This is a genomic window from Streptomyces sp. NPDC006923, from assembly GCF_040635655.1.
Lineage (GTDB): Bacteria > Actinomycetota > Actinomycetes > Streptomycetales > Streptomycetaceae > Streptomyces.
In genome coordinates, this window is the sequence record NZ_JBEYIF010000008.1 from 215,498 (window position 1) to 327,157 (window position 111,660).

General features: G+C 70.9%; 108 protein-coding genes and 2 pseudogenes (2 of these 110 only partly in view). 44 read left to right on the forward strand and 66 right to left on the reverse strand.

Annotated features, from left to right (window positions below; translation table 11 throughout):
- On the forward strand, positions 1–946 hold the 3' portion of the coding sequence (locus ABZ707_RS18460) for an MDR family MFS transporter (RefSeq protein WP_360175441.1). The gene continues 668 nt to the left of window position 1, outside the view; the window shows 946 of its 1,614 coding nt (coding positions 669–1,614); its start codon lies beyond the left edge, outside the window; it ends in the stop codon at positions 944–946.
- Between the two features lie 112 nt (positions 947–1,058).
- On the opposite strand, the gene ABZ707_RS18465 is transcribed toward ABZ707_RS18460, so the two are convergent.
- The 15 genes from ABZ707_RS18465 to ABZ707_RS18535 form a co-directional block, all read right to left on the reverse strand.
- Entirely contained in the window at positions 1,059–1,355 is a 297-nt protein-coding gene (locus ABZ707_RS18465; protein WP_360175444.1) for a hypothetical protein, read from the reverse strand.
- Between the two features lie 220 nt (positions 1,356–1,575).
- Positions 1,576–2,184, reverse strand: a complete 609-nt coding sequence (locus ABZ707_RS18470; RefSeq protein WP_360175447.1) for a DUF1772 domain-containing protein — start codon at positions 2,182–2,184, stop codon at positions 1,576–1,578.
- Between the two features lie 462 nt (positions 2,185–2,646).
- Complete coding sequence (gene metF / locus ABZ707_RS18475) at positions 2,647–3,591, reverse strand: methylenetetrahydrofolate reductase [NAD(P)H] (RefSeq protein ID WP_360175450.1); 945 nt, start codon at positions 3,589–3,591, stop codon at positions 2,647–2,649.
- 146 nt (positions 3,592–3,737) lie between these two features.
- Positions 3,738–4,613, reverse strand: coding sequence for an alpha/beta hydrolase (locus ABZ707_RS18480; RefSeq protein ID WP_360175453.1), 876 nt, complete (start codon positions 4,611–4,613; stop codon positions 3,738–3,740).
- The gene (locus ABZ707_RS18485) at positions 4,610–5,341 is read right to left on the reverse strand and encodes an indole-3-glycerol-phosphate synthase (RefSeq protein ID WP_360175456.1); all 732 of its coding nucleotides are present in this window, start codon (positions 5,339–5,341) and stop codon (positions 4,610–4,612) included. The genes ABZ707_RS18480 and ABZ707_RS18485 overlap by 4 nt, the downstream gene beginning before the upstream one ends.
- A complete protein-coding gene (locus ABZ707_RS18490; RefSeq protein WP_360175458.1) occupies positions 5,338–6,081 on the reverse strand; it encodes an N-(5'-phosphoribosyl)anthranilate isomerase in 744 nt (247 codons plus the stop codon). Before ABZ707_RS18490 ends, ABZ707_RS18485 begins: the two co-directional genes overlap by 4 nt.
- Positions 6,078–7,223 (reverse strand): acyl-CoA dehydrogenase family protein, encoded by a 1,146-nt coding sequence (locus tag ABZ707_RS18495; RefSeq protein ID WP_360175461.1) that lies wholly within the window; start codon positions 7,221–7,223, stop codon positions 6,078–6,080. Before ABZ707_RS18495 ends, ABZ707_RS18490 begins: the two co-directional genes overlap by 4 nt.
- Before the next feature lie 68 nt (positions 7,224–7,291).
- Positions 7,292–7,666, reverse strand: a complete 375-nt coding sequence (locus ABZ707_RS18500; protein WP_360175464.1) for an ectoine synthase — start codon at positions 7,664–7,666, stop codon at positions 7,292–7,294.
- A 2-nt stretch (positions 7,667–7,668) separates the two neighbouring features.
- Positions 7,669–8,493, reverse strand: coding sequence for a tryptophan synthase subunit alpha (trpA, locus tag ABZ707_RS18505; RefSeq protein WP_360175467.1), 825 nt, complete (start codon positions 8,491–8,493; stop codon positions 7,669–7,671).
- Between the two features lie 65 nt (positions 8,494–8,558).
- Complete coding sequence (locus tag ABZ707_RS18510) at positions 8,559–9,608, reverse strand: hypothetical protein (RefSeq protein ID WP_360175470.1); 1,050 nt, start codon at positions 9,606–9,608, stop codon at positions 8,559–8,561.
- A gap of 56 nt (positions 9,609–9,664) precedes the next feature.
- Positions 9,665–9,928 carry a phosphopantetheine-binding protein gene (locus ABZ707_RS18515; protein WP_360175473.1) on the reverse strand — a complete coding sequence of 88 codons (264 nt, stop codon included), beginning with the start codon at positions 9,926–9,928 and terminating at the stop codon, positions 9,665–9,667.
- On the reverse strand, positions 9,925–11,430 hold the full coding sequence (locus tag ABZ707_RS18520; protein ID WP_360175476.1) for an AMP-binding protein: 1,506 nt from the start codon (positions 11,428–11,430) through the stop codon (positions 9,925–9,927). Before ABZ707_RS18520 ends, ABZ707_RS18515 begins: the two co-directional genes overlap by 4 nt.
- The gene (locus ABZ707_RS18525) at positions 11,420–12,298 is read right to left on the reverse strand and encodes a MaoC family dehydratase (RefSeq protein WP_360175479.1); all 879 of its coding nucleotides are present in this window, start codon (positions 12,296–12,298) and stop codon (positions 11,420–11,422) included. Before ABZ707_RS18525 ends, ABZ707_RS18520 begins: the two co-directional genes overlap by 11 nt.
- Positions 12,295–13,545 (reverse strand): beta-ketoacyl-[acyl-carrier-protein] synthase family protein, encoded by a 1,251-nt coding sequence (locus ABZ707_RS18530; RefSeq protein WP_360175482.1) that lies wholly within the window; start codon positions 13,543–13,545, stop codon positions 12,295–12,297. Before ABZ707_RS18530 ends, ABZ707_RS18525 begins: the two co-directional genes overlap by 4 nt.
- 67 nt (positions 13,546–13,612) lie before the next feature.
- Positions 13,613–14,830 (reverse strand): aminotransferase class I/II-fold pyridoxal phosphate-dependent enzyme, encoded by a 1,218-nt coding sequence (locus ABZ707_RS18535; RefSeq protein ID WP_360175485.1) that lies wholly within the window; start codon positions 14,828–14,830, stop codon positions 13,613–13,615.
- 387 nt (positions 14,831–15,217) lie between these two features.
- Here ABZ707_RS18535 and ABZ707_RS18540 point away from each other — a divergent pair, with 387 nt between their 5' ends.
- Positions 15,218–16,129 (forward strand): bacterial transcriptional activator domain-containing protein, encoded by a 912-nt coding sequence (locus ABZ707_RS18540; protein ID WP_360175488.1) that lies wholly within the window; start codon positions 15,218–15,220, stop codon positions 16,127–16,129.
- A gap of 159 nt (positions 16,130–16,288) precedes the next feature.
- Here ABZ707_RS18540 and ABZ707_RS18545 read toward each other — a convergent pair whose 3' ends face one another.
- From ABZ707_RS18545 to ABZ707_RS18555, 3 genes are read right to left on the reverse strand one after another with little or no spacing between them, the layout of a single operon-like run.
- Positions 16,289–17,044, reverse strand: coding sequence for an SDR family NAD(P)-dependent oxidoreductase (locus ABZ707_RS18545; RefSeq protein WP_360175491.1), 756 nt, complete (start codon positions 17,042–17,044; stop codon positions 16,289–16,291).
- Entirely contained in the window at positions 17,041–18,027 is a 987-nt protein-coding gene (locus tag ABZ707_RS18550; RefSeq protein ID WP_360175494.1) for a ketoacyl-ACP synthase III, read from the reverse strand. The genes ABZ707_RS18545 and ABZ707_RS18550 overlap by 4 nt, the downstream gene beginning before the upstream one ends.
- 9 nt (positions 18,028–18,036) lie before the next feature.
- Positions 18,037–18,297 carry a hypothetical protein gene (locus tag ABZ707_RS18555; protein ID WP_046502425.1) on the reverse strand — a complete coding sequence of 87 codons (261 nt, stop codon included), beginning with the start codon at positions 18,295–18,297 and terminating at the stop codon, positions 18,037–18,039.
- A 189-nt stretch (positions 18,298–18,486) separates the two neighbouring features.
- Here ABZ707_RS18555 and ABZ707_RS18560 point away from each other — a divergent pair, with 189 nt between their 5' ends.
- From ABZ707_RS18560 to ABZ707_RS18585, 6 genes are all read left to right on the forward strand, one after another.
- On the forward strand, positions 18,487–19,371 hold the full coding sequence (locus tag ABZ707_RS18560) for a class I SAM-dependent methyltransferase (RefSeq protein WP_360175498.1): 885 nt from the start codon (positions 18,487–18,489) through the stop codon (positions 19,369–19,371).
- A gap of 10 nt (positions 19,372–19,381) precedes the next feature.
- The gene (locus ABZ707_RS18565; RefSeq protein ID WP_360175501.1) at positions 19,382–20,944 is read left to right on the forward strand and encodes an NAD(P)/FAD-dependent oxidoreductase; all 1,563 of its coding nucleotides are present in this window, start codon (positions 19,382–19,384) and stop codon (positions 20,942–20,944) included.
- Between the two features lie 20 nt (positions 20,945–20,964).
- Positions 20,965–22,470 carry an FAD-binding protein gene (locus ABZ707_RS18570; protein WP_360175504.1) on the forward strand — a complete coding sequence of 502 codons (1,506 nt, stop codon included), beginning with the start codon at positions 20,965–20,967 and terminating at the stop codon, positions 22,468–22,470.
- A gap of 124 nt (positions 22,471–22,594) precedes the next feature.
- The gene (locus ABZ707_RS18575) at positions 22,595–23,077 is read left to right on the forward strand and encodes an SRPBCC family protein (RefSeq protein WP_360175507.1); all 483 of its coding nucleotides are present in this window, start codon (positions 22,595–22,597) and stop codon (positions 23,075–23,077) included.
- The gene (locus tag ABZ707_RS18580; RefSeq protein WP_360175510.1) at positions 23,074–23,949 is read left to right on the forward strand and encodes an alpha/beta hydrolase; all 876 of its coding nucleotides are present in this window, start codon (positions 23,074–23,076) and stop codon (positions 23,947–23,949) included. Before ABZ707_RS18575 ends, ABZ707_RS18580 begins: the two co-directional genes overlap by 4 nt.
- Positions 23,946–24,641, forward strand: a complete 696-nt coding sequence (locus ABZ707_RS18585) for a 4'-phosphopantetheinyl transferase superfamily protein (RefSeq protein ID WP_360175513.1) — start codon at positions 23,946–23,948, stop codon at positions 24,639–24,641. Before ABZ707_RS18580 ends, ABZ707_RS18585 begins: the two co-directional genes overlap by 4 nt.
- Before the next feature lie 77 nt (positions 24,642–24,718).
- On the opposite strand, the gene ABZ707_RS18590 is transcribed toward ABZ707_RS18585, so the two are convergent.
- The 8 genes from ABZ707_RS18590 to ABZ707_RS18625 all read right to left on the reverse strand — a co-directional run bounded on the left by ABZ707_RS18590 (position 24,719) and on the right by ABZ707_RS18625 (position 32,135).
- A complete protein-coding gene (locus ABZ707_RS18590) occupies positions 24,719–25,711 on the reverse strand; it encodes an AraC family transcriptional regulator (protein ID WP_360175516.1) in 993 nt (330 codons plus the stop codon).
- A 216-nt stretch (positions 25,712–25,927) separates the two neighbouring features.
- Complete coding sequence (locus tag ABZ707_RS18595; RefSeq protein ID WP_360175519.1) at positions 25,928–26,491, reverse strand: anthrone oxygenase family protein; 564 nt, start codon at positions 26,489–26,491, stop codon at positions 25,928–25,930.
- Between the two features lie 60 nt (positions 26,492–26,551).
- Complete coding sequence (locus ABZ707_RS18600) at positions 26,552–27,196, reverse strand: hemerythrin domain-containing protein (protein WP_360175522.1); 645 nt, start codon at positions 27,194–27,196, stop codon at positions 26,552–26,554.
- Positions 27,197–27,289: 93 nt separating this feature from the next.
- Positions 27,290–28,138 (reverse strand): NAD(P)H-binding protein, encoded by an 849-nt coding sequence (locus ABZ707_RS18605; RefSeq protein ID WP_360175525.1) that lies wholly within the window; start codon positions 28,136–28,138, stop codon positions 27,290–27,292.
- Between the two features lie 138 nt (positions 28,139–28,276).
- Complete coding sequence (locus ABZ707_RS18610) at positions 28,277–29,041, reverse strand: SDR family NAD(P)-dependent oxidoreductase (RefSeq protein ID WP_360175528.1); 765 nt, start codon at positions 29,039–29,041, stop codon at positions 28,277–28,279.
- Positions 29,042–29,431: 390 nt separating this feature from the next.
- Positions 29,432–30,262 (reverse strand): AfsR/SARP family transcriptional regulator, encoded by an 831-nt coding sequence (locus ABZ707_RS18615; RefSeq protein WP_360175531.1) that lies wholly within the window; start codon positions 30,260–30,262, stop codon positions 29,432–29,434.
- A gap of 197 nt (positions 30,263–30,459) precedes the next feature.
- A complete protein-coding gene (locus tag ABZ707_RS18620) occupies positions 30,460–31,209 on the reverse strand; it encodes a ScbR family autoregulator-binding transcription factor (protein ID WP_360175534.1) in 750 nt (249 codons plus the stop codon).
- 212 nt (positions 31,210–31,421) lie between these two features.
- Complete coding sequence (locus ABZ707_RS18625; RefSeq protein ID WP_360175537.1) at positions 31,422–32,135, reverse strand: ScbR family autoregulator-binding transcription factor; 714 nt, start codon at positions 32,133–32,135, stop codon at positions 31,422–31,424.
- A 167-nt stretch (positions 32,136–32,302) separates the two neighbouring features.
- Here ABZ707_RS18625 and ABZ707_RS18630 point away from each other — a divergent pair, with 167 nt between their 5' ends.
- The gene (locus tag ABZ707_RS18630; protein WP_360175540.1) at positions 32,303–33,289 is read left to right on the forward strand and encodes a ScbA/BarX family gamma-butyrolactone biosynthesis protein; all 987 of its coding nucleotides are present in this window, start codon (positions 32,303–32,305) and stop codon (positions 33,287–33,289) included.
- 33 nt (positions 33,290–33,322) lie between these two features.
- Here ABZ707_RS18630 and ABZ707_RS18635 read toward each other — a convergent pair whose 3' ends face one another.
- The 5 genes from ABZ707_RS18635 to ABZ707_RS18655 all read right to left on the reverse strand — a co-directional run bounded on the left by ABZ707_RS18635 (position 33,323) and on the right by ABZ707_RS18655 (position 37,649).
- The gene (locus ABZ707_RS18635) at positions 33,323–34,096 is read right to left on the reverse strand and encodes a glucose 1-dehydrogenase (protein WP_360175543.1); all 774 of its coding nucleotides are present in this window, start codon (positions 34,094–34,096) and stop codon (positions 33,323–33,325) included.
- Between the two features lie 67 nt (positions 34,097–34,163).
- The gene (locus ABZ707_RS18640) at positions 34,164–35,198 is read right to left on the reverse strand and encodes a PrsW family intramembrane metalloprotease (RefSeq protein WP_360175546.1); all 1,035 of its coding nucleotides are present in this window, start codon (positions 35,196–35,198) and stop codon (positions 34,164–34,166) included.
- Positions 35,195–35,797 (reverse strand): hypothetical protein, encoded by a 603-nt coding sequence (locus ABZ707_RS18645; RefSeq protein WP_360175549.1) that lies wholly within the window; start codon positions 35,795–35,797, stop codon positions 35,195–35,197. Before ABZ707_RS18645 ends, ABZ707_RS18640 begins: the two co-directional genes overlap by 4 nt.
- Before the next feature lie 84 nt (positions 35,798–35,881).
- Entirely contained in the window at positions 35,882–36,424 is a 543-nt protein-coding gene (locus tag ABZ707_RS18650) for a cupin domain-containing protein (RefSeq protein WP_360175552.1), read from the reverse strand.
- Between the two features lie 76 nt (positions 36,425–36,500).
- Positions 36,501–37,649: a type III polyketide synthase gene (locus tag ABZ707_RS18655; protein WP_360175555.1), complete on the reverse strand. Its 1,149-nt coding sequence runs from the start codon at positions 37,647–37,649 to the stop codon at positions 36,501–36,503.
- A gap of 453 nt (positions 37,650–38,102) precedes the next feature.
- Here ABZ707_RS18655 and ABZ707_RS18660 point away from each other — a divergent pair, with 453 nt between their 5' ends.
- Together ABZ707_RS18660 and ABZ707_RS18665 are read left to right on the forward strand one after the other, a co-directional pair.
- Positions 38,103–38,744, forward strand: coding sequence for a ScbR family autoregulator-binding transcription factor (locus ABZ707_RS18660; RefSeq protein WP_360175558.1), 642 nt, complete (start codon positions 38,103–38,105; stop codon positions 38,742–38,744).
- A 3-nt stretch (positions 38,745–38,747) separates the two neighbouring features.
- A complete protein-coding gene (locus tag ABZ707_RS18665) occupies positions 38,748–39,602 on the forward strand; it encodes an NAD(P)H-binding protein (RefSeq protein ID WP_360175561.1) in 855 nt (284 codons plus the stop codon).
- Positions 39,603–39,649: 47 nt separating this feature from the next.
- On the opposite strand, the gene ABZ707_RS18670 is transcribed toward ABZ707_RS18665, so the two are convergent.
- The 4 genes from ABZ707_RS18670 to ABZ707_RS18685 all read right to left on the reverse strand — a co-directional run bounded on the left by ABZ707_RS18670 (position 39,650) and on the right by ABZ707_RS18685 (position 46,757).
- Positions 39,650–40,840, reverse strand: a complete 1,191-nt coding sequence (locus ABZ707_RS18670) for an ROK family transcriptional regulator (protein WP_360175564.1) — start codon at positions 40,838–40,840, stop codon at positions 39,650–39,652.
- Between the two features lie 273 nt (positions 40,841–41,113).
- Complete coding sequence (locus ABZ707_RS18675; protein ID WP_360175567.1) at positions 41,114–44,413, reverse strand: PQQ-dependent sugar dehydrogenase; 3,300 nt, start codon at positions 44,411–44,413, stop codon at positions 41,114–41,116.
- Between the two features lie 171 nt (positions 44,414–44,584).
- Entirely contained in the window at positions 44,585–45,550 is a 966-nt protein-coding gene (locus tag ABZ707_RS18680) for a sugar phosphate isomerase/epimerase (RefSeq protein WP_360175570.1), read from the reverse strand.
- 256 nt (positions 45,551–45,806) lie between these two features.
- Positions 45,807–46,757 (reverse strand): hypothetical protein, encoded by a 951-nt coding sequence (locus ABZ707_RS18685; RefSeq protein WP_360175573.1) that lies wholly within the window; start codon positions 46,755–46,757, stop codon positions 45,807–45,809.
- 527 nt (positions 46,758–47,284) lie between these two features.
- On the opposite strand from ABZ707_RS18685, the gene ABZ707_RS18690 reads away from it, so the two are divergent.
- Positions 47,285–47,908: a GNAT family N-acetyltransferase gene (locus ABZ707_RS18690; protein WP_360175576.1), complete on the forward strand. Its 624-nt coding sequence runs from the start codon at positions 47,285–47,287 to the stop codon at positions 47,906–47,908.
- 41 nt (positions 47,909–47,949) lie between these two features.
- On the opposite strand, the gene ABZ707_RS18695 is transcribed toward ABZ707_RS18690, so the two are convergent.
- A complete protein-coding gene (locus tag ABZ707_RS18695) occupies positions 47,950–48,918 on the reverse strand; it encodes an aldo/keto reductase (RefSeq protein WP_360175579.1) in 969 nt (322 codons plus the stop codon).
- Entirely contained in the window at positions 48,915–49,328 is a 414-nt protein-coding gene (locus ABZ707_RS18700) for a MerR family transcriptional regulator (protein ID WP_360175582.1), read from the reverse strand. Before ABZ707_RS18700 ends, ABZ707_RS18695 begins: the two co-directional genes overlap by 4 nt.
- A gap of 164 nt (positions 49,329–49,492) precedes the next feature.
- On the opposite strand from ABZ707_RS18700, the gene ABZ707_RS18705 reads away from it, so the two are divergent.
- Positions 49,493–50,086 (forward strand): DUF1349 domain-containing protein, encoded by a 594-nt coding sequence (locus ABZ707_RS18705; RefSeq protein ID WP_360175585.1) that lies wholly within the window; start codon positions 49,493–49,495, stop codon positions 50,084–50,086.
- Between the two features lie 278 nt (positions 50,087–50,364).
- On the opposite strand, the gene ABZ707_RS18710 is transcribed toward ABZ707_RS18705, so the two are convergent.
- The 3 genes and pseudogenes from ABZ707_RS18710 to ABZ707_RS18720 form a co-directional block, all read right to left on the reverse strand.
- Positions 50,365–51,489 carry an ABC transporter substrate-binding protein gene (locus ABZ707_RS18710; RefSeq protein ID WP_360175588.1) on the reverse strand — a complete coding sequence of 375 codons (1,125 nt, stop codon included), beginning with the start codon at positions 51,487–51,489 and terminating at the stop codon, positions 50,365–50,367.
- A gap of 8 nt (positions 51,490–51,497) precedes the next feature.
- Positions 51,498–51,770 (reverse strand): annotated as a pseudogene (locus ABZ707_RS18715) (serine/threonine protein kinase); the annotation flags it as partial.
- Between the two features lie 14 nt (positions 51,771–51,784).
- A pseudogene (locus tag ABZ707_RS18720) lies at positions 51,785–54,143 on the reverse strand (phosphodiester glycosidase family protein); the annotation flags it as partial.
- A gap of 238 nt (positions 54,144–54,381) precedes the next feature.
- Between ABZ707_RS18720 and ABZ707_RS18725 the strand changes: the two are divergent.
- Entirely contained in the window at positions 54,382–56,169 is a 1,788-nt protein-coding gene (locus ABZ707_RS18725) for an ABC transporter ATP-binding protein (RefSeq protein ID WP_360175591.1), read from the forward strand.
- Positions 56,170–56,234: 65 nt separating this feature from the next.
- Here the strand turns inward: ABZ707_RS18725 and ABZ707_RS18730 are convergent, their stop codons facing one another.
- The gene (locus ABZ707_RS18730; protein WP_360175594.1) at positions 56,235–56,735 is read right to left on the reverse strand and encodes an Lrp/AsnC family transcriptional regulator; all 501 of its coding nucleotides are present in this window, start codon (positions 56,733–56,735) and stop codon (positions 56,235–56,237) included.
- 94 nt (positions 56,736–56,829) lie between these two features.
- Between ABZ707_RS18730 and ABZ707_RS18735 the strand changes: the two genes are divergently transcribed.
- Positions 56,830–57,294, forward strand: coding sequence for a DUF2000 domain-containing protein (locus ABZ707_RS18735; RefSeq protein WP_360175597.1), 465 nt, complete (start codon positions 56,830–56,832; stop codon positions 57,292–57,294).
- 138 nt (positions 57,295–57,432) lie between these two features.
- Positions 57,433–57,723, forward strand: coding sequence for a chaplin (locus ABZ707_RS18740; protein WP_360175600.1), 291 nt, complete (start codon positions 57,433–57,435; stop codon positions 57,721–57,723).
- A 169-nt stretch (positions 57,724–57,892) separates the two neighbouring features.
- Here the strand turns inward: ABZ707_RS18740 and ABZ707_RS18745 are convergent, their stop codons facing one another.
- The 5 genes from ABZ707_RS18745 to ABZ707_RS18765 form a co-directional block, all read right to left on the reverse strand.
- Entirely contained in the window at positions 57,893–58,753 is an 861-nt protein-coding gene (locus ABZ707_RS18745) for a tyrosinase family protein (protein ID WP_360176012.1), read from the reverse strand.
- Positions 58,754–58,772: 19 nt separating this feature from the next.
- Positions 58,773–59,321, reverse strand: coding sequence for a tyrosinase family oxidase copper chaperone (locus ABZ707_RS18750; protein WP_360175603.1), 549 nt, complete (start codon positions 59,319–59,321; stop codon positions 58,773–58,775).
- A gap of 208 nt (positions 59,322–59,529) precedes the next feature.
- Positions 59,530–59,898, reverse strand: a complete 369-nt coding sequence (locus tag ABZ707_RS18755) for an Asp23/Gls24 family envelope stress response protein (RefSeq protein WP_360175606.1) — start codon at positions 59,896–59,898, stop codon at positions 59,530–59,532.
- Positions 59,895–60,614: a hypothetical protein gene (locus ABZ707_RS18760; protein WP_360175609.1), complete on the reverse strand. Its 720-nt coding sequence runs from the start codon at positions 60,612–60,614 to the stop codon at positions 59,895–59,897. The genes ABZ707_RS18755 and ABZ707_RS18760 overlap by 4 nt, the downstream gene beginning before the upstream one ends.
- Positions 60,605–61,234, reverse strand: a complete 630-nt coding sequence (locus ABZ707_RS18765; protein ID WP_360175612.1) for an RNA polymerase sigma factor — start codon at positions 61,232–61,234, stop codon at positions 60,605–60,607. The genes ABZ707_RS18760 and ABZ707_RS18765 overlap by 10 nt, the downstream gene beginning before the upstream one ends.
- A 247-nt stretch (positions 61,235–61,481) precedes the next feature.
- Between ABZ707_RS18765 and ABZ707_RS18770 the strand changes: the two genes are divergently transcribed.
- The 3 genes from ABZ707_RS18770 to ABZ707_RS18780 all read left to right on the forward strand — a co-directional run bounded on the left by ABZ707_RS18770 (position 61,482) and on the right by ABZ707_RS18780 (position 63,394).
- On the forward strand, positions 61,482–61,988 hold the full coding sequence (locus ABZ707_RS18770) for an Asp23/Gls24 family envelope stress response protein (protein ID WP_360175615.1): 507 nt from the start codon (positions 61,482–61,484) through the stop codon (positions 61,986–61,988).
- 20 nt (positions 61,989–62,008) lie between these two features.
- Positions 62,009–62,191, forward strand: coding sequence for a hypothetical protein (locus ABZ707_RS18775; protein ID WP_360175618.1), 183 nt, complete (start codon positions 62,009–62,011; stop codon positions 62,189–62,191).
- 174 nt (positions 62,192–62,365) lie between these two features.
- Positions 62,366–63,394 carry a YihY/virulence factor BrkB family protein gene (locus tag ABZ707_RS18780; RefSeq protein WP_360175621.1) on the forward strand — a complete coding sequence of 343 codons (1,029 nt, stop codon included), beginning with the start codon at positions 62,366–62,368 and terminating at the stop codon, positions 63,392–63,394.
- Between the two features lie 38 nt (positions 63,395–63,432).
- Here ABZ707_RS18780 and ABZ707_RS18785 read toward each other — a convergent pair whose 3' ends face one another.
- The 6 genes from ABZ707_RS18785 to ABZ707_RS18810 form a co-directional block, all read right to left on the reverse strand.
- Positions 63,433–64,506 (reverse strand): glycoside hydrolase family 19 protein, encoded by a 1,074-nt coding sequence (locus tag ABZ707_RS18785; protein WP_360175624.1) that lies wholly within the window; start codon positions 64,504–64,506, stop codon positions 63,433–63,435.
- Between the two features lie 322 nt (positions 64,507–64,828).
- Complete coding sequence (locus ABZ707_RS18790) at positions 64,829–66,253, reverse strand: L-fucose/L-arabinose isomerase family protein (protein ID WP_360175627.1); 1,425 nt, start codon at positions 66,251–66,253, stop codon at positions 64,829–64,831.
- Positions 66,254–66,303: 50 nt separating this feature from the next.
- Entirely contained in the window at positions 66,304–67,389 is a 1,086-nt protein-coding gene (gene rhaS, locus ABZ707_RS18795; protein WP_360175630.1) for a rhamnose ABC transporter substrate-binding protein, read from the reverse strand.
- Between the two features lie 26 nt (positions 67,390–67,415).
- Entirely contained in the window at positions 67,416–68,498 is a 1,083-nt protein-coding gene (locus ABZ707_RS18800; RefSeq protein WP_360175633.1) for an ABC transporter permease, read from the reverse strand.
- Positions 68,482–69,531: an ABC transporter permease gene (locus ABZ707_RS18805; RefSeq protein ID WP_360175636.1), complete on the reverse strand. Its 1,050-nt coding sequence runs from the start codon at positions 69,529–69,531 to the stop codon at positions 68,482–68,484. Before ABZ707_RS18805 ends, ABZ707_RS18800 begins: the two co-directional genes overlap by 17 nt.
- On the reverse strand, positions 69,528–71,075 hold the full coding sequence (locus tag ABZ707_RS18810) for a sugar ABC transporter ATP-binding protein (protein ID WP_360175639.1): 1,548 nt from the start codon (positions 71,073–71,075) through the stop codon (positions 69,528–69,530). The genes ABZ707_RS18805 and ABZ707_RS18810 overlap by 4 nt, the downstream gene beginning before the upstream one ends.
- Before the next feature lie 275 nt (positions 71,076–71,350).
- On the opposite strand from ABZ707_RS18810, the gene rhaI reads away from it, so the two are divergent.
- The 5 genes from rhaI to ABZ707_RS18835 all read left to right on the forward strand — a co-directional run bounded on the left by rhaI (position 71,351) and on the right by ABZ707_RS18835 (position 78,434).
- Positions 71,351–72,520: an L-rhamnose isomerase gene (rhaI, locus tag ABZ707_RS18815; RefSeq protein ID WP_360175642.1), complete on the forward strand. Its 1,170-nt coding sequence runs from the start codon at positions 71,351–71,353 to the stop codon at positions 72,518–72,520.
- A gap of 54 nt (positions 72,521–72,574) precedes the next feature.
- Complete coding sequence (locus ABZ707_RS18820; RefSeq protein WP_360176015.1) at positions 72,575–74,638, forward strand: bifunctional aldolase/short-chain dehydrogenase; 2,064 nt, start codon at positions 72,575–72,577, stop codon at positions 74,636–74,638.
- 116 nt (positions 74,639–74,754) lie between these two features.
- The gene (locus ABZ707_RS18825) at positions 74,755–76,257 is read left to right on the forward strand and encodes a rhamnulokinase family protein (RefSeq protein WP_360175645.1); all 1,503 of its coding nucleotides are present in this window, start codon (positions 74,755–74,757) and stop codon (positions 76,255–76,257) included.
- Between the two features lie 135 nt (positions 76,258–76,392).
- Entirely contained in the window at positions 76,393–77,415 is a 1,023-nt protein-coding gene (locus ABZ707_RS18830; RefSeq protein WP_360175648.1) for a LacI family DNA-binding transcriptional regulator, read from the forward strand.
- A gap of 272 nt (positions 77,416–77,687) precedes the next feature.
- Complete coding sequence (locus ABZ707_RS18835) at positions 77,688–78,434, forward strand: carbonic anhydrase (RefSeq protein WP_360175651.1); 747 nt, start codon at positions 77,688–77,690, stop codon at positions 78,432–78,434.
- A gap of 144 nt (positions 78,435–78,578) precedes the next feature.
- On the opposite strand, the gene ABZ707_RS18840 is transcribed toward ABZ707_RS18835, so the two are convergent.
- Positions 78,579–79,373 carry an SDR family oxidoreductase gene (locus ABZ707_RS18840; RefSeq protein WP_360175654.1) on the reverse strand — a complete coding sequence of 265 codons (795 nt, stop codon included), beginning with the start codon at positions 79,371–79,373 and terminating at the stop codon, positions 78,579–78,581.
- 334 nt (positions 79,374–79,707) lie between these two features.
- Between ABZ707_RS18840 and ABZ707_RS18845 the strand changes: the two genes are divergently transcribed.
- A complete protein-coding gene (locus ABZ707_RS18845) occupies positions 79,708–80,679 on the forward strand; it encodes a fibronectin type III domain-containing protein (protein WP_360175657.1) in 972 nt (323 codons plus the stop codon).
- A gap of 26 nt (positions 80,680–80,705) precedes the next feature.
- On the opposite strand, the gene ABZ707_RS18850 is transcribed toward ABZ707_RS18845, so the two are convergent.
- Positions 80,706–81,116: a helix-turn-helix domain-containing protein gene (locus ABZ707_RS18850; RefSeq protein WP_360175660.1), complete on the reverse strand. Its 411-nt coding sequence runs from the start codon at positions 81,114–81,116 to the stop codon at positions 80,706–80,708.
- A gap of 158 nt (positions 81,117–81,274) precedes the next feature.
- On the opposite strand from ABZ707_RS18850, the gene ABZ707_RS18855 reads away from it, so the two are divergent.
- Positions 81,275–82,246, forward strand: coding sequence for an NADP-dependent oxidoreductase (locus ABZ707_RS18855; protein ID WP_360175663.1), 972 nt, complete (start codon positions 81,275–81,277; stop codon positions 82,244–82,246).
- A gap of 254 nt (positions 82,247–82,500) precedes the next feature.
- On the opposite strand, the gene ABZ707_RS18860 is transcribed toward ABZ707_RS18855, so the two are convergent.
- Both ABZ707_RS18860 and ABZ707_RS18865 read right to left on the reverse strand, forming a co-directional pair.
- On the reverse strand, positions 82,501–83,559 hold the full coding sequence (locus tag ABZ707_RS18860; protein WP_360175666.1) for a DUF6397 family protein: 1,059 nt from the start codon (positions 83,557–83,559) through the stop codon (positions 82,501–82,503).
- A 120-nt stretch (positions 83,560–83,679) separates the two neighbouring features.
- Positions 83,680–84,081: a roadblock/LC7 domain-containing protein gene (locus ABZ707_RS18865; RefSeq protein ID WP_360175669.1), complete on the reverse strand. Its 402-nt coding sequence runs from the start codon at positions 84,079–84,081 to the stop codon at positions 83,680–83,682.
- A 139-nt stretch (positions 84,082–84,220) separates the two neighbouring features.
- Here ABZ707_RS18865 and ABZ707_RS18870 point away from each other — a divergent pair, with 139 nt between their 5' ends.
- Complete coding sequence (locus ABZ707_RS18870) at positions 84,221–84,649, forward strand: PPOX class F420-dependent oxidoreductase (RefSeq protein ID WP_360175672.1); 429 nt, start codon at positions 84,221–84,223, stop codon at positions 84,647–84,649.
- 79 nt (positions 84,650–84,728) lie between these two features.
- Here ABZ707_RS18870 and ABZ707_RS18875 read toward each other — a convergent pair whose 3' ends face one another.
- The 3 genes from ABZ707_RS18875 to ABZ707_RS18885 form a co-directional block, all read right to left on the reverse strand.
- Positions 84,729–85,382, reverse strand: a complete 654-nt coding sequence (locus tag ABZ707_RS18875) for a 4'-phosphopantetheinyl transferase superfamily protein (protein WP_360175675.1) — start codon at positions 85,380–85,382, stop codon at positions 84,729–84,731.
- Between the two features lie 180 nt (positions 85,383–85,562).
- Positions 85,563–86,855 carry a sigma-70 family RNA polymerase sigma factor gene (locus ABZ707_RS18880; protein WP_360175678.1) on the reverse strand — a complete coding sequence of 431 codons (1,293 nt, stop codon included), beginning with the start codon at positions 86,853–86,855 and terminating at the stop codon, positions 85,563–85,565.
- 75 nt (positions 86,856–86,930) lie between these two features.
- A complete protein-coding gene (locus tag ABZ707_RS18885) occupies positions 86,931–87,323 on the reverse strand; it encodes a YciI family protein (protein ID WP_360176018.1) in 393 nt (130 codons plus the stop codon).
- A gap of 166 nt (positions 87,324–87,489) precedes the next feature.
- Between ABZ707_RS18885 and ABZ707_RS18890 the strand changes: the two genes are divergently transcribed.
- From ABZ707_RS18890 to ABZ707_RS18900, 3 genes are all read left to right on the forward strand, one after another.
- Positions 87,490–88,089 (forward strand): class I SAM-dependent methyltransferase, encoded by a 600-nt coding sequence (locus tag ABZ707_RS18890; protein ID WP_360175681.1) that lies wholly within the window; start codon positions 87,490–87,492, stop codon positions 88,087–88,089.
- A gap of 237 nt (positions 88,090–88,326) precedes the next feature.
- Complete coding sequence (locus ABZ707_RS18895; RefSeq protein WP_360176021.1) at positions 88,327–88,596, forward strand: hypothetical protein; 270 nt, start codon at positions 88,327–88,329, stop codon at positions 88,594–88,596.
- Positions 88,597–88,921: 325 nt separating this feature from the next.
- On the forward strand, positions 88,922–90,328 hold the full coding sequence (locus tag ABZ707_RS18900; protein WP_360175684.1) for a tannase/feruloyl esterase family alpha/beta hydrolase: 1,407 nt from the start codon (positions 88,922–88,924) through the stop codon (positions 90,326–90,328).
- Positions 90,329–90,449: 121 nt separating this feature from the next.
- On the opposite strand, the gene ABZ707_RS18905 is transcribed toward ABZ707_RS18900, so the two are convergent.
- A complete protein-coding gene (locus ABZ707_RS18905; RefSeq protein WP_360175687.1) occupies positions 90,450–90,632 on the reverse strand; it encodes a hypothetical protein in 183 nt (60 codons plus the stop codon).
- A gap of 69 nt (positions 90,633–90,701) precedes the next feature.
- Positions 90,702–91,775 (reverse strand): acyl-CoA desaturase, encoded by a 1,074-nt coding sequence (locus ABZ707_RS18910; protein ID WP_360175690.1) that lies wholly within the window; start codon positions 91,773–91,775, stop codon positions 90,702–90,704.
- 274 nt (positions 91,776–92,049) lie between these two features.
- Here ABZ707_RS18910 and ABZ707_RS18915 point away from each other — a divergent pair, with 274 nt between their 5' ends.
- The 8 genes from ABZ707_RS18915 to ABZ707_RS18950 all read left to right on the forward strand — a co-directional run bounded on the left by ABZ707_RS18915 (position 92,050) and on the right by ABZ707_RS18950 (position 101,088).
- Complete coding sequence (locus ABZ707_RS18915; RefSeq protein ID WP_360175693.1) at positions 92,050–94,965, forward strand: DEAD/DEAH box helicase; 2,916 nt, start codon at positions 92,050–92,052, stop codon at positions 94,963–94,965.
- Positions 94,962–96,242, forward strand: coding sequence for an SWF or SNF family helicase (locus tag ABZ707_RS18920; RefSeq protein WP_360175696.1), 1,281 nt, complete (start codon positions 94,962–94,964; stop codon positions 96,240–96,242). The genes ABZ707_RS18915 and ABZ707_RS18920 overlap by 4 nt, the downstream gene beginning before the upstream one ends.
- 172 nt (positions 96,243–96,414) lie before the next feature.
- Positions 96,415–97,431, forward strand: coding sequence for an acetamidase/formamidase family protein (locus ABZ707_RS18925; RefSeq protein WP_360175699.1), 1,017 nt, complete (start codon positions 96,415–96,417; stop codon positions 97,429–97,431).
- Positions 97,432–97,815: 384 nt separating this feature from the next.
- Complete coding sequence (locus tag ABZ707_RS18930; protein ID WP_360175702.1) at positions 97,816–98,175, forward strand: STAS domain-containing protein; 360 nt, start codon at positions 97,816–97,818, stop codon at positions 98,173–98,175.
- 79 nt (positions 98,176–98,254) lie between these two features.
- Positions 98,255–98,911 carry a response regulator transcription factor gene (locus ABZ707_RS18935; RefSeq protein WP_360175705.1) on the forward strand — a complete coding sequence of 219 codons (657 nt, stop codon included), beginning with the start codon at positions 98,255–98,257 and terminating at the stop codon, positions 98,909–98,911.
- Positions 98,908–100,011 (forward strand): PAS domain S-box protein, encoded by a 1,104-nt coding sequence (locus ABZ707_RS18940; protein WP_360175708.1) that lies wholly within the window; start codon positions 98,908–98,910, stop codon positions 100,009–100,011. Before ABZ707_RS18935 ends, ABZ707_RS18940 begins: the two co-directional genes overlap by 4 nt.
- Before the next feature lie 32 nt (positions 100,012–100,043).
- Positions 100,044–100,412, forward strand: a complete 369-nt coding sequence (locus ABZ707_RS18945) for a response regulator transcription factor (RefSeq protein WP_360175711.1) — start codon at positions 100,044–100,046, stop codon at positions 100,410–100,412.
- A 202-nt stretch (positions 100,413–100,614) separates the two neighbouring features.
- Positions 100,615–101,088, forward strand: coding sequence for a hemerythrin domain-containing protein (locus tag ABZ707_RS18950; protein WP_360175714.1), 474 nt, complete (start codon positions 100,615–100,617; stop codon positions 101,086–101,088).
- 175 nt (positions 101,089–101,263) lie between these two features.
- Here ABZ707_RS18950 and ABZ707_RS18955 read toward each other — a convergent pair whose 3' ends face one another.
- Positions 101,264–102,682, reverse strand: coding sequence for a protein kinase (locus ABZ707_RS18955; RefSeq protein ID WP_360175716.1), 1,419 nt, complete (start codon positions 102,680–102,682; stop codon positions 101,264–101,266).
- Between the two features lie 303 nt (positions 102,683–102,985).
- Positions 102,986–103,258 (reverse strand): GlsB/YeaQ/YmgE family stress response membrane protein, encoded by a 273-nt coding sequence (locus tag ABZ707_RS18960; RefSeq protein WP_360169002.1) that lies wholly within the window; start codon positions 103,256–103,258, stop codon positions 102,986–102,988.
- 233 nt (positions 103,259–103,491) lie between these two features.
- Between ABZ707_RS18960 and ABZ707_RS18965 the strand changes: the two genes are divergently transcribed.
- The 4 genes from ABZ707_RS18965 (at position 103,492) to ABZ707_RS18980 (ending at position 107,788) form a co-directional block, all read left to right on the forward strand.
- Positions 103,492–104,493 (forward strand): aldo/keto reductase, encoded by a 1,002-nt coding sequence (locus ABZ707_RS18965; protein ID WP_360175719.1) that lies wholly within the window; start codon positions 103,492–103,494, stop codon positions 104,491–104,493.
- A 230-nt stretch (positions 104,494–104,723) separates the two neighbouring features.
- On the forward strand, positions 104,724–105,566 hold the full coding sequence (locus tag ABZ707_RS18970) for an oxidoreductase (RefSeq protein ID WP_360175722.1): 843 nt from the start codon (positions 104,724–104,726) through the stop codon (positions 105,564–105,566).
- 47 nt (positions 105,567–105,613) lie between these two features.
- Entirely contained in the window at positions 105,614–106,480 is an 867-nt protein-coding gene (locus tag ABZ707_RS18975) for a helix-turn-helix domain-containing protein (RefSeq protein ID WP_360175725.1), read from the forward strand.
- Positions 106,481–106,642: 162 nt separating this feature from the next.
- Positions 106,643–107,788, forward strand: coding sequence for an aminotransferase class I/II-fold pyridoxal phosphate-dependent enzyme (locus ABZ707_RS18980; protein WP_360175728.1), 1,146 nt, complete (start codon positions 106,643–106,645; stop codon positions 107,786–107,788).
- 23 nt (positions 107,789–107,811) lie between these two features.
- Here ABZ707_RS18980 and ABZ707_RS18985 read toward each other — a convergent pair whose 3' ends face one another.
- Entirely contained in the window at positions 107,812–108,408 is a 597-nt protein-coding gene (locus tag ABZ707_RS18985; RefSeq protein ID WP_360175731.1) for a TetR family transcriptional regulator, read from the reverse strand.
- Positions 108,409–108,571: 163 nt separating this feature from the next.
- Here ABZ707_RS18985 and ABZ707_RS18990 point away from each other — a divergent pair, with 163 nt between their 5' ends.
- Both ABZ707_RS18990 and ABZ707_RS18995 read left to right on the forward strand, forming a co-directional pair.
- Positions 108,572–109,579, forward strand: coding sequence for an aldo/keto reductase (locus tag ABZ707_RS18990; RefSeq protein WP_360175734.1), 1,008 nt, complete (start codon positions 108,572–108,574; stop codon positions 109,577–109,579).
- A gap of 260 nt (positions 109,580–109,839) precedes the next feature.
- Positions 109,840–110,370 carry a hypothetical protein gene (locus ABZ707_RS18995; protein WP_360175737.1) on the forward strand — a complete coding sequence of 177 codons (531 nt, stop codon included), beginning with the start codon at positions 109,840–109,842 and terminating at the stop codon, positions 110,368–110,370.
- Between the two features lie 2 nt (positions 110,371–110,372).
- Here the strand turns inward: ABZ707_RS18995 and ABZ707_RS19000 are convergent, their stop codons facing one another.
- Positions 110,373–110,966, reverse strand: coding sequence for a hemerythrin domain-containing protein (locus ABZ707_RS19000; protein WP_360175740.1), 594 nt, complete (start codon positions 110,964–110,966; stop codon positions 110,373–110,375).
- A gap of 10 nt (positions 110,967–110,976) precedes the next feature.
- Positions 110,977–111,660, reverse strand: the 3' portion of a protein-coding gene (locus ABZ707_RS19005; RefSeq protein WP_360175743.1) for a hypothetical protein. 516 nt of this gene lie beyond the right edge of the window; only the last 684 of its 1,200 coding nucleotides appear in the window; its start codon lies beyond the right edge, outside the window; it ends in the stop codon at positions 110,977–110,979.

Here is a 111,660-nt window from a genome sequence, read left to right on the forward strand (position 1 = left end):
GCTGCTGGTCTGGACCTCGCTGGCGGGCAACCGGTTCGACTGGGCGTCCTGGCAGACAGCGGCGCTGACCGGTACGGGTGCGGTGCTGCTGGTGGCCGCGGTCTTCGTGGAGTCCCGCGTCCCCGAACCGATCATCCCGCTGACCATCTTCCGCAACCGGACCGTCTCGCTGACCACCATCGCCAGCCTGCTGGTCGGTGTGGCGATGTTCGGCGGCACGGTCTTCCTCTCGCAGTACTTCCAGATCGCGCTCGGCAAGTCCCCGACCGTCGCCGGGCTGATGAGCCTGCCGATGATCCTCGGTCTGCTGGTGTCCTCCACCGTGGCCGGCCAGATCATCAGCGCCACCGGCAAGTGGAAGATCTATCTGGTGGCCGGCGGCGTCATCATGACGGCGGGCCTCGGCCTGCTGGCCACCATTGACGCCGACACGGGCTTCGGGCTGCTCAGCCTCTACATGGCCGTGCTCGGCATCGGTGTCGGCCTGCTGATGCAGAATCTCGTCCTCGCGGCACAGAACGACGTCCCGGCCACCGAACTGGGCGCCGCCACGTCCGTGCTGTCGTTCTTCCGCAGCATGGGCGGCACGATCGGCACCAGTGTGCTCGGCGCGGTGCTGGCCAACCGGGTGGCGGACGAGATGTCCAAGAGCCTGGGCGAGAGCGGCGGGGCGGCGTCCGCCTCGGGCGAGACGACCGTACCGGACATGTCCACCCTGCCCGCGCCCATGCGGGAGATCGTGGAGAACGCCTATGGCCTCGCCACGGCGGAACTGTTCCTCGTGGCCGCGCCGTTCGCCGCGCTGGCACTGGTCGCGGTGATCTTCATCAAGGAGAAGCCGCTCAAGACGACAAGCGGTCTGGAGCGGCTCGCCGAGGAGAGCGAGCAGCCCGACAACGACGCGGGCGCCGGTGCGAAGACCGCGCCGCCCGCTCCGGTGGGCTGATCCCCGCGCCGTACGGCCCCGGCCCCGGCCGCGCCCTCATGGGTGCGCCGGGGCCGGGGCCGTACGGTGGGCCGCCATGGATCCCGGGCCAGCCCGATCCAACCGGAAAACCCTAGTGCTCGTCCCAGTGGCCCTCGTGTTCGGCGTGCCGGTGTCCGTCGTGCACGTAGTCGACATGGCCCCGGTGAGGCACCGCGGCGTGCCCGCAGCCGTCGCCGTGCTCATGCGAGTGACCGCTGTGCGGCGTGTGGCCGTGGGCGTCGCACTCGTCCACATGGTCCTCGTGGATCTGATGCAGATGGCCGTCGTGCGCGTAGTCCACATGATCGCCGTGCGGAACGGCCACATGGCCGCAGCCGGAACCGTGCTGATGGGTGTGGTCCGGGTGGGGGGCGTGTGCAGTCGTCATGGCTGTCTCCGGGTCGCTCGCCGAAGGCCGGCCGCGCCCGGTCCCGCCGGCGCCACTGGCCTGATTCGCCACCCCAACGAGCCGTACGGCGCCGCGTCACCCCAGGCGTGGCATTCGGGTGCGTGAACCAGCCTCGCAACGATGAGCGGACGCGGCAGGGCGCCCGCCCTCCCCGGGAGCCGCGCTCGGGGAGGGCGGGCGCGGGTCCGGCCGCCGGGGCTCAGACGCCGTACGGGCGCACCGCGGCGGCAGAGCCGGTCCCCCGGCCGTGCAGCACCAGGGCGCGGGCGAGGAAGGCCAGCGCCGCCGTGCAGACCAGGGTCCGCATGATGTTGGTGGCCACCCAGGTGTCCTTGAACTTGTCGACGACGGAGAAGTCCGTCATCTTGGCGGGGTCACCGGCGCCCGCCAGCTCGTTGTTGAGCGGGATGTTGACGCTGAACGTGATGATCAGGGCCACCAGGTAGAGCACGGCCGCCGCCCCGACCCACAGCGCGGCGGCACGACGGCCCTGCCGGTGTTCCAGGATCACCGCGACGCCCGTCGCCACCAGCGCTCCGACGAAGACCATGCCGAACAGGCCGCTGCCGTCGATCAGCGCGTTGAAGTTCTGCATCGCGGCCACATAGGTGCGGTCGTCGGTCTTGGCCAGACCCGGCATGACCGAGATGTCGAACGCGAAGAAGAGGCCGGCCATGAGCCCCATCGTGATGGTGGCGATCATCAGCAGCGGTCCGGCCGCCTTGCTGCGGCGCACGGGCGGCACGGCCGCGGGGGCCGGCGGGCGGGCCGCGTAGGGGTTGGGGGTTCCGGTCGGGTTGAAGCTCATGGGACTTCCTTGTCTGGTGGTCGAAGCCGTCCGATGCGAGGTGGTCCGGCGGCCGCCACGGCGCTGTCGCCGACCGCCGCCGAGATGTGCCGCGGCGACGGGTCTTCCCCGTGGTGGCCCGACGGCCCCGGCCACCGTGTGCGCCGGACACGGATCGCCGGCGCCCGCCGGTCTCAGAGCGTCCGCGCGGCCCCCGCCCCGCTTCCCCGGGCACGTCTCATGTTCTGCGTCATGAGACCAGTCAAGTCCGGTGCGGTGAGACGGTACATAGCCATGAAGCTCAGGTGCATGTTTCTGCGTCCAAGCCGTTGTCGGTGCGCGCCCAGCGATGATGGCAGGCCGGACGAGGGCCTGCCGGACCGCTGGACTCCTCCTCGACCGGGTCTCCAGTACGGCGGGAAGCGGCACGGGCAGAGAGCGGAACCCGGTGCCGCCACCGGAAGTTGAGCCGTGCCCCGGCCGTCAGCGGGGTGTGGTGGCCAGCGCGGGGCCGCGCCGCCCGGTGACGCCCAGGTTCTGGTGGATCTCCATCGTCGCCGTGGAGCGGTTGAGCGTGATGTAGTGCAGGCCGGGGGCGCCTTCGGCGAGCAGCCGTTCTGCCATGGCCGTGGCGTACTCGACACCGATGCGGTGGCCGTCCGCCGGACGGTCGCGGGCCGCTTCCAGCCGCTGGGCCAGGGCCGCCGGGAAGCGGGCGTCGCTGAGTTCGGCGAAGCGGCGGATCTGCCGTACATCGGTGGCCGGCATGATCTCGGGGATGATCGGGGTCGTGCAGCCCGCTGCCACGAGCCGGTCGCGCAGCCGCAGATAGTCGTCCACCTCGAAGAACATCTGGGTGATGGCGTAGTCGGCGCCTGCCCGGCATTTCGCGACGAAGTGGCGGATGTCGCTGTCCCAGTCGGGCGACCGCGGATGGCGCTCGGGGAAGGCGGCCACCCCGACGGTGAAGTCTCCCAGCTCCCTGATCAGACCGACCAGCTCACTCGCCTGGGCGAAGCCCTCCGGATGGCGGACCCACTCACCGCGCGGGTCGCCGGGCGGGTCGCCGCGCAGGGCGAGTACGTCCCGGATGCCGGCGTCCGCGTACTGGCCGATGATGTGCCGCAGTTCGGCGACGGAGTGGCCGACCGCCGTGAGGTGGGCGACCGGGCGCAGTGTGGTCTCCGCGGCGATGCGCTTGGTGACCTCGATCGTCCGGTCGCGCGACGACCCGCCGGCGCCGTAGGTCACGGAGACGAAGGACGGTGCGAGCGCCTCGATACGCCGGATCGCGTTCCAGAGCGTGCGCTCGCCCGCCTCGGTCTTCGGCGGGAAGAACTCGAAGGAGTACGAGCGCCGGCCGTCGGCCGGCAGGCCGCGCGGGCCGCGCCGGTGGTGCTGGGGACGGTCTGCGGTCTCTCCCGCCATGGCAGGGGTCCTTCCTGGAGTCGCTCAGTGCGAGGGTGGGCACGGTCCCACACAGTAACCGTGAGGGGACGCGCTTCCGGAGGTATGACCACGGATTGATCACCGGGCCGGCGGCCTCCGTCACCTCGCCCTTCACCGGGGGGAGTTCAGTTCCGCGCTGCGCGCAGCAGACACTCCTCCAGAAAGGCGACGGCGCGCAGATGGTAGGTACGGGCGGCCCGGCCGACGCTGATGTTGTGCCCGGCGGCGGGCAGCCGTTCCACGGTGACAACAGGTGCGGCGGTCAGCCGGCCCGTCATCGCGGTCAGGGCGTCGTCGTCCAGCTCCCACCACAGTTCGTGCTCGGCGAAGGTGAGCCTGACCGGGTTCCGGACCCGGCCCGCCAGCCGCGGGTACTGGGCGGGCCAGGCCGCCGTCTGGGCCGCCTCACGGCGTGGCACCGGCGTCAGCAGCGAGCGGCTCGCCCGGAACGTGCCGGGTGGATACAGCCGGAGCGGGCCCCAGTTGAGCTGGGACGCGCCGCCGCCGAGGGTGTCGGGGAAGTGCCGTGCGCCGGGGGCGTACTGCCAGCCGCAGCCGTTGATGTCGAGGCCGATCAGCCCGCCGCCCGCGTCGTCCGCCGCCATGTGCAGCGCGACCTTGCCGCCGTCGGAGTGCGCGACCAGGAAGAAGCCCGCTCCGGTGGGGTGCGTACGGGCGAAGTGGGCGAGCGCCGCGTGCAGGGTCGTCGCCTGCTCGCCGAGTGGCTGGCCGTCCGGGAGCCGGTCGGCCGAGGCGCCGTAGCCCGGCCGGTTTAGCGCCAGCACGGTGTGACCGAGCCGCGCGCCGAGTGCGAGCAGCGAATCGCCCGGGTCGGTCAGCCCGTTGAAGTAGTCGGCGCACATGCCACGGCCGTGGACGGCGACGATCACGGCGCGGGGCTCGGCGCCGTACGGTTCGGCGAGCAGGCCCGAGATCTCGGTGCCGTCGGCGTCGAGGGTCAGGGCCCGGACGGCGGGCGCGGCGGGGGCGGGGGCTGTCATGGCCGGGGGTTCTCCTGGGGTGCGGGTGCGGATGCGGTACGGGTCCTGGCGCGGTCCAGGCCCTCCAGCCAGGCGGTCGCGCTGTTGGCCCGCAGCAGCGAGGTGCCGACCAGCAGGCCCGCGAAGCCCGCGTCGAGCAGGGTGGCTCCGGCGAGCGGACTGTCGATCGCGCTGGCGCTGACCGGACAGCGGGTGCCCGTCGCCCGGAGCGCCGGCAGCAGGGCGAGGCTTCGGCCGAGGCTCCCCCGGTCGCTCTCCCGGACCTTGATGTCCTTGTTGTTGACGGCGACGACGCATTCGTCGGCGTGCGGCAGTCCGACGAGTTCGGCCTCCTCCGTCACCTCGACGAACGGGGTGAGGCCCAGGGACAGACAGGCGGTGACCAGGGTGCGCATGCTGGACCTCGGCAGCAGTGCGGCGGTGAGCAGCACGGCGGAGGCGCCGAGTTCCTTCGCGGTCCGCAGTTGGTCCCGGCGGGTGATGAAGTCCTTCTGGAGCAGCGGCAGGTCGGTGAGGGCGGCGACATCGCGCAGCAGTGCGGTGGTGCCGCCGAACCAGCGGCCTGTGACCACCGAGACACAGGGGGCGCCCGCGGCCTCGTAGGACTCGACGATGGCGGCCGGCGTGCGCCCGCCGAGCAGGTCGTAGCCGTGCGCGTCGCGTCGTTTGACCTCCATGACCAGGGGTCGTTCGGCGGCCAGCAGGGCTTCCAGGAATCGGGTGCTCATATGCTCTCCTCGGGGGATGTCGCGGTCCGCCAGGCGCGGGCCAGGGCGGTGACCGCGGGCGCCGAGAAGCGTCCGTGCCCGTCGCGGGCCGCGGTGTCGACGTCGATGCCGCGGAAGCCCGGGTGTCCGGCGACGGCTTCGAAGTCGGCGCTGTTGTGCGGCGAGATGCCTCCCGCGAGCAGGAACGGCCGGCCGAGCCGGGGCAGCAGGCGCAGCACGTCCCGTTCGGCCGGCGGCCGGCCGGTGCTGCCGATCCGGCCGTCCTCGGTCGCCGTGTCGAGCAGGAACATGTCCGTGCCGGCCCGTTCGTAGGCGCCGGTCAGCGGGCGTTCGAGGCAGTCGCCGCCGCGCAAATGGAGGACCTTGACCAGGACCGCGTCCGGCAGTGCGGCGCGCAGTGCCCTGATCACGGCGGGCGGTTGGTACGCGTGCAGTTGCAGCCAGCGCAGGCCGGTGCGGCGGGCCAGGCGGCCGAGGGCTTCGGGGTCGGCCAGAAAGGTGACCAGGACCGGTTCGAGGCCGTGGTGGTGGGCGGCCCCGGTCAGTTCGGCCAGGCGCCGCTCCGGCAGTTCGGCGTGGCCGCCGGGTATGCCGTGCCACAGGCCGACACAGTCCGCTCCCGCGCCGGCCAGTGTGGCGATGTCGTCGGGGGCCGTGGCTCCGCAGACCTTCAGAACCCGGCGGGCCTCGGGTGCGGCCGAGCGCCCCGCCGGGAGCCTGGAGCCGGGTTCAGGGCTCATTTGCCCAGACCCAGCATCGAGGCGATGCGGTTGTACTGGATTTCGCTGGTGCCCGAGTAGATCGTGCCGGCCACGGCGTTGCGCACGTCCTTCTCAAGCCCGTACTCGGTCATGTAGCCGTGCCCGCCGAAGATCTGCACGGCGGTCAGGCTGGTCGCCACATTGCTCTCGCTCGTCACCAGTTTGGCGATGGCCAGATCCACCGTGACGTTCTCGCCGGCCGCGAGGCGTTCGCCGGTGTCGTACAGCCATTTCCTGGCCGTCTCAAGTCGGATCTTCGTGTCGACGATCTTGTTGGCGACGGCCTGGTAGGAGCCGATCGGCCTGCCGAAGGAGCGGCGGCTCTTCGCGTGGTCGACGCAGCGGTCGAGCCGGTGCCGCATCTCCCCCGCGTTGACGATGAAGGAGAAGAGGATCTCCCGCTTCATCACATGGTCGAGCACGATGAACCCACCGCCGACGCGGCCCAGGACCTGGGTCGCGGGGACCCGGCACTCGTCGAAGTACAGCTCGCTCAGCGGCGAGGTGCGCAGTCCCATCTTCTTGGTCGGGCTCCCGATCGTGAGCCCCGGGGTGTCCCGGTCCACCAGGAACGCGGTGACCCCGAGCGGACCGCCGTCCGGATGCGTACGCGCGTAAACGACGAACACATCGGCGACTGGGCCGTTGCTGACGAAGATCTTGCCGCCGGTCAGGACGAAACCGTCACCGTCCCGTACCGCCCGCGTGGTCATCGCCATGGCGTCCGAGCCGCCCTCGGCCTCGGTGATGGCATGTGCGCCGATCATCTCGCCCGAGCAGATCCGCCGCAGGTAGGTGTCCTTCTGCGCGTCCGTGCCGAACTTCTCCAGCGGGACGCCGGTGCTTGCCATGGTGGTGGTGACCGAGAAGCTCAGCCCCGAGTCGCGGCAGTTCTCGCCCAGCCCTTCGAGCAGATACATGGTGGTGAGCAGGGACTGGCCCAGCCCGCCCCACCGCTCCTCGAAGGGCAGACCGAGGATGCCGGTCTCCCGGATCAGTTTCCACTTGTCCCAGGAGAACGTGGCCTGTTCGTCCTGTTCGATGTGGCCGGCGCTGAGCGCCTCACCCCACTGGGCCAGGCCCTCGCGCAGTGCGGCCTGGTCGGTGTTCCAGCGGATCACGGCGAGCCTTTCCGTATGCGGATCGGTAGCGGTTCGGTGGTGTCCCGGCCGGGCCGGCCGGGGACGGATCAGTACGCGGAGGAGACGTGCTCGTCGAGCTGGTGGATCTCGTCGCCCCGGAGCGCCGGGGAGAAGACGCACACCAGGCGCAGGTCCTCGTGCGGGCTTGCCACCAGGTAGTGGGCGTCGTGCTCGTCGAGCGCGTAGAGACGGCCCGGCACGATCGGGTGCGCGGTGCCGTCGAGCTCGATCACCTCTCCTGAGCCCTCGATGCAGTAGCAGGACTCGATGTGATTGCGGTATTCCAGACGGGACTTGGTCCCCGCGCGCACGGTGGTGTCGGTGATGCTGTAGTCGAGCCCGTCGGCGGCCACGATGAAGCGCCGGCTCAGGCCATTGCCCCATTCGACCGTCTTGACGCTCTCCAGATCGCGGATGATCATGTTCAACTCCCGGTTCTCTCAGGTGTGCTGACTCGGGTGGGCGATACGGACCCGACGAAGTCGCGGAAGCCGTCGATGATGTCGCCCCCGCGGTCGAGCGACTGCTCGATCCGGGCGACGCCTGCGGAGCCGATGATGACGGCATCGGCTCCGCAGGCTCCCACGGTCTCCACGTCCTCCCTGGTCCTGACCCCGAAGCCGATGGCTATCGGGGACGCTGTGTGCGCCCGGAGCGCGCTGACCGTGCCCGCCAGCCCGGCGTGTCCGCCGGCCGGGGCGGTGCCGCTGCGTCCGTAGTGCGCGACGAGATACAGATAGGCGGTGGCCTCGGCCGCCGCCTCCGCCATGGTCGGCGGAGGGCTCTGCTGGTAGCAGGTGGTGACGACGGGCAGTCCCGCCTCCCGGGCCGCCGCGTAGTGGGCCGCGCGCAGCCGGGGCGGCAGCGCGTGCACGAGCAGCCCGTCCGCGCCCGACGCCGCGACGGTACGGAGCGTCCCTGCGGGGTCCCGGTGCTTGAGCGAGTGGCTCCAGTCGGCGAGCAGCGCGATCCGCAGCCGGCGCAGCCGCGGGCGTACGGCGGCGATGAAGGCGAGGACCTCGTCGAGCCCGACGCCTCGGTCGAGGGCACGGCGGGCCGAGCGGCGGATCACCGGCCCGTCGGTGACCGATTCCGGGAAGGGGACGGCCAGTTCGAGGCAGTCGACGCCTTCCTCGTCGAGCATGAGCACCAGGTCGGCGAGGACGTCGAGCGGCGGGTCCCCGGCGTTCAGGAAGAGCGCGAGGCCGGGGCCCTCACCGGGTCGCCGGTGTGCGAAGAAGTCAGCCATGGGTCGTCGCCTCGGGTCGGTCCGTGGGGCGTGGGGCGGGTGGCCGGAGGTGTCCGGCACGGGGGTCACGCACCGGACACCTCCTTCGTACGGGCCGGCCGCCGGGCCCCTCCGGCCCGTATCCGCTCGGCGAGGTCACGGGCCGCTCCGTCGCGTACCGCCTCCTCGGCGGCGGCGACGGCCCTGGTCCAGTCGGTGATGTGGCCGCTCGCGACGGCCAGCGCGGCGGCGTTGAGACAGACCGTGCGTGTGGCGACCGCACCGGCGGCGCCGGCGAGAACGGACAGGAAGTGCCCGGGCGCCGCGGCCGGCGCCACGGCGGGCGCGAGGTCGGCGAAGCCGCCGTCCGCCGGGACCAGTTCCCCGGCGGGCAGGCGCAGTTCGAGTCCGTCGTTGCCATGGATGGTGTTGTCGGCGAAGGCGAGCAGTTCGTCCGCTCCCCGGTCGTTGACGGTGAGCCACAGGACGCGTCCGGTGACGGTCGCCGCGAGGGCGCGCAGTCCCGCCGGCGGTGCGGCCGACGAGACCCCGGTGACCTGCGCCGTGACGGGCAGATCGGCGAGAAAGGGTCCGAGCGCGTTGAGGAAGCGGCCGAAGGGCTTCATGCTCGTCGGCACGATGGTCCTGGCCAGCCGGGTGAGCTGCGCCGGGTAGACGAACGGACCGGTGAAGGCGACGCCGTACCGGTCCAGCGTCTCGGCGGTCTGCTCGTACGAGGAGGTCAGCGGGACCCCGAGCCGTTCCAGCAGGTCGACGGAGCCGAGGGAGCTGGTGTACGCGCGCGAGCCGGTCTTGACGACCCGTACTCCGGCCGCGGCGGCGACGAACGCCGACGCGGTCGAGATGTTGAAGGTCCTCGGTCCCCCGCCGGTGCCCACCACATTGACCGTGCCGGCCCAGCGGCCCGCCGGCCTGGCGGGCCGCCGCTCGGCGAGCGAGTCCAGCAGGTGCCGCAGTGTCTCGTGGTCGGGGAACGCGGTGGCCAGCGAGGTCAGCAGGGCGAGGGCCTGCGCTCTGTCGAGACGGCCGTCACCGAGCTGGTCCCACAGCGACCGCCAGGTCTCGCGCCCCACCGGCGCGCGCCGCTCCAGCAGCCCGATGAGCGCGTCATGCATCGCCGGGGCCCGTCTGGCACACGGCGCTCGGCCGGGCGGAATGTGTCAGGCAGGGCCTAGCCACCTGCCACCTCGGTACGGCGCGCACCGGCGACGAACGCGTCGATCGCCGCGACACTGCGGAAGTTGTTCGGGTCGAGGTCGGCGTCGCCGATCGCCACCCCGAAGCGGTCCTCGACCCAGGCGATCAGCTTGAGCACGCCGAGGCTGTCGATGACCCCGTCCGAGAGCAGGTCGTGGTCGTCCGCCAGCTCCTGGGCGCTGACGTCCGGCAGGAACTCCTCGATGACGAACTGCTTGATGGTGCCGACGTGACTCATGACGTCCTTCCTTTGGCTGTTGACAAGTCCTGCGGACGGTCGAGCGCCTTGCGGTCGACCTTTCCTGTGGCGGTCTTCGGCAGCGGTTCTTCGAGGATCCGCAGCTTCGAGGGGACGGCCGCCCTCGGCAGGCTCCGCGCGCAGTGCCCGCGCAGTGTGAGAGTGCTGAGCGCGCTGCCGGGCGCGCACTGGACGGCGGCCACGAGCCGGCGGCCCTCCGCCGCGTCGGGTACGGCGGCCACGCCCGCTTCGAGCACCTCGGGGTGGTCCAGCAGGACCCGTTCGATCTCGGCGGTGTTCACGGCGACACCGCGGACCTTGACCTGGTGGTCGCCGCGTCCGGTGAGGTGGAGCCGGCCGTCGGGGTCCCGCCGTACGAGATCGCCGGTGCGGAACCAGCGGCGGTCGTCGAGTCCCAGCGGATGGCCGGTGAACTTGTCCGTGTGACGGGTCCGGTCGAGGTAGCCGGCCGCCTGGAAGGGCGTCGACACATACAGCTCGCCGGAGCCCGGCCCTTCCACGGCCGCGCCGTCCGCGTCGAGGACCAGTGCCCGGACGCCCGGCAGCGGGACGCCGATCGGTACCGGCGTCGACATGGCGACGCCGGTGTCCACCTCGTGGATGAAGCTGTCGTTGGTCTCGGTGCAGCCGTAGATGTTGTGGATCCGCGCCTTGGGGAACAGCTCGGGCAGGGCGGCCAGGGTGCGGTCGGGGATCACATCGCCGCTGAACATCACATGCCGGACGCCGGGCAGGGTGTCGCCACCGCGCCGGGCGGCGTCCAACAGCAGGCCGTAGTACATCGGCACCGCCTGGACCACGTCGACGTCATGGCGTACGAGCAGGTCGAGCAGATGCCCGCCGCGGACCGCCAGCGCGGGGTCGACCAGGACGACACGGCCGCCGTGCGCCAGGGTCGTCCAGATGTCCAGCAGGCACAGGTCGAAGTTGAGCGGCGCGTAGTTGAGCACCGTGCTGCCGGGGCCGATCGAGAAGGCGGGACCGGCCCAGGCGATGAAGCGGTTCACGGCGTCCCGGCCCAGCGGGACGATCTTGGGCAGGCTGGTGGAGCCGGATGTCGTGAGCATGAACGACACCTCAGCGGCCTCCCGGGCCGACAGCGGCTGCGGAGTGACGTCGGGGTTCGGCACCAGGCCCGCGTCCTCGCCGTCCGGGGTGATCACACTGCGGCAGCCCGCCTGCGCGAAGAGGTCCGCGAGCAGGGAGCCGGCGAGGGCGGGAGACGGCAGCAGGAAGGGGCGCCGCGCCAGCAGGCACGCCAGCACCACGGCGATGGCGTCGGGTGACTTGGTGGCCGGCACACCGACGGGTTCGCCCGGCGCGAGCGACAGCCGGGCCAGCCGGTCGCGTTCGCGTCCGGCCCGCTCGTACAGCTCGCGGTAGGTGACCTCCTCGCCGTTCCAGAGCAGGGCCGGGGCGTCGGGACGTGCGCGGACCTGGGAGAGGAATCCGCCCACCAGGCCGAGGTCGTCAGTCGTCATCGCCGCCTCCGTTCCGGTCGCCGTCACCGGCGCTGGCGGCGGACGGCACGGACGACGCCAGCTCGATCCAGCCGCTCTTGACGGCGGGTCCTGCCGGGGTGCGGCAGGTGAGGCGCACCACGCGGCGCGCCGTGTCCGGCTGGAGGTCCAATCTGAGCGGCTCGCCGGGCGCCACGGGCGCCGAGAAGCGGCCGCCCACCCCGCGCACCCGGGACGCGTCACCGTCGGCGTACCGGTCGACGGCCTCCTCGACGGCCAGGGCCAGCACGCTCATGCCATGGGCGATGACCGAGCCGAATCCGGCGGCGCGGGCGGCCTCGGGATCAAGATGGATCGGGTTCTCGTCGCCCGAGGCGCGGGCGTAGCGGCGGATCCACTCCTCGGTCGGCTCATGTATGACGGTGACCGCTTCGCCGGGCCCGGAGGGAGCCGGAGCCGGGGCACCCGCCGAGATCTCACCGAAGGGTTCGAGCGCGGTGGCCCCGGCCAGCAGCGCGCTGGTGAGCAGTTCGGCGAAGGGCTCCGCTCCGTCGCCGGTGAGCCGGGAACGCAGGGCGACCCGTGTCCCCCGCGCCTCTCGCCGGGCGCCGAGCACATCGAGCCGTACGGTGACCTGTTCGCCGGGGCGCACGAGCCGCCGGCAGCGGATGTCCTGGCCGAGGTGGACGACCTGGACGGGCCCGGACTCGTTCGTGGTCAGCGCGGACACCGTCCGCTCGGCGAGCGTGTGGGCGAGGACGAACGCGTGGACGGGCGACGCCTGGTGGTCCGGTGCGGCGGGCAGTGTGGCGCGGACGGCGTCGCGGTAGGCGCCGATCTCCTCCGCGGTGACGGTGCACGTCGCCGCCGGGGCGGGAGCGGTGGTCATACCGGCGCCACCACCAGGCTGGAGTTGTGGCCGCCGAAACCGAAGGAGTTGGACAGTGCGGGACCGGATGCGACGGCGCGCGGGGCGCCGTGTACCACGTCGATTTCCATGCCTGGCTCCAGCTTTTCGTGGTTGGCGGTGGGCGGGACCTCGCACTCGGTCATCGCCCGTACCGTGGCGATCAGTTCGACGGCGCCCGCGGCCCCGATGAGATGGCCGATGACGCTCTTGTTCGCGGTCACCGGCGGACCGGCGGGACCGAACACCTTGGTCAGGGCGTGCGCCTCGGCGCGGTCGTTGTACGGGGTCGAGGTGCCGTGCGCGTTGATGTGGACGATGTCCGAGGGGACCAGTCCGGCGTCGGCGATGGCTCCCTCCATGGCGCCGACGGCGGCGGCGCCGTCCGGCAGCGGCATGGCGAGGTGGAACGCGTCGGCGGTGGCGGCGTAGCCGGCGACGGCCGCGTAGGTCCGCGCGCCGCGCGCCCGGGCGTCGTCGAGGCGTTCCAGTACAACGAAGCCGGCGCCCTCGCCCATCACAAAGCCGTCGCGGTCGGTGTCGAACGGCCTGGAGGCGTGCTCCGGGTCGTCGTTGCGCAGTGACACGGCGTTGAGGTTGCCGAATCCGGCGAGGGTGACGGGGGTGAGGGTGGACTCGCAGCCGCCGGCCAGGACCACGTCGGCCCGGTGGGTCTGGAGCAGCAGCAGGGCGTGGCCGATGGCGTCGGCCCCGCTGGCGCAGGTGGTGGCGATGGTCAGGGCGGGGCCCTGCCAGCCGAGCCGTATCGCGATCTGGGCCGCCGCCGCGTTGGGCATCGTCATCAGGGGCATCAGCGGATTGACCCGGTGCGGTCCCGATTCGGTGAAGTGCCGGGATTCCTCGTCGCTGGTGGCCCGGCCGCCGACGGCGTTGCCGACGACGACGGCGGTACGGCCCGGGTCGGCGGCCGGGGCGCCCGCGTCCCGGTGGGCGGCGAGGGCCGCGGTCGTCCCGTAGAGGGCGAACGGGTCCATCCTGCGGGCTTCCTTGGCGGGTACCAGGCCGATGTCGTCGAGGCCGCGGACCCGGCAGCCGATGCGGACCCGGTGGCGTTCCAGGTCGAGATGGGTGAGCTGGGCGGCGGTGGACCTCCCCGCGCGCAGTGTGGTCCACAGGTCGTCGAGGGTGGAGCCGGCCGGGGTGACAACGCCCATGCCGGTGATCGCGACAGGCGTTTTCAGCTGTGCGTGCCTCGGTGAGGTTGGCATCTCAGTTCCCGTATCCCGTGCGTACGGCGGAGGGCGGACTGCGGCCGCGAGGGGCCGGTGCGGAGGGTCAGGCCGGGATCAGACCGCACTCGTGGGCGGCCTTGACGAAGGCTTCCGCGGCGAAGTCGATGTCGGCCTTGGTGTGCCGGGCGGTGACGGCGATGCGCAGCCGCGCGAGGTCGTTGGGGACGGCGGGGGTGACCACCGGCAGCCCGATCACGCCCGCCCTGCGGCAGGCGGTGGCGTAGTCGTAGGCGGCGTCGTCGGAGCCCGCGATGACGGGAACGACCGCGGTCTCGCTGTCTCCCGTCCGCATGCCCGCGTCGTTGAGCGTCCGGCGGAACCGCGCGGACTCCTGCTGGACATGGGTGACACGCTCGGGCTCGCGTTCCAGGATGCGCAGTGCCTCCAGGGCCGCGGCCGCCTGGGCGGGGCCGAGCGCGGCGGAGAAGAGAAAGGGTCTGGCCGCGTATTTGAGATGGCCGATCAGTTCGCTCGGTCCCGCCACCCAGCCGCCCATGGACGGGATGGCCTTGGACAGGGTGCCCAGCTTGACGTCGACCTTGGCCGTGTGGCCGAAGTGCTCCTCGATGCCCTTGCCGGTGGCGCCGATGACGCCCAGCGCGTGGGCCTCGTCGACCATCAGCAGGGCGTTGTGCGCGTCGCACACCCGGCGCAGCTCGGGCAGCGGGGCGATGTCGCCGTCCATCGAGTAGACGCTGTCGACGATGACGAGGCGGATCCCGTCGGGGCTCGCGGCGGCGAGCCGCCGGTCGAGGTGGTCGACGTCGTTGTGACGGAAGCGGGTGACGGTCGCGCCGCTCAGCCGGCAGCCGTCGACGATGCTGGCGTGGTCGTACTTGTCGATCAGTACGGTGTCGCCGGCACCGACCAGGGCCCCGACCGTGCCGACGTTGGCGGCGTAGCCGGAGCCGAAGACCAGTGCCTCCTGCCGGCCGGCGAACCGGGCGACCTCCGCCTCCAGTTCCTCGTGCAGCGGGATGGATCCCGCGAGCGCCCGGACGCCGTGGTTGCCGGTGCCGTAGAGGTCGACCGCGGCCTTGGCCGCGGCGACCACCCGTTCGTCGCCGGCCAGGCCCAGGTAGCTGTAGCCCGACATCATCAGGAGGCGCTCGCCGTCGAGGTCGGCGTAGGCGGAGTCGCGCTCGACCGTGTACGCCACGAAGCTGTTGCGGCGGGCGGGCTCCCACTCCAGGGACCGCACGCGGCGGCGCGTCGCGTCCAGTCTGGGCGCGAGACGTTCCCATCCTCCAGATGCGTTCACGTGCGTCTCCTCAGCCATGTTTCGGACAATTACCGGAGTCCTCTCAACCTGGACTCACAGTGCGACGCAATTCAACGACTGCCGCGCAAGGCGCGCGCAACACGGCCGTGAAATGGGGAAATCCGGCAACGCAAGAAGAACGCGACACGGCACGTAAAGCGGAACCCAACTCTCCGACCAATTACCGGGGAATGTTCCCCGGCCACTGTTGACATACCGAGAAGGCCTGGCGGTATCGTCCATTTCTTGTGCAGGGGGCATGCACAGCGTGTCCAGATCTCCTTCACAAGGACGATCTGACGGGCCCCCTGGCGCAATCCCGACACTTTCGCCGGCGGCAGCCGCCGGTGCGACCCGCACACAGCCGACCGCTCCGGGGAGTACAGCGTGCTCATCAGACTTGCTGGTCTCGTCACCGTCGAGCCCGAAGGGGCTCCGCCACAGCATCTGTCCAGCGCTCAGGCGCAAGTCGCGTTCGCCCGGCTCATCCTCGAACGGACCGGCGGCACGAGCCGGGACCAACTGGCCGACACGGTCTGGCCCGACGGGCTGCCGGACACCTGGGCCTCGGCCCTGCGCAGTGTTGTCAGCAGGGTCCGTACGTTTGTCACCTTCCCCCAGCAGCAGCCGGGCGTCACACCGCTCGTCGCCCAGGGCGGCCGCTATCTGCTCCGCCTTCCCGAGGAGGCAGCCGTCGATGTCGAGTGTGCCGAGGAGGCGGCGACGGAGGCGGCCGAGGCGTACGCGACCGGCTCCTACGCCGTCGCGCAGCAGCTCGCGGCCGCCGCTGTGGCGAATCTACGCGGGTCATTCCTGCCGGCCCACGAGGGCGAGTGGGTCAACAGTGTGCGGGAGCACCTCGACGAGCTGCGGCTGTCCGCCCTGGAGACGGCGAGTCTGGCCTCGGCCGCGCTCGGCGACGAGCACCACGCGCTGCGGTACGCCGAAGAGGCCGTGCGGCGCGCGCCGTTCAGGGAGAGCGCCTACCGCTGCCGGATGGCCGCGCACCGCACGGCGGGCAACCGTGCCGAGGCGCTGCGTACGTATCAGCAGCTCAGGGAGGTTCTCGCGGAGGAGCTGGGGATCGATCCGGCGCCGGAGAGCCAGGCCGCCTATCTGGAGTTGCTGCGCAGTCCCGATCCTCGGCCGCGGCCCGAGGCCAGGGTCGTCACCCGGCTGGATCCGGTGCTGATGGGCATGTTCGAGGCTCCCGATCCCGGACCCACCGCGGCGCGGCCGTGCTCGCTGACCGCCGACGGCTGTCTCACTCATCCGGCGCCGGACCGGCATGTCGCCTGACGAAGGGCGGGGGAACATACGCGGGCGGCCCGGCAGTTGTGCCGGGCCGCCACTGGTTTCCGCCTGCCGGACGGCCGGGGCATGCCGGACGGCCGGGGCGCTGTGGCACGCGCACCGGCCGTACGGGTTCCGGGGACAGCCAATCCGAGCTGGTCTCTCTCAGGTGATCGAGACCCCGCTGTCGATGCTGATGACCTGGCCCGTCATACAGTCCTGGTCCAGGAAGAGGGCCGCACTGCGGGCCACCTCCTCGACCGTCACAAAGCGCGGGATGGGGGCCTTGTCCTCCATCCCCTCGATGACCCGGCCGGGCAGGTCCTTCGTCATACCGGTGATCATGAATCCCGGGGACAGGGCGTTCACGGTCACCCCGCGCCGGCCGCACTCGGCGGCGAGGGTGCGGGTGAAGCCGATGAGACCGGCCTTGGAGGCGGAGTACGCCGTCTGGCCGGCCGTCGCGATGAGGCCCGAGGGCGACACCACATTGATGATCCGTCCCCACCGCCGGCGGAGCATGGACGGCACGGATACCCGGGCGGTGTGGAACGAACCGACGAGATTGGTCTGGATCACCTGCTGCCAGTCCGCCGGGGACTGCATCGCCATCAGCGCGTCCTTGCGGATGGCGCCGTTGTTGACGAGTACGTCGACGGGTCCGAGCCGCTCGCTGATCCGCGCGTACATCGCGGTGACGGCGTCCCAGGAGCCGACGTCACCGGTGACGACGACCGAGTCGTTGCCGAGCTTCTCCTGGACGGCCCGGGCCTGGGCCTCCGAGCTGTTGTAGTGGACGGCGACCCGGCAGCCGAGTGCGTCCAGTTCCAGTGCCAGTGCCTGCCCGAGCCCGCCGGACGCCCCCGTGACCAGGGCGACCGGCTGTTCGGGACGGCTCCCCGGCTCGCTGTTACGGCTCATTTCCTCTCCCCGCCCCATTCCAGGAGCATCGATCCCCAGGTCATCCCCGCGCCGAAGCCCGCCAGCAGGACCAGGTCGCCGTGCTGGATCCGGCCGTCCTCCAGCGCCTCGGTGAGGGCGATCGGGATGGAGGCGGAGGCCGTGTTGCCGTACCGCTCCAGATTGGTGACCAGGGCCCCGGACCGCAGCCCGGTGTGGCTGAGGATCGAGTTGATGATCCGGATGTTGGCCTGGTGCGGGATGACATGGTCCACGTCCGCCGCGTCGACCTTGGCGCTCTCCAGCGTCTCGCGGACCGTACGGACCGTGTAGCGAACGGCGTTGAGATAGATCTCGTTGCCGTTGATCTGGGCGAAGTGCAGCCCCTCGCGGACCGTCTCCTCGGTGGTCGGCATCCGGCTGCCGCCCGCCAGCACTTTCAGGCTGCCGGCGCAGGATCCGTCCGCGCCGAGATTCCACGCCCTGACCCGGTTCTCCGGCCCCGGCACCAGCACGACCGCGCCGGCGCCGTCACCGACGAGGATGGACAGGTCCCGGTCGGCGGGGTTGGCGGTCAGCGTGTGCGTGTCGGAGCCGATCAGCAGGATCGGCCGGGGGTCGACGGCGATCAGCGCCATCGCCGACACCAGTCCGTAGACGAACCCCGCGCACTCCGAGTTGACGTCGTGCGCGCTGCCGGCGACGCCCAGTTCGTGATGGACGAACGCGGACGTCGCCGGCGACGGCTGCTCGGGCGTGGCGGTGGCGACAATGAGATGGGCGATGTCGCCACCGGTCAGGCCGGCCTTGTCCAGTGCGCGCCGGCCGGCCTCGACGGCCAGGGAGGCGGTCGTCTGTCCCGGTCCCACGGCCCGGCGCTCCCGGATGCCGCAGCGGCTGACGATCCAGTTCTCGTCGACGCCGAAACGCTCCGCGAGCTCCACGCTGGTGACCTTGCGCTCGGGTACGGCCATGCCCCACCCGGTGATGTCGAAGCCGCTCACGGGCGCTCGCTACGCCTGCGCCGGCTGCGGGACGAGCGCGAGGATCCGCTCGTACACGTGCCGCAGTGTGGTCGTGTCGTCGAGGTCGGCGAACAGCGACTCGTCGGCGGGGATGTCCGGGTACTGGTTCTGGAACCCGTACAGCCACTCCATCAGGTCCAGCGAGTCGACGTCCGCGATGTGCTGCAGCGGAGCATCGGGGCTGACCTCCTGGGCGCCCGACACGGCCTCGAGCTGGCTCGCCAGTTCTTCGATGGTGGGCAGCGTCATGAGCTTCGGTCCTCTCTCGCGGTGCGTCCGGTTTCGAGAGGCATGGAAGCGCGGCTCGCGCAATCGGGGCGCAACACCGCGGTCCCCCGGCCGACTTGCACATCTGTTGCGAGCGACCCGCTTTCCTCGTGACCGGATCAACGGCCGGAACGAGCGGATCGCCGAACAACGCCAGGAAAGAGGTCGAGGATGACAACGGTCGCCCCCAGATCCGTGGACCCCGAGGTCGACGCGGTCAGGCACCACTACGAGGTGAGCAACGATTTCTACCGGCTCCTGCTGGGCCCGACCATGATGTACTCCGGCGGCTACTGGGAGCAGGGCGAGGACCTCGTCGGCACGCTGGACGAGGCGCAGGAGCGCAAGCTCGACGTGTTCGCCGAGCTCGCCGGGGCGCCGGGCACCCGCCGCGTCCTGGACATCGGCTGCGGCTGGGGCACCATGCTGAACCGCCTCACCACCGTCCACGGCGTGCAGCGGGCGGTCGGTCTCACCCTGAGCCGTACCCAGGAGTCGTTCATCGCCGGCCTGGACAACCCGCGCGTCACCACCCGGGTGGAGAGCTGGGCGGACCACGAGACGGACGAGAGGTACGACGCGGCGTTCTGCATCAACGCGCTGGAGCACTTCGTCTCCTCCAACCTGGCGCCGCGCGAGCGCACCAAGCGCTACCGCTTCTTCTTCAACCAGGTCCACAAGGCGCTCAACCCGGGGGCGAAGTTCGTCCTGCACACCATGACCGCCGAGGCGCAGCCGATGAACCGGACGCTGCTCGCCGACCTGAAGTTCCTCCAGCGCTCCGAGTTCGAGGGGATGCACATCCCGCACCTCCACGAGCTGACCGCGGCCGCGGAGGGGCTCTTCGAGGTGGTGGAGATCGTCAACGAGCGGGAGTCCTTCGCCCTGGCGTGCCGTGCCTGGCTGAAGCGGCTGGCCGCGGACCGTGAGAGCGCCGTCGCGCTGGAGGGCGAGGAGGTCGTGGCCCGCTTCGAACGCTACCTCGACATCTTCGCGTACACGCTCGAGGACAAGTTCTTCAACAACTTCCGCGTCACCATCGCGCGCAGGGGCTGAGGAGGCCGCCGTGACAAGCATTCTCGAACCCGCCCGCGGTGACGGGGTGAGCAACGGGACGGAGCAGCCGCCCGGCCGGGGACCGACCCGTCATCTGCGGGTCGCGGTGATCGGCACCGGCTTCTCCGGCCTGGGGACGGCCATCCGGCTGCTCCAGAAGGGCATCGACGACTTCCTGGTCTTCGAACGGGCCGACGAGGTGGGCGGCACCTGGCGGGACAACACCTATCCGGGCTGCGCCTGTGACGTCATGTCCCATCTCTACTCCTTCTCGTTCGCCCAGAACCCGAACTGGAAGAGCACCTTCGGCAAGCAGGACGAGCTGTACGCGTATCTGCGCGACTGCGCCGACCGCTTCGGGGTCCGCCCGCACATCCGGTTCAACCACGAGCTGATCGCCGCCCGCTGGGACGACCGCACCCGGCACTGGCACATCGAGACCTCGGGCGGCGAGTACACCGCCCAGGTCCTGGTCACGGGCACCGGCTACCTCAGTGAGCCGGCCGTCCCCGATGTGCCGGGACTCACGGACTTCGAGGGAACGGTGTTCCACTCGTCCCGCTGGAACCACGACCACGATCTGGCCGGCAGGCGCGTCGCCGTGATCGGTACGGGCGCCTCCGCCATCCAGTTCGTCCCGGAGATCCAGCCCGAGGTGGGGCAGCTCGACCTCTACCAGCGCACGCCTCCGTGGATCGGCCCCAAGAACGACAAGCCCACCAGCCCGTTGCAGGCCAGACTGCTGCGCGGCCTGCCCGGCTACCAGAACTTCCGGCGCAACTTCAATATGTGGGGCCGCGAGATCCTGGCCTTCGTCATGGCCCGCCCCAAGGTCGCGGGGAAGATGCAGAAGATGGCCTCCGACCATCTCAGGAAGAGCGTCAAGGACCCGGCGCTGCGGGAGCGGCTCACACCCGACTATGTGATGGCGTGCAAGCGGCTGTTGTTCTCCAACACGTACTATCCGGCGATCCAGCAGCCCAATGTGGAGGTCGTCACCGACGGCATCGACCATGTCCGGGCCAAGTCCGTGGTCACCAGGGACGGCCGGGAGCGGGAGGTCGACACGATCATCCTGGGCACCGGGTTCCGTGCGGTGGACCGGCCGGTCGCCCAGCGGATCTGGGGCCGGGGCGGGGTCCAGCTCCGGGAGGCCTGGCGCGAGGGCATGTCCGCGCACCGCGGCACGACCGTCGCCGGATTCCCGAATCTGTTCATGCTGCTCGGCCCCAACACGACGCTCGGGCACTCCTCGCAGGTCGTGATGATCGAGGCGCAGATCGCCTATGTGCTGGACGCGCTCAAGCAGATGGACCGGCGCGGCCTGTCCAGCGTCGAGGTGCGCGAGGAGGCGCAGAAGGCGTACAACGCGCGGCTCGACAAGCGGCTCGACGGCACGGTCTGGAACGCCGGCAACTGCCGGAGCTGGTACCTGGACAGCAGCGGCCGCAACCCGTCGGTCTGGCCGACCTACACCTGGCGGTTCCGCGCTCAGACCAAGCACTTCGACCTGGGCGAGTACCGGCTCGCCACCACTGTCGGCGCCGGGCGACCGGCCGTCAACCACGTATGACGAACGGGAGAACGGACCAGATGAGCACCCCTACGCCTTCTCGGCGAAGAGTCCTGGGCGCGATCGGCGCCACCGCCGCCACCGTGGTGGGCTGGAACGCGGCCACCCAGACCTGGGCCACGGCGGCCGGGTCCGGCCGGGGCCACGGCGGCGGTCATGTGACGCCCGTACCCCCGCTGGACGGCACGCTGAAGACCTCCGGCGCCGATCTCGCGCCGTTCAGCAAGGACTTCGGCAATCTGGTGACGGACACCGTGCCGTGGGCCGTGCTGGTGCCCGGCTCGGTGAACGACGTCGTCAAGATGGTCAACTTCGCCCGGACGAACGATCTCAAGATCGCCGCGAACGGGCGCAGCGGCACCGGTGACGACCTCGAATCACACTCCAACTACGGCCAGGCGTCGGTCCCGGGCGGGATCTCGATCGACTCCCGCGGTCTGTCGAAGGTCGTCAGCGTCGGTTCCAGCACCGCCGTGGTGGAGGCGGGCGCCACCTGGGCGCAGCTCACCGACGCGGCCATGGCGAAGGGCAAGACCCCGCCGGCCATGCCCGACTACATGCATCTGTCGGTGGGCGGCACGCTGAGCGTCGGCGGCATCGGCGGCACCGTCGGCAAGTACGGCCTGGCGGTCGACACCGTCGAGTCGCTCGACATCGTCACGGGAACCGGCCGGCTCGTCACCGCGTCCGCGGCGGTGCGCCCGGATCTGTTCAACGCCGCGCTGGTCGGGGGCGGTCAGGTGGGCATCATCGTCCGCGTCACCGTCAAGCTCGTCCCGGCCAAGGAGCGGATCGTCGTCTTCAGCCTCGTCTACGACGACGCGGCGGCGTATCTCGCCGACTCGGAGAAGGTGCTGGCCGGCGGGCGGTTCGAGGTGCAGGCCGGTGAGATGCTCCGTACCGCCGACGACTCGGGCTGGCGTTTCAAGCTGGAGCTCGGGGCCGTCTACACGGGCACGGCCCCGGCCAGGGAGCCGCTGATCGCGGGGCTGCGGGACGTCCGCGCCGAGGCCGTCATCGACGACATGCCGTTCCGCGACTACATCTTCCGTTTCGACGCGTACGTGGACTACCTCAAGGAGGCGGGCTACTGGGACCAGCCCAAGCCCTGGCTGAGCCTGTTCCTTCCGGCCTCCAAGGCCAAGCGGTTCCTCGAAATCGCGCAGGCCGACCTGACCTCGAACGACCTCGGCGGCGGCTTCCTGCTCACCTACCCCTATCGGACGTCGAAGCTGAAGCGGCCGCTGGCCGTGCAGCCGAACGAGCCGGTGGCCTACCTCTTCGACCTGCTGCGCTTCCCCCACCCGGGCGAGCCGGACATCGCGGGGATGCTGGAGCAGAACCGGCGGCTGTACGACAAAGCCGTCGCCCTGGGCGCCAAGCGCTATCTCGTCGGCGCGATCCCGGGGATGACCCCGGCGGAGTGGAGGAAACACTTCGGGAACCGCTACAGCGGCCTCCGCGACGCCAAGCGGCGCTACGACCCGGCCGGCGTTCTCACCCCCGGCCAGGGCTTCTTCGACTGACCCGGGCCTCCCCGCCCGGACGGTCCCGGCCGCGCCGGCCGGACCGCACGGGAGCGGGGCCGCTCCACGGGCCCCGCTCCCGCCCTTCCCCATCAACTCCGCCGCCCCACACAGGGAGACTGGCATGAACGGCTACGACATCATCGACGAGGCGGTGGTCGACGCCCCCACGGACGTCGTCTGGGACGCGCTCGTCGCCGAGTTCCGCGGTGCCGCCGCCTGGTGGGTCCCGCACAACACCTTCGAGACCGTGAGCGGCGCACCGGACGTGGTGGGCGGCGAGGTCGCGGTGACGGTGCACACCAAGGGCGTGGACAACGGCGGCCTCAAGCTCCGCTTCACCGCGCGTACACGGTCGGTCGAACCGGGCCGGCGGCTCGGCGTCGAGTATGTCGACGGTGTCTTCCGGGGCTTGGGCGACTTTGTCCTGGAGCCGCTGGACGACGGGCGCCGCACCTGGATCAGCATGCACTTCCGGGGCCGGCCGCACGGCAAGCTGAAGCTGATCTCCAAGGTCGCGGACATCGGCGCGGAACATTCGAAGGCCACGCTCGCGGCCTTCGCCGCACTCGACAAGCGGCTCGCGGGGAGCGTGAGGGCGCGATGAGCCGCACCCCAGCGGCCCCCACGGCCGCCGCGCTCTCCCCCACCGGGGAGACGACGGTACGTACGGACGACGGCGCGGCTCTCGCCGTCACCGTCCTCGCCCCGCTGCGCGCCGGGGCCGGCAGCGGTACGACGGTGGTGCTCGCGCACGGCTGGGCGGCCGGCCGGCGGGTCTGGAGCACGGTCACCGACCGGCTGATCCGCTCCGGTCACCGGGTGGTGCTGTACGACCAGCGCGGCCACGGCGCGTCGGGTCTGGGCAAGGAGCCGATCTCCGTACGCAGGTTCGGCGAGGACCTGGCCGCCGTGCTGGGCGAGACAGGTTCCCGGGACGCGGTGCTCGTCGGCCACTCCGGTGGCGGTTTCGCCGCCATGGCGTACGCCACCGCCGACCCGGCCGGCGCTCGGCGGCTGCGCGGGCTGGTTCTCCTGGGCACCGCCGCGCATGACCAGGAGACCCCGGACGGCGAAGTACGGATGATGGGCAGCGCGCTGTTCTCGCGGGCCCTGCGGCGGCCGGCGCTGGGCCGACGGCTGCTCGGTCAGACGATGGGCAAGAAGGCCGATCCGTACGCGCGGGAGGTCAACCGGCAGATGTTCGCGGCGGCCTCGCCGCAGGTGCGCGCCGACTGCTTCCGTGCGTCGCGCGGTATGGATTTGCGCGCGGGACTGGCGGCGGTGCGGGTGCCCGCCGTGGTGCTCGCGGGTGAGCACGACCGGGTCGTCAAGCCGGAGCTGGGCAGGGCGGTCGCGGAGGCGCTGCCGGACGCGCGCTTCGACCTGCTCCCGGTCGCCGGCCATATGCTGCCGCTGGAGCGGCCCGACGAGATCGTACGCGCGGTCGCCGGGCTGGTCGCCCGGTCGCGCGCGTGACCCGCGCGGTGATCGAGGAGATTCTGCCCCCGGGCGTCAGGTCGGCGGAAGCATTCGACGATCTGGCGCCCGCTCCGCTGTTTCCCGAGGAGGCGGCCCTGATGGCGGGCCGACGGCCCCGGCGGCAGCGGCAGTTCGCCACGGCACGCGCCTGCGCGCGCCGCTCCCTCGCCGAACTCGGCGTGGCACCCGCTCCGTTGCTGCCGGGACCCGGCGGCGCTCCGCTGTGGCCGGCCGGGGTGGTGGGCAGCATCACTCACTGCGACGGCTACCGGGCGGCGGTCGTGGCCAGGTCGGCGGAGGTGACCGCGCTCGGCATCGACGCGGAACCGGCGCTTCCGCTGCCGCCCGGTGTGCTCGGGCTGGTCGCCTCCGATCAGGAACGGGAGGCGCTGGAGCGGCTGTCGCGCCGGCGTCCCGGGCTGTCCTGGGACCGGCTGCTGTTCTCGGCGAAGGAAGCGGTCTACAAGGCGTGGTTCCCGTCCGCGGGGCGCTGGCTGGGATTCGCCGACGCCGAGGTACGGCTCGGCCCCGCCGGGACGTTCACCGCGCGGCTGCACCCGGCCGACCCGCCTCCGCGCGCGTACACCCGCTTCGCCGGCCGGTGGCTGATGCGCGGAGACCTCCTGGTGACGGCGGCGGTGGGGGTATGGGCGCCGGAGATCCAGGAGGCGTCCGCCGGGAGCCCGTGAGCGCCTGCCGTACGGCGCCGGCCGACCGGTGAACCGTCCTGGGCGGTTCGCGCCCGTCCGGTCCGTTTCCCGGGAGGTCAGCGGTCCAGCACCACCGTCCGGGCCGGCGCGCCGGGGCGCCCGGCGGGTTCGGCCCGGCCGCCCCTGCGGAACTCCTGGGGACTCACACCGCGTACCCGCTTGAAGGCCGCGCTCAGCGCGAAGGCCCCGCTGTAGCCGACCCGGCGGGCCACCGTCGCCACGGTCGCGTCCGGTTCGCGCAGCAGGTCCGCGGCGAGTGTGAGCCGCCAGGCCGTCAGATACGCCATCGGCGGCTCCCCGACGAGCTGGGTGAAGTGGCGGGCGAGCCCTGCCCTGGAGACTCCGACGGTGTCCGCGAGCGATGCCACCGTCCATGCCTTTCCCGGCTGTTCGTGCAGCAGCCGCAGCGCAGGACCGACCACCGGGTCGCTCTGGGCCCGGTACCAGGCGGGGGCGCCGGACTCGGGCGCCGCGAGCCAGGTGCGCAGCACACTGACGAGCAGCAGGTCCAGCAGCCGGTCGAGGACCAGCTCCTGGCCGATCTCGTCCTTGCCGATCTCGGCGGCGAGGAGGTGTACAAGCGGGTTGTCGCCGGCTTCGGCGGGGCGCACAAGCAGGACGGGCAGCGCGGCCAGCAGCCGCCGGCCGATCTCGCTGGGCGCCTGGTAGGTGCCGCTGAGCATCACCGCGGAGCCGGACCGGGTGTCGTCGCCCCAGGTGCGCACCCCCAGCGCCATCGTCTCGGTGACGTCCTCGCCCTCGGTGGTGTTGCAGCGCTGTTCGGGCCCGACGACGATCTGGACGGCCGTCTCGGGCCGGTCGGAGATGGTGTAGGCGTCGGGGCCGCGCATCACCGCGACATCTCCGGGGCGGAGCTGGACGGGACGCCCGTTGTCCGGAAGCACCCACGCGTCGCCGCGCACCATCGTCACCACGGAGATGGGCGCCCGGTCCTCCACCCGCAGGGACCACGGCGGATTGAAGACCGACTTGAGCAGGAACGCGCTGCGGGCCTTCGGACCTTCGAGCAGACCGGTCAGTGTGTCCATGTCATCACCTTAGACGTCCGCGTATGAATGGTCACCGGATTCAACAGATCCGTCTCAGCGGGAGCCGGATCCCAGGAGGAGCGACGGGGCAAGCCCGCCTTCCCTTGCAGGGGGGCGGGGGGAATGAGTGGGCGCCCGCCCTCCCCGCGGGGGAATGAGTAGGAGGGCGGGCGCGGTCCGGGGCGGACGCCGGCAGCGGGCCGGCCGTCCGGTGGGTCAGGGCCGGGCGGCCGGACCCCTGCCGTGCAGGACGAGAGCGCGGCCGAGGGCGCCGAGGGCCGCCGTACAGGCCAGCGTGCGGACGATGTTGGCGGTGGCCCAGGGCCGTTCGAAGCCGCCGCGCAGAGCACCGAAGCCGGTGGATCCCGGCGGCGAACCGGGCCGGGCCAGCGCCCTGTTGAGCGGGATGTTGACGCACATCGTGACCACGACGGACAGTCCGTAGAGGGCGAGGGCGGCCCGGGTCCAGCGCGCCGCGTCCGGATGTCCGAGACGCCGCTGGAGGGCCCCGGCGATCCCCGTGGCGAGGAAGACCCCGACAAACAGCAGGCCGAACAGGGCGCTGTTGTCGATGACCTCGTTGACGCTCCGCATCACGGTCACAAAGGTGCGGTCGTCGGCTCGGGCGAGGCCGGGCATGACCGACACGTCGAAGGCGAAGTAGAGCCCCGCCATCAGTCCGGTGCCGACGGCGGCGGCGACCAGCACGGGGCGGGCGGCCGCGTCGCCGCGGCCGGGGGGCACCGGCGGGGCGCCGGGAGCGGCTGGAACGGTGTGCATGGGACTTCCTCGGGTCGGTCGCCGTGGCCGGGGGCGCGGCGGCGGGTATGGACAGCGGGGTCAGGACGGCCTGGTCACGCCGGCGAGGGTGCGCTCGTAGCGCCGCCGCAGCACGGTGTTGCCGATCAGCCGGACGGGTGGCGGGATGGTGGCGGCCACCTGGGCCACGGACCGCCTGTCCGCACCGTCGAACATCCAGGGCTGCAGCGAACTCATCACCTTCAGCGGGGCGCCGGCGATCACCTTCCGCTCGACCGCGAGGTACTCGTCCGGCGAGAGCCGGGCGAACACGGGGAAGGACACCGCCTCCTCGTCCCTGAGGTGGTCGCGGAGGACGGAGTCGAAGCGGGTGGCGGCGGGGACGACCGGCGCGTCACCCCGCAGGGCCGAGGTGACCCCGTCCATGGCCCGGTCGAGGACCGCGTGGTCCTCGCCGAGGAGCCGCGCCTCGGAGGCGAACTCGGGGGCCCGCCTGAGCAGTCCGGGCCAGAGCACATCGTCCTCGCTGCGGTGGTGCCAGTCGATGATGTCGCGCAGTTGCTGCCACCAGAGACCGGCCGGGGCGAGCCCGGCACGGGTGAGGACGGGCGCGGCGGCGAGCAGCCGCCGGGCGTCACGGCGCATCGCGATGTGCATCAGCGCGAATCCGTGGAAGTGACCGGGCAGGGAGGCAAGTCCCCGCTCGCTCGACATGGGGGTACTCATGGCCGTCTCCTCATGGTGGTGCCTCGCTCCTCAGGGCCCGGCGGTGGCGCCGGCCGCAGCGGATTTCCGCGGCCGGCGCCACGTACCGTTTGGTCAGACGTTCCAGACGCCGCTCGCGGCGGCGTCGCGGGCGAATTCGGCGAAGTCGCGGGGCTTGCGGCCCAGGGCCTCCTCCACACCGTGCACCAGGTGCGCGTTGCGCCCGTCGAGGACCATGCCGAACAGGTCCGCGAACTCGACCGGCAGGCCGTTCTCCGCCAGCACGGCGCGGTACGCGTCCTTGGTGACCGGGATGTAGGTGATCGTCCGGCCGGTGGCCTTGGACAGTTCGTCGGCCACATCGCCGTAGCTGAGCAGCCGCGGACCGGACAGCTCATAGGTCTTGCCGATGTGCTGGGGGTCGGTCAGCGCGGCCACGGCCACATCGGCGATGTCGTCGGCGTCCACGAACGCCTCGACGGAGTCGCCGGTCGGCAGGGCCAGTTCGCCGGCGAGGACGGGCTCAAGGAAGAAGCTCTCGCTGAAGTTCTGGTTGAACCAGCTCGCCCGGACGACCGTCCAGTCCGCGCCGGACTCTTTCAGCTTGTCCTCGCTGATCCGCGCGCCCTCCTCGCCCCGGCCGGAGAGCAGCACAAGACGGCGCGCGCCCTTGGCGACGGCGGCCTTCGAGAACTCTCCGACGGCCTCGGCGGCGCCGGGGAAGGCGAGGTCCGGGTAGTAGGTGACGTATACGGCTCCGACACTTTCGAGCGCGCCCTCCCAGGTGGCGGGGTCCTCCCACACGAAGGGCACGTCGGCGTTGCGCGAGCCGATCCGGACGGGCAGGCCCCGCGCGGCGAGCCGCTCCGCGACCCGGCGGCCCGTCTTGCCGGTGCCACCGATGACCAGGGTCGTCTTCGTCTCTGTCTGGTCTGTCTGGGCGTTCTGCGTGGTCTCAGTCATGAGTACAGTCAAGTCCACTCCGGTGAGACGCGACATAGCCGCAAAGCTCAGTTCCATACGCGTGCGTCCAGGATCCCTCGGCAGTAACGCCCTTCGGTGACCGGGGCCTTCTCCGGACCGGGCCGGATCCGGCCAGGCTCAGGAGGTGCCGATGCCACCGCAGACATTGATCGCCTGAGCGGTGATGGACGCGGCGCTCTCCGACGTGAGGTAGCCGACCAGGCCGGCGACCTCCTCCGTGGTGGAGTACCGGCCGAGCGGGATCTTCGCCTCGAACTGCTCCTGCACGAAGTCCTCGGTGGTGTCCCACGCGGCGGCGTACCCCTGCCGGACCTGCTCGGCGATCGGGGTCTCCACATAGCCCGGGCAGATCGCGTTCACCGTGACACCGACCGGTGCCAGTTCCTTGCCGAGAGCCCTGGTGAAGCCGACGACGCCGTGTTTGGACGCGGTGTACGGGGCTCCCATCACCACGCCCTGCTTCCCGGCGATCGAGGCGATGTTGATGATGCGTCCGTGCCCGGCCTCCACCAGGCCGCCGTTCAGCAACACCTCGCGGGTCAGCAGGAACACACCGTTGAGATTGGTGTCGATGACGTCGTACCAGAGTTCGTCGGTGATCTCGGCGGTGGGCCCGCCGCCGCCCCGGCCTGCGTTGTTCACCAGGACATTGACCGGGCCGAACAGGCTGACGACGGCGCCCACCAGGGCGCGGACCGACGCCCGGTCCCGCACGTCGGCCACCGTGCCCTCGGCCTCCACTCCCTCCGCGCGCAGATCCTCGACGGTCTGCTTCACCGCTTGGGCCGTGCGGGAGCAGATGAACACACGATGGCCCCGTCGGCCCAGTTCCCGTGCGACGCCGAGACCGATCCCCCGGGTGGCCCCCGTGATCAGAGCCACCGGGTTTCTCGGCGCCCTCACCGGATTTCCCCGGCGCCCGGCCGTTCCGGAATATGAATCTCCACGGTTTTCCTCCGTACCTCGCCGAATCCCCGTCGAATCGCATCTCTTCGACGCCGGGTACGTTAGTCGCGCGCGTCCTGCGGTCCTTGAATTCTTGAGCACCCGTCAAGTCCCGCTCCACGGTGCTAATTCGTTGCGCACGGCGGGGCACCGGAAGGCCATCCGACGGTTCCGGCGGAATTTCTTTTCCGTCCGCCCTGACGGCCCCGACACCGGAAAGCGACCAGGCCGCAAAACGCGGGAGGGGGATTTCCGCATGGAAGATTAATTCCACGGCCGCCCGGCGGAGCGTGGACGGCGGGGTGCGGCGTGCCCGTCCCCGGGGCGTCAGCTCACGCGTACGAGAGGTTCGCGGGGCGTCTCCGCCGGCGGGGGCGCGGACTCCGGGCCCGCCATGAGAATCGACCGCTGCAGCCGGCGGAGCCCCGCGGACGGTTCGAGGCCCAGCTCCCTCACCAGGGTGCCGCGCAGCCGCTGATACACGTTCAGCGCCTCACCGCGGCGCCCCGAGCGGTACAGCGCCAGCATGAACTGGCCATGCAGATTCTCGTGGGTGCGGTATCGGCTGACGAGCACCGTCAGCTCGGCCAGCAGCTCGCGGTGGCGGCCCAGCCGGAGATCGGCCTCGATCCGCTGGTCGAGCGCGCACAGCCGGCTCTCCTCCAGTCTCTTGATCTCCATGTCGAGCTGGGCCCCGCCCTGCACATCGGCGAAGGCCGGCCCGCTCCACAGGGCGAGCGCCTCCCTCAACTGCCGGGCCGCGCGCGGGTGGTCGCCCGCGTCCATCGCCCGGTAACCGAGACCGGCGAGCCGGTCGAACTCCCTGACGTCACTCGTCCCGCCGCCGCTGTCGAGGCGGTAGCCGCCCGGCAGGGTGACCAGTACGTCCTTGGCGGTCCGCTCCTCGCCCTCACCGGCCCCGTCCTTCAGAGCCGTGGCGATCAGAGACCGGAGCTGCAGGACATAGGTCTGGAGCGTGGTCCGGGCGCTGCGCGGGGGCCCGCCCGCCCACAGCTCCTCGATCAGCGCGGTCACGGGCACCACTTGGTCGGCGTGGAGCGCCAGTAACGCGAGCACCTGCCGCGGCTTGGGCGCCGTCGGTGTGATCGATTTCCCGTTCTGTCTCACAGCCAATGCGCCCAGTACGTCGATGTCCACGCGTCTCCCCAATCCCTGCAGGTGAAGTCAGTACCGTTTGAGGCCCGCTCACGGGGTGCGATTGCTGCGCATGGATTCAAAAACAGGACAGACGGTTTGTCAATACCAAACCGTCCAGACTGTTTTTTGTTAACTCTGCGTACATCGATCTCACTCTTCGATCATGACCCGGGCGCGATACGGGCATGTCGGGCCGGTCAGGCGGGCTTCTCCACGCAGAGCCCCGGCAGGGCCACCGGGGAGCAGGACCCGCAGGTCACCACGGTGTCCAGGACGCGCCGGGCGGCGATTCTCGGTAGGATCAGCTCCCAGAACCGGGCCAGCGTACGGCGTGAGATCCACTCCTTGTCGTCCCGTGCTCCCAGCACCTCAAAACCGACCGTTGCCGCCATGACGGCACACGCCACATCGTCCGGCGACACTCCGTCCGCCAGGCTGCCCTCGGACGCCGCGCTCCGCAGCACACTCTCGATCCAGCGCCGCCACTGCCGTCTCAGGTCGAGGCCCCCGGTGCGCGAGATGTCGCCGCTCAGCTCGAAGCCGGCCCGGACGACCACGCTCTCGTCGAGACCGCGCATCAGCGCGTGAGTGGCGTCGACAAGCAGTTGCAGGGTCTCCGCTCCCTCGGTCCGGCAGCGCTCCGCGAGGAGCCGGACCTCCCGGCCGGCTTCCTCCTCAACGGCCCTGGCCAGGGCTTCCTTGGTGTCGAAGTGAAAGTGCAGCGCACCGTTGCTCACCCCGGCCCGCCGGCTGATCGTGGTGAGCGACGCCGGGACGAACCCCTCGCGTGCGAATACCTCCGCGGCCGCCCGGATCAGCGAGCGACGCGTACGGGCGGCACGCTCCTGCTTGACCATCAACGTCTCCAGATGTCGGGAAGACCGGAAGGCGATGCGCGGTACGCGTCCCGACATTAACAAACCGTCGAAGCGGTTTGTATATGGCATACGCGACTCCGGTCCGCCGGACCCTCTCCGAGGGACCCCGCGACTCAAGAGCGACTCAAGACCTACTGGAGTGCGGCCGGAGAGCGGCTTGATCAAATGAACCGTGCCGAGCGGTGACCGAGTGGCCCCCTCCGTGAATCGGCGGAGCCGTTCGGTCACACCCCGTCAGCCCGTCGGTCACCGCGGGTCAGTGGAGCCGACGCCGGAGCGCCTCAACCGCCGGCCGGCTCCCCGCCGTCCGCGCGGTCCATCGCCTCAGTGGTATCAGCCGCCTCCGACGTCTCCGTCGCGGTGAGCACCCGGGCGGCCTCGACCCGGGCGCCGCGGTCGTGCGCCACGTCCAGTCCGAGCAGCAGACGCGGCATCACCATGCTGGGCAGCAGGTGTTCCCACATCACCGAGACCCGGCGTTCCACATCCTGACGGCCGGCCATGACACGCGAGTAGACATGGATCCCCGTCCAGGCTCCGACGAGCAGCTCGGCGGTCTCTCGCGGATTCACATACGGCAGGAGCTCTCCGCGCTCCTTGGCCTGGACCAGCAGGTCCTCGCTCAGCCGGGACCAGACCGGGAAGGGACCGTCGTCGGAGAAGTCGACCGATCCCTGCTCCACGGCCAGGCGGGTGCCGGCCCGCAGGATCATGTCGTGCAACGAGCGGTGCGCCACGACCATCGTCACATCGATCAGCTCCTGGACCTTCCAGTCGGCCGGGCCCACGACAAGATCCCTGGTCTGAGCGCGCAGCACGCCGCGGGCCAGATCCTCCTTGGAGGGGAAGTGGAAATACAGAGCGCCCTTGGTGACCTCCGACCGTGCGAGAATCTCCGCGATCGTGGCGGCGTCGTAGCCGTACTGATCGAAGACCGAGGCCGCCGCCTCCAGGATCGCAGCGCGCGTTCTGATCGCTCGCTGTTGCTGCGCCATGCGGGGGCTCCCGTCGTGCTGTACGAGAGGTCTTCGCGCCGCCCGTACACGAGACCTCTGCCGTTCCACGTCAAGCCTACCGACTAAACCGGGCGGTCTGTATATTCCCCGGCTCCGGGAGAGCTCGATCCCTCCCGTCCCGCATCCGTGCTCCACGGGGAGACTTCATGTCCGACATGGCATTCCGGATGGACGGCCCTTCGCGCACCGAGCCTCCGGCCCGGCCCGCCGGCGCCGGAGGCCGGGTCCCGGCAGGGCCACGGCTCACCACCACGGTGCCCAGAGAGTTCGTGCACCGCGCCGCGGTGGCGGAGGTGCTGCTCACCGGCTGGCACCGGATCGACGAGACCCGTTTCGCGGTGACGGCCCAATGGCCGCGACTGCACAGCTTCTTCAGCCCGGTCCGGGGCTGCCACGATCCGCTGCTGGCCGCGGAGACGATCCGCCAGGTCGGTTCGCTGCTGGCACACACCGAGTTCGGCACGCCCCTGGGACACCATTTCCTGATGCGGGACCTGTCCCTCACCGTCGAGCCGCGGCATCTCGCGATCGGTGATGTCCCCGCCGGTCTCGAACTCGACGTCACCTGCTCGCGGATACGGCGGCGCGGCAGCCAACTCGCCGGGCTGCGCTACGAGGCCGTCGTCCACCGCGACGGCCGGGCCGTCGCCACCGGCGGCGCCTCCTTCGACTGTGTCGCCCCCGCCGTCTACCGCCGGCTGCGCGGAGAGCGCGCCGACTCCTCCGGCGTGCGGAAGCCGTCGCTGGGGACGCCGGTCCCACCGGGGAGCGTCGGCCGCTCCACACCGCTGGACGTGGTGCTGTCCCCGACCGGAGACGCCCAGGTCTGGCGGCTCCGCGCCGACACCGGGCACCCGATCCTCTTCGACCACCCGGTCGACCACATCCCGGGGATGGTCCTGCTCGAAGCGGCCCGTCAGGCCGCCAACTCGCTTCTGGGCAACGGCCACTCCGTGCTGACCAGCCTCACCGCGGAGTTCCCGCGCTTCGCCGAGCTGGACCTGCCGTGCCGCGTCGAGGCGCGGCACATGCCGGGGGACTTCGCCGGACTCCCCTCCGTCCTGGTGACCGGCCACCAGGAGGACGAAGAGGTGTTCCGCTGCGTCGTCAGCGCACCGCTGCCCGGCTCCTGAGGACGGAGCGGGTCCCGCCGGTGGGGAGCCGTCTCACAGCACGGTGAATCCTCCGTCCACCGGCAGGACCGCGCCGGTGACGAACGAGGCCCGCTCACTGCACAGCCAGGCCGCGGCCTCGGCCACCTCCACCGGATCCGCCGTGCGCGGCTGCGGGGTCGACCGGTGAAGTAACTTCTCCGCCTCGGGATACCGGTCGAACCACTCCTTCACCACCTCACTGCCCGCCATGCCCGGGGCGATCGCGTTGACACGTATCCGCCGGGCGCCGTACTCGGCGGCGGCCGCCCTGCTGAGGCCGATCACGGCGTGTTTGGCCGCGACATACGCGGCGGAGACCGGGGTCGCCACCAGCCCGGCCACACTGCTGCTGTTGACGATCGAACCGCCTCTGCCGCTCTCCAGCATCACGGCGATCTGATGGCGCAGACCGTTCCACACCCCACGGACATTGGTGTCCATGATCGTTTCGTATTCGTCGTCGCCCGTCAGATGCAGCGGGGTCTGCTGGGCGCCCAGGCCCGCGTTGTTGAAGGCCGCGTCCAGCCCCCCGAAACACTCCACCGCCGTCCGCACCGCCCGGGCCACATCGCTCGATCTGGCCACGTCACCCACCACGTACTCCGCCTTCCCACCCGCCTCCCTCACTTTCTCCGCGACGGCCGCGAGCCGCTCCTCCCGCCGCGCCAGCAGCACCACCGACGCCCCTTCGCGGGCGAAGACGGAAGCGGCGGCGGCACCGACGCCACTGCTCGCACCGGTGATGAGAGCGGTTTTCCCGGTCAGCATGAGTGAGTTGGTCGACATGGCCGGATTGTGCCAGTGGGCCGTCCGTCGCGAAGCACTTTGCGGTTTTTCCGGGCCGGACAACCGTTCAGGTACTGTCCGCCGCGTGTTCCTCGACCACGTCGAGGTAGGCGGAGGTCCGGGCCCGCGCGGCCGGTCGCCATGTCGGCGGGACCCTCCGCAGGGCGCGGCGCCGGGAGCGGCGGGTGAGCAGGTCGACGGAGAGCGCGGTCCCCGGCGACAGCAGAAAGGCGCGCGCCCGCCGCCGCGCCCGGTGCCGCAGGGTCAGATAGAAGCCCAGGGCCACCAGGAAGTTGACGGCCACTTTGCCGACGATGCCCCAGACCGAGCTGAGCAGGGGCGAGTCGAAGAACCAGTGCATGGCCATGGCGGTCAGTACGCAGAGCACGGCCGGAACGATCCGTTTGCGTGCGGGCCGGCCGTCATGGGCGAGCAGGAAGCCGATACCGGTGCCGGAGACGGCGGTCATCGCCCAGTGCGAGCCCAGGCCGGTCAGCAGGACCCGGGTGGTGAAGGACTGTGAGACATCGGCGCTCCCGTTCACTCCTCCACTCGCCAGGATGGAGTTCATCGCGTACGTCCAGTTCTCCACGACCTGGAAGCCCAGTCCGGTGAAGGCGCCGAGGAAGAACCCGTCGAGCGGCCCCCGGACCAGTCGCCGCGCGCCCAGGGCGATCAGCGCGACCCCGCTGAGTTTGAGGAGTTCCTCGTTGAGCGGGGCGGTGAGGGCCGCCGCCCACCGGGAGCCGAAGTCGATGCCCGCCTCCTTGAACCAGATACCCTCCAGCCCCGTATTGGCCACGATGGCGCAGCCGGTCGCCGCGGTGGCTCCCCAGGCGACGGCGCTCCAGGTCCACGCGCGGGGCGGTGGCTGGAAGGGCCGCAGCCGCCTCAGCACGGCCACGCCGATGCCGAGAGTGATCAGGAGCAGCGCGAGGGCCAGCACCGCCAGGCCGGGAAAGACCCGGATCACCGCGGCGAACTCGAAGATGATCAGCGCCGCGCCCAAAAGGCACAGTACGGCGCAGAGCCAGGCGACCGGCCGCCGTCGCAGGTGCCCGCGCACGGAGGCGTACGCCGCGGCGGCGACGTCCGTCGTCACAGCGTCTCCTCCGAGAAGGAGACACTGCGGGCCGTGGCCGTGGCGTCGGCCAGCGGGCCCTGCCCGGTCCGCGGCTCCGCCAGCACGATGACCTCCACCGCGTAACTCCGCCCGGGCGAGAGCCACACGGTGGCCGTACCGGCCCGGCCGTCCCGGATCAGCGCGCCGGTACGGCCCACCGCTCCCCCGGCGCTGATGACCGCCCGGGGACTGCCCAGGCGGCTGTCGCCGTCCGCGACGGACTGGACCTTGCGCAGCCCCGTCCACAGCTCTTCGACCCCGCCGGTGCCGGGGAAGTCGACATAGTCGGCGACCAGTTCGACGCCATTCCTGGACAGCGTGTACGCCGAGTCGGGGTCGCTCGACGACTTGCTGAGCGTCCAGCCCGTGCCCACCACTCGCAGGGTGGCGATGTCGTCGCCCGGTCCCAGTTCCAGGATCGTGCCGTCCCGCAGGCCCTCGCCGTTGTCGAGGGTCCGGTCGATCAGCGGCCAGCCGGCCGTCAGGGCGGCCATGACGAGCAGGACGCCGACGACCGGCCACCGGGCGGACCGGAAGGACCGGGGAGGTGAGCGCCGGGTGGCCGATACGGAGTCCATGTCACCCACCGTCGGCCAGGCGCGGCTCCCGCGCAGCGTCAGTGACTCATACGGGTGGCGGCGAGCCGCCGGGGCCCCGGCGGCTCACAGGACGGCCCCGGCGTCGTGCCGCAGCGGTGTCAGTTGTTCGATGTCGTAGCGCAGCCGCAGTTCGGCGATCGCCTCCGGGTCCGGTGGCCCGCCGTCCTTGAGCAGGGCGAGCAGCTCTTCGAAGTACCGCTCGTGGTCGGACGGTGGTGACGCCTGGAAGAACACCGTGGCCGGTCCGTCGCTCCGGTTGGCGAACGCGTGCGGGCAGCCCGACGGTACGACGATGACCGTGCCCGGCGTCGCCCGTACGGCCCTGAGGCCCGACGGGGACTCCCAGTGCCGCCAGTCGCCGGTGAGTACCCGCGGCTCGAAGGCGAGTACGTCCAGCTCACCGTCGAGTACGTAGAACAGTTCCTCGCTGTGCGCGTGCCGGTGGGCACCGACGTCGAAGCCGGGCGGGACGACGACCTCGAAGCTGGAGGCCACCCGCGAGTGTGCTCCGGTGACCTTGAACGTCACCTGCTGGGCCGGGGTGCGGATGGTGGTCCCCCCGCCCGGGGGGACGATCAGGCCCTCGCTCTGCCTCAGCCGGGTCATGGCGCGCTCCAGGACGGTGGGATGCGGTCGTACGGCCGGGCGTCGAGGCCGGGAGTCGTGCCGGGCGCGTCGGCCGTCACAGCCGGCTCACGGTCTCGCTCGCGGGCGGGCGCTTGGCCTTCCCCGTCGCGGTGCCCAGGACCTGGCGTTCCGCCGTGTCGTGTCCGGCCCCGGTCCCCGTGGCGGTCCAGCGCCCCAGGCACATCTCGGCCGTGATGCCGGGTCCGAAGCCCGCGATGATGCCCCGGGCTCCGCCGGCCGCGCCGCCCTCGTCGAAGAGCCTGCGCACGGCGTCGAGGACGACGGCGCTGGCGATGTTGCCGTACTCCGTGAGTGTGCCCCGGCTGAACCGGAACGCCTCGGCCGGCACTTCCAGGAAGTGGCTGAGGTCGTCCAGAATGCGCGGCCCGCCGGCGTGGATGATGTAGAAGTCGAGACCGCCCGCGTCCCAGCCGTGTTCCGCGGCCATCGTCCGGAGCGCCGGAGCCAGCGGTTCCATCGTGGTGGGCACCCGCTTGTCCAGCAGGAAGTGGAAACCGGTCGCCCGGACGCTGTAGGCGATCCAGTCGGTCGTGTCGGGCACCAGGTGCGAGCCGTTCCGCTCCAGCACGACGCCTATGCCGCCCTTGCCGCGTACAACGGCGGCGGCGACCGCGTCACCGAACAGGCCGTTGGACAGCAGCGAGCCGACTCCCAGGTCGGTCGGCTGATAGCACAGCGAGCAGAATTCACACGCGATGATCAGCACGTTGGCTTCCGGGTACGCCGTGCAGAAGTCGTGCGCCCGGTTGATGGCCGCGCCGCCCGCGGCGCAGCCGAGCTGCGCGATCGGAAGCTGCCGGGTGTGGCTGTTGAAGCCCATGGTGTTGATCAGCCAGGCCGTCAGTGAGGGCATCATGAAGCCCGTGCACGAGACATAGACGATCATGTCGATGTCCGCGGCGCGCAGGTCGGCGTGGTCGAGGGCGCGGCGGATCACATCCGGTACCCGTGCCTTGGCCTCGGCCTCGTACAGCTTGTTCCTGTCCTCGAAGCCGGGGTGGCGAAGTGTCTGCTCGATGGGCTGGACGATATGGCGTTTGGCCACCCCGGTGTTCTCGATCAGACGAAGCGCCAGCGCCAGTTGCGGGTGGTCCGCGTGCAGCGAGCGGGCGAGAGCGAGGGTGTCCTCCATCGTGATCACGTGCTCAGGGACCGAGACAGCGGGTTTGCACAGAGTCGCCACGACGCTCTCCTTCACTCGTGTTCGCAGTGAACTGCGGCCCACACTCAGGGCTGCTCCGCCACCCCGCAACCCGGGAAACACGGGCGAAAGGGGTGGTTGCGGGGGTCCTCGGGGAGGGACAGGCACCCGATCAGAAGGACCTTCGCGGGCGCCATCCGGGTGATTTTCGGAAGGGGTGAGCGGGGTGGCGGATCCGGCCGCACCGTCCGGCGCCGGGGCCGGATCCGGTGACGACTGGCGCCCGGACGACACCGGACGGTCCCGCCGAGGACGGGGCGCATGGCCCTGTCCGCCCCGATTATTGTGCGCGGGAGGTGTGACGAATCTCGTTGAGCACTATAGTACGGGGTGGGCGGTTTGTTTTCCGCCGCGGCCAACGCCCGGCCCCTCGGCGCCCGCCCGGCCGCGGCGACCGATGGTTCGGCGCGACCCGGGACCGTAGAGAGGCTTCTCATGGCTACACAGGAGCGCGCCATCAGGACGCGCCTGGCGATCCTGGAGGCGGCCGGCGCGGTCTTCGACGAGTACGGCTACGCGTCCACCACCCTCAGCATGGTCCTGGAGCGGGCTCAGGTCACCAAGGGCGCCCTCTACTTCCATTTCCAGTCGAAGGAAGCCCTGGCCCAGGCGGTGCTGGACGAGCAGGTGCAACTGGGCAGTGTGCCGCCGCAGGCGTGCAAGCTCCAGGAGGTCATCGACATCACCTTCGCCGTGGCTCATCGGCTCCTGGAGAACGCCCTGCTCAGGGGAAGCGTCCGGCTCACCGTGGACCAGGGGGCGCCTCCCGGTGTCGACCACAGCGGGCCATTCCGCCAGTGGCCGGAGCATCTGATCGCGCTGATGGAACAGGCCCGCGAGCAGGGCGAGCTGCTGCCCAGCGTGCAGCCGCGGGACACGGTGGAGCTCCTGGTCGGCGCGTTCGCCGGAATCCAGTTGATGTCCCGTGCGCTCACCCAGCGCGAGGACCTGGGCCGGCGCGTCTCCCTGTTGTGGGAGCACATTCTGCCCAGCATCGCGGTCCCCGGGCTGATGTCCGGCATCGACACCGCGCCCGACCGGGGCGCGCGTGTGACGGCGGCGAGTCTCTCCGTCTGACCGATGATCCTGCTGACCGGAGTGACCGGGACCGTGGGACGGCTGGTGGCGGAGCGGCTGCGCACCGAGGAGCCCGTCCGTCTTCTTTCCCGTGATCCGCGCCGTGTCGCCGCCCTCGCGTGCCCCGGGACCGAGGTCGTGGGCGGGGACTTCACCGATCCGGCGAGCCTGAGAGCCGCGCTGAGCGGCGTCGGAGCCGCCTTCCTCGTCACCTCCGACCCGCTGACCCACGCGCATGACCAGCACTTCGTCGCTGCGGCCCGGGCCGCAGGTGTGCGCCGTGTGGTAAAGCTCTCCGCTCTGGCGGTGGCCGAGCCGGACGCCACCGATCTGATCACCCGCTGGCAGCGGGACACCGAGGACCTCATCCGGGCCTCGGGGGTCGAGTGGACCTTTCTGCGGCCCCGGGCCTTTATGTCCAACACCCTGGGCTGGTCGCGTTCCGTCCGGGAGGAGGGCGTGGTGCGTGTGTTCAACGGCAGCGCCCCGCATGCCACCGTCGATCCCCGCGACATCGCCGACGTCGCCGTGCTGTCCCTCACCCGCACGGACCACGCGGGCCGGGTCCATCCGCTGACCGGGCCGGCCGCGATCAGCGCGGTCGATCAGGTCGGTGTGCTGGCGGATGCGCTGGAACGCCCCCTGGAATGCGTGGAGCTGACGCAACGTCAGGCATACGAGAAGCTGCTGGCCCGGCATCCGTCCGCGGTGGCCGACGCGCTCATGGAAGGCGCCCTACGACAGCGGTCCGGCGCCAAGAGCCGGGTGGAGCTCACGGTGGAGACACTGCTGGGGCGTGCGGCCGGGACGTACCGCTCCTGGGCGCGGGACCATGTCCGGGCCTTCCTTCCCGCCTGAAGAACGCTGCCGGGCGACCGGTGACGCCGGTCGGCCCGGCCGGCCCCTCAGGAGGGACCTCCATAGGAGAGTTCGCTGGCCAGGAGGGCCGCGCCGACAACCCCGGCCCGGGGGCCGAGCTCGGACATGACGATCGGCAGATTCCCGGTGGCGAGCGGAAGCGAGCGTTTGTACACCACACTGCGGATCTCGGCGAGCAGGACATAGCCGAGCCCCGAGAGACCTCCGCCGATCACTATCATCGACGGATTCATAAAGCTGACCAGGGTGGCGAGGACCTGTCCGACGCGGTGTCCGCCGGTCCTGATGAGGTTGACGGAGGTGTTGTCACCGCCGGCGGCGCACTCCCCGACGTCCACCGAGGTCAGTGTGCCCCGGGCGGCGAGCCGCTCGGCCAGCGCCTCCGACTGGCCCGAGCGGGCCGCCTCGGTGGCGTCCCTGGCGAGCGCGACACCACCGAAGTACGCCTCCAGACAACCGGTGTTGCCGCAGGAACAGACGGGCCCGTCGGCCTCGACCTGGATATGGCCGATGTCCCCGGCGCATCCCTCCGCGCCGCGGTAGATGCGTCCGTCGTGCTGCACGCCGGAGCCGATACCGCTGCCGATCTTGACAAACAGCAGATGGTCGACGGTCCTGGCGACCCCGCTGTGTTTCTCGCCGAGGGCCATCACATTGACGTCGTTGTCGACGACCACCGGGCAGCCGTGTTCACGGGCGAGTGTGTCGCGCACCGGGTAACGGTTCCAGCCCACCATGATCGGCGGGGATACGGGGACGCCCTCCCGGAAGCTGACCGGTCCCGGCAGGCCGATGCCGATGGCGTCGAGACGGGTGTAGTGGCCCTGGGCTCGCAGCCTGTGCAGGAGTTCGCTGACACGGTCCAGTACGGCGACCGGTCCCGAGCGGATGTCGGCGGCCTCGGAGCAGGAGGCGACGGGTGCGAGGCCGCCGTCGGTGATCTCGATGTCGATCGAGCTGGCGCCGAGGTCGACGGCGGCGAACCGGAGACCGGGATCGAGCTGGACCAGGGTGGAGCGACGGCCGCCGCGCGAGGCGGCCGGTCCTGCCTCCAGGACCTTTCCGGTGGCGAGCATGCGATCGAGTTCGGCGAGCAGTCGCGGGCGCGGCACCTCCAGCTTGTCCGAGAGCTGGGCACGGGAGAGTGGGCCGTTGTCACGCAGCAGGCTCAGAACGCGGTACTGGATGCTCACGGGCTCACTTCCTCGGAACACCATCAGGATCGGTATCCGCGACGATAGTTGGGGTCGTGCCGGGGCGTCAGGCCGCCAGTGTGCGGCTGCCCGCAACTTTCACACATGTTGCCCGAAGTTTTTTCCGGTTCGACGAAACTCCTGGAGATGCGCCCCTCGGGGCCTCTGCGAGCGGCGCAGCCGGCCGCCCGTTCGCGGAGACACGGCCCGTTCGCGGAGACACGGGGAGGCAGGGGCCGGAGCCCCTGCCTCTGACGGAGCGCCGCCTCGCCCCGGACGGGGGCGGCGCTCCCCGCTTCAGCCGGTCAGGCCCCCCTTCACGGCCAGTGCGTCACGTGCCAGCGCGGCCCGCACGGCCGCGTCGGGCACCAGTGCGGCATCGCCGGCGGCCTGGGCGAACGAGTCCAGGACGGTGGCCGCCCTGCCGGCCCGTCCGGCCTCGGCATGCGCACGCGCCTGGTCGAGCCGGACCGTCAGCCGCTGCTCGCCCTGCGCTGTGATCAGACCGTCGGCGCGCAGTCTCGGGATCAGTGTGCCGAGGTCCTCGAAGGACGCGCGCGTGGTGAAGTGCACGGTCTTCGTGGTGGTGTTGCCGGCCGCGTCGGTGGCCGTGACCTTGAGGTCATGGCCACCAAGTGGCAGCCGCCACAGTTGCAGCGGCTGTCCCGGGGTGATGGCCGCCCCGTCCAGGCCGGTGGTCGCGGTGGCACCGCCGGACACCGCGTCGGTGGCCGTCACCACCGGTACCGGGCGTTCGGAGTCGCCGTAGGCGCCGTCGGCGTCGAGGCCGGTGACCGTCACAGCGGGACCGGTCCGGTCGATCCGTACGGTGAGCACCCCGACCGCGGAGACATTGCCCCCGCTGTCGGTCGCCCGGTAGCGGACAGTGGTGTTGCCCTCCGTGGACAGGGTGACGGCGGCGTTCGCCGACAGCCAGGTGGTACCGCCGTTCACCGAGTACTGGCGGCTGCTGACCGTGCCGTTGTCGGTGGCGGCGACGGTCAGCGACACATTGCCGGTGTACCAGCCGTTGCCGCCGGTGGGCTGCGCCGGATTGAGTGTGGCGGTCACCCTCGGCGGTGTCTTGTCGGCGACGCCCGCGCCCTGGAAGGTCAGGGCGTCCAGCTCGACACCGCCGGACGAGGTGACGTAGAGCCGTCCGCTGCCCGACGGCAGGCCGGCCGGTGCGGTGTCGACGGTCTGCCAGCCCGCACCGGCGGGGACGGACACCGTGGCGAACGGCTCGGCGTCGGCGGACTGCCAGCGCAGGGCCAGGGTGCCGGCACCGCTTGCGCGGGTCCGCACCCCGGTGATACCGGCGAACGACACCGGGTCGTAGGCGATCCAGTCCCCGGCGTCGAAGGAGGTCAGCTTGCGCTGTCCTGACGCACCGGTGTCGTCGGCGATCGTGACTCCGTCCGCCGCGTCGTAGTGCTCGCCCTGCATCAGAGCGGGATTGAGCACCACCTGGGCATCACCGGTGGCCGGCGGCACGCCGCCCGCGCCCTTGTCGGTGTAGGTGATCCCGAGGACACCGAAGACGTTCTCGGTCTCTCCGTGTCCGGCGTCGGCCGGTGTGACGACCGCGCCGGTGCAGCCCGTACCGCTGTTGACCGGGTGTCCGTGCTGGTTGTGTCCGAGGCCGAAGGTCCAGGCGACCTTGGCGCAGTCGACGGCGGCGCCGTCCTCCGGGTCCACGATGTCGACCCCGTACGGCACGGCGTCACCCCAGTTGAAGAAACCGCCGTCGGGCGGTGAGGTGATCTCGACGGCCGGGGCGGTGTTGCCGACCGTGATCTGACGGCTCGTCAGTCCCGTTTTGCCCTGCGGATCGGTCACCTTGAGCCGGGCCTGGAACTGGCCGTTGGCGGGATAGGTACGGGTGGCCGTGGGTCCGGTGGCATCGAAGGTGCCGTCGCCGTCGAGGTCCCACTGATAGGTGAGGTCGCCACCCTCCGGGTCGGTGGAGGAACCCGCGTCGAAGGAGACCGCGAGCGGCGCGTGCCCGGAGGTGGGATCGGCCTTGATCACCGCGGTGGGGGCTTTGTCGCCCTCCGCGTAGTCGATCCGGTAGAGGCCCGCGTCCGGGTTCTGCCGGAAGAAACCGTCGCCGTAGTCCAGCACATAGAGCGCGCCGTCGGGGCCGAACTCCAGGTCCATCGGATTGTCCCAGGGCGGGATGCCGTTCTCGGAGCGCTCGCTGTTGGGGAGCACGTTCTCCAGCTTGCTGACGGGGCCGTCCGGTCCTTCGAGGGTGAGGGCCGCGACGTAGTCCTGGGAGAACTCACCGAGGAACGCCTTGCCGTCCCAGTACTCGGGGAACTTCCCCGGGGCCGGGTTGTCCGCGTCGTAGTGGTAGACCGGGCCGCCCATCGGGGCCTGGCCACCGGGGCCGCCGGGGCCCCGGAACGCGGTCAGCTCGGGCCAGGGCTGGTCGGTGTCCCTGTCCCCGTACCACAGGGTGGCCGGGGCGGCCGGCGGCAGCTCGGTCAGGCCGGTGTTCCAGCGCGAGTCGTTGACCGGCGCGGAGCAGTCGAAGGCCGGGCCCGGGGTCAGGGTGGCGAAGTCGAAGTCCCGGTAGGGACGGGTGTTGTCACCCGTGCAGAACGGCCAGCCGCTGTTCAGCGCCTTGGTGGTGGTGTTCCACTCGACATAGCCCATGGGCCCGCGGTTGGGGTCGGCGTTTCCGGCGTCGGGGCCGTAGTCGCCCCACATCACGGCGCCGGTCTCCTGGTCCACCGCCATCCGGTAGGGGTTGCGCAAACCCATCACAAAGATCTCGGGGCGGGTCTTGGCGGTGCCGACCGGGAAGAGGTTCCCGTCGGGGATGGTGTAACTGCCGTCCTCCTGGACGTCGATCCGCAGGATCTTGCCCTTGAGGTCATTGGTGTTGCCGGCGCCGCGGCGCTCGTCGAGGCCCGGGTTGTAGCCGGCCGCGTCGTTGATCGGTGTGTAACCGCTGACATTGGGGCCGGACGCCGGTGTGTTGCCGCCGGTGGACAGATAGAGGCTGCCGTCCGCGTCGAAGTCCACGTCTCCCGCGACATGGCAGCACTGGCCGCGGTTGGTGTCGACCCGGATGATCTCCTGAGCGGTGGAGAGGTCCAGCTTGTCGCCGGTCCACTTGTACCGGGTGAGGCTGTCGTATCCCTTCCACTGCTGCCAGTACGAGTCGTTCTGCCCGGCGGGCAGCCGCTCGGGCGCCGAGCCGGCCGGGGTGTCGAGCGGCGGCGAATAATAGAGATACACCCAGTGATTGGTGGCGAAGTCCGGGTCCAGTGTGACGGTCTGGAGGCCCATCTCGGAGTTCTGGTACACATCGATGTGGTTGGCGACCTTGGTCACACCACTGCCCGGGTCGGTGAGCCGCAGATCGCCGTTGCGGGCGGTGTGCAGTACCCGGCTGTCGGGAAGCACGGCGAGATCGATTGGCTCGCCGGTGTCCTTGGTCAGGGTCACCTTCTCGTAGTTCGCCCAGTCCAGGGCGTGTTCGTCGCCGGGATGCGCCTGTGCGGTGGGCGCGACGGCCACCCCGCCCAGCGCGGGCAGTGCCGCGAGCAGGACCCCTGTGATCAGGCGTCTCAGGGTACGGTGCACGATGATGCGTCTCCTTGGTCGCTGGCGGTCGGGGATTGCGCGGCCGGGCCCGTCCCGCCGGCCGGACCGTGGCAGCGGTGCGGCGCTCCGCCGGGTGCGGGCCCGTCCGTGTGCGGGTGCCAGAGGCCGCGGAGCGCGGTCGCGCGCCGCGGCCTCGTCGTGTGCGGGGCGTCAGGCGAGCAGTTCCGTCAGGCCGTTGAAGCTGCGCTCGGCGGCACCGAGCGAACCGGGCGGATTCGGCTGGGCGTTGGGGCCGCCGTCGTGCTCCCAGATGCCGACGTGTGTGTCCCGGGGCCCGATGTCCCGGACAAACTTCTCGTACGGCATGTTTCCGGCGCCGAAGTCGACCATGTCATAGCCGTCGCCGCGGGCCGGGTTCGCTATGCCGTCCTTCATGTGGAACAGCGGGTAACGATAGGGCTGGTCGCGCACATAGTCCGCGGGCTCGAAGCCGGGGAAGCGGAACTGCCCGGCGAACGCCCAGTAGACGTCCATCTCCAGATACACATGGCGCGGATCGGTGTTCTTGAGGAAGACGTCGTACAGCCGTACCGAGGGCTGGTCCGTGGCGAAGGCGAACTCGCCCGCGTGGTTGTGCTGGTAGAGCTTGATGCCACGGGCGGACGCCGCGCGGCCCCAGGTGTTGAACTCCTCGGCCGCCGCGAGGTATGCCGAGACGGTGTTGGTGTTCGACGGCGCGCTGGCGGTGCCGAGGTGAGGCATGCCGAGGATCTCCGCCGCGTCCAGTTCGGCCTGGAGATTTCCGCGCAGGTTGCCGAGGCCGACATGACTGCCGACGGCGCGGAGGCCGTTGTCGTCGAGCAGTCGCCTGATCTCCTGGAGAGTGATCTGCCGGCCCAGGATCGAGGTGTTCTGGGTGTATCCGGCGAATTCGATCTCCTGGTAGCCGATCCTGGCCAGCTCCGCCAGGACAACGGCGAAGCCGAGCGAGGTGACCTTGTCACGGACGCTGTAGAGCTGGATCGCGATGCGGTCCCTGGGGATGGACAGACGCGTCGCGGCGGAGGCGGAGGTCGCCGCCGCCCCGGTGACCGAGGCGGCGGCGAGCGCCACGGTGGTACCGGCGGTGGCCCGCAGGAAGTCTCTGCGGTCGAAGAACTTGCGCGGATTGCCCACTGTCACTCCTGGATGAGGGAGCCGGAAAAGGTCGGGGTGCGCTGCTCTTGAGCCCCCGGGCCCGCCGGCCGCCGAGGCCACCGGACGGCGGGCGGAGCGTGCGGAACGGCCGGGGCGGAGTCCGTGGGAAGACGGGGGGCCTGCGAGGTCCGGGCCCCGACCGGCAGTGCCGTGGCGCGCCGGAACGCGGACTGCCGTACGCGGCAGGGGCGGGACAAGGGCAGACCGGGCGACCGCGAGGGCCGCTCCAGGAGCGTTACAGGCCGGAGTCGCCCGCCGCGTGGGCGTCGGCGCGGGCCTCTTCGGCGCGCTGTGCGGCCTTCTCGGCGAGGTCGCTGCCACGGTCCTGCGGGGCGGCCTTGGCGGAGCGGGCGGCCGACGCGCCGGTGGTGGTCTCGCCGGTGATCGCGCCCCGGACCCGGGCCAGGGGGCCCACTCGCAGGGCGGGGGTGTTCCCGGTGGCGGTGAGCCCGCCCCGGACGATCGCGTTGTCGAGCACGACGGTCGCGGTGTTGTCGGTGACCGCGACATCGCCGCCGAAGTAGGTGGCCCCGGCGCAGGAGCCGAGCAGGCCGTCGCCGCCGAGCTGGAGCGTGTCGGAGTTGTTCTTGTATACCGCCTTGCCCTCGACCTCACTGGCACAGAGGACACCGCCGAGGGAGTTCCCGCTCACGGTGAGCGCCCCCTTGACGGTGCTGTCGTAGACATCGGTGTAGAGGTTTCTGTCCCCGGTGAGGGCTCCGCCGAGGGAGCTTCCGGAGACATAGAGCTCGCCCGACGTGGCTCTGACGGTCCCGCCGAGCGTGGAGTCGACGGCGTACACGAACCCCTCCGTCGCGGTGATCCCCGTCTTGACACTGCTGTTCTGCAGATGCGCGCCAAAGGCGGCCTGGGTGGTCAGAGCGCCCTTGACGGAGGTGTCGGTGAGGTCCAGATAGCCGTCCTGGCCGACATTGACCGCACCGTTGAACGTGGCGCCGGCGGCCACGAGATCGGCTCCGGCCTGCACCGTCACACTGCCCTTGACCTTGGTGCCGGTCAGTGTGCACGACTCCCCCGCCGGTACGACCAGGTCGCCGTTGACGGTGACGGCCCCGCCGTCACCCACACAGACGGTGTAGAGCGCGGCCTGAGCCGAGCCGGCGAACGCCACCAGTCCTCCGGAGGCCACCAATGAGGCCGTGGCGATGAATACGCGGATCTTCATATCGCTTCCCCTTCTGCTGCGATCACGACCGCGTCGGTGGCGCGGCCGGGGTCCCCGTGGGTGACGGGGGTGCTGCGGGTTGCGCGAGCGTGCGGCCGCCTCGGGGGCGGTCGCAGCGTCTCGGGACGGGCGACGGCCCGACCGTGGGGGGAGACGTAACAGCCTGGCGTTCCGTGCTGTCCGGTGTCCGAGTGGCGCCGGACGGCTCCGGCGTTACTGCGACGAAACACTTGCCCGGTGGCCCGAGACACTAAGGCGGCCGGTGAGGACTGTCCAGAGGTTTGGAACGAATCTCTGAAACTTCCTCATGATCCATCAAAAGTCGGCGTACGCCGGAGAATTGACCGTACCGATGCCTCGTTTGCGGCTCCGTGTCGCCGCGGCTCCGATGTCGCCACCCGGGCGGGCGGGCCCGGACGTCCTGATGTCCGGGCCCGCCGCCGGGACGCCCCGCTGTTCCTCAGCTCACACGTCCCGGTGACGCACATGGCTTGTGGGAGCGCTCCCGCGAGGGCAGCATGCTTCCCATGCCGTCCGCATCCGTCACGGTCCGCGCCTACCGTCCCGAGGACCGTCCCGCCCTGTTCGACATCTGCGTACGCACGGCGTACGAAGGCCAGGACTCCCGGCACATCTACCCGGACCCCGAGCTGATGCCGAACATTTTCGCCGCGCCCTACGCCGCGCTGGAGCCGGATCTGGCCTTTGTCCTCGACGACGGCGAGGGCCGGGCGGTCGGCTATGTCCTCGGCACCGCCGACACCCCCGCCTTCGTCAGGAGGTTCCGCGATGTCTGGCTGCCGTCAATGACGGACCGTTATCCGGAACCGGCCGGCCCGGCCCGTACCCCGAGCGAGGAAATGATCGCGCTGCTGCACCGGCCCGAGCGGATGGTGCTGCCCGAGCTGGCCGGCCACCCCGCGCATCTGCACATCGATCTTCTCCCCGACTGGCAGCGCAAGGGACACGGCCGGGCGCTGATGCACGCGTTTCTGCGCGCGCTGCATGGCAAGGGGGTGGGCGCCGTGCACCTGTCGATGGTCACCGCCAACGCCCCCGCCCGCGCCTTCTACGACCGTCTCGGCTTCCACGAGATCGCGGTACCGGACCCGGGCCCGCTCACCTTTCTCGGACGCTCGACAACGGTATAGGCCCTGTGTACCGGCCCATGGGGCCGGGGACAGGGCCGGTGTCACGTCCGGGGCGCGAGGTCCCGCCCGCCCGCGGCGACGCCGTGCGGTGCCACGGCGCCGACGGCCGCCAGCTCGTCGGCGGTCAGCTCGACGGCCGCGGCCTCGGCGTTCTGTTCCAGATACGCGCGCCGCTTGGTGCCGGGAATCGGCACGACCTGACGGGCCATCAGCCAGGCCAGCGCCAGTTGGGTGGGGGTGATGTCCCTCGCCTCGGCGAGCCGGGTGATCCGGTCCACCACCGCCAGGTTGGCGGCGATGTTCTCCGCCGAGAATCTGGGCAGACCGTGGCGGGCGTCGTCCGGGGCCAGATCCTCGGGCCGGGTGATCTTCCCGGACAGAAAGCCGCGGCCGAGCGGCGAGAACGCGACAAAACCGATGCCCAGTTCCCGTACGGTCTCCAGCACGCCGTTGTGCTCCACGTCCCGGCTGAACAGCGAGTATTCCGACTGGAGCGCGGTCAGCGGATGGACCGCGTGGGCCCGGCGGATCAGATCGGCGCTCGCCTCGGAGACCCCGATGTAGCGGACCTTGCCGGCCTGGACCATCTCGCTCATGGCGCCGATGGTCTCCTCGATCGGCACCTCCGGATCGACGCGGTGCAGGTAATACAGGTCGATGACGTCCGTCCCGAGGTGCTTCAGCGAACGGTCCACCGCCCTGTGGGCATACGCGGCGCTGCCGTTGTGGCCGTGGGACGTGCCGTCGTCGTCGAACTCGGTGGCGAATTTGGTCGCGATCGTGATCTCGTCGCGGCGCTTTCCGAGGGCACGTCCGATCAGCTTCTCGTTCTCGAACGGACCGTACGCCTCGGCCGTGTCGATATGGGTGACCCCGATGTCGACGGCCCGGTTGAGCGTGGCGACGGCTTCCCGTTCGTCCCGTGGGCCGTACCAGACACTCATCCCCATGGCGCCCAGGCCCTCGGCGGAGACGGAGAGGCCCTGTGAGCCCAGTTTCACGGTTTTCATGAAGGCCGAATGCCCTTTCGATAAAAGTTGATCTTCCGTTCAATGGCAGCCAGATGGCTTCGGGTCTCGGCAAGCTGTTCGAGAACGTGTTCCCGGTGCTGCTCCAGCACGGCCAGCCGCTCCGCCTCGTTGCCCTCGCGCCGGCAGAGCTCGGTGAACTCCCGGATGTCGCGGATCGGCATCCCGGTGCCACGGAGCATGATGATCCCCGCGAGCCAGCCGAGGTCCCGTGCGAAGTACCGCCGCTGGCCCGATGGCGCCCGGTCGGCGGGCGACGCCGTCAGACCCTCGCGCTCGTAGTAACGCAGGGTGTCGACGGAGAGACCGCAGGCCGCGGCGGCCTCGCCGATGGTCAGCCCGCCGCGCGGGATCTCCGTGTCCGGCTCCGGCCGGGGTGCCACAGAACTCATGTGTCCAGCCTCCACCCTGGAGCGCGCTCCAGGGCAAATGGAGACGCGCGGGTCCCGCGCGGAACGCGGATCATGGCCTGCGGGGCGATCCGGGCGACCCTCGGCGTACCGGCCCGAGCCGGGCCGTGACAGTCTGTGTGCCGACACTGACGCGAGGAGGCACCATGGGCGCGAGCCCCACCGGCACGGAGTCATGTCTCGGCTTCACCGACTGGACGTGGCTCAATCCGCCCGCCCACTGGACCCCGTACGACGACGCGCTGGAGGTCACCACCGAGCCTGACACGGATTTCTGGGTGACCACCCACTACGGCTTCGTACGCGACACGGGGCACGCCCTCCTGAGGCCCGTGCCCGGCAGCTTCCGGCTGCGCGTCACCTTCGCCGGTGACTACCGCGAACAGTACGACCAGGCGGGGCTGTTGCTGCGGCTCGACGAGAAGAACTGGATCAAGACCGGCATCGAGTACGTCGACGGCCAGCGGCAGCTCAGCGCCGTTGTCACCCGCGACGTGTCCGACTGGAACGTCGTTCCGCTCGGCGGCCCGGCCGACGCTCCGGTGCCGGTGACCGTGGAGATCCAGCGCGAGGGCGACACCGTCACGATCCGCTACGGCCTCGGTGAGGAACCGGCGACACTGCTGCGGCTCGCGTACTTCCCGCCCGGTGTGACGGCCCAGGCCGGTCCGATGTGCGCCTCGCCGGACGGGAAGGGCTTCTCGACCCGGTTCACGGACCTGCGCCTCGACCTGGCCTGACCCGGCCGGCCGCGGCACGCGGCGGAGGAGGCTGCGGGCCCCGTCGGACACTTCGGCGTGGGCGACGAGGACACGCGCGCGGCGGTCCGCCACGCCCTGGCCACCTCTCGGTAGCTCAGTCACGGACGCCGGTGGCCCCGCACCTCGCCGGGTGCGGGGCCACCGTACTCGCCGGGTTCGCCGGGTTCCATCACCGAAAACGGCCGGTCCGCGTGACGCCACGCGGCCAACATGGTGAACTCCTTCTTCACATCGTCGGTTGCCTCTCTGCCGGTGTTTCAGCCTTTCACCGCCTGTGCGAACGGGCCCAGGAAGTGCGGGTCGCCGTTCTCCACGCGGTAGAGGAAAAGCCCTCGGTCGGGGACGAAGCCGTAGGACGGGGGCCGGAATTCGAGCGTCTTCGCCAGCCCGTCGTACGTGACCGATCGCAGCCTGCGGACCAGGGCGCCTCGTTCGGCCGTCTGCTCCCCCGTGCTGTGGATCCCCCGGGCGAGGAAGAAGACGGCGTCGTACGCCTCCGTCGCATACCGCCCGACCCGGCGGGTGCCGAAGCGCCGCAGGTAGGCGTGTACGAAGGGCTGCGCGCGGGGCAGTCCGGCCGGGTCCACGTAGGTGGTGCAGAACACCCACCCTTCGGAGGCGGCGCCCGCCTCGGTGAGGAACGACCTCTCCAGCACCGGCTGGGTGGCCACGCAGGTCCCCGTGAAGCCCGCCCGGCGCAGGGCCTCGGCGCACGTCGCGGCGCGGTGGGGTGACGTACCGGCGAACACCACGGCCTGTGCGCGCTTCGTGAGGACGGCCCTGGCGGCCGGGCCGAAGTCCTCCGAGCCCGCCGGGACCACCTGGGTGCTCACCGAACCCCGGGAGGGCGGGCTGGCGACGACGTTCTTCGTCGTGTTCCAACTGCTCGTCGTGGTGGCCCTGTCGTCGATGACGACGGTCCTGCGCGCCGACCGTACGTCGGTGAGGTAGCGCACCAGGGGTGCCCAGAGGACGGTGTCGTGGGGTCTGAGCTGGAAGAGGACCCGGTTGACCGTGGTGGTGAAGTGCCCCCGCCGTTCCGGCCGGGGCCCCAGAGGGCGACACCGCCTCCGCCGATCGCGACAACTCCCGCCGCGGACCCCAGGGCCGGCAGCCGGCGGCGCGAGAGGGACCACCGGGCCGGGGCGGATCCGAGGGCGGGTGCCGGCAACGGTCCTGGTTCGGGGCCGAGTTCGGGACGGGTGCCTGAGGGGTGGACCTCGGGGTCGGGTTCCGGGTCGGGCAGGGTCAGTGCCCGGGCGGAGTGTTCGGCGATCAGCCGGGGCAGTTCGGCCGGCAGCCACGGCGCGTCCGCCGCCGGGGCCAGCGCCTGGCGGATCTCGGCGGGTGTGGGTCTGTCCGCCGGGTCCTTCGCCAGGCACTCGGTGAGCGACGGCCGCAGTTCGTCCGGGACTTCGGCCAGGTCAGGGGGTTCGTGAACCGTACGGAACAGCAGTGCGGGCGGGGAGCCCGAGCCAAAGGGCGCCCAGCCCGTGGCCGCGTACGCCAGGACGCAGCCCAGCGAGAAGACGTCGCTCGGCGGCCCGATGTCCGACCGGCTCTGCGCCTGCTCCGGCGAGAGGTAGCCCGCGGAACCGATCACCACCCCGCTGGCGGTCAGGGCCGTCGATCCGGTGGAGCGCGCGATCCCGAAGTCGATCAGCCGGGGGGGGCCGGACGCGGCTCTTCCGGCAGTGCCGCGGCGGGCGGCACCTGCGCCGTCAGATCGTCGATCCGGACCTGGCCCGTGTAGCGCGCCGTCGCCGCGGTCTCCGCGAGAGAGAAGCGGTACACGCTGAGCGGCGCCGGCGCACCGGCCGGTACGGTGAACGTCACCCGCCGCCAGCCGGTCCAGGTGATGTACGGGCCGCGCAGCAACTGGTCGGAGCCGACCGCGTCCTTGAGGTGCAGCGTGGGCCGGGCGCCGTTGCCGTCCCCGTTGATCCAGAGTGTGAAGGACCCTGGCTTGCCGGGGACCGCGATCTGCCGCGGCGGGTTGGCGTAGGCCGCGCGGGTGGCGGTCGACTGGGTGAAGTCGTACGAGAGTGCCAGCCCGGTGCCGGTGTGGCCGTCGGGGGTTGCCGAGACCGAGCCGCTCGCCCGCGCCTGGCTGAAGGTCCAGGAAGCGGCGTCGTCGAAGCCGGAGACCTGCTGCTCGTCGAGTCCGACGCCGACCGCGAGGACGGCCGTGGCACCGCCGGCCTTCGCCGTGATCCGCCCGGCGCCGCTGCCCGTCAGGGATTTCACGGTGAAAAAGCCCACGCCGTTGTCGGTGATCTCGAAGAGCGAGCGGTCGTAGTCCAGTGTCACGTCCTGGGGTTCGATCGGCGCGCTGGTCCCGTGGGAGTCGAGGCCGACGATGCCGAAGGAGCCGGTCGCCGCCGCGTCCGCGAGTCCGATCCGCTGGGTGGTGGGCCGGATCCTGGCAAGGCGGTCGAGGACGGTCAGTTCCGTGCCGCCCTCGGCGTGTCCGCGCTCGGCGCGCACCCGGGTGGTGCCGCCGGCGCGCGCGGTGAAGACGCCGTGGCCGTCGACCCGGCCCACCGAGGGCCGTTCGGAGTGCCAGCGCGGGGCACCGGCGGCCGGACCGTACGTCTCGTCATAACCGGCGGCGGTGAGGCGGCGGGTCAGTCCGGGGAAGACCCGCTCCGGGTGGCCGCCTCTGACGGGATCGACGGCCGGTGCTCCGCCGGCGGGCGTGCGGGGCTCGACCCAGAAGCCCTTGAGCCGTCCGCTGCCGTCCGGCGCGGTGAGGGCGAGCCCGTTGGGGACGGCGCGCTCGGTGCCGTCGGAGGGGCTGTTCTCCACGCGCAGCGTGTCGCTGCCCGGCACCCGGGCGACCAGTGTGGAGGAGCCGCCGCCGTCGAGGTTGAGCGCGTTGTACGCACCGGCCCGCTTCATCATCAGACCGAGTCCGGTGAGGGTGACTCCGCCGCTGGCGGCCTGCCGGCCGTCGACGGTGATCACCTGCATGGTGCCGCCGTCCCGGGAGAAGCCGACGGCGGTGCGCGGCGCGGCGGTGTTGTTGCCTTCGCCCGTGTGGTCCTGCGCCACACCGTCGACGACGAGCAGTTCCCGGCCGCCGACGGCGGTGCGCGGCACCGGACCACTGTCGGTGCGCGGACGGTATTCCAGGGTCACCGGGTCGCCGGGCCGCAGGGCGGCGACGGCCTCGGCGCCGGCCTCCCTGCCGACCAGCATCGTGGTGTCCTCCGGTACCGGTCCTGTGCCCGGACGGTCCGTCACGGAGACGACTCTGCCGTCCCGTACGGCGGCCTCCGCGACCGGTGCCGCGCGGTCGACGGTGAGACTCCGGTCGGCCCGGCCCCAACCGGGTGTGTAGACGCCGATGCCGCCCGCCGGGACGTTCGCCGCGTTGTAGGCGTCCAGTGCTCGTGTCCCCGAGGGGAGAGTCACGGTGCCGTCGAAGTACAGCCGCAGCACGCGTCCGGCGTTCCCGGGGCCGAGGCCGACGGCCCGGTTGGCGCCGGCCGCCGGTGACTGGGTGATCTCACCGTTGGCGATGCCGGGGCCCAGAGGGGCGCCGGTCTCGTTGATGTCGAAGAAGTCGGCGTTGACCGCGGCGACGGTACGGCGGCCCGGCCCCGCGTCGTGTCCGGCGGCCAGCTCGGAGACCGTACGCCGGTCGGAGACCGTGCCCGGGGAGAGATAGCCGGCCTCGGCGCCGCTGCCGCCGAGGTCGACGTAAAGGGCGTCGACGCGCAGCCACTTGCCGGCTTCCAGCCGGGCGTACGAGGTCAGCCGGATGCCGGGGGCGATCGGGCGGGACGCGCGTGCCGTCTCGACGGCTTCGGCGTCGGTCATGGATCCGCCGGTGCCGGTGACCGCGCTCGCGGGCGGTGGCGCGATCTCCGCCGGGCTGAGGGGACGGGAGCCGGGGGTGGTGTCCGCGAAGGACGGTGAGACCGCCCCCGCCGTCAGAGCCGTGACCGCCGCGAACACCAAAGCGGTACGCCTCATGGTGCCTGGGCCCACAAGTTCTCCTGAAGGACGGTGGATCGCGTCTGGTGAGCAGTGTCGGCCGCCGGCATCCTCATGTACGCACCAATGATCCAGGGGCACACCCGAACGACGGGGAGAACACGCGGTGCGGCGCCCCACCGGGCCCGGCCGGAGGATCATGGCGGGCGGCTCCCGGCCGGAGTCACCGTCTCGCGCTACGGGAAGCGCTTCCGGTGGCGGCCGGGGCGGAGGAGACTGCGTGTCTGCACGTCGAGCGCGTGTCACGCTGCCGAAAGAGGACTTCGCTCTCCATGCAGAAACCCGAATCCGCCCCGCGTCCCAGTCCGCTGGACCACCACTACTCCGGGGAGCATCCGCTCCGTACCCTCGCCTATCTCTTCCGCCCCGACCGGCACCGGCTGGTGCTCTCGGTCGCGGTGTTCGCCGTCAAACACATCCCGGTCTGGCTGCTCCCGCTGATCACGGCCAACATCATCGATGTGGTGGTGGACCACAAGCCGGTCGCCGAACTCTGGTACAACACCGGGGCCGTCGTCTTTGTCCTTGTGCTCAATTTCCCGCTGGCGCTCCTGTACGCGCGCCTGATGAGTTCGAGCATCCGCCGGATGGGCCGGGAACTGCGGTCCTCGCTGTGCCGCCGGATGCAGCATCTGTCCATCGGCTATCACGCCCGGGTCAGCGCCGGGGTCCTGCAGACCAAGGTCGTGCGGGATGTCGAGGCGGTGGAGCAGATGACCCAGCAGAGTGCCGACATGGGTCTCGGCGCCATCATGACGCTGCTCGGCGGTCTGGTGGTGATCGGGTTCCGTACCCCCGTGGTGCTGCCGGTCTTCCTGGTCGTCGTCCCGCTGGCCGCCCTGCTGGTACGCCGGTTGCGTTCCCGTATCCGTACCAACAACGAACAGTTCCGGCTGGAGATCGAGCGGCTCTCGACCCGGGTCGGCGAGATGACCACACTCATTCCGATCACCCGCGCCCATGGTCTGGAGCGGACGGCGCTGCATCGCGTCGACGGCACGCTGGAGCGGGTGCTCACGGCCGGATTCCGGCTCGACGTGCTCAACGGCCGCTTCGGTTCACTCTCCTGGATCCTGCTCAACACCATGGCCGTCGGCTGTCTGTCGGGCTCTGCGGTCGTCGCGTACTACGGCTGGATGGGCATCTCGGCGGGCGATGTCGTCATGATCAGCACTTTCTTCACCGCACTGACCGCCTCACTGACGACGCTGATGAATCTGACCCCGATCATCTCCAAGGGCCTGGAGTCCGTGCGTTCGATCGGTGAGGTGCTCCAGGCGCCCGACCTGGAGAGCAACGAGGGAAAGACGTCCGTCGACCTGGTCGAGGGGCGCATCGACTTCGAGCGGACGGGCTTCAGCTACCCGGAGGCGACCGAGCCCTCGGTGCGCGGCTTCGATCTGTCGGTGCGGCCCGGCGAGACCGTCGCCCTGGTCGGGGCCTCGGGCGCGGGCAAGTCCACGATCCTCAATCTGCTGATCGGCTTCATCCGGCCCACGGAGGGCCGCATTCTCCTCGACGGTACGGACATGGCGTCGCTGGACCTGCGCACCTATCGGCGCTTCCTGTCCGTCGTACCGCAGGAGTCGATCCTCTTCGAAGGGACCATCCGGGAGAATGTGACCTATGGCCTGGACGGCGGCGCCGACGAGGCCGCCCTGCGGCGGGCGCTGCACGCCGCCAATGCCATGGAGTTCGTCGAGCGGCTGCCCGAGGGCCTGGACACGGTGGTGGGACAGCGCGGCGCCCGGCTGTCGGGTGGTCAGAAACAGCGGCTCGCGATCGCCCGGGCGCTGATCAGGGATCCGCGGATCCTGGTGCTCGACGAGGCGACCTCCGCGCTCGACAACACGTCGGAGGGGCTGATCCAGGACGCGCTGTCCCGTCTGGTCCAGGGCCGGACTGTGTTCGTCGTCGCGCACCGGCTCTCCACCATCCAGAACGCGGACCGGATCATCGTGATGGACCACGGGCGGGTCGTCGAGGCGGGCAGCCACCATGAGCTGTTGGCGCGGGGCGGGACCTACGCCACCACGCTGCAGCCCCGGCGGCTGGGTTAGGGCGTGGTGCGAGAGTAGCGCCGTCCGCCCGGAGGGCGGGGCCCACGAGACTTTCGCACCACGCCCTAACTCTGGCGGGAGCCGCGTGCTGAGGCCGGCCGCGCCTCGCCCGCCGGGTCGATCCGGCGGGGGCGGACATGCTCGTACGCCATCGTCGTCTGTACGTCGGCGACCTCACGCCGCTCGGTGAGACGGTCGATGACGAAGGCGTAGACGCCATTGACGTCCGGCACGGCGATGTGCAGCAGGAAGTCATGGGTGCCGGAGGTGACGAACAGACCGATCACCTCCGGCAGCCGCGCCGCCCACTCCCGGAACCCCTCGATGACCGGGCGCGCCGGCGGCCGGATGCGGACCGAGATCAGCGCTTGCACGGGGCGTCCGACCGCGTCGAGATCGACGGCCGCGTGGTAGCCGGTGATGACGCCCCGTTCGCGCAGTAGTCTCACCCGCTCCAGCGAGGTGGACGGCGAGATACCGGTCTTGGCCGCGAGTTCGCGGTTGGTCTGCCGTGCATCGTTCTGCAACTCTCGCAGCAGAGCCTGATCGACCGCATCAAATTTCATAGGATACCTCTGCTGCCGCACGATGTGCGGCGGCCGGCGACAGTTCCGGGACGTCTGCCTAGCGTATCGGGATATCCGTACGCGAAGGAGCACCATGTCCCTCCCTCAGTTGACCGACGCAGACGTCACGACTCATGAGCCGACCCGCCGGGCCCGGCTGAAATGGGTGATCGTCGTGGACGAGAACCTCCCGGCCGGACGGGTGACAAACGCCGCGGCCTGCATGGCCGCCGCCGTCGGCAAGGCGCTGCCCGAGTTGCTCGGCCCCGACGGCAAGGACGCCTCGGGCGTCGCGCATCCGGGCCTGCCCTGGGCGGGCTGCTCCGTCCTGGCCGCCGATGCGGCTACTCTGCGTGAAATCAGAACGAAGGCCACCACGAAGGACGATGTGCTGATCGTGGACATGCCCGAGGCGGCGCAGACTTCCCGGGTGTACGACGAGTACCTCGGCGAGCTCGCCGCCACGGCAAACGACGAGCTGGGCTATTGCGCCATCAGTCTGGTCGGTCCGCGGAACCGGATCGACCGGCTGGTCGGCCGGCTCGGCCTGCTCCGCTGATCGGGCGAGATCCGGCGAGATCGAGGCGATCGGGCATCGGTTGCCGCAATCTCCGTTACCGAGCGTGAGTCGCGGCGTTGAAGGGGATGAAGGCCGCACATCGTGCGGCTGCGCTCAAAACGTACAAGGAGAAACTTAATGTCGCGTATCGCAAAGGCAGCCGCTGTTCTCGTCGGCACGGGCGCCGTGCTGGCCGCTGGCGCCGGTATGGCTGCCGCCGACGCCGGGGCCGGGGCCGCCGCCATCGGTTCGCCCGGTGTGCTGTCCGGCAATGTGCTCCAGGTGCCGGTGCACCTTCCGCTCAACGTGTGTGGCAACACCACCAACGCGACCGGTCTGCTCAACCCGGCGTTCGGCAACAGGTGCGCCAATATCTCGGGACAGGTCCAGAGGCCGGTGCAGCAGGTGCACCACGGCTACGGCCGCTGACGGAGGAGCTGAGGCGCGCGGTCCCCGGGCCCCGCGTTTCCGCTGATCCGCACGGTAACGGCCTCCCGCGTCCGCGCGGGAGGCCGTTACGTGTGCCCGGGGCCCTTCCCGGTGCTCACCGTCGCCGCGCCCGCACCTGACGGACGCTCATGTCGCCGGGAGCGGCGGCTCAGGCGTAGCGATACAGCTTCCGGTGGTCCAGGACCTGGGACGGCTTGACGTTCCAGGGCGGCATGGGCTCCCGCAGGCTGATCGCCCGGCCGCGCTGCGGATCACCGGCGCGCAGCTTGTTCCGCGGCACATAACCCGCCTTGGGGTGCTTCCGCTGCCACCGGTCCCAGATCAGGTCGATAAAGGCGTGATGGAGCCAGAAGACCGGATCGTTCGGCGAGGCGGCGCCCAGCATGTGCCCGCCGACCCAGCGGTGCACCCGGTTGTGGTTGCGCCAGCCCTCGCCGCGGCCGGTCGTCCAGCCCTCGATCCGGTTGCGGAAGCCGACGGTGACGGTCGAGTCCCAGGGAGCCGCGTCGTACACCTTCTCCCGCATCGCCGCCGCCAGTTCGGCCTTGCTGGGGAGCCTGACCGGCGAGGACGGACGGCCGAAGTTCCGGGTGAGGTAGCCGTCCTCCGTGACACCGCTCTCGATGGTCCAGTTCCCCGTCTGATAGGCGAACGGCCCGGTCATGACCTGCTGGTCGGACGACCGGCCGTTCCCGCCGAGGAAGTCCTCGGCCCACAGCGACGAGGCGGGTGAGTTGTCCGTCGTCCAGTCCCAGTAGGGGACGGTCACCGCGCGGTCCACGCGCTGGAGCGCGCGCTCGAAGTCCAGCAGGAACTGCCGGTGCCAGGGCAGGAACGAGGGGGCCATGTGCCCGGCGCGCCGGCCGCCCTCGCCGTCGGCGACGTAGTACTGCGTGTGCAGACCGACGAAGTCCTCGTACTCACCCCGGCGTTTCAGCTCCAGGACGGCGCTGACGAACCTCCTCTTCTCGGCACTGGTGAGATTCCGCTGGTTCTTTCTGGTGTGCACCATGGGGGCCTTCCCGCCGTCAGAGGTGGTGGATCGGTCCGAGGAGCGACAGCCGGGCGCCGCCCAGGTCGTCGACTGCCGCACGGGCCGCTTCGAGCAGCGTGGGGAACGACTCGTAGTGGTTGACCACACTGAGATAGCTGCCGTCCGCACGGCGCATCACATGCAGCGGACGGCCGTCGATCAGGATGTCGAGCACCGACCCGGCAGAGGAGGCGCGGGCGGGGTTTTCGAGGACTCCGGTGCGGCTGTACTGGATGTGCCGCCCCCGGTACGTCTCGTCGATGGCCGCCTCGACACCGGCGCCGCCTCCGACGGGCGTCTCGCCGCCGGTCTCCGCGCCCGATTTGCCGTCCACTCCTCCGGTGCCGCCACTGCCCGCCCTGAGAACGGGCGTCAGCGCTCCCGTGGTGCCCGCGACCACGCCGAGGGTGAAGACGGTACGCAGGAGACGGCGCCTGGAGCGCTCGCCGCGGAGCGTGGGTGCGGCTCCGGCACGGTCCGCGTCCGCCGGCTCCGGACACCGTCCCTCTGGGGAGCCCGGCTCCGCCTGGTTCCTGTCTGGCATGAAAGACCTCCGCTCGTCGGTGGTGCCCACACCGTGCGCAGGGGACCTGGCGGGACCCGGGGCAGGTGCGGGCGCTGTGCTGGGCGGGGCAGGGATCCGGTTCTCGGACGAGGACGCGGGAGACCGTCCGCTGCCCCGGTCGGAACAACGAGACGCCGGCCGAACGGTTGTCCCGCGTTGGGCCGGCTGCCGCCGCCAATAAGGCGATTCAGATGATTCCGGTGACGGTGACGGTCACCGTGGTCCGCGCCTGGTGATCCGATCCCGACAGGACACCGGCGGTCGCGGCTTCGACCGCCTCGCGTATGGCGCGGGTGACATCGACGGTGCGGTAGGCCGCCCTCGCGACCAGTTGGACGTCGATGTGCCAGGCCGGTCCCGCGGTCTGCCGGACGTGTACCCCCGGGGTCCGGCCGGCCCGGCCGGCGGGCCAGGTACGCGGGCGCCCGGTGCGCGAGGCAGCGGAGGCCCGCAGCAGATCGACGAGTCCGGGCCGCAGGAAGGCCACGCCGGGAGTCAGACGCGCGGCGTCGGCCGCCACCCGGGCGAGCTCGTCCTGGATCTCGTGCGGTGTCACCGGTCGCTCCCGTTCCCGTATACGCCGCCCCCGCGCCCCGTCCCGTCCGCGACGGCCACCTCGTCCTCGCCCTCGTCGAGGAGATCGACGACCGCCACATCGATGCCGCTCACCTCGATACCGAGGGCCTCCCGGGCCGCCTCGGTCACCCGTGCGCGGACCGCCTCGGCGAGTTCCGGCAGCCGCCAGTGGAGCCCGGCCACCACTTCCAGCCGGACCCGGACCGGGCCGCGGACGACCGGTCCGGCCGGATCCGCCGACAAGTCGCTCCGGCCGGGCGGGTCCGGTGGACCGATCCGGCAGCTTCCCGCCCGTACGCCCGGCAGGGACTCGGCGGCGGCGCGGAAGGCACGGGCGGCGGCGGCCTCCACGATCCAGGTGTCCTCGTCGTCCGCGCCGAGCGGCAGTGTCCGGCCGGGGCGCAGCTCCAGCCGGACGACATCCATGACGCGGGCCGTCAGACCGGTCAGGACGGCAGGATCGGGGTCGGCGGCGTCGCGCACGTGGCGTACGGCGTCCTCCAGCGCGGCGAGGCCCGCCAGCGCGGCCGCGCAGTGCGGGCACTCGGACAGATGCGGGTCCTCGGCGGTCCGTCCCGCCTCCCACGCCTCCCGGACGGTGCTCGGCTCACGGCCGCAGGGCAGCGCTTCGCCGCCGGCAGCCGTCTCGCCGCCGGTGGTCTCGCCGGGTCGGCCGGGATATGAGTTCAGCGCCATGCGCTCATCGCCTCCGTCAGGGAACGGCGTGCTCGGAACACCCGGCCGCGGACCGCCTGGAGGCTGATCCCGACCACCTCCGCGATATTCTCGTACGGCAGTCCGTACAGCTCCCGCAGTACCCAGCAGGCGCGCTGTTCGGGCGAGAGTCCCGCCATCGCGCCCGCCAGGGCGTGAGTGGCGGCATGGGACTCGGCCACGCGCGCGGGCGAGGACTGGGGGTCGGGGGTGGCCGGTTCCGGGACGGAGTCCAGGTCGGTGGCCAGGTGGCGGGCTCGTAGCTGGTTGAGGCAGCGGTTGGTGACGATGCGGTACATCCAGGTGCTGAAGGCGGATTCACCGCGGAACTCGGGCAGTTTGCGCCAGGCGTTCACAAAGGCCTCCTGCACGGCGTCCTCCGCCTCGGTACGGCTGCCGAGCAGCCGGGTCGCCAGCCGGAGCATGGCGGGACCGTGCCGGCGCACCAGCGTCTCGAACGCCTCCTCGTCGCCTTCCCCGGCCCGCACGGCCAGCAGGCCGTCGTCGGGAAATCCCGGGTCCCGGCTGTAATGCCGCTGCTGGTCAGGACCGCGGTCGCGGTCCGGCGCGCGTGCTGACAGCTTGTTCCCGTCGCCGCGCACTCTCACCGACTCCTCTCGACGCTCGCTGCCGGCCTCCGCCGTCCCGCCCCTCGGTCACTTATTGGACAACTCGGGACGTTCCATCGTCACGTACGAATCACGCTCCGGCGGTGTGCGGCGCGCGCGCCAGGGGATCGGACACTCAAAAAATATGACGAACCCTGCGTGACGAATGCCTGCTCACCGGGTCCAACCATGTGAGAGTCCCCCGAAAGCCGGGCGACCGGACGAGTCAGGAGGTTGTGCCATGACAGCGACCCAGGATGTGTCCCCCGCCGCCGGGCGGGCCGGGACACGGCGGAGCGACGGTTCGGCCCATGCCACCACGCTCGGCGCCGGATCCGCGGGCGCCGGTGAGCCGGCCGCGACGCGCGGCAGGACATCCGTCGCGGATGTGGTGGTCGTGAAGATCGCCGGCACGGCGGCCCGGGAGATACCCGGTGTGTACGACATGGGCGGCGGACTGTCCCGCACCATGGGCGCCGTACGCGGCCGGGTACCCGGCAGCCGTCCCAACGCCGGACGCGGCGTCAAGGTCGAGGTCGGCGAGCGCCAGACCGCCATCGATCTGGATCTGGTGGTGGAGTACGGCGTGCCGATCACCGAGATGGCCCGCGACGTACGGGAGAACGTCATCTCGGCGGTCGAGCGGACCACCGGGCTGGAGGTCGTCGAGGTCAACATCAGCACCAACGATGTGCATCTGCCCGAGGACGACGAGGAGCCGAGCGGCGGAGAGGCGCGCGTCGAATAGCCGATACGACGAGGTGAGTGATGAACGCAGCCTTGGTGGGCCTGGCGGCCGGTATGGCACTGGCCTTCGCAGGATGGTTCGGCGGCTTCGGGGCCTTCGTGGTGGTGGCGGTGCTCGGCGCCGTCGGCTGGGGGGTGGGCTGGTACTCCGGACACGGCCGCTCGCGCGATTTCTTCGAACGCGGCGAACGGCGACGCCGCTGACCGGACATCCGCGCCGGCCCGCCCGGCCTTCTCCCGTTACGACGGGGTAGAAGGGCGGTGCGGGCCGGCGTCGACACGACGGTGTGAGGTCGAGTCCGGCCGGCGCGATAGGGCAAGGTATGCCGAGGCCGGCAGGCCACCACCGACCGCACGGGTGAACAAGCAGGAGGCAGCGTGTCCGCCGAGGAACCAGGACGCTCGGACGGGTCGCAGCGCGCTGGTGCGGACCCGCACGGTGGTACGGAGACCGGGACGCGGGGCGAGGCGAGTGCCGCACGCCATGGCCGGCTCACCGGCGCGCTGCGCCGCACACCGGTCGCCGTATGGCGCGACGACGCCACGGACCGGGCCGCCGCGCTCACCTACTACGCCGTTCTGGCGATCTTCCCGGCGCTGCTTGTCACGGTCTGTTCCATCGGACTCGCCGGCCCGGACGCCAGCGGAAAGCTGGCTGACCAGATCACGGCGCTCGTACCGGCGCAGTCCCGGCTGCTGGTGCACGGCGCGCTGCGGGAGATGGCGGAACAGCGGTCCGCGGCCTGGCTGCTGGCCTCGTTCGGCACGGTCGGTGCGCTGTGGTCGGCCTCCAGCTACCTCGGCGTGTTCCGCCGGGCCCTGCACTCCATGCACGGTGTGGTCGACCACCGGCCGCCGTGGCGTACGGCGCCGCGTATCGCGCTCACCGCCTGCGCTCTGCTCGCGCTGCTGGTCACCAGCGCCTTCACCCTGGTGCTGACCGGCGAGGCGGCGGGCGCGCTGGGGCGGATGCTGGGCATGGACAGCGCGGTGAGTCTGGTGTGGAACGCGCTGAAGTGGCCGCTTCTGCTGGCACTCGCGGCGGTCCTCGTACTGATCGTGTTCCGCACCGGTCCGCCCGGGACGCGCCGGCTGCGGCGCGCCCTGCCCGGTGGGATGCTCGCGGTGGCGCTCTGGCTGCTGACGTCGGCCGGATTCACGGTCTACACGGCCCACGCCGGCACCTACAACCGGCTCTACGGCTCGCTCGCCGGCGCCATCGTGTTCCTCGTCTGGCTCTGGGTCACCAATCTCTCGCTGCTGGCCGGCGCCCATTTCAACGCGGAGCTCTCCCGGGGCGACACGGACAGAGGCGATGACCAGGTGTCCGTGTCGCCGTCGCTGCCGGCGGCGGGGCGGCCGGCCACGGAGTCGCGGCCGGCCGCCGTCGGCCATCGGTCCGGCTGAATCGCGGGATGAGGCGCGGACCGGTCAGGAGTGGCGCATCAGCAGCTCAGGTTGGATCCCGGGGTGGTCCCGAGGATCTGGGTGAAGCTCTGATAGCTGTTGATCCGGCTCTGGACCTGTCCGGGGTTGCCGCCGTTGCATTCGATGCTGCCGTTGATGCTGCGGATGGTCTCGCCGAACCCACGGCCGTTGACCATGGCGTTGTGCGGGGTCATCGTGCCGGGACCGCTCTGGGTGTTCCAGTACCAGAGGGCCGTCTTCCATGCCACGGCCGAGTCGTTCTGCACCAGGTTGGGGTTGCGCAGGAGGTCGATGCCCAGGGCGTCGCCCGCCGCCTTGTAGTTGAAGTTCCAACTGAGCTGGATGGGCCCGCGGCCGTAGTACGCGGCCTGGCCGGCGGGGCAACCGTAGGACTGCGTCGCGTCGCAGTAGTGGGGGTAGTTGGCGGTGTTCTGCTCGACGATATGGACCAGCCCGCCGGTCTCGTGGCTGACATTGGCCAGGAAGGCCGCGGCCTCCTGGCGCTTGACCGTGTCGCTTCCGGTGTTCGCGAAGCCCGGGTAGGCGCTCAGCGCCGCGGTCAGTCCGCCGTAGGAGTAGAAGGAGTTCCGGCTCGGGAACATCTGATTGAACTGGCTCTGGCTGACCACAAAACCGCCCTGCGACGGCGGGGGGTCGGTGGGCGGCGTGCCGGTGCAGGTGTAGGGCTCCCAGTACCAGGTGCTCACGACCGGGTCATAGCCGGGGTTGTCGTGTTCGGCCCGGTAGAGCCTGCCGTCGGTGTACTTGACGATGTCGCCGGTGACATACGCCCGGCCCGCGGCCCAGGCCGGGTAGTCACAGCTTCCGCCGTTGCCGCCGCCGGGGCTGGTGCCGTCGCAGCTTCCCTGGTCGGCCCAGACATCGGCGGCGCCGGGGGTCTCCCCCTGGGTCCACCACTTGGCCGACCAGTTGTGACCGTTGTACGAGGCCGTGGTGCCGCCGGTGTAGACGGCGGACGCGCTCCAGCCCGCGGCGCAGGTCGCGGCGGAGGCGGAAGAGGCCGGCAGGAAAATCGCGAGGGCGAGGGCCGAAACCATCGCCGTGAGCAGTGCCAGGACACGCTGTCTCAAACGACTCACTCCTTCGCGCGGCCAGCGGAAGCCGATGGCCGACATGGGGGGTGAGGGAACCAAACCGGAATCCCGTTCACGTGTCAAGGTCTAGACCAAAGCACGGAGTTGGGCGCCAGGCGCCACAGCGCGATACCGGCCACCGGGGCTCCGGGGCCGTCAGGGACGCGGACGGCGCAGCGTGGAGACCCGTACCACCAGCTCGGGCTGGAGCACGATCCGGCGGTGTCCGTGCCCGGCACCGCTGCGCCGGCCACATCGTCGACGGAGACCGAGCAGCCGTGCGCTTCGGCCACGTCCTTGATCCCCACCGGACGGCGCGTCAGACGGAGACTTCCACGAGTTCCAGACCGGTCAGTCCGGCCACGGCTCGCAGCTCCGGCAGGAGCGCGCCGGTGGCGAGCACCCAGTGATGGCCGACGCCGCTCGCGCTCCACGCGTCGGTCCACTCCCCCGGGTCGCAGCCGAAGTCGACGCGGGAGGTGGTGTTGCCGATCTTCAGCAGGGGGCCCGCCACGACCCTGCCCTCGGCGGCGACCAGGCGGTAGCGGCCGTCGCGGCTCTGCCCGAGTCCGACGAGGGTGACGGGTCCGTGCCGTACGTCGAACTCGACGGAGACAGCCCAGCCGCGTTTGCCGTGGTAGACGCCGAGTCCGCGCAGCAGCGGCCTGCCCTCGCTGATGGCCGTGTGGCCGGGGCCGTCATGGCCCATCTCGACGGCACCGGCCGTGAAGTCCAGCGCCTGGAGTTCGGTGAAGGAGCCGCCGGCGCCGAGCCGGTCGGTGATCAGCATGGCCAGTGAGGTGCGGAGCTCGTACTCACCGCAGGCGGGGACGCCCCGGGCGGTGAGCAGCGAGGAGCCGAGGATCATGCCCGCGCCGAGCCGTTCGTGGATCTCCGCGTCGAGTCCTCGGTGGTAGTACGCGAGCGAATCGAGGTCGAAGTCGGCCACCAGCCGGTCGAGCCCGGCGGCGACCCGCGCGGCCCACTGGAGGTCGTCGTCCACGACGGAGCCGGCGAGTTCGAACACCTCCCGGGTCTCGTCGAGCTTCGCGCGCAGTTCGTTCTCCGTGACCCGCTCCACCCGCACCCGCAGGTCGTCGAATTCGACGACCTCCACGTGGCCGCCGAGGTTGCCGGGCACCATGGTGAGGTCCGTGGAGACGTCGTACATCCCGGGATAGAGATGTCCCATCAGGCCGTGCCGTCCGTTGCGCAGCGCCGCGCGGACCCCGGCGGCGCGGATCCAGCGGCCGATGCGCTCCCAGGCGCGGTCGTCCTCCAGATGCCCGGAGACGGAGCGGAACGGCACGCCGACGCGTTCGAAGGCGTTGGCCATCTCCGGCAGCGGACAGGCACCGCAGTACGCCAGCCACTGTCCGGTGTCGAAGGACGCGTGCTCCATCGACAGCGTGGGCTGGAGATTGATGAGCAGCACGGGCGCGTCGCCGCGCTGCGCGACGGGGACGAGCATGGTGGCCGTCATATAGGTGGTGAGAAAGCCGACGATCAGATCGCAGCCGGCGGCCCGGAGCTTCTCGGCCGCCGCCGCGCCCTCCTGGGCGTCGGAGATGAACCCGGCGTCGACGACCTCGGCGTCGAATTCCCTCATGCGTTCGGTGACCCGCGCCGCCGATCGCCTGAGCTGCGGAAGCAGTTCGGGGAACTGCGGCCAGTAGGCGCCCAGTCCGCCGGCCACCAGTCCGATCCTGGGCCTGCGGGCGACGGCGGGGATACGGGCGGTCATGGCGGCTCCATCGGTCGCTGGGCGGCCCGGGAGGGCCGGGGTGGCACAACTCAGAAGTCGAACTTGTCGATGTTGTTCTTGTCGAAGACGGTCGGCTCGCCGAGGATGACCTCGCCGTCCTTGCCGATGGTGTACTCGCCGAGCCTGCCCGCCTTGAACTTCTCGCCCTCGGCGCCGGTGATCTGGCCGGAGGCCAGGGCGGCGGCCGCGTACGAGCCCAGGTAGCCGAGTTCTTCCGGGTTCCACAGGGAGAACTGCTCGACGGTGCCGTCCTTGACGTACTCGCGCATCTGATTCGGGGTGCCGAGCCCGTTGAGGACGATCCTGCCCTGGTAGGAGGAGTCGCTCAGGTAGCGGGCGGCCGCCGCGATACCGACGGTGGTGGGCGAGATGATGCCCTTGAGATCGGGATAGGCCTGGAGCAGGCCCTGGGTCTGCTGGAAGGACTTCTGATCGGCGTCGTCGCCGTACGCGACCTTCACCAGCCGCATGTTCTTGTACTTGGGCTGCTTCAGCTCGTCCTTCATGAATTCGATCCAGGTGTTCTGGTTCGTCGCGTTCTGGGTGGCCGAGAGAATGGCGATCTTGCCCTGATAGCCGATCTGTTCGCCGAGATGCTGGACGAGGCTGCGGCCGATCTCCTCGGAGCCGGCCTGGTTGATGAAGAGCTGGCGGCAGTCCTTGGCGGTGTCGGAGTCGTACGCGACGACCTTGATGCCCTTCCTCATGGCCTGCTTGAGCGGGCCGCACACCGCGTTGGGGTCGTTGGCCGCGATCAGGATGGCGTCCTGGCGCTGCTGGATGAGGGTGTTGATGTACGAGACCTGCGAGGAGGCGCTGGCGTCGGAGGGGCCGACCTCCTTGCCCGTGCCGCCGTATTCCCTGGCCGCCGCGATGCCGGCCTCGTCGACGATCTTCTCGTACGGGTTGTTGATCTGCTTGGGCAGGAAAGCGAGTTCGAGGCCCTTCTTCAGCGGCGCGGACGGGTCCGCCTTGGCGGCCGTGCCCCCCTTCGAGGTGTCCCTCTTCGCGCTGTCCTTGGTGGTGCCGGAGCAGGCGGTGAGTGCGACGGCGAGGGCGCAGAGGGTGGCGGCGGTGGCTGCCGCGCGGCGCCGGGCGGCGGTACGGATCATCATGGCGGGGCGTGGACCTTTCTGGAGACTCAGCGGGGCTCGGGGGGTTCGGTGCGCGGGGCGGCGCCGGCGGCGCGTCGGTGCCGGCGTCCGGCCACGGTCGTGACGACCCGCGGGGTCAGGACGGAGGCGACGAGCAGCAGCCCGGTGACGATGACCTGGACCTCGTTCGGCACGTCGTTCAGCGTGAGCAGGTTCTTGAGGACCCCGATGAGCAGCACACCGGCGACCGCGCCGAACAGGGTGCCCCTGCCGCCGTCGAAGTCGACTCCGCCGAGCAGCACGGAGGCGATGACGAGCATCTCGAATCCGAGACCGTTGTCGGCGCGCGCGCTGCCGTACCGCAGGGTGAAGACGATGCCGGCGAACGCGGAGACCAGTCCGCTGACCACGAAGAGGATCAGCTTGAAGCGCTTCACCCTGATCCCGGCGAAGTGGGCGGCCTCCTCCTGCGCCCCGATGGCGTACAGCGACCGCCCGAAGACGGTGCGGTGCAGCAGCACGCCCGTGGCCACGGCCAGTACGGCGAAGAGGGCGACCGGGTAGGTGAGGAAGGTGCCCGGGATCGTGGTGGTGTCGACGGCCCAGTCGGCGTACGCCGAGGGGAAGTCGGTGACGGCGTCGCTGCCGAGCGCGACCGAGGCGAGGCCCCGGTAGAGCGCGAGGGTGCCGATGGTGACGGCGAGCGAGGGCAGGCCGACGCGGGTGACCAGCCAGCCGTTGAGCAGACCGCCGGCGACGCCCACCAGCAGCACCACGGGCACGATCATCTCGAAGGCCCAGCCCGCGTTCCACAGCGCGCCGGTCAGGGCGCTGCCCAGGCCCAGCATGGAGGCGACGGACAGATCGACCTGGCCGGTCACCACCAGCAGGGTCATGGGCAGCGCGATCAGGGCGACTTCGGCGATGTCGTTGAACGCGAAGGCGAGGTTCTCGCCGGACCCGAAGCCTTCGGTGGTGCCCAGACCGACGGTGAAGACCGCCACCAGCAGGGCGCCGACCGCGGTGTCCCAGCGCAGAGCGGCGGACCTGGCGAGCGCGCCGGTCCGGGACGGGCCGCCGCCCCGCGCGGGAGGCCGCGGCGCGGTCCGTGTGTCAGGCGCCGTCGCCATGCCGGACGCTCCTCTTCCTCAGTGCGGCTGTCATCCGCAGGGTGACGATCCGGTCGGCGCTGATGGCCGCGAGCAGCAGGGCGCCGGTGATGGCTCCCTGCCAGAAGGCATCGACCTTCAGGACGACCAGGGCGCTGCCGATGGTGGTGAGCAGCAGCGCGCCGAGCGCCGCGCCCCACACCGTGCCGGTGCCGCCCGTGATGGCGACACCGCCCACGACCACCGCGCTGACGACGGTGAGTTCCCAGCCATGGGCGTTGTCCGCGACGACGGTGCCGAAGCGGGCGAGCCAGAGGGCGCCCGCGAAACCGGCCACGGCGCCGGAGAAGGCATACGCGCCGAGGATTCTGCGGCGGACGGGCACGCCCGCGAGCCGGGCCGCCTCCGGGTTGGAGCCGATCGCGTACAGCTCGCGTCCCGACCGGTAGGAGCGCAGGAAGTACGCGGTGACGGCGAGCAGGACCAGGGCGATGAACGGCAGGAAGGGAACGCCGAGGACGCTTCCGCTGCCCAGGTCGAGAATCGGATCGGGCACGTCGGCGGCGCCGATCTGCTCGCCCTGCGCCCACCAGTAGTCGAGCCCCTGGATGATGTAGAGCATGCCGAGCGTGACCACGAGCGCCGGGACCCGGCCGAAGCTGACCAGGGCGCCGCTCACCAGCCCGCAGGCCACACCGAGCGCGATGCCCAGCAGCATGACCGTGAGTACGCCGTGGTCGGTCCCGGCGACGAATTTCCCGCAGGCGAAGGCGGAGAGTCCGACGACCGAGCCGACCGAGAGGTCGATATTGCGGGTGACGACGACCACGGACTGGCCGACGGCCAGCAGCACCAGGATGGAGGCGTTGAGGAGCAGGTCCTTGACGCCCTGGTCGTCGAGGAAGCGCGGGTTGGAGATCCAGGTGCCGAGGACGAGCAGCGCCAGCGCCCCGCCGATGCTGATCTCGCGGGCCCGGAACACGGTGTCGACGAGCGACCTGGCCGAGCCGCCGTCCCTGGCCGTCGCGGTGGGCTCGTCCAGCAGGGTGGTCATGCGGCCGCCCTTCCGGCGCGTCCGGTCGCGGCGGCCATCACCGTTTCCTCGGTGGCCTCCGCGCGGGGTATCTCGGCGGCGAGCCGGCCCTCGCGCATGACGAGGACCCGATCGGCCATGCCCAGGACCTCGGGGAGGTCGGAGGAGATCATCAGGACGGCGAGCCCCTCGGCGGCCAGGGAGGACAGCAGACGGTGCACCTCGGCCTTGGTGCCGACGTCAATGCCGCGGGTGGGTTCGTCGACGATGAGCACGGACGGTTCGGTGGCCAGCCACTTGGCGAGGACGACCTTCTGCTGATTGCCGCCCGACAGCACCTCGACGGGATCGGCGAGACGGTTGTACGTGAGCTGGAGGCGGACGGCCCAGTCCGCGGCCAGGGCGCTCTCCAGGGCCCGGCGCACCATGCCCCCTCTGCCGAGCCGGCCGAGGCCGGTGAGCGCGATGTTCCGCTCGACGGACATCTCCATGACCAGTCCGCGCCGGCGGCGGTCCTCGGGGACGAGCGCGACTCCGGCGTCCATGGCGGCGGTCGGTGAACCGGCGCGCAGCGCGCGGCCGTTGACCTCGACCTGGCCGGCGTCGGCCCGGTCGACACCGAAGAGGGCCTGTGCCACCTCGCTGCGTCCCGCGCCCACGAGCCCGGCGAGGGCGACGATCTCGCCCCGCCGTACCTCGAAGGAGATGTCCCGGAACACGCCCTCCCTGGTCAGTCTGCGTACCGACAGGGCCGTCTCGCCCACCGTCGTCCGCTGTTTGGGATACAGCTTGCCGAGATCGCGGCCCACCATCCCGCGGACCAGGTCGTCCTCGGTGAGACCGGCCAGCGGCTGCGAGGAGATCAGGCGGCCGTCGCGCAGGACGGTGACCCGCCGGCAGAGTGCGAAGATCTCCTCCAGCCGGTGGGAGATGAACAGGACGGCGGCGCCTTCGGCCAGCAGGGTCCTCACGACGGAGAACAGCCGGGCGGTCTCACTGCCCGTCAGGGCCGCGGTCGGCTCGTCCATGATGAGCACACGGGCATCGAAGGAGAGCGCCTTGGCGATCTCGACGATCTGCTGGTCGGCGATGGTGAGTCCGCGGGCCGGCCTGCGGGTGTCGAGGGCCACGCCGAGCCGCTTCATGAGCGCGGCGGTGGACTCGTGTGCGGCCCGGTGGTCGACACGGCCCAGCGTCCGCCGCGGCTGACGCCCCATGAAGATGTTCTCGGCGACGGACAGATCGGGGAAAAGCGTCGGCTCCTGGTAGATGACCGCGATCCCGGCGTCGCGGGCACCGGCCGGGCCCTGGAAGACGACCGGCTCACCGTCGAGCAGCACCTCGCCCGCGTCCGGCCGGTGCACCCCCGCGAGCGTCTTGATCAGAGTGGACTTGCCCGCGCCGTTCTCCCCCGCGAGGGCGTGCGCCTCACCGGGGAACAGACGCAGGGTGACGTCCCGCAAGGCCCGGACGGCGCCGAAGGACTTGCTGACGTCCTTCAGGGCCAGGACCGGGGCTGGGCCCCCGGCGGCCGGGGCGGCGGGGCCCGTGGCGGGCTGGTTCATGAGGGCTCCTCGGCGACGGAAGGCTCGTGCCGCCGTCCGCCGTGAAAGGTTTCAATGAGGTTGCTCGGAAGCTAAACGGCGATCGTCGGCGGCGTCAATGGGCCGTGCGCGACATTTTCCGTTGGATTCAGCGGGTCCGCTCCGGACAATTGCAGCCGCCTCGCGAAGGGTTGACACCTCTTCACGCGTCCCATAACTTCGCCGCGATGAAACGATTCATAAAGAATCGTGTGACTGACTCGCACCGCGGGTCCGCATCACGGGAGCGCTGAGAGATGACCGGTCGATCCGCCGAGTCCGCCGTGAAGGCGGCGCTGAAGTCACAGGCTGTCGAGACGCCGTCGTGGGCGTTCGGGAATTCGGGCACGCGGTTCAAGGTGTTCGCGCAGCCGGGCGTGCCGCGGACACCGGGTGAGAAGCTGGCGGACGCCGCGCGGGTCCACGCGCACACGGGCGTGGCACCCTCGGTGGCCCTGCACATCCCGTGGGACCGGGTCGACGACTACGGCGCGCTCGCGGCCGGGGCCCGGGCGGCGGGGCTCCGTATCGGGGCGATCAACGCGAACGTGTTCCAGGACGACGACTACAAGCTGGGGTCCGTCACGCATCCGGACGCCGCTGTGCGGCGCAAGGCGCTCGGTCATCTGCTGGAGTGTGTCGACGTCATGGACGCCACGGGGTCGCGCGATCTGAAACTGTGGTTCTCCGACGGGATCAACTATCCCGGGCAGGACGACATCTCGGCCCGTCAGGGCCGGCTCGCCGAGGCTCTGTCCGCCGTCTACGAGCGGCTCGGCGAAGGGCAGCGCATGCTGCTGGAGTACAAGCTGTTCGAGCCCGCCTTCTACGCCATGGACGTGCCGGACTGGGGAACGGCGTACGCGCACTGTCTGCGGCTGGGGCCGAGGGCCCAGGTCGTCGTCGACACGGGACACCACGCGCCGGGCACCAACATCGAGTTCATCGTCGCGCTGCTGCTGCGGGAGGGGAAGCTCGGCGGATTCGACTTCAACTCCCGCTTCTACGCGGACGACGACCTGATGGCCGGGGCCGCCGATCCCTTCCAGCTCTTCCGGATCATGTACGAGGTGATCAGAGGCGGCGGATTCACGGCGGAGACGGCCTTCATGCTCGACCAGTGCCACAACATCGAGGAGAAGATCCCCGCGATCATCCGCTCGGTGATGAATGTGCAGGAGGCCACGGCCAAGGCGCTGCTGGTGGACGCGGAGGCGCTGGACGCGGCCCAGCGTGCCGGAGATGTGCTGGCGGCCCACGCGGCCCTGATGGACGCGTTCAACACCGATGTACGTCCGCTGGTCGCGGAGGTCCGCGCGGAACTCGGCGCGGACGCCGACCCCGTCGCCGCCTATCACGCCTCCGGCTACGGCAAGAAGATCATCGCCGAGCGGGTCGGCGGCACTCCCGCGGGCTGGGGGGCCTGAGCCGCCCCAGGCCCGTCCGTCCGGCGCGAAGACCGCACCTCACAGAGGGACATGATGACCGACCAGCACGCAGCACATCCCGTCGTCCATCCCGCGGCGGAGCAGCTCCTGGCCCGCTCGCACCGGCTCGGCGCCGATCCGCGCAACACCAACTACGCCGGTGGCAACACCTCGGCGAAGGGATCCGCGCCCGATCCCGTGACCGGTGACGAGATCGAGCTGATGTGGGTGAAGGGATCGGGTGGCGATCTGGGCACCCTCACGGCCGGCGGACTGACCGCGCTGCGCGTCGACCGGCTGCGGGCGCTGACCGCGGTCTATCCGGGCGTGGCGCGCGAGGACGAGATGGTCGCGGCCTTCGACTACTGCCTGCACGGCAGGGGCGGGGCGGCCCCGTCCATCGACACCGCCATGCACGGACTGGTCGACGCGCCCCATGTGGACCATCTGCATCCGGACTCGGGTATCGCCCTGGCCTGCGCGGCCGACGGCGAGAAGCTGACGGCGGAGTGCTTCGGCGACACGGTGGTCTGGGTGCCCTGGCGCCGTCCCGGCTTCCAGCTCGGCCTGGACATCGCCGCCGTCAAGGAGGCTCATCCGCGGGCGATCGGATGTGTGCTCGGCGGTCATGGGATCACCGCCTGGGGCGCCACGTCGGACGAGTGCGAGCGCAACTCCCTGCACATCATCCGCACCGCCGAGGAGTTTCTGGCGGAGCAGGGCAGACCGGAGCCCTTCGGTCCGGTGCTGCCGGGGTACGAGCCGCTGCCCGAGACGGAACGGCGGGCCAGGGCGGCCGCGCTCGCGCCGCTGATCCGCGGTCTCGCCTCCACCGACCGGCCGCAGGTGGGCCACTACACCGCCACCGGCCCGGTCCTCGACTTCCTCTCCCGCGCCGAACACCCGCGGCTGGCCGCCCTGGGCACGTCCTGTCCCGACCACTTCCTGCGCACCAAGGTCCGTCCCCTGGTGCTCGACCTGCCGGCCGGGGTGCCACTGGAGCGGGCGCGGGACCGGCTGGCCGCGCTGCACACCGCGTATCGCGAGGAGTACCGGGCGTACTACGAGCGGCACGCGGTGCCGGGCTCGCCGCCGATGCGCGGCGCGGATCCGGCGATCGTGCTGGTGCCGGGCGTGGGCATGTTCTCCTTCGGCAAGGACAAGCAGACCGCCCGGGTCGCGGGCGAGTTCTATCTCAACGCCGTCCATGTGATGCGCGGCGCCGAGGCCGTCTCCTCGTACGCGCCGATCGAGGAGGCCGAGAAGTTCCGTATCGAGTACTGGGAGCTGGAGGAGGCCAAGCTGCGCCGGATGGCGGCCCCCAAGCCGCTGGCGACCCGGGTCGCCCTGGTGACGGGGGCGGGCTCGGGCATCGGCAGGGCCGTCGCGCACCGGCTGGTGGCGGAAGGCGCCTGTGTGGTGGTCGCGGACCTCAACACCGACAGCGCGACAACGGTCGCCGGGGAGCTGGGCGGCCCGGACAAGGCGGTCGCGGTCACCGTCGACGTGACCGACGAGGAGCAGATCAAGGCGGCGTTCGACCTGGCCGCGCTCGCCTTCGGCGGAGTCGATCTGGTCGTCAACAACGCGGGTATCTCGATCTCCAAGCCGCTGCTGGAGACCACCGCCAGGGACTGGAACCTCCAGCACAACATCATGGCGCGCGGCTCTTTCCTGGTCTCCCGCGAAGCCGCGCGGATCATGGCGGATCAGGACCTCGGCGGCGACATCGTCTACGTCGTCTCCAAGAATTCGGTGTTCGCGGGCCCCAACAACATCGCCTACTCCGCGACCAAGGCCGACCAGGCCCATCAGGTGCGGCTGCTGGCAGCCGAGTTGGGCGGGCTGGGCATCAGGGTCAATGGCGTCAACCCGGACGGTGTGGTCCGGGGTTCCGGGATCTTCGCCGGCGGCTGGGGCGCCGAACGCGCCGCGGTGTACGGGGTGGCGGAGGAGAAGCTCGGTGAGTTCTACGCCCAGCGGACGCTCCTCAAGCGGGAGGTGCTGCCCGAGCATGTGGCCAACGCGGTGTTCGCGCTGACCGGCGGCGACCTCAGCCACACCACAGGGCTGCACGTCCCGGTCGACGCCGGGGTGGCGGCGGCCTTCCTGCGCTAGGGCGTGCAGGCCAGGGGGACTTTCGCAACACGCCCTGGATGTGTCCGAGACGCCCCGGAGCCGTTCGCCCGCCTCACCCGCAGGCCGACGAGGTCCGCCGATCCACGAGGTTTCCCGTGTCTGTCACCGACCCCCTCCTCTTCGCCGCTGTCGACCTCGGCGCGTCCAGTGGGCGCGTCATGGCCGGACATGTCTCGGGCGACGGCGCCGGAACGGTGCGCCTCCGCCAGGCCCACCGGTTCCCCAACCGACCCGTACGGATCGGCGGCACGTTGCACTGGGACATCCTGTCGCTGTACGCGGGTGTGCTGGACGGGCTGCGGGCGGTCGGCGCCGCGGCGGGCGTGCCGCCCGTGAGCGTCGGTATCGACGGCTGGGCCGTCGACTACGGACTGCTCGACGCGTCCGGCGCGCTGCTGGGCAATCCGGTGCACTACCGCGACACACGCACCGAGGGCGAGGCCGCCAAGGTGGCCGCTGTGCTCGCGCCGCCCGTGCTGTACCGGGCGACGGGCCTGCAGTACCTGCCCTTCAACACGCTCTACCAGCTCACGGCCGCGCAGGGCAGTCCGGCGCTCGGCGCCGCGAGCCGGCTGCTGCTGATCCCCGATCTCATCGCGTACTGGCTCACCGGCGAAGCCGGGACGGAACTCACCAATGCCTCCACCACCCAGCTCGTCGACCCCCGCACCCGCGACTGGTCCCGGTCCGTCGCGGGCGCACTCGGCATCGACCTCGCGCTGTTCGCGCCGATGCGCGAGCCGGGCGATCCGGCGGGTCGACTGTTGCCCGGTGTGCTGGCCGAGACCGGTCTGAGGGACCCGGTACGGGTGACGACTGTCGGTTCCCACGACACCGCGTCCGCCGTCGCGGCGGTCCCGGCGGCGGGCGACCGGTTCGCCTATGTCGCCACCGGCACCTGGTCCCTCGCCGGACTCGAACTGGACGCCCCGGTGCTCACCGAGGAGAGCCGGCGGGCCAACTTCACGAATGAGCTGGGTGTGGACGGCACCGTCCGCTATCTGCGCAACATCATGGGCCTGTGGCTGCTTCAGGAATGCCTGCGCACCTGGGAGGCGGCCGGCACGCCCCAGCGGCTGGACGGGCTCCTGCGCGAGGCGGCCGACGTACCGGGGCTGCGGTCGTTCGTCGACGCGGACGACCCGGCCTTTCTCGCACCGGGGGACATGCCCCGGCGGATCGTGGACGCCTGCCGCCGCTCCGGCAGGCCCGCGCCGGAAGGCCCGGCCGAGATCACCCGCTGTGTGCTCGATTCGCTGGCCCTCGCCCACCGCCGCGCGATCGAGGACGCGCAGCGTCTGTCCGGCCGTGCCGTGGACATCGTGCACCTGGTCGGCGGCGGCGCCCACAACGACCTGCTGTGCCGGCTCACGGCCGATGCCTGTGGGCTGCCGGTCGTGGCCGGTCCGGCCGAAGCCGCGGCCCTGGGCAACGTACTCGTCCAGGCGCGCGCCGCGGGCGCGGTCCGGGGCGACCTCTCGGACCTGCGTGCCCTGCTCCGCGGCACAGGGGAGTTCCGCCGGTACGAGCCCGTCGCCGGCGGCGCGGACTGGGACCGGGCGGCAGCCCTGATCGCCGCCACGGGGACACGGAGGTGACCTGCGGGTCCGGACTCAGCCGACCGTTCCGGCAGCACACACCGCTTATATGATGGTCGACCCGGTCGGGGGGTCGTCGAGAAGGGTCTCCGGCGACAGGGGTCCCGATGACAAGTGACAGGGCAGGCAGCACGCGTGGCGCAGACGGTCGGCATCAAGGACGTGGCCCGGCTGGCCGGTGTCTCGGTCGGAACCGTCTCCAATGTGCTCAACCGGCCCGAGAAGGTCTCCGAACCCACACGTCTGCGGGTGCGGGCGGTGATCCAACAGCTCGGTTTCGTACGAAGCGAGACGGCCCGGCAGCTCCGGGTCGGCACCAGTCGCATCCTGGCCATCCTGGTGCTCGACATGGCGAATCCGTTCTTTGTCGCCGTGGCCAAGGGCGCCGAGCGCGCGGCGCGCGAGGAGGGCCTCGGAGTGATGCTCTGCAACAGCGCGGGGAGCAGGACGGAGGAGGCGGAGTATCTGTCGCTCTTCGCCGAACAGCGGGTGCGCGGAGTGCTGCTCACGCCCGCCGACACGACCGGCGGCAATGTGCGGGAGTTCGCGCGCCGGGGCATTCCCTTCATCCATGTCGACCGGGCCGTGCCCACCGCCGATGGCTGCTCCGTCTCCGTCGACGATGTGGCGGGCGGCGCACTCGCGGTCAGGCATCTGCTGGCGGCCGGGCATCGCTCGGTGACATACATCAGCGGCCCGATGTCCGTTCCCCAGTGCCGGGACCGCCGTACCGGCGCGCTGGCCGCTCTGCGTGAGGCCGGTCTGCCCGAACAGGCGCTGCGTCAGGTGGAGTCGGCGCGGCTGGATGTGGCGTCCGGCATCGACGCGGGGGCGCGGCTACTGGGTCTGGCGGAGCGTCCCACGGCTGTGTTCTGCGCCAACGATCTGCTCGCACTGGGCGTCCTGCAGGCGATGTACGGGGCCGGGGTGGATGTCCCGGGCGACATGTCGATCGTCGGCTATGACGACATCGAGTTCGCGGCCGCGGCTGTCGTACCCCTCACCTCGGTGCGGCAGCCGGCGGACCGGATGGGCCGTACGGCGGCGGAGATGCTGATGGAAGAGACGGGGCCGGACGCGGAGCACCATACGCATCGCTCCGTGGTCCTCCAGCCCGAGCTGGTCGTGCGCCGATCGACGCGGCAACTCGCTTACTGAGAACCACTGAGAAGCACTGAGAAACGCTGAGAAACACCTGGAAGCATCGAGAGGCCGGTTCCGCGCACCCGAGCGGATGCGCCGGCCCGATCAGACCCGACCCAATCCGGCCCGACCCGCTCCTGTCCTGTCCTGTCCTGTCCTGTCCGCAGGGTGGAGCCGGACGCATCGAACATCGAACCCCGGCGCCCGAAGGGGAATTGCTTCAAGAAAGGGTCAACAAGACGCCATCACCAACCCATGGCCAAGGCTGTCACGGATAGTCTCCGGCCGTGATATCGACCAGACAGGCGCATACGCCTCCCGTTTCCACCGCCACGCCACGCCGCACGCTGCTCCGTGCGGCGCTCGCGGGAACCGCCGCCACCGCCGGAGTGGCCCTCGCGGCGCCGTCCGCCGGCGCGGCCACCCACCCCCAGCCGACCCGCCCCCGGCCCACCACTCCGGACGAGGCACTCAGGGAACTCGCCGAGGGCAACCGGCGCTGGCGGACCTTCAGGGAGCAGCACCCGCACGAGACGGAGACCGTTCGGCGGACTCTCGTATCGGGCCAGCACCCGTTCGCGATCGTCCTCGGATGCGTCGACTCCCGGGTACCGCCTGAGCTCGCCTTCGACCAGGGGCTCGGCGATCTGCTGACCGTGCGGTCGGCGGGTGAGGTCCTGGACGAGGCCGTGCTCGGCAGCATCAGCTACGGCGTACTGGAACTGGGCATACCGCTGGTCCTGGTCCTGGGACACCAGTCGTGCGGCGCCGTCGCCGCGGCCGTCAAGGCGGACGACACGGGCGAGGAACTCCCCGCCCACATTCAGTACCTGGCCGACCAGATCAGCCCCGCGATCGACCACACCCAGCAGGGCGACGCGCGTACCGACGCCACCATCACCGCCAACGTCCAGCGGATCACCGAGCGCCTGGCGGCCGAGCCCGACCTCGCGGCCAAGGTGGCCGAGGGCAAGCTGGCCATCGTCGGGGCCCGCTACGAACTCACCACTCAGCTCGTCCACCGGATCGACTGACCACCACGTCCGCCGGGCCCCGCCGGCCCGGGCGCAGTCCGCGCCCGGAGGGGCCCGGCGCGTGCCGCCCCGCCCGACTCAGGCCCGGGCAGGAGGCGCCCAGGTCAGGTCAGGTCAGGTCAGGTCAGGTCAGGTCAGGTCAGGTCAGGGAACGATCGAGTCGATGTAGCCGCCGTCGACACGGACGGCCGCGCCGGTGGTGGCCGACGCGAGAGGTGAGCTCAGGTAGACCACCATATGGGCGATCTCCTCGGGCTCGATAAGGCGCTGAAGCAGGGACTGAGGACGGTGTTCGCGCATAAAGGCGCGCTGCGCCTCTTCCCAGGGCAGCGAGGAATCCACCAGTTCATAGACGAAGTCCTCGACCCCACCGGTGTGGGTCGGCCCGGCCAGCACGGCGTTGACGGTCACTCCGCTGCCCGCCGCCGCCTTGGCGAAACCGCGGGAGACCGCGAGCAGCGAGGTCTTGGACATTCCGTAGTGGATCATCTCGGCGGGGATGACCACCGCGGAATCGCTGGCGATGTACTGGATACGGCCCCAGGACCGCTCGGTCATTCCGGCCAGGTAGGCCCGGGTGAGCCGGATCGCGGACAGCACATTGACCTCGAAATAGCGGCGCCACTCCTCGTCGCCGATCTCCAGCGGCGGCTTCGCGCCGAAGATGCCCAGATTGTTGACGAGGATGTCCACATGAGGCAGCCCGTCGACCACCTGCCGGGCACCGTCCTCCGACGCGACATCGCCGGGCGCGGCCAGGAACTCGCCGTCAGGGACCTCCGAGCGCTGTCGCTCCAGGGCCGCGCCCACGGACTCGGCCGTACGCCCGTTGACCGCGACCCGGGCCCCCGCGCGGGCGAGTCCGGTCGCGATGGCCGCACCGATCCCCTGGGTGGAGCCCGTCACCAGAGCGGTCTTTCCGGCAAGGTCGATACGCACGATTCAAATCCTTCCCTGTGCCCTCGTTGGGCCACGTCATTGTGCGCCAGGGCGACGCCGCCGCCCGGCCGGAGAATCCCGGCGGTGTGTCGCCTCAAGAACCCCCTGTCGGGGATGCGACACCTCAACGCCGCTACCCCTCATCACCCGGCGGATGCGTCCGGACTCGGGCGGTCGGAACACCGGCGGGACTGATGACCGGTCGGGCCGAACCGTGATGACCGGTCAGGCGAAACCGATGATCCGTCATGCGACAAGCCCCGCCCTCTTGATGTGGACCCGACACCTGTGTCATATATGTCTAGACCATTGCCCCCGGATGGAGGACAAGGCCATGCAAAGGATCGCCGGCCTCGCCGCGCTCGTTTCCGCCGCCGTTCTCACCCTGACCGCTTGCGGCTCCGACGACGCCGAGGCGAAGCCGCCTTCGGCGCCCGCCGGAGTCACCGTCCAGGCCGGGAGCGCCAGCTCCGTCCATGTGATGTGGGACCAGGCCGACGACAGGGCCGGAATCCGCGGATACGAGGTCTATCGGGGCAGGACGAAGGTCAAGGTTGTCCCGGCCGCGCAGAACATGATCGATGTCAGCGGGCTGAAGCCCTCGACCACCTACTCCTTCACGGTCCGCGCCCGGGACGCCGATGGCACGCTCTCGCCGCCCAGCGGCGCGAAGTCCGTCACCACACCGGCCGCGGTCGCCGAGGACAAGGACGCTCCGGCCCGGCCCGCCGGGCTCGCGGGAAGGAGCGACGGCGCCCGCGCCGCCCGGCTGAGCTGGACCAAGGCGCCGGACGGCCAGGGCATCACCTCGTACGACATCTACCAGGGCGGTTCCAAGATCCACAGCGTCGGAGGGGACACCGGCACGGCCCGGATCACCCGACTGCGGCCAGGAACGCACTACAGCTTCACGGTCACCGCACGGGACGCCGCGGACAACTCCTCGCCTGCCAGCCGGGCCGTCGAGATCACTACTCCGTACGGCCCCGGCGACGATCCCGACACGGCGCCCATCGGCTTCCGGGCCACGACGCACACCGCCGACGGTGCGCACTATGTCGACCTGTCCTGGCTCGCGCCGAAGACCGGCACCGATGTCCCGTCGTACCAGATCTATCTCGACGGAAAGTTCGCCACGACTCTGACCTGGGGCGACGAGGCCCCCCGGGGCCGCGCCACCTACAGCGTGTATGTGAGCAAGACGGCCGGCGAGACGTACCGGGTGAAGCTCCGCGCCAAGCTGCCCGACGGCAACTGGGGCAAATTCTCGGCGGAACGGACCGTCGTCACCGGCGGCCGGTCCTGAGGTCCGACGTCCGTACGGCGGAGCGGTCAGCGCGGAGCGCCGCCTTCGGCGGGGGCACACCCGGCGTCCTCGGTACCGGACGACCTGATCTCGTCGAGGTGGTTCTCCACCCAGTCACGCAACTGCCCGAGAGGGGTGGCGACTCCCTGACCGAGCGAGGTGAGCGCGTACTCGACATGGAGCGGTACGGCCGGATAGACGGTACGTTCGACAAAGCCGTGGTCCTCCAGCTTGCGCAGGGTGTTGGTCAGCACCTTGGGGCTGACCCCCTGAAGCCGTCGCTGGAGTGCCCCGAACCGCTGCGGACCTGGCTCCAAGGCCCCGATGGCCAGGGCGGCCCACTTGTTCGCCAGCAGATCCAGCACATCCCTGCACGGACATTGCGCCGCGTAGACGTCATGTTCGGCGTGTCGGCCCGTCGTACATGCGATTGCCATCGCATCGCCCTCCAGCCTGGCTTGAGCTGCATGCTTTCCGATGGATAGTAATCGCCCTTGCGGGATACCAGCACCTCGGGGCTAGCGTGCGGGCTGTTGACCAGCAACCGGCCGGGCAGCGCGCAAGTACCCCGGCGCGCCATAACAGGAGAACCGCTATGAGCAGCGAGACGACCATGCGTGGGATCACCCAGGACACCTTCGGCGGCCCCGAGGTCCTCCGGTTCACCGAGTTGCCACGACCGGAGCCGCTGCCGACCGAGGTCCAGGTCAAGGTCCACGCGGCGGGCGTGAATCCTGTCGACCGGAAGACCCGCGAGGGCAGCGGGATGTCCCATGTTCTGGGCGAGCCCCCTTTTGTACTCGGCTGGGACGTCTCCGGCGTCGTCACCAAGACCGGTTTCGGTGTCCATACTCTGCGCGTGGGCGACGAAGTGTACGGAATGCCGTGGTTTCCCCGGCAGGCCGGCGCCTACGCCGAGTATGTGACCGCTCCCTCCCGCCAGTTCGCGCTCAAGCCGGTGTCGATCGACCATGACCGGGCCGCCGCGGTGCCGCTGGCCGCGCTCACCGCGTGGCAGTCGCTCGTCGACGCCGCACACGTCGAGCCCGGACAGCGTGTCCTGATCCACGCCGCCGCCGGTGGAGTCGGCCACTTCGCGGTGCAGTTCGCCAAGCACCTCGGGGCGTATGTCATCGGCACCGCCCGCGCGGCCAACCACGACTGGCTGCGGTCGCTCGGCGTGGACGAACTCATCGACTACACCGCGGTGCGATTCGAGGAGGCCGTGAGCGATGTCGATGTCGTGATCGATCTCGTCGGGGACCAGGCCGACGCGACGAGCACTCGCTCGCTGAAGACGCTGCGGCCCGGCGGCCTCATCATCAGCGTGCCCTCCGGGGCGTCCCCGGACTTCCTTGAGACGGCTCAGGCTCGGGGGCTGCGGGCGATGGCCTTCCTGGTGGAGCCCGACGGCGCCGCGCTGACCCGGATCGCGGGACTGATCGACAAGGGCACCGTCCATGTAGAGGTCGAGGACGTGCTGCCGCTGGCGGAGGCGGGCGAAGCCCATCGCAGGAGCGCGGCGGGCCGGGCGCGGGGCAAGCTCGTCCTGCACGTCGCCCCCTGACACCGGGCCGGATCGCCGGGATATGGGCCCGACGATCCCGCCGAGGTCCTCCGCCCGCCCTGGGGTCTTTCGTTTGGATCTGGCTGGGTCAGGAAGCGGGATCTGGTGCCATGGATCGCAAGGCGGAGGAGCGAGCCGACGCGGAGCGTCGGCGCCTTCCCGCACCGACAACGCCGCGAGACGCGGCGCCCGGGCACACGGGACCAGCACGATCCAAACGAGAGGCCCCACGTGTCTCGCCGTCCGGCCGCCCTTCACCGGGGGACCGTGTGCCCAAGGGGCCGGCGCCTCCCGGCGTACGGCGGTTCGGACGGCCTCGTCGGCCGTGGCACCCTTCCGCCACGGCGCGGCGGGGGCCCCGCGGCATGCGGAGCGGGATCCTGACGGCGCCCGGTGAGGCCCCCGGGGCGCGCGAAGGGGACGGCGCTCCGGGCCTCTGCCAGCAGTGCGGTCAGACTGGCGCGGTACCACGAGATCTCGTCCGGCCGGTCCGCCACCAGCAGGCGCCGCACCGTCGCCTGCGCCGCCTCGGACACCGGGTGGGCCTGGGCGAGATCGGGCCGCAGCCGGTGCAGACAGGCGCGTTCATCCGGATCGGCCACCAGCTCGGCCAGCTCGACCGGGCCCAGCACACAGCCGACCACCGCGGCCCGCTCCCAGGGATCTTCCCTCTCGCGCAGCAGAAGGCCCACCCGCCGGCTGCGCCAGTTGCGCGAGCGGCGGTCTTCTCCCTCATCGAGGCAGGCGCGCAGGGCGGGTGGCAATCGTCCCGCGAGCAGCGTCGGCTGCCCCGCGGCGAACGCCCTGAGCTCCTCGGCCAGATACAGCCATACGACCGCGCGATAGCGATTCAGGGAGAGCCTCACCGGCGTGATGCATCCCGCCCGTGCCAGCCGGGTGAAGCGGCCCGGGCTGACGGTCATCAGCTTCGCTCCCTCGGCGGTGCCCACGGTCCTGACCCGTTCGCGCAGCGCGTCCGGGAAGCCGTCCGCCGCCCGCACCCGCTCGATTTCCCGCCGGGGGACCTGCCGTCGGCCCGCTCCGGGCCCGGCCGTGGTGCGGATGTGCCCGAGCCGCACGGCGAGTTCGAACTCGGTGCGCCTCAGCTCCAGTTCCCGCGCGGCCCGCACCGCGCCGAAAGCGCCTGGTGCTTTCTCGCCCGCCCCCGTGGCGTTCGTATCCCGGATGTCCTGGGCTCTCACCCCGCGCCGGACCCCGGGCCGTGTGCCGTCCCGCACCTGGCAGTCGGCCAGTCTCCGCGCCGGTGCCACTCCCCGCGCCCGAGCCTGTTCCTGACGATCGCTGACGGACATGATGGTCCTCCCCGTGAGACGTCACTACTCTCGGTGATGACCGTAGCGCGGCAGCGATGTTCTCCGCTCGGCCTGTGGACAACTTCCGAGGCCGCGTGGAACTCCCAGTTCAGAGGCCGTTCAGGCGGGTGGAACGGGCTGCCTGGCCGCCACGGCCAAGTGCTCGCCCACCCGGTTGACGAGCAGGGTCATCTCGTAGGCGACCTGACCGACATCGGCCTCGGCCGTGGTCAGTACACACAGACAGCTCCCGTCGCCCGCAGCGGTGACGAACAGCAGCGCCTCGTCGAATTCGACCATGGTCTGCCGGGGCTTGCCCGCCCGGAAGTGGCGTCCGGATCCCCGCGCGAGGCTGTGCAGCCCGGAGGACACCGCGGCGAGGTGCTCCGCGTCCTCGCGAGCGAGCCCCCCGCTGGCCCCCGTCACCAGGCCGTCGTTCGACAGCACCAGTGAGTGTTGTATGTGCTCGACCCGTTCGGTCAGGTCGTCCAGCAGCCAGTCCAGTCCCTTTTCCAGCGGCATTGTTGTTCCTCCCCGTTCAGGTGTTCCCACGTCCCCCGACGCCCGTAGCCTTCCTCACCCGTCGCTCGTGGGCAAGCCGTCCTTGAGCTTCCGGGGCGTCGTGGCGCGCCGGGCCTCCTCGGCGGCAGAGAATGCGCGCATGGCGACACACATGAGCAAAGAGGAGTGGCACGCCTTCGTCTCCGAAGGCACGCGCACCGGCAAACTGTCCACCGTGCGGGCCGACGGGAGCCCGCACATCGCGCCCGTCTGGTTCGTTCTCGACGGTGACGACCTCGTCTTCAACACCGGCAAGGAGACCGTGAAGGGCCGCAATCTGCTGCGCGACAACCGCGTGGCGCTGTGCGTGGACGACGAGCGTCCGCCATTCGCCTTCGTGGTGATCCAGGGGCGGGCCGACATCGACGAGGAGCCTGGGCAGTTGCGCGCCTGGGCGACCCGGATCGCCGCGCGGTACATGGGCCCGGAGCAGGCCGAGGAGTTCGGACTGCGCAACGGCGTGCCGGGCGAACTGGTGGTGCGCGTGCGGATCGACAAGGCCATGGCCTACGCGGGCGTCGCGGACTGACCCGCCTGCCCGATGGGGTCCTCACCGTACGCCGGCGCGGTGAGGACTCGTCCTCCGCCGGACCGTGCGGGGCGGGTGGTCAGGCGGGAGCCGAGAGGCGCCGCACCCGCGTGTCGTACGCGGAACCGAGCACGGCGCAGGCGGCCGCGTAACCGGGGCCCGCGGGCACATCGGAGACGGTCCAGCCGGACGGCGGTTCGGCCAGTCCCGAGGTGCCCAGATAGTCGGCGGCGAGGTCACGTCCCAGACCGGTACCAAGACCCTTGAGGTATGCCTCCTTGCGTGTCCACAGACGGGTGAAGGCAGTCCCTCTTCGCTCCCGGGGCGTGGTGGACAGCTCGGCCTGTTCGGCGGGGTGCAGGACGGCACTCAGCTCGGCGACCGTGTCCGGCGCCGCCACCGGTTCGATGTCGACTCCGACGGCGGCGTCCGCCACTCCGATCAGGACCAGATCACCGCCGTGGGACAGCGAGAAGTGCGGCGCGTGGGACGGTTCCGTGAGCACGGGCCTGCCGTGCGGCCCCCCGCAGCAGGGGCAGACGTCGCGGCCGAAGACGAGATCCCGCGGAGGAAGCCCCGCGTACGGACTCAGGATCCGGCGGAGCGCGGTGTGCGCGGAGGCGTAGCGGACCCGGTCGCGCCCATGGACGAAAGCCCCCGTGCGCCGTCGTTCGTCCGCGTCGAGCAGGGAGAGATCCAGCGACTCCTCTTCGATGCCCGCGGTGTCCAGCAACCAGAGGTCCACTGTGCCCGGACGCGGCCGGGCGGCCGGGTCACTTCGGTGGTCGGCGTCGAACAGGGCGGTCTCCCGGGGGCTCTGACATCTTCTGGCGTGCGGTCGGGAGGCGTGGTGTCCTTACGCTGCCCGGCGCGCCGACCAGGCTACCGCCGGGCGGACGCCGCAGCCGTCCCCTTACCGATCCGGCGGCTCGCCGCCCCGGGCGGCGGGGCCCGGCCGGGCGTCGGCGAGCCGGGCGGCGCGGATCGTGAGGTAGTGCCGCTCCGGGAGGCTGGCCGTACGGCGGGCCGCCTCCATGAAGTTTTCCCGCGCGCCCTGCGCGTCGCCGGCCATGTCGAGCAGGTGGGCCCGCACCACATGGATCCGGTGATGGTCCGCCAGAGGGCCCTCCACCTCCAGGACTTTGAGGAGGTCGAGCCCCGCCGCCGGTCCCCGCACCATGGCGACGGCCACGGCCCGGTTGAGCGAGACGACCGGGTTCGCGGACAGCCGCTCCAGCACCCCGTACAGCGCCAGGATCTGCGGCCAGTCGGTCTCCGCCGCCGTCTCGGCCTCGTCATGCACGGCGGCGATCGCCGCCTGGACCTGATAAGGACCGAGCGGCCCCCGAGGCAGGGCGGCCGTGATGAGCGCGATGCCCTCGGCGACGGCCCCGGCGTCCCACCGGCCGCGGTCCTGCTCCGCGAGCGGCACGAGTTCACCCGCCGGGCCGGTACGCGCCGCACTCCTGGCGTCGGTGAGCAGCATGAGCGCGAGCAGACCGGCGACCTCGCCGTCACCGGGAAGCAGTTGGTGCAGGGCTCTGGTCAGCCTGATCGCCTCCCGGGACAGCTCGACCCGCTGCAAGTCCGGCCCTTCGCTGGTGACGTACCCCTCGTTGAAGATCAGATAGAGGACGTGCAGCACCGCCTCCAGCCGCCGGGCGCGGTCCTTGTCGTCGGGCAGCCGGAACGGGATGCCCGACGCTTTGATGCGCTGCTTGGCCCGGCTGATCCGCTGTCCCATGGTCGCCTCGGGCACCATGAAGGCCCGCGAGATCTCGCTCGTACTCAGCCCGCCGACACACCGCAGCGTCAGCGCGATCGCCGACGAGGGCGAGAGCGCGGGGTGGCAGCAGAGGAACAGCAGGAGCAGCGAGTCGTCCCGGGCCGCCTCGTCGCCGGTGTCGGCGGGCGGTGCCGCCTGCCGGTCGGCGGGCAGGTGCCCGGCCGCCAGGTCCTCGCGGCGGCGGCGCGCCCGCTCACCGCGTACCTGCTCGGCCATACGACGGCTCGCGACCTGGATCAGCCAGCCGCGCGGATTGCGTGGCACGCCCTCCCCCGGCCACTGGACCGCCGCCGCCAGCAGCGCCTCCTGTACGGCGTCCTCGGCAGCGTCGAAGTCTCCGAACCGCCTGGTGAGGACGCCGACGACCTGCGGCGCCAGCGCCCGCAGCAGGTCCTCGGCCGTCTCCTCAGGACCGGTCACCGGACGGATCCGTGACAAGTCGCCGTGGACGTCTCCGGCTTGGCCCCCGGCTGGAGTCTCCGGATCAGTCAGCGCTCACATCTCCTGGGCCGGTGCCACCATCACCTGGCGCACCTCGATCGGCATGTTCAGCGGCTCACCGCCGGGACCGGGAGCCGTCGACACATGGGCGGCCAGCTCCACCGCCCGCTCGGCGGTGTCGCAATCCACGATCCAGTACCCGGCGAGGAACTCCTTGGTCTCAGGGTAGGGGCCGTCGGTGACAACGGGGGCGCCTCCGCCGCCGGCCCGGACGATCTTCGCCTGGTCGGGGCCGGCCAGCCCTTGCGCGTCGACCAGTTCGCCCGCCTCGGAGAGCTTCTTGTTGGTGTCGTGCATAAAGGCGATGTGTGCCTGGATCTCCTCCGGGGTCCAGGTGGTGACCGGCGGGAAGTCCACGGTCTTCTCGCTGAACTGCATCAGCAGCATGTACTTCACGGTGTTCTCCTCACTCCGTCGAGCCCTCGTCGGCGCTTCTCACGGCCAGGTCGAAGCACTCGACGCGATTTCGACATCTTCGGCGAGGTTTCCGGAAAAAGTTTCTGAGAGAGACCGCGCGCCAGCGGTCCGGACGGCACTGGGAGATCATGTCCCCATGGCCGACGACCACACGCATGTGCAGGAATTCTTCGGTGCCCGGGCCGCGGACTGGGACGCGCGCTTCCCCGGTGACGGCCCGTCCTATGCCGCCGCCGTGGCCGAGCTGGGGCTGCGCCCCGGCAATGCGGTGCTGGACGCGGGGTGCGGGACTGGACGTGCGCTGCCTCCCCTGCGGCGCGCGGTGGGAGCACGGGGCACGGTGCTGGGCGCCGACCTGACCCCGGCGATGCTGGACGCCGCCGTACGGGCCGGCCGTCAGCACAGCGGGCTGCTGCTGCTCGCCGATGTGAGCCGTCTTCCGGTGCGTTCGGAGGCGCTGGACGCGGTGTTCGCGGCGGGACTCATCGCTCATCTGCCACGGCCCGCCGAGAATCTGCGCGAGCTGGCCAGGGCCGTACGCCCTGGCGGCAAACTGGCGCTGTTCCATCCCATCGGCCGCGCCGCGCTCGCCGACCGGCAGGGCAGGCAGCTCACCTCAGACGATCTGCGCGCCGAGCCCAACCTCCGTCCGCTGCTGGCCACTGCGGGCTGGCAGTTGGAGACGTACGCCGACGAGGACTCCCGCTTCCTCGCCCTGGCGGTCCGGCGGGACTGAGGTACTGGGGCTGACGTGCCAGGCCGACTCGTCCTGGACACAAGGAGCACGCGAGGAGCCCGGGCGGCCCCTTCCCCGGGGTTCCGCCGCTGGGCGGGCGGCGGCACGCGGACCGGGGGCTTCTGCCGGGGCCCGGCCGCCCGTACGTTGGAGGAGCGGCCCCGGACAGCATCCGGTCCGCACCACACACCAGGCAGCAGGGGGAAGGTGGACCCGGTGTTCAGCAGACTGCGCAGGATCCTTGCGTCGGACCGTGCCGCCGCCCCGGCCGCGGAGCGGCCCCGGACGCGGCAGCACAACATATTCGAGGCCGCCGCCGCCTATGTGTCGGCGTGTGCGGAGGACGACCAGCAGCGGATGGACGAGGCGTCGGGCTGGGTCTCGCCCGAGGCGCTCTCCTTCGGCGTCAGCGAACTCGCCTGCCGGGCGGTCATCGCCCTGGCCCGGGAGCGGAACGAATCGCCGCAGGCCGTGGCCCGGGGCCTGCTCGGTCTGCCGACCGCCTGATCGCCGTGCGCCCTCGGTGCCCCCGTCCGGAGCGGAATCCGGTCCCAGCCATGCTCTCCACGCCCGGGTAGCCGACTGGTCACGGTGCGCCAACAGGCGGTCGCCCGGTACCGGCGGCGTCCGCGGGCCCCCAGGTGCCACCGGTCACCACCCCGTGGCCGGTCCACACTCCCCCGCCCGGTCCACTGCACGGCCGCCGGCTGTGTTGGTGAAACGCACATGCTCGGGCCGTGCGAGATATGGGCCGGGCCCATGGCCGTACGGGAACGGCCCCAGCACGATATGGCGGCGCGCCCCGCCCATCCCGACGTTCACCGGAGACCCCATGCGCCTGTCCCGAGGCATCCCACTTCTCGCCGCCCTTGTGATGGGCCTGTCCTCCGTCGGTCCGGCGGGAGCGGCGGGCAGTGCGCCGCCGGACCGGGCAGCGGACCATTGCGCCCGGCAGCACCGGCTGGATGTGCCGGGCGCCGAACGCCAGCAGAACGCGTGTCTGGGAGATCTGACGACAAGGGCACTCGCGGGCACGCCGTACACCGACACCGCCGACCAGGCAGGACTGTCCGCCGCGGGGACGAAGAACCCCTCCGGAGTGCCCGGGATCCAGATCGACGGGTACTTCCCCGACAATTCGCGCTCCAATGCCACGCACGGCTGGCAGCATGATTCCCAGTTCGTGATCAGGCTGCCCGACCGGTGGAACGGCGGTCTGGTCGTCACCGGCGCGCCCGGCACCCGTAAGCAGTACTCCACGGATGTGCTGATCTCGGACCAGGTGCTGTCGCAGGGGTACGCCTACGCCGCCACGGACAAGGGGAACACCGGCGCCGATTTCTTCACCGACGGCAAACGGCCGGGCGACGCCGTCGCCGAATGGAACCACCGGGTCAGCGAGCTGACGCGCGCCGCCAGGAAGGCCGTGGCCCAGCGGTACGGTCACGGGCCCCGGCACACCTATATGACCGGTATCTCCAATGGCGGCTATCTGACACGGTGGCAACTGGAGAACCGTCCGGAGCTCTATGACGGAGGAGTGGACTGGGAGGGCACGCTCTGGACGACGCGCGGGCCCAATCTGCTGACCAGCCTGCCGGTCACCGTGGCCCGGCAGCTCGGCACGGCCGATGACGCGGATCTCCTCGCGGCCGGCTTCGCGGACGGCTCGCAGTTTCTGTGGCCGTACCACGAGGCGGCGTACTGGGGACTGACCCAGAAAATATTCCGGGCGGAGTTCGACCCGTCGTACGACGCCAACTGCCCAGGATCGTCGGCCGGTTCGACCACCGAGGAGATCTTCGCGGCCTGTCCCTCCGACGCGTCCTACGACTACGCCTCACGCCCCGCGTCCGTACACCGCGCCGTCGCGAAGGTCGCACTCACCGGGCGGATCGGGAAGCCGATGATCACGCTGCACGGCGATCTGGACTCGCTGCTGCCGATCGCCACCGACTCCGATGTGTACGCACGCATGATCGACGCCCGGGGGCGCGGCCGGCTGCACCGCTACTACACGGTGGAGAACGGCTCTCACACCGACGGTCTGTATGACACCTATCCGGAGCGCCTGCGCCCGATCCTGCCGTGCTACCGCTCGGCGTTCACGGCTCTTACGGACTGGGTGGAGCACGGCACCACCCCGCCCGCGGATCACACGATCCGCAGGCCCGCGGCCGGTGACGTGGTCAATTCCTGCGCGCTGAGCAGAAGCAGCCACCGGGCGCCGCCGTCCTGACCGCTGCTGAACAATTCCGCCCCGCCGGGTCCCGGGTCGTCCGGCGGGGCGGAACTCTGCCGCGCCCGTGCCGGGCGGGCCTCCGCCCCGTACCGGCCTGCGGATCCGGCCGGGCCCCGGATCAGCGGCCGAGCTCCTTGCGGTTGATCCGCCGGAGCCTGCGCCGCTGCGAGGGGTCAAGCATCAGATACGCCACCGCGGGCACTCCGAGCACCACCAGCAGCGAGAACCAGAATCCGATCAGCGGGATCAGAAGAAGCCCTACGGCCACTCCCCCGATGGCGACCTTCGCTCTTGCCGACATATCGATGCCTCCTTCGCGGCCATGGCCGCTTCCTGCCACGTGAACGCACGGATGCGTCCGCCAGTTCCACTATGCGCCGACGCGCAGCGGTTCGCCGACGCGATGCAGATGTCCGAGGGCCTGCCGGTACGAGTCGATCAGCCCGGTCTCGGTGTAGGGGACTCCCCGCGCGAAGCAGTGGGCGCGCACCAGCGGCTGGGCGAGCCGCAGGTGGGGGCGCGGCATGCTGGGGAAGAGATGGTGCTCGATCTGGTAATTCAGTCCGCCCAGGAACCAGTCGGTGAACAGGCCGCCGCGGATGTTCCGGGAGGTGAGTACCTGCCGGCGCAGATGTCCCCAGCCCTCGCTGTTCTCCGGGTCCGGCATCTCCATGCCCTTGTGGTTGGGTGCGAAGGCCAGGCCCAGATGAAGGCCGAGGAGCATCTGGTGCAGCAGGGCGAAGACAATGGCCTGGCCCACGGTGAGGGTGGTGAGCAGCAGGGTGACATAGCCGCCGACATGGGCCGCGAGGAGCAGTCCCTCCACCACGCGCCGGCGGACCGGCATCCGGGGGTCCCGCCGGGAGAAGACCGCTTGGAAGCCGTAGACCTTGAGGGCGATGCCCTCCAGTGTGGTCAGCGGGAAGAACAGCCACGCCTGATGGCGGGTGAGCCGGCGGCGCAGTCCGGTGCGGCCCGCGGTCTGCCGCTGGGTGAAGACAAGGATGTCCGCGGCGACGTCCGGGTCCTTGTCGATGTGGTTGGGGTTGGCGTGGTGCCTGTTGTGTTTGTCGTTCCACCATTCCTGGCTCATACCGAGCAGCAGATTGGCGTGCACGAGCTGGATCAGACGGCCCTTGCCCCGGTCGGCGGTGATCTGGGAATGTCCCGCGTCGTGGCCCACAAATGCCATCCGCCCCGACAGAACGGCCAGCGGAGGCGCCAGGAGCAGCGTCCACCAGGAGGGGCCGAGCAGCGCCATCCCGGTGACGATCGCCGCGAGGAAGATCAGATTGACGGAGATTCCCCGGGCGTACCAGGCGACCCGGCGCTCCAGGAGACCCTGTTCCCGGACGGTCCGCAGGAGAGGTGTGAATTCGCTGCCGGAGGTGCGTTCGGCCGTGGGCTCGGGGTGGGGTTCCGCGACGATGGCGGCCTGGGGCATGTCGGTCTCCGGTCTCTGGGGCCGAGGTGGCTGGGGAAGGTACGCGCTGACCGCGCTGGACCTCTAGAAACGTACGAGGGAGTGACCGTCCGGGGCCATGAGGCCACCACCCGGAAATGGTGGGGGCTTCCCGGGGGTCGACGGTGGTGCTGGCCACAGCGGCCGGCCCGGTCTGAGCCCGGTCGCGCCGGCAATGCCCCCGCCCGGGGCCGCGGTGGGGTACCCTCGGCGGCTCCGACCCGAAGTAGTCAAACTTGAGGAATGCGTCTTCGCTGTGCACAGGCTTCCCGCCGCAACACCCTCCCTGGTCTCCGAACTCGCCCGCTGTTCCACGGTCTTTCTCGCCGCGGACCCGGCCCGTACCGGCCGGATCGCCTTCTGGCACCCCGACGGCTCGGAACCGCCCTCCGCTCCGGGCTCCGTGGCGGAGCTGGCCGTCGTCGGTGCCGGGGCCCGCCCGCTCACGGTCAGAGCCCTGTCGCTGCCCGTACCGGACGCGCTCGCCCACCTGACCAGGGCACGCGTCACGGTGGACGCCTCACCGTCGGCGGCGTTCTGGGGCTCGGCCGCGCTGCTCGCCCTGCAACTCGCCGCGCGGGGAAGGATGTTGCCCGGTCTCACCGGGACGGATCACGACGCGTGGCGGGCCGGACCGCTGACGGCCGCCGATCTGGAGCGCATCCGTGTGCTCGCCGCCTCGATGCCGCCCACCGCACACGCCGTCCCGGTCGCCGCGACCCCGGCGGGCACGCTCCTGCTGCCCGAGCCCGAACGGCTGCTGCGTGACTTCCTCGACGCGGTCGTCGACGGTCTGCCGCGGACACCCGCCGCACCGGTCGCCGCCGCCTCGGCCGCGTTCGCCGCCGTACCACCTCACCGGTGTCCCGGACTGCGCGACTGGGCCGCCGAGGTGGCCGCGGGGCACGACACCGGCGTACGCCTCTCCCTCCGCGTCGAACCGCACGGTCTCCCGGACGGCGGGAACGACACCGGCACGGGGCCCGTCTTCCGTGCCGTGCTCCAGATGCACAGCGTCAGCGATCCCACCCTCGTCGCCGACGCCGCCGACGTATGGTCGGACGGGCGCTCCGGCGCCTCTCCCGGGACGGCCTTCGGGCCGCGTGCCCGGCTGGACGCGCTGCTCGCCCTGCGCCGGGCCGCGCACGCCTGGCCGCCGCTCGCCCCGCTGCTCTCCGCCGCCGTACCGGATGCCGTCGACCTCGCGGACGAGGACGTCACCGAGCTGCTGGGCGAGGCGTCCGGGGCGCTCGCGGCCACCGGTGTCCAGGTGCACTGGCCCAGGGAGCTGGCGCGCACACTGACGGCTCGCGCGGTCATCGGTCCGCCGGAGACCTCCCCCGGACCGGGGCCCGGCGGCAGCGGCGTATCCCACCGGGACCGGGCGGATCCGCCCTCCTTCCTGTCGGCCGACACACTGCTCACCTTCAACTGGCGGTTCACACTGGGCGACCGGCCGCTCAGCCGCGCCGAGCTCGACCAACTCGCCGACGCGAAGCGCCCGGTGGTACGGCTGCGCGACCAGTGGGTACTCATCGACCCGGCGGAGGCCCGGCGTGCCCGCGAGAGCCGGGACCGCGCGCTCACCCCGGTCGACGCGCTCGGAGCCGTACTGACCGGCTCCACCGAAGTCGACGGCCGCCACGTGGAGGTACGGGCGTCGGGCTGGCTCGCCCAGCTCCGCGACCGCCTCGCCGACCCCGAGGGAACCCTGGGCACCGAACCCCTGGAGCCAGAGATCGCCCAGCCCGCCGCACTCGACGCCACACTGCGCGACTACCAGCTCCGCGGCCTCAACTGGCTGCACCGCATGACCTCCCTCGGTCTGGGCGGCTGTCTCGCCGACGACATGGGACTCGGCAAGACCATCACCCTCATCGCCCTCCATCTGCACCGGCAGACCGACGCGTCGGCCGCCGGCCCGACCCTGGTGGTCTGTCCCGCCTCACTGATGGGCAACTGGCAGCGCGAGATCGAGCGGTTCGCGCCCGGCACACCGGTACGCCGCTTCCACGGCGCCTCGCGTGTCCTGGAGGGCCTGACCGAGGGAGAGTTCGTCCTCACCACGTACGGCACCATGCGGCTGGACGCGCCCAGGCTCGCCGAGGTGACCTGGGGCATGGTCGTCGCCGACGAGGCACAGCACATCAAGAACCCGTACTCGGCCACCGCCGGACAACTGCGCACCATCGGCGCCCGGGCCAGGGTCGCGCTCTCCGGCACGCCCGTCGAGAACAACCTCTCCGAACTGTGGGCGATCCTGGACTGGACGACACCCGGTCTGCTGGGCCGTCTCGGCACCTTCCGCGACCGCTACGCGCGGACCGTGGAGAGCGGTGAGGACCCGGCGGCGGCCGAGCGGCTGGCCGCGCTCGTCCGCCCGTTCCTGCTGCGCCGCCGCAAGTCCGACCCGGGCATCGCGCCCGAGCTGCCGCCCAAGACCGAGACCGACCGGGCCGTCACCCTCACCAGGGAACAGACCGGGCTGTACGAGGCCGTGGTGCGGGAGACCCTCGCGGCGATCTCGGAGGCGGACGGCATGGAGCGCCGCGGGCTGATCGTCACACTGCTGACCGGACTCAAGCAGATCTGCAACCATCCGGCGCAGTATCTGAAGGAGGAGCATCCACGCATCGCGGGCCGCTCCGGAAAACTGGAGCTGCTGGACGAGCTGCTCGACACAATCCTGGCCGAGGGCGCGAGTGTGCTGGTCTTCACCCAGTACGTACGGATGGCGCGGCTGCTCGAACAGCATCTCGCGGCGCGCGGTGTGCGTACCCAGTTTCTGCACGGCGCCACCCCGATCGCCGAACGCGAGGCGATGGTGGACCGTTTCCAGCGCGGCGAAGCGCCGGTGTTCCTGCTGTCGTTGAAGGCCGCGGGCACCGGGCTCAATCTCACCCGGGCCGAGCATGTCGTGCATTTCGACCGCTGGTGGAACCCCGCCGTCGAGGCCCAGGCCACGGACCGTGCGTACCGCATCGGGCAGAACCGGCCCGTGCAGGTGCACCGGATCATCACCGAGGGCACCATCGAGGACCGGATCGCCGAGATGCTCGCCCGTAAGAAGCGGCTGGCCGACGCCGTACTCGGCTCCGGCGAGGCGGCACTGACCGAACTGACCGACGCCGAGCTGGCGGATCTGGTGGAGTTGAGAGGAAGCGCGCGATGAGTGGTACAGAGGACGACGAGCGTGTCTTCGCCGCTCTGGCGCCGGCCGGTGGCCGGGGTTTCGCGCAGTCCTGGTGGGGACGGGCCTGGCTGAAGGCGCTGGAGGACACCGCGCTCGACGGCGAGCAGCTCAAGCGCGGACGCCGCCATGCCCGCCAGGGCGCCGTCGGTGCCGTGTCCGTACGACCGGGCCGGATCACCGCGGTCGTACGGGACCGGGACGGCACCGCGCACCGCAGCGACGTACTGCTGCAACAGCTCAGCGAGGAGGAGTGGGAACGCTTTCTGGAGATGGCCGTTGACCGCGCGGGCCATATCGCGGCGCTGCTGGACCGGGAAATGCCACCGCATCTGGTGGAGGACGCGTCCGGGGCCGGCGTCGAACTGCTGCCCGGCATCGGAGATCTGGAGCCGGAGTGCACCTGCGAGGCCTGGGACCACTGCCCGCATTCCGCGGCGCTCTGCTACCAGGTCGCGAGGCTGCTGGACCAGGATCCGTTTGTCCTGTTGCTCATGCGGGGCCGGACCGAGCGCGGACTCCTCGACGAGTTGCAGGTACGCAGTGTCTCCCGCGCCGCCCGCGCACAGTTGGAGCCGCCGCCCGGCGAGGCACCGGCCGGCGCGGGCGTCCCGGCGGCGGAGGCGTTCGCGGCCCAGGACATCCTGCCGCCACTGCCCGCTCCGCCGCCGCTGCCCCAGGAGGCGGGGCGGCCGCCGGTCCTGGGCACCGCGGCGGATCCTTCCGAGGTCGTCGACGAGGGCGCCCTGGAGTTCCTGGCCGGCGACGCGGCGGCGAGGGCTCTGCGGATGCTCTCCGACGCGCTGTCTCCCGGACATGAACGGCAGCCGCTGGAAACGGAGTTGACACCCGGGCAGGACGCTGTGCGGCTCGCCGCCTCGACGTCCGACGCCCGTCTCACCGAGCGCCTCGCCTCGGGCACCGGCCGGAGCCGCACCGAACTGGACCTCGCGGTGCGCGCCTGGCGGTTCGGTGGTGCGGCGGCCCTGGCCGTGCTGGAGGAGGAGTGGACGCCGGAACCGGAGGCACTCCGCCGGGCGGCGGCCGCTCTCGAAGCGGCCTGGGACGACGGAGACCGGCCGCCACTCCGGGCAGGCGGCGCCGGCCGCTGGACCGTGAAGAACGGGACGGCGCAACTGCGGTACGGACGGGACGGGCGCTGGTGGCCGTACCGCGAGGAGGACGGCCGGTGGGTCCCGGCCGGCCCCGCCGGTCACGATCCGGCGGCGGCGCTGGCGGACGCGCTGGGCGAGGGGTGACGGGCTGAATTCGCGGATCTTGGGCTGAGACGGCGCCGGACCGAGCCGGTGTGCCGGGGCGGCGCCCCGGCACACCGCTGTCTTCCGCCGCCGCACGCCGCCCCCGTACGGTGAGGGCCGCGCCGGCCCACCGGCGGGCCACCCGCCGTACGAGACAAGGAGCAGTCCGCCCATGAGTGACCCCAGGATCCTGACCGTACGGCCGGAGAAGGACGAGTACGCCTGGACGTTCGGCGGCGCCGCGCCCGTCGCGCGCATCACGCCGGGCACGGTCCTGGACCTGTTCACGGAGGACTGTTTCGCCGGCCGCGTCCGGTCCGAGAGGGACCTGGTCTCCGAGGTGTGCCAATTCCCCTTCCTCAATCCGCAGACCGGCCCCTTCCATGTGGAGGGGGCCGAGCCGGGCGACACCCTGGCGGTGCATTTCGTCTCCATCCAGCCCGCCCGTGACTGGGCCGCCTCGACAACCGTGCCGCTCTTCGGCGCGCTCACGTCCACGCATACGACCGCGACACTCCAGCCGCCGCTGCCCGAGGTCGTCTGGATGTGGCAGCTCGACCGGGCCCGGGGCACCTGTCTGTTCAGCGCCCGCGACAGCGACATCGACATCGAGCTGCCGATGGATCCGATGCACGGCACCGTCGGGGTGGCCCCGGCCAATCTCGAGGTGCGGTCCGCTCTCGTCCCCGACGCTCACGGCGGAAACATGGACACGCCCGAGATGCGGGCCGGTGTCACCTGCTATCTCGGTGTCAATGTCGAGGGCGCGCTGCTGAGTCTGGGCGACGGGCATGCCCGCCAGGGCGAGGGGGAGACCTGCGGGGTGGCCGTTGAGTGCGCCACGAACACGGTGGTGATAGTGGAACTGCTCAAGGGGGTCGCGACGCCCTGGCCACGGATCGAGTCCGACACCCACATCATGTCGACGGGCTCGGCCCGGCCGCTGGAGGACGCGTTCCGTATCTCCCAGCTCGATCTGGTGCGGTGGCTGGCCCGCGACTACGGACTGTCCGAGCTCGACGCCTACCAGCTCGTCAGCCAGGCCGGCGAGGCACCGCTCGCCAACGTGTGTGACACCAATTACACCTGTGTGGCGAAGATCCGCAAGGAATGGCTGCCCACGGGTGAGCCGCACCGCGGGCTGCACCGCCACCTCCGCGAGACGGCGGCCGTACTGCCGCGCGGCTGACCCGTCCCGGGCGGCGCACGCGTACAACCGCTGGTCGAGGCCGCATTCGCGCCTCGCGCGGGGCCCCTGTCGGAGCGTGATCATGGGGCCCTCTCGTGGGATCGCGCCGGGCGCGCGTACCCCGGCGCCGCACCTCGCCGCGTTGCCGTCGGTCGCCGGGGTCCCGCCCCGGCCCCCCTGATCCAGCCAGATCCAGCCGAAGGACCCTGGTGCGCGTTGACTTCTACGCCTAGTGCAGATTCACTAGTGACGTACTGGTGCCCACGCACTAAGCCGAGGTAGAGATGCGACAGCCGACAGCGGGACCCCCATCGCAGGACGGGCTCACGGGATGAAGCCGCGCTGCCGAACGCGCCATGCGCTCTCCGAGAGGTGCGCCACGCCGTGACTGCTTCTCACACGTTCGAGTCGTCACATACCGTCAATGGAGCGGGCCATGCGCGGGTGACCGTCGCCGGCGAACTCGATCACGACACCGCTCCGTATGTCCGGGAGGCGGTCGCCGCCTGTCTGGCGAAGCGGCCGAAGAGCCTCCGCCTCGATCTGACCGGCATCTGTTTCTGCGACTGCTCCGGCGTGAACGCCCTGCTGGGCGCGCGGATCGCCGTGCTGCTGGCTGGTGCCGATCTGGTGGTCGAGGGTATCGGTACGCAGCTTGCGCGGCTGCTGTCCTTGATCGGGGCCAGTGACATCCTGACCGAGGGACACGCGAGTGCGGACACGATCCTGGCGCGCAGCGAATGAGGGCCGGCGGTCGTCGGGGCCTGCGGCACCGGCTCCTTCTGTCATGATCGTGCGGCCCGCCACCAGCAAGGATGCACCAATGCTTTCATCACCCTCGCCCAGCCGACCGGTCCGAATCCTGTTGGTCGAGGACCACGACATGGTGGCCGAGGCGATATGCCTCGCCCTGGAGCGCTCGTCCGGACTGGAAGTCGTGGGACGTTGCGCGACGCTGGCCTCGGCTCTGGTCGACGCCGGGCGGCACCAGCCTGATGTCGTACTGCTGGACCGGCGGCTGCCGGACGGCGACGGTGTCTCCGTCATTCCCGATCTGGAGGGCCTCGTGCCGGGCGTGCGTGTCCTCGTCCTGGCGGGTGAGGGCAGTGCGTCGGTGGCGGCACGCGTGGTGGAGGCGGGCGGAGCCGGCATGATCCTCAAGGCCAGTCCTCTGAGCGAGCTGGAGGACGCCGTGCGTCGCGTGGCGGCGGGCGAGGTGGTGTTCAGCCACGCCCTGCTGGGCGACGTGCTGGGGCGGCTGACCGGCAGGGTGTCGACGCCCGGAGCCACGCTCACCCCACGGGAGCGGGAGACTCTCGATCTGCTGGGCGAGGGCTTCACCACGGCGGAGATCAGCGGTCGGCTGGGGGTCGCGGTCAATACGGGACGCAACCATGTCCAGCGGGTGCTGGAGAAGCTGGGTGCGCGCTCGCAGTTGGAGGCCGTGACGATCGCGCGACGTGAAGGACTCCTCCAGTGACGGACGAGCCGGAAACGCCGGAGCTGACACGCAAGCGGGCGGCTCCGCTGTCGGAGGCCGCCTTCACCCTGCTGGTGCAGGGAGTGCTGGACTACGGCATCTTCATGCTCGACCCGCAGGGCTATGTGATCAGTTGGAACGCGGGCGCGGAGCGGATCAAGGGATACAGCGAGGCGGAGATCGTGGGACACCATTTCTCGGTCTTCTATCCGGCCGAGGACAAGGCGTCGAGAAAGCCGCAGTGGGAGCTGGAGACCGCCGTGGCCGAAGGCAGGCTGGAGGACGAGGGCTGGCGCATCCGCAAGGACGGCTCCCGGTTCTGGGCGAACGTCGTCATCACCGCCTTGTGGGACGACCGGGGCGAGCTGCGTGGTTTCGGCAAGGTCACCCGCGACATGACCGAGCGGCGGGCCGCACAGCACGCGCTCAGCGAACGGCGCCGGCTGTTCGACCACCTGGTCCAGGCCCAGGAGACGGAGCGGCGCCGTATCGCGTGGGACGTCCACGACGACACCATCCAGGCCATGGTCGCGGTGGGAATGCGATTGCAGTTGCTGGCGGAGCGGGCGCCGGAGTCGACCTCCGCGGAGCTGGAGCGCCTCGACGCAACGGTGCGCGGAGCGATCAGCCGCCTCCGCAACCTGACATTCCGCCTGCATCCCCCGGGGATCGACCGGCACGGTCTGGTCGAAGCCCTCTCCAACCATCTGAACGACGTGACGGATTCATGGAAGCTGACCGCTTCGTTCGAGCACCGGCTCGACAGCGAGCCCGCGCCCGAGACAGCCATCACCGTCTTCCGCATTGTCCAGGAGGCGTTGCTGAACGTGCGCAAGCACGCCCACGCGAAGAACGTCGCCCTCCGTGTCGAGTCGTCCGACGGGGGCATCCTGACCAGGATCGCCGACGACGGCAACGGCGAGCCGATGTCCCGGGACACCTCCCAGGCTCATTTCGGGGTCATCGAGATGCGGGAGCGAGCCGAGACCGCGGGAGGGTGGTGGTCCATGCGCAGCCGGCCCGGACGAGGGACGACCGTCGAGTTCTGGGTGCCCAGCTCGGATCCGCTCCCCGCGGGTGAACCGCAGCCACCGCGGTGACACCGGCCCACTCTGCGGGCACCCCACTGAGCGTGCTCCTGTGCGACGACAACGTGATGCTGCTGGAAGCCCTGCGCGAGGTCGTGGAGGCGCAGCCCGACCTGGAGGTCGTGGGCACGGCGCTGGACGCGGAGAACGCGATTCGCCTCGCTCGCCGCCACGCACCGGACCTCGTGGTTCTGGACGTCCGCTTCCCCGGCGGCGGCCCCATGGTGGCCAGGGAGATCACACGGTGCTCGCCGGACAGCCGCCTCGTGGCGTTCTCCGCGTACGACGACGCGAGTTCGGTCGAGGCGATGAAGCGCGTCGGCGTCTCGGAGTACGTACGCAAGGGCGTCACCAACAGGGAGTTCCTCGCGGCCCTGCGCCGAGCGGGGAGGACCACCGGGGAGGCGTCCTGACCGGGGGCGTTCCGGTCGGCGGCCGGCCGCGAGATCCGGTGTGCCGGTGGGGACAGCGCACCACGGCCGCTCGGGTGACGGGGCCGCGGCTGACGCTTCTTGTCCCTGAGCCGGGGTACCCGGGCTGTGCGCCGGACGGGCGCCGGCTCTCACAGTGTCCACCTCCCGGGTGCGCACGGCCTCGACGAAAGGCGGTCTCACAGTGGACGCGATCGTGCTGCTCAAGGACGACCACAAGACGGTTGAGAAGTTGTTCAAGGAGTTCGAGAAGGCGGGCGAGAACGCCCACAAGACCAAGAAGCGGATCGCGGACAAGGTGATCGAGGAGCTGACGGTCCACACCTGGATCGAGGAAGAGGTCTTCTACCCGGCCGCCCGCAAGGCGGTTCCCGAGACCGCGGACCATGTCCTGGAGAGTGTCGAGGAGCACCATGTGGTGCTGTGGATGCTCTCGGAGCTGGCCGGCCTGGATCCGGCCGACGAGCGGTTCGACGCGAAGATGACCGTGCTGATGGAGAACGTTCGCCACCACGTCGAAGAAGAAGAGCAGGAGTGGTTCCCCGAGGTCCGCGCCGCCCTGGGCCGCAACCGCCTGGTCGAACTCGGCGAAGAGCTCGCCGCCGCCAAGCCCACCGCACCCCGCGACCCGCTCAAGGTCCCCAGCGCCCACAAGTGATCCGACGGACGGAGGAACGCCGACGCGCCCCAGGCCCTGGTGACAGGGCATTCTGGGGCGCGAACGTGTGTGGATCGGCGACATGTTCGATCTGCGACATGTGTGAAGCCGGCTCCGCGACGGCCAAGCGATCAGCATTGCGGACCGGACGGGCACCGAGAGCGCCGGACAGGGCCTACGAGCGAACGGCCGGTTCTGAGGTTCCTGGGTCCGGTTGGTCGGGGGCGGGGGCCGTGCCCGTGGGGGACGGTGCCTCCGTGGGGGTCGGCGTGGAGGGCTGCGTGGGCTCGGCCGGGGACGACGGATTCACGGTGGGCGAAACGGTCTTGGACGGCGAGGGGCGGGAGCTCGCCGTGGCTTTCCCCTCCTGTGGCGTCTTCTCCTCCGGTGAGGCGGACGAACCGGCCGGCACCGCGCCCCGCGACACCGTCGCCGAGGACTCCCCCGCCGTGGGTTTCGCGGTGGCCGCGGTCTCCGCGTCCGACCGTGTCGTGGGTCCGGCCGCCGGCGATCCTCCCGCGTGGCGCGTGTCCGGGGCCGAGGAGGACGGTGGAGTGGACAGCGGCTTCTCACCGCCGCCGTCGGACGATGTGGCAGCCGCGCCCACGACGACCGCGGCCAGCGCCACTGCCGCCGCACCGACGAACACCTGCGGCCGACGAATCCATGCATTCCGCCGGCCGGCTGGGCGCGCGTGTGTGTTGTCGCCCGGCAGAGTGGGCGAGAGACCGCCGACGGGCTGGTGCGAGGCTCCGGCCCATGTCACCTGCCGTACGGTCCGCTCCAGCGGTATCCAGTCCTCGGCCGCCGAGAGGAAGTCGGCGGCCTGTTCTGCGGTGGGTCGCCGGGCCGGGTCCTTGGTCAGCAGCCGCAGGACGAAGTCGTCCAGGGCGCCGGGCAGTTCGGGGGCACAACGGCTCGGGGGCTCAGGATCCGCCTCGACATGCCGGTAGACCATGACCGCGGGGGTGTCCGCCCGGAACGGCAGGCGGGCGGTCAGGAGTTCGTACAGCACACACCCCAACGCGTACACGTCGGCGGCCGGCCCCGCCGGGCGCCCCAGGGCCCGCTCCGGTGCGAGATACGCGCTGGTGCCGATGACCTGGCCGTTCAGTGTCAGCCCCGCGGTGGAGTGATCCGCGAAGCGGGCGATCCCGAAGTCGCTTATCTTGACGGTGTCATCGGGCGCCAGCAGCAGATTCGCCGGTTTGACGTCCCGGTGGACGACGCCCTGGTGGTGCGCGGCCGCCAGTCCCGCGGCGACCTGACCCCCGATACGGGCCGCACGCGCGGGAGGCGTCGGCCCGTTCGCGCGGAGTTCCTCCGCCAGGCTGCGCCCCTCGACCAGTTCCATCACCAGGTAACCGCGGTCGGCCTCGGTGCCGGTGTCGTAGATCGTCACCACATTCGGGTGACTCAGCCGAGCCGCGGTCCGCCCCTCCAGTTGGAAGCGGGCGATCGCCGCGGCGTCGGCCACCTGCTCCCGGAGCAATTTGACCGCCACGGGGCGACCCAGTACTTCGTCGCGCGCACGCCAGACCTCGCCCATGCCGCCGCGCCCAAGCTGCTCGCTCGTCCGGTATCGCCCAGCCACCAACACAGGCAACGCCCCTTCCGGTGTCCCGGGCACCGTGTGCCCGGGGCCTCTTACCTCGCAGGTCCGTCCCGTAGGCCCTGCCCGCTGGCGACATCGGCTCCGTATGGCCTTGGTGAAACTCGCGCGGCCGTCGGCTCGCCCCTCAGGCTCGCCGTCTGCATCGCGTGCCCCGGGACGCGTTTCCCACACCTCGGGAAGTCACCGGCGGTGCCCAGGGAAACGTCCTGGCCGGCCCCCTTTGTACTGCGGGGCCGGCCAGGACGAAGCTCCGGACGGGGCACGGAGCGGTACCGCGCGGGGTCAGGCGTGCGCGCGGCTGCGGCCCGTGACAAGTCGGTAGATCAGCAGCACGATCACGGAACCGATGATCGCGGCGATCCATGTCGAGAGGTCGAAGAACCCGTCGATCGAATCCACGTTGAAGATCACCTTGCCGAGGAAGCCGCCGAGGAGACCACCGACTATGCCCAGCAGCATGGTCACGATGATCCCGCCGGGGTCCTTGCCGGGAACTATGGCCTTGGCGATGATGCCGGCGAGCAGTCCGATGATGATCCAGGCGATGATGCCCATGGCACTACCTTCCTCAGGTCCTTGAACGCGGAGACTTATACGTTCCTTACGGCCTGGGTGTGACCCGTAAAACCGGACCCAAACGCGGGAACCAAAAAATCCCCGCCGGTCCGGGGATCCGTCCCAGCCCCGCGGTGCCGCCGGATCATCCAGCTTGGCATTTCCACAGGTGTGGACTTACGTTGGTCCACACGTGAGGACATGCCTTGCGTGACGATTCTGTGAGGAACACCATGCCCATTCCCCAGCGCACTCTCGGTGACCTGACGGTCGGTGCCATCGGTTACGGCGCGATGAGCTTCGCCCGGCCTTACGGCCAGGGCCAGGAACACGCCACGGATGACACTGCCGGCGCACTCATCGACCGGGCGATCGAGCTGGGCGCGACGATGATCGACACCGCCGATATCTACGGCGACAGCGAGGAGCGCATCGGCAAGGCCATCGCCGGCCGTCGGGACCAGGTCGTCGTCGCCACCAAGTTCGGCATCGTCCGGCCCATTGTCGGCGACGAGGCACCGGTCATGAATGGCCGGCCGGAGTATGTTCGCGAGCGGATCGAGCGTTCGCTCACCCTGCTCGGTACCGACCATGTCGACCTGTACTACTACCACCGGATTGACCCCGACGTCCCGATCGAGGAGACGGTCGGCGCGATGTCCGAGCTGGTCACCGAGGGCAAAGCGCGCCATCTCGGCCTCAGCGAGGCGGCACCCGAGACGATCCGGCGCGCCCACGCCGTCCACCCGATCACCGCGATCCAGACCGAGTGGTCACTGTGGTCGCGCGACATCGAGAGGGAGGTCGTTCCCCTCGCCCGCGAACTCGGCATCGGTGTCGTGCCCTACAGCCCGCTGGGCCGAGGCATGCTGACGGGCACGATCACATCCTTCGACGACCTGCCCGAGAACGACTACCGGCGGGGGATGCCCCGCTTCGCACGCGAGGCGTTCGAGGCCAACCTCGCCGCCGTGGAGGTGGTCAGGAAGATCGCCACCGCCCATGACGCGACTCCCGGCCAGGTCGCGCTCGCGTGGCTGCTCGCCCAGGCGCCCGGCATCGTGCCGATCCCCGGCACACTGCATGTCTCCCGCCTGGAGGAGAACATCGGTGCCGCCCGGCTGACACTGGACGGTGCGGAACTCGCCCGCCTGGACAGCCTTCAGGTCGTAGGGGAACGAGAGACACGGATGGACTACAACTGGTCCTACGGCGTCACCCCGCCGCTGAGCTGACCGGCCGCGCCGCGCGCACACGTCCGCCGACCGGCGCATGCCGGCGTGGCCCGCGAACACTTCCCCGACGTCACAGCGAAAACCACTCCTCCGAAAGGCACACCACCAGAGCCACAGGCGGCGACCGGACCCCGGGTGGCACAAACCTTGCCACCCACGTGAGTCGCCACAGAGGGATCCTGGACATGGGTGCCGGCTCGGCAGCCGGAAGATTTCGTGGGAAGAGAAAAATGACGAAGACCTGGTTCATCACCGGTGCCGGCCGCGGGCTCGGCCTTGAGGTCACCCGCGCCGCACTGGCGAACGGCGACAACGTGGTGGCGACGGCGCGCAAGCCGGAGCAGGTGCGGGAAGCGGTCTCGGGCCACGGCGAGCAGTTCCTCGCTGTCACCCTGGACGTCACCGACAGTGGCTCCGTCGGACCGGCCGTGCAGGCGGCCCTTGACCGTTACGGACGGATTGACGTGCTGGTGAACAACGCCGGTTACGGCCAGCTCGGCGCCTTCGAAGAGCTGTCCCCCGAGGCGATCGAGCGGCAGTTCCAGACCAATGTGTTCGGTGCCTTCCATGTCACCCGCGCGGTGCTGCCCACCATGCGCGCGCAGCGCTCGGGCCATGTCATCACGATCTCGTCGCTCACCGGCATCATCGGCATCGACGGTTCTTCCATCTACTGCGCCGCGAAGTTCGCGGTCACGGGCTGGTCCGAGTCGCTCAGCCGTGAACTGGCACAGTTCGGCGTCCGGGCGACGTCGGTGCACCCGGGGATGTTCCGGACCGACTTCCTCGACCCCAGCTCCGTCAGCCATGGCGATGTCGAGATCGAGGACTATCACCAGTTCCGCGAGGACCGGCGGACCTCGCTGGACGCCAGCAACCACAACCAGCCGGGGAACCCCACCGCGTTCGGCCCGGCGGTCGTCCGGCTCGCCGAGGCCGAGGAGCCCCCCGCGCGGTGGGCCGCCGGCAGCGACGCCGTCGACGCGTTCCGGCAGCGGGCCGCCGAACTGCGGGACAACGCGGACGAGTGGCTGGAGCTGTCGAAGTCGACGGACATCAGGTCGGACGGGTGATTCCGGGGGCATCCCTCGCCACGAGTCGTGAACAGGAAGTGTGCCGTATGGATGAGGCGGTCGTGCAGTTGGGCGCCATGCTGCGCGCGTGGCGGGGAAGGCTGTCCCCCGCGGACGTCGGCATGCTGGGCGGCCTCGGCCGCCGCACCCCGGGTCTGCGGCGCGAGGAGGTCGCGGCACTGGCGGGTATGTCCGTCGACTACCTCGTCCGCCTGGAGCAGGGCCGGGCGAAGCCGTCGGCCCAGGTGGTCGAGGCCATCGCCCGGAGTCTGCAGCTCACCGTGGAGGAGCGGGACCATCTGTACCGCCTCGCCGGACACCAGCCACCGGCGCCGGACCACGTCCCGACTGCCGTCCCCGCCGAGGTGCAGCGCCTTGTCACCCGCCTCGGTGACAACGCGATCTCCGTCTTCGCCGCGGACTGGACGCTGATCACCTGGACGCCGCTGTGGGCGGCGCTCATGGGCGATCCCTCGTCGCGAGAACCGTGCGACATGAACCTCCTGCGCGTGATCTTCCGACGTGACGACACCAACGCGAGCTTCGGTGACCACCCGGCCCGTGTGCTGAGCGAGACCACCCAGTACCGCGCGGACCTGGTCGCCGACCTGCGCGCCGCCACGGGGCGCTATCCACGGGATCCGCGGTTGGCGGCGCTGGTCGCGGAACTGAAGGCGGAGAGCCCCGAGTTCGCGAAGCTGTGGAAGCGGGGCGCCGTCGCCCGCCACGACTCGACACGCAAGGTCATCTCACACCCGATCGGCGACATCACCATGGACTGCGACACAATCACGGTCCCTGGGGCTGACCTGCGGATCCTGGTGTACACGGCTGCCGAGGGCACCCGCGACTCGGAGCTGATCGACTTCCTGCGCGTCACCCGTCCCGCCTCGGTCGTGGACCGTTTGCGGTGACGGGGCCAACCGCCGCCACGGGGCGGTCACGCCCGGTCCACCACAGCAGCGCCGGCGTCTCGGGGGGACGCTGCCCGTTGTATGACAAGGTCCTGAGGGGCAGCGTCGGCAGCTTCCCGGGGCCGGCCTCGCGGGTATACGCGACAAGAGGGGAGTCCGGGCGTGGGTGTTGAGCTGCTGCCGGTCGACAGCCTGGAGGAACTGCGGCGTCGGCGCAGCGCGAAATGGCGGGGCCACCCGCCGGACGTGCTGCCACTGACGATCGCCGAGATGGACTTCGGACTCGCGCCCGCCGTACAGGAGGTGCTGCGCACATCCGTGGAACACTCGGACACCGGCTACGGTTTCGCCGGGTCCGAGCTGGCCACCGCGCTGGCAGGGTTCGCGGGGCGTCGCTGGGGCTGGGAGGTCGATCCCGCCCGGGTCGTGGCGACGACGGACGTGAGTACCGGCGTTGTCCAACTGCTGCGGGTGATCGCACGGCCAGAAGAGGCCGTGGTGATGAACACGCCGGCGTACCCACCGTTCCCCACCTGGCTCGACGAGGCCGGCGTCCGCCGTATCGAGGTGCCCCTGGCCGGCGCGGGGCTCGATCTGCCCGCGCTGGAACGGGCCTTCGCGTCGCGCCCGGCCGCCTACCTGCTGTGCAACCCGCAGAACCCGACCGGACGCGTGCACCGGCCCGAAGAGCTGGCCGCGGTGGTCGAACTGGCGCGACGCCATTCGGTACTCGTCGTCAGCGACGAGATCCACGCGCCGCTGACGCTTCCGGGCGCCACGTTCACACCACTGCTGACCGTGCCCGGCGCGGCCGATGTCGCCCTCAGTGTGATCTCGGCCAGCAAGGCGTGGAACCTCGCGGGTCTCAAGTGCGCCGCGATCGTGACCGGTTCCCCGGCCACCACGGCGGTCACCGACCGCCTGCCCGAGGACACCCGCTGGCGGATCGGGCACCTGGGCGTGCTGGCCTCGATCGCCGCCTTCACCGAGGGCGAACCGTGGCTCGACCGGCTCCTGTTCACCCTGGACGACCGACGACGGCTCCTCGGCGACCTGCTGCGCCGGGACCTGCCCGCCGTCACCTGGCGGCGGCCCGAGGCGACGTTCCTCGCCTGGCTCGACTGCGGCGCCCTGCCGACCGGCGAGGACACTGCGCGCGTTGTCCTCGACCGGGGCCGTGTCGCCCTCGAACCGGGGCAGAGGTTCGGCCCGCACACGGCCGGCCATGTGCGGCTCAACTTCGCCACCAGCGGCGAGATTCTGGCGGCGGCCGTCCATCGGATGGCCACCGCCGTCACATCGGCCTGAGCTCGCACCCCGTGCGCGGGGGCCTACTCCGCGGCGTCCGGGTCGGACGGGACGGCGGCAACAGCGTCCAGGGCGGTCCTGAGGAGCTTCGCCAGCACCTCGGGATCGCCGTCGACCAGGGCGCTGTTCTGGAGCACATTGCGCATGAACTGCACCCCGGTGCAGATGGCGACGAGCAGAGCGGCGCGGGAGACGGCGTGCGGCCCTTCGAGCTCGTCGGCGAGCGCCTGCTGGAAGTTGCGTTCCAGGCTGGCGCGCATGATCTCGGCCGCCCGCTCACTGGGGGCCGAGCGGATCGTGAGGAGCATCCCGTCCCGGTGGGCCTGGGTGGGGTCGGTCAGCAGCGTACGCGCGGTCTCCGCGTTGGCCTCCGGCGTCATCATCAGGTGGTTGCCGTAGGCGTCGGCGACCACCTGCGTGAAGAGCAGTTCCTTCGAACCGAAGTAGCGGCCGATCAGCCGCGGGTCGACCCCGGCGAGGCCGGCGATCTCCCGCAGGCCCGCGGCGTCGTACCCAGAGCGGGAGAAGACTTCGCGGGCGGCATCGAGAATGGCCAGCTTGGTGGCGGCCGAGTCCCGTTTACGGGGCGGGCGATCGGGGGCGGCGGATTCGTCGGTCACCCCGTCAGGATAGGGAATCACGGCCATCAGGTCGTCAGAGGTCCAGGACACAGCGAGTGAAACGGTCACCGACTTGCATGTCCTCGCTCGTGGACATACCTTTGTCCTCGGGCGTGGACATAAGCGCACGCCGGTTTGCGACCTCTCCTTCGAAGGATCCGATGTGACCATCTCCCAGCGCAGGCTCGGCACCGGCGGTCTTGAGGTCGGTGCGATCGGTTATGGCGCGATGAGCTTCGCGGGCGCCTACGGCCAGCATGCCGCCCCGACCAAGGACGACCCCCGGGACCTCGTCGGCCGCGCGATCGAACTCGGCGCCACGATGATCGACACCGCCGACGCATACGGCGACAGCGAGGAGATCATGGGCAAGGCCATCGCCGGGCGGCGTGACCAGGTCCAGATCGCCACCAAATTCGGCATCAAGGCCATCCCCTCGGACGGCAGGCCACCCGTCATCGACGGTTCCGCGGCATATATGCGCCAGCAGCTCGAGCGCTCACTGCGCCTGCTCGGCACGGACTATGTGGACCTGTACTACATGCACCGGATCGATCCCTCGCGGCCCATCGAGGAGACGGTCGGCGCCCTGGCCGAACTCGTGGCCGAGGGCAAGATCCGTCACATCGGACTGTCGGAGGCCGCTCCCGACACACTGCGCCGCGCGGCGGCCGTGCACCCGATCGCGGCCCTGCAGACCGAATGGTCACTGTGGGCGCGTGACATCGAGAACGAGATCGTCCCCACCTGCCGGGAGCTCGGCATCGGTGTGGTGCCCTACAGCCCGCTCGGCCACGGCGCCCTCACCGGTACGCTCACCGCACGCGGGGAACTCGTGGACGGCGACCACCGTCGTGGCATGCCCTTCTTCGCCGAGGAACACTTTGACCGCAACATGGCTTCGCTGGACCTGATCCGGAGCATCGCGGCCGCGCACGAGGCGAGCCCCGGCCAGATCGCGCTGGCCTGGCTGCTGGCGCAGGGGGACGACGTCGTCCCGATCCCCGGCACACGGCGTATCGCCTACCTCGAAGAGAACACGCTCGCGGCCACCGTGTCCCTCACCGCCGAGGAGATCGCCCAGCTCGACACCATCACGGTCGCGGGCGACCGCCACCCCGACCGGCAGGGCAACTGGACCGACGGCATCACCCCTCCCCTCAGCGCCTGATCCCACCAGTCCGGCTCACGGCGCATCGCGCGGAGGCGGACAGCGGATGCGGCGAACCGGCCGCGCACGGCCGCGGGAGCCGCGGTGACGGCCGGGGCCGGACCGTCGCCGGCCACGTTCTCGGTGTCCTCAGCGCTGACGTGATACAGGACCGGGCAGTGGCACGTACCACTGCCCGGTTGTGCGCTGGGTCACGCGAATGGCCGCGGGGCAGGGGGTAGCTTCGACGGACATCGCTCAGCAAGGACATCGGACAGCCCGTGCAGACAGATCTTTCCCCGCTCATCGCGGCGACCGCGCAGTGGCTCGGGCGCGCCTTCCCTTCCACGGGCGGCGCCGTGGCGGCCGCGCTGTCGGCGCTCCAGGTACGGCAGGCCGTCACGGTCGCCGCGTGGCTGCGCTATCCGACGTCCATGGATGTGGCCGTGGTGCTCCTGGCCGGCCCCGGCGGTTCCGCCCGGCTCGACCGCGTCGCCAGTGGTGCGGAGGGCGCACGGCAGTACAACGCCGCCGAGATCGCCTGGCGGAGCTGGGTGGATGAGGTGGTGGCCAGTTGGGCGGCCTGTCTGCTGGCCGATCCGGCGCTGGCGCGGGCCGCCGTATCCGCTCTTGCCGGCTCCGATCACATGGGTGGCGCGCCCATGGAGTTCCGGCGCCTGGTGGCGCCGGACTCACATGACCTCGCGGCTGCCGCTCTTACGCGCCACCCGGACCTGCTGGAGCCGATAACCGAGCTCCACCACGCCGGCCTACTCGACCGGCTCGGAAGCGGCCGGTCCCTGGCCCGCTGACGTCAGTCTCGTTTTCCCATGGCGTGGCGTACGGCGTCCTTCGTACGGTCCATCAGCGCGGCGACCGGTCCGAGCACGGCATTGGCCACGCCCGATTCCACTCCCGGGTGGGGGCGGGTCGGCGCCATCGCCTCGGCGGCCCTGACGGCCTTGGCCATCGCGGCCAGACCGGTGACATCGGTGCTCCGGCGGATGTGCGTGAATTCGTAGCGCTCCTCCGCACGTGCGTGTTCCTGGACGTCGGTACGCAAGGCCCGCAGCCGTGGCAGGAACTCCGCGTCGTCGGTGTCCATGCTGTCCAGGTCGGACAAGGTCTCCTTGGCGGCGCGTTCCTCCTCCAGGCGGTCCTTCACCACATCGGCGCCGCCGGGAAAGGCCCGTCTGGCGAAGGGGTGCACGACCTCTTCCTCCGCGGTCTCGTGCACGGCCAGGAGAGCGACCAGCCGGTGGAAGGCGTCGCGGCGTTCGGCGCCGGTCGCCGCCTCGACCTCGTCGAAGAGATTGCGGATGTCGCCGTGCTGGCGGATCAGCAGCGCCACGACGTCGTTGTCGGGAGCACGGTCGGCGCCGGCTCGGGGGGTGCGGGGCTCGGGCATGTGCGGGTCCTCACTTCTCGCGCATGGCGGGGTCGGGGTGCTCGCCCTCGGACTGGACGCGGTAGTCGCGGCCGAACATCTCGTCGTGTTCGGTCATGACACGCTCGCTCGGCGGTGCTTCGCCTCCGTTGATCCGCTCCTGCATCTGCTCGAACCGTTCGTGTGCCTCGCGTACATAGCCGGTGCCCAGGGTGGTCAGGTCCATCTGGGTGTCCAGCAGCCCCCGCAGGTACTGCTTGTTGGGCTCGAAGGTGAGTACGTTGGGCAGCTCGGGCGCCAGGACCTCGGACGGCTCGCGCCCGTCGTGGCGCCGCATCAGGTCGCAGGCGGTCTGCAGGTGTTCGAGCTCCATGTTCAGGTGCAGTTCCCAGATCGCCCTGACCTTGGGATCGCTTTCCTGCTCCATGAAGGAGTAGTAGAGGTAGCACTCGTTGTACTCATGGTTGACCAGCTGTTCCCACCATGTCTCGCCCGGATCCACGAGGGACTCGTAGTGCGTGACGTGTTCCTCCTCGATCAGCCCGATCTCCTGGTAGAGCTGGCGGGCGATCGGCTCCATATAGGTCGGCCCGGTGTTCATGTAGAAGTTCATCGTCTGCTGCTCCGCCGACATGATCGTCAACGCGTGCAGCTTGGACAGCGGGTCGGTGCTGTCCCTGGCATAGGGATCACGCACATTGTCGACCGGATCGCG

What these genes read in the sequence shown, in the direction of transcription:
- ABZ707_RS18465 (WP_360175444.1), bottom strand. Translation starts at nt 1,355, where the DNA reads ATGACGACTGCACACGCCCCCCACCCGGACCACACCCATCAGCACGGT.
- ABZ707_RS18470 (WP_360175447.1), bottom strand. Translation starts at nt 2,184, where the DNA reads ATGAGCTTCAACCCGACCGGAACCCCCAACCCCTACGCGGCCCGCCCG.
- metF (WP_360175450.1), bottom strand. Translation starts at nt 3,591, where the DNA reads ATGGCGGGAGAGACCGCAGACCGTCCCCAGCACCACCGGCGCGGCCCG.
- ABZ707_RS18480 (WP_360175453.1), bottom strand. Translation starts at nt 4,613, where the DNA reads ATGACAGCCCCCGCCCCCGCCGCGCCCGCCGTCCGGGCCCTGACCCTC.
- ABZ707_RS18485 (WP_360175456.1), bottom strand. Translation starts at nt 5,341, where the DNA reads ATGAGCACCCGATTCCTGGAAGCCCTGCTGGCCGCCGAACGACCCCTG.
- ABZ707_RS18490 (WP_360175458.1), bottom strand. Translation starts at nt 6,081, where the DNA reads ATGAGCCCTGAACCCGGCTCCAGGCTCCCGGCGGGGCGCTCGGCCGCA.
- ABZ707_RS18500 (WP_360175464.1), bottom strand. Translation starts at nt 7,666, where the DNA reads ATGATCATCCGCGATCTGGAGAGCGTCAAGACGGTCGAATGGGGCAAT.
- trpA (WP_360175467.1), bottom strand. Translation starts at nt 8,493, where the DNA reads ATGGCTGACTTCTTCGCACACCGGCGACCCGGTGAGGGCCCCGGCCTC.
- ABZ707_RS18510 (WP_360175470.1), bottom strand. Translation starts at nt 9,608, where the DNA reads ATGCATGACGCGCTCATCGGGCTGCTGGAGCGGCGCGCGCCGGTGGGG.
- ABZ707_RS18515 (WP_360175473.1), bottom strand. Translation starts at nt 9,928, where the DNA reads ATGAGTCACGTCGGCACCATCAAGCAGTTCGTCATCGAGGAGTTCCTG.
- ABZ707_RS18520 (WP_360175476.1), bottom strand. Translation starts at nt 11,430, where the DNA reads ATGACGACTGACGACCTCGGCCTGGTGGGCGGATTCCTCTCCCAGGTC.
- ABZ707_RS18525 (WP_360175479.1), bottom strand. Translation starts at nt 12,298, where the DNA reads ATGACCACCGCTCCCGCCCCGGCGGCGACGTGCACCGTCACCGCGGAG.
- ABZ707_RS18530 (WP_360175482.1), bottom strand. Translation starts at nt 13,545, where the DNA reads ATGCCAACCTCACCGAGGCACGCACAGCTGAAAACGCCTGTCGCGATC.
- ABZ707_RS18545 (WP_360175491.1), bottom strand. Translation starts at nt 17,044, where the DNA reads ATGAGCCGTAACAGCGAGCCGGGGAGCCGTCCCGAACAGCCGGTCGCC.
- ABZ707_RS18555 (WP_046502425.1), bottom strand. Translation starts at nt 18,297, where the DNA reads ATGACGCTGCCCACCATCGAAGAACTGGCGAGCCAGCTCGAGGCCGTG.
- ABZ707_RS18560 (WP_360175498.1), top strand. Translation starts at nt 18,487, where the DNA reads ATGACAACGGTCGCCCCCAGATCCGTGGACCCCGAGGTCGACGCGGTC.
- ABZ707_RS18570 (WP_360175504.1), top strand. Translation starts at nt 20,965, where the DNA reads ATGAGCACCCCTACGCCTTCTCGGCGAAGAGTCCTGGGCGCGATCGGC.
- ABZ707_RS18575 (WP_360175507.1), top strand. Translation starts at nt 22,595, where the DNA reads ATGAACGGCTACGACATCATCGACGAGGCGGTGGTCGACGCCCCCACG.
- ABZ707_RS18580 (WP_360175510.1), top strand. Translation starts at nt 23,074, where the DNA reads ATGAGCCGCACCCCAGCGGCCCCCACGGCCGCCGCGCTCTCCCCCACC.
- ABZ707_RS18590 (WP_360175516.1), bottom strand. Translation starts at nt 25,711, where the DNA reads ATGGACACACTGACCGGTCTGCTCGAAGGTCCGAAGGCCCGCAGCGCG.
- ABZ707_RS18595 (WP_360175519.1), bottom strand. Translation starts at nt 26,491, where the DNA reads ATGCACACCGTTCCAGCCGCTCCCGGCGCCCCGCCGGTGCCCCCCGGC.
- ABZ707_RS18600 (WP_360175522.1), bottom strand. Translation starts at nt 27,196, where the DNA reads ATGAGTACCCCCATGTCGAGCGAGCGGGGACTTGCCTCCCTGCCCGGT.
- ABZ707_RS18605 (WP_360175525.1), bottom strand. Translation starts at nt 28,138, where the DNA reads ATGACTGAGACCACGCAGAACGCCCAGACAGACCAGACAGAGACGAAG.
- ABZ707_RS18620 (WP_360175534.1), bottom strand. Translation starts at nt 31,209, where the DNA reads ATGCCATATACAAACCGCTTCGACGGTTTGTTAATGTCGGGACGCGTA.
- ABZ707_RS18625 (WP_360175537.1), bottom strand. Translation starts at nt 32,135, where the DNA reads ATGGCGCAGCAACAGCGAGCGATCAGAACGCGCGCTGCGATCCTGGAG.
- ABZ707_RS18630 (WP_360175540.1), top strand. Translation starts at nt 32,303, where the DNA reads ATGTCCGACATGGCATTCCGGATGGACGGCCCTTCGCGCACCGAGCCT.
- ABZ707_RS18635 (WP_360175543.1), bottom strand. Translation starts at nt 34,096, where the DNA reads ATGTCGACCAACTCACTCATGCTGACCGGGAAAACCGCTCTCATCACC.
- ABZ707_RS18645 (WP_360175549.1), bottom strand. Translation starts at nt 35,797, where the DNA reads ATGGACTCCGTATCGGCCACCCGGCGCTCACCTCCCCGGTCCTTCCGG.
- ABZ707_RS18650 (WP_360175552.1), bottom strand. Translation starts at nt 36,424, where the DNA reads ATGACCCGGCTGAGGCAGAGCGAGGGCCTGATCGTCCCCCCGGGCGGG.
- ABZ707_RS18660 (WP_360175558.1), top strand. Translation starts at nt 38,103, where the DNA reads ATGGCTACACAGGAGCGCGCCATCAGGACGCGCCTGGCGATCCTGGAG.
- ABZ707_RS18665 (WP_360175561.1), top strand. Translation starts at nt 38,748, where the DNA reads ATGATCCTGCTGACCGGAGTGACCGGGACCGTGGGACGGCTGGTGGCG.
- ABZ707_RS18670 (WP_360175564.1), bottom strand. Translation starts at nt 40,840, where the DNA reads ATGGTGTTCCGAGGAAGTGAGCCCGTGAGCATCCAGTACCGCGTTCTG.
- ABZ707_RS18685 (WP_360175573.1), bottom strand. Translation starts at nt 46,757, where the DNA reads ATGAAGATCCGCGTATTCATCGCCACGGCCTCATTGGTGGCCTCCGGA.
- ABZ707_RS18690 (WP_360175576.1), top strand. Translation starts at nt 47,285, where the DNA reads ATGCCGTCCGCATCCGTCACGGTCCGCGCCTACCGTCCCGAGGACCGT.
- ABZ707_RS18695 (WP_360175579.1), bottom strand. Translation starts at nt 48,918, where the DNA reads ATGAAAACCGTGAAACTGGGCTCACAGGGCCTCTCCGTCTCCGCCGAG.
- ABZ707_RS18700 (WP_360175582.1), bottom strand. Translation starts at nt 49,328, where the DNA reads ATGAGTTCTGTGGCACCCCGGCCGGAGCCGGACACGGAGATCCCGCGC.
- ABZ707_RS18705 (WP_360175585.1), top strand. Translation starts at nt 49,493, where the DNA reads ATGGGCGCGAGCCCCACCGGCACGGAGTCATGTCTCGGCTTCACCGAC.
- ABZ707_RS18725 (WP_360175591.1), top strand. Translation starts at nt 54,382, where the DNA reads ATGCAGAAACCCGAATCCGCCCCGCGTCCCAGTCCGCTGGACCACCAC.
- ABZ707_RS18730 (WP_360175594.1), bottom strand. Translation starts at nt 56,735, where the DNA reads ATGAAATTTGATGCGGTCGATCAGGCTCTGCTGCGAGAGTTGCAGAAC.
- ABZ707_RS18735 (WP_360175597.1), top strand. Translation starts at nt 56,830, where the DNA reads ATGTCCCTCCCTCAGTTGACCGACGCAGACGTCACGACTCATGAGCCG.
- ABZ707_RS18740 (WP_360175600.1), top strand. Translation starts at nt 57,433, where the DNA reads ATGTCGCGTATCGCAAAGGCAGCCGCTGTTCTCGTCGGCACGGGCGCC.
- ABZ707_RS18750 (WP_360175603.1), bottom strand. Translation starts at nt 59,321, where the DNA reads ATGCCAGACAGGAACCAGGCGGAGCCGGGCTCCCCAGAGGGACGGTGT.
- ABZ707_RS18760 (WP_360175609.1), bottom strand. Translation starts at nt 60,614, where the DNA reads ATGGCGCTGAACTCATATCCCGGCCGACCCGGCGAGACCACCGGCGGC.
- ABZ707_RS18770 (WP_360175615.1), top strand. Translation starts at nt 61,482, where the DNA reads ATGACAGCGACCCAGGATGTGTCCCCCGCCGCCGGGCGGGCCGGGACA.
- ABZ707_RS18775 (WP_360175618.1), top strand. Translation starts at nt 62,009, where the DNA reads ATGAACGCAGCCTTGGTGGGCCTGGCGGCCGGTATGGCACTGGCCTTC.
- ABZ707_RS18790 (WP_360175627.1), bottom strand. Translation starts at nt 66,253, where the DNA reads ATGACCGCCCGTATCCCCGCCGTCGCCCGCAGGCCCAGGATCGGACTG.
- rhaS (WP_360175630.1), bottom strand. Translation starts at nt 67,389, where the DNA reads ATGATGATCCGTACCGCCGCCCGGCGCCGCGCGGCAGCCACCGCCGCC.
- ABZ707_RS18800 (WP_360175633.1), bottom strand. Translation starts at nt 68,498, where the DNA reads ATGGCGACGGCGCCTGACACACGGACCGCGCCGCGGCCTCCCGCGCGG.
- ABZ707_RS18805 (WP_360175636.1), bottom strand. Translation starts at nt 69,531, where the DNA reads ATGACCACCCTGCTGGACGAGCCCACCGCGACGGCCAGGGACGGCGGC.
- ABZ707_RS18810 (WP_360175639.1), bottom strand. Translation starts at nt 71,075, where the DNA reads ATGAACCAGCCCGCCACGGGCCCCGCCGCCCCGGCCGCCGGGGGCCCA.
- rhaI (WP_360175642.1), top strand. Translation starts at nt 71,351, where the DNA reads ATGACCGGTCGATCCGCCGAGTCCGCCGTGAAGGCGGCGCTGAAGTCA.
- ABZ707_RS18820 (WP_360176015.1), top strand. Translation starts at nt 72,575, where the DNA reads ATGACCGACCAGCACGCAGCACATCCCGTCGTCCATCCCGCGGCGGAG.
- ABZ707_RS18845 (WP_360175657.1), top strand. Translation starts at nt 79,708, where the DNA reads ATGCAAAGGATCGCCGGCCTCGCCGCGCTCGTTTCCGCCGCCGTTCTC.
- ABZ707_RS18850 (WP_360175660.1), bottom strand. Translation starts at nt 81,116, where the DNA reads ATGGCAATCGCATGTACGACGGGCCGACACGCCGAACATGACGTCTAC.
- ABZ707_RS18855 (WP_360175663.1), top strand. Translation starts at nt 81,275, where the DNA reads ATGAGCAGCGAGACGACCATGCGTGGGATCACCCAGGACACCTTCGGC.
- ABZ707_RS18860 (WP_360175666.1), bottom strand. Translation starts at nt 83,559, where the DNA reads ATGTCCGTCAGCGATCGTCAGGAACAGGCTCGGGCGCGGGGAGTGGCA.
- ABZ707_RS18865 (WP_360175669.1), bottom strand. Translation starts at nt 84,081, where the DNA reads ATGCCGCTGGAAAAGGGACTGGACTGGCTGCTGGACGACCTGACCGAA.
- ABZ707_RS18870 (WP_360175672.1), top strand. Translation starts at nt 84,221, where the DNA reads ATGGCGACACACATGAGCAAAGAGGAGTGGCACGCCTTCGTCTCCGAA.
- ABZ707_RS18885 (WP_360176018.1), bottom strand. Translation starts at nt 87,323, where the DNA reads ATGCTGCTGATGCAGTTCAGCGAGAAGACCGTGGACTTCCCGCCGGTC.
- ABZ707_RS18890 (WP_360175681.1), top strand. Translation starts at nt 87,490, where the DNA reads ATGGCCGACGACCACACGCATGTGCAGGAATTCTTCGGTGCCCGGGCC.
- ABZ707_RS18900 (WP_360175684.1), top strand. Translation starts at nt 88,922, where the DNA reads ATGCGCCTGTCCCGAGGCATCCCACTTCTCGCCGCCCTTGTGATGGGC.
- ABZ707_RS18905 (WP_360175687.1), bottom strand. Translation starts at nt 90,632, where the DNA reads ATGTCGGCAAGAGCGAAGGTCGCCATCGGGGGAGTGGCCGTAGGGCTT.
- ABZ707_RS18910 (WP_360175690.1), bottom strand. Translation starts at nt 91,775, where the DNA reads ATGCCCCAGGCCGCCATCGTCGCGGAACCCCACCCCGAGCCCACGGCC.
- ABZ707_RS18920 (WP_360175696.1), top strand. Translation starts at nt 94,962, where the DNA reads ATGAGTGGTACAGAGGACGACGAGCGTGTCTTCGCCGCTCTGGCGCCG.
- ABZ707_RS18925 (WP_360175699.1), top strand. Translation starts at nt 96,415, where the DNA reads ATGAGTGACCCCAGGATCCTGACCGTACGGCCGGAGAAGGACGAGTAC.
- ABZ707_RS18935 (WP_360175705.1), top strand. Translation starts at nt 98,255, where the DNA reads ATGCTTTCATCACCCTCGCCCAGCCGACCGGTCCGAATCCTGTTGGTC.
- ABZ707_RS18960 (WP_360169002.1), bottom strand. Translation starts at nt 103,258, where the DNA reads ATGGGCATCATCGCCTGGATCATCATCGGACTGCTCGCCGGCATCATC.
- ABZ707_RS18965 (WP_360175719.1), top strand. Translation starts at nt 103,492, where the DNA reads ATGCCCATTCCCCAGCGCACTCTCGGTGACCTGACGGTCGGTGCCATC.
- ABZ707_RS18970 (WP_360175722.1), top strand. Translation starts at nt 104,724, where the DNA reads ATGACGAAGACCTGGTTCATCACCGGTGCCGGCCGCGGGCTCGGCCTT.
- ABZ707_RS18975 (WP_360175725.1), top strand. Translation starts at nt 105,614, where the DNA reads ATGGATGAGGCGGTCGTGCAGTTGGGCGCCATGCTGCGCGCGTGGCGG.
- ABZ707_RS19000 (WP_360175740.1), bottom strand. Translation starts at nt 110,966, where the DNA reads ATGCCCGAGCCCCGCACCCCCCGAGCCGGCGCCGACCGTGCTCCCGAC.